Origin of the sequence: Serratia marcescens subsp. marcescens ATCC 13880 (assembly GCF_017299535.1) — a bacterium.
GTDB classification, from domain to species: domain Bacteria; phylum Pseudomonadota; class Gammaproteobacteria; order Enterobacterales; family Enterobacteriaceae; genus Serratia; species Serratia marcescens.
In genome coordinates, this window is record NZ_CP071238.1 from 3463770 (window position 1) to 3577244 (window position 113475).

Below are 113475 nucleotides of genomic sequence, written 5' to 3' on the forward strand. Positions count from 1 at the left end.
ATTGATGAACGGGGGCACTTTCCGCCGCATCGGCCGTCATGCCTTGCAGTTTGAAATATGCCCGCCAGTGATTCAGGATGTGCGCCGGCATCGCGGCGATCTTGCGAGGATCCGACTCACCCCAGCGATCGGCCAGTTGGAACACCAACATCAGCCAGGGCGAGTCAGTCAGTTTTTTTCCGCTTCCTCCAGGCTGCCGACCGCATGCCGCTTGACGGCGCCGATGGCTTCGACCAGCGTCGGGTTGTCGTGCGCCGCCAGCAGATCGTCTACGCTCGGCAAGGCGCCGGCCGGGATGCGTTTGCCGTCCGGCGTCATCAGGCAAGACAGCAGAAGCTGCACGTTGAGCTGCGCGGCTTTGTTCATGTCACCGCTGTCGATGGCGGCCTTCATGCCGTCTTCGTTTTCCTGCAGTTCCGCGGCTTTCAGGCGACGGATAAAGGCTTTGGCGCCAAAGATCTGCGTTTCAATCACGTGATCGTCGGATTTCAGCAGCGCCGCTTTCAGCGCTTTCAGATCGTATTTCTCACTCATCGGTTTTTCCTTGTTCAATTCGGTTTACTCTGTAATAAGCAGGTTGCCGCAGGCCACATGGCCCGCGGCGGAAGCGTTCGCCTTCAGGCGTTAACCCGCGGCGAACCGCCAATGGGTCACACTTTCGGGGTGACCGAGCCCCAGGTGTTACTGTTTTGCTTGCCCTGGACGGTAATCTGAATGACTTCGCTCGCCGGGGCGGTGATCTCATTCATTTTCCAGCCGGACAGCGACAGGATGGAGGTGGAGGTGCGGCCATTTGGCAGCTCGACGTAGAACTGCACCGTTTCGCGCTTGTCCGCCGCATTCAGCAGCGCCGCGAAATCGGCGTTGGACGGATCGTCGATGAAACCGATGGACTTCTCCGCGCCTTCCGGCAGGTCGGAAATAAACTGCTTGGCGGTATCCAGCAGCGTGGTGCAATCGACAAAACCGCCGGTTTGCCCCATTTCACCTACCGCTTTACAGTTGGTCAGCGCCTTCATGGCCGTCGGCGCAGCCCCAACGGTGCCCCATTTGACGATAGTGCCGGCAGGCAGCATGGCGTATTCTGGCGAGGTTTTATCAGCCATAGTTTTTCTCTCTCTTTTTTGATGAAGGATGGTAGCGGTCGCTACCGGTTTTCGATGCCATAGCGGACCTTAGCCGCCAGGATGCGTAACACTTGGTGCTTATGGTGATCCAGCGCAGGGCGAATAAACGGGGCGGCGGCTTGCGTTGCCGTGCCGTACTCCTGCGCCAGAGCTCTGTGGTAATGCTGTTTACTGGGGCCGACACGCAACGTCACCGCGTTCCATCCGGTAACGGCCGGGCGTATCGCGATGCCGGCGCTCAGCGAGGGTTCGCTGTTTGACGCCCCCCGCTCGGCACACTGCCGCATCGTGCTAAGTAGCGGCGCCAGCGCGGCGTGGCCGGCCTCCGGCAGAATGTGACTGGCGACCTCGCGCCGAATCGCTTCCAAGCGGCGAGTCAATTCCGCCATGCCGGAAACGTTTATGGCGATCACGCCGCCACCTCGGAATGGGTAATGAGGTAATCACGCGCCATCCGATACTGAACGCGGTTATCCGCCAAGGGCGTGGCGCTCTGCAAAAGGGTGCTGCGCGTAACCGCCTGTACCGGCCATTCGCCGATATGGCCATGCCGCCCCCCCTCCCAGGCGTTCAAAACCGCCTTATCCAGAGCGATCAGCCGGGAGTAATCGTCGATCACGTACAGCACGATCTGAAAACGGCTCTGCACCAGCGAACTGTCAACCAGACCGGTGTTCACTTTCAGATCGCTGATCTTCTGATAGGTCACGCCTTCTTGCTGAGGATCCGGCAAGATCAGCGGATGAACCGCCAGATGGGTTAGCGCGGCCAGCGAGCGTTGGATTTCATCTTCAATCATTTGGGCAAGGTCTCCGTCGTTTTGAGGGGGAATCGTTTTACAGACGCATTCAGGCATCAGGTAAGGAACAGCGCGCGTTCCGCCGCACGCCGGGCAACCAGCCCATCGAGCCGCACACCGCCCGCATTCACCCATCGGCCGAACTGGTCGGCCGCCCCCTGCCGATCGCCGGCGTTCAGCCGGCGCAGCAGCGTCGAGTTCTCCAGCGCGCGCAGGCCCAGGTTATAGGCGAAGCTCACCAGCGCATCGAACTGCCCCTGCGTGATCGTCACCGCCACCAGCCGTTCGACGCCCCGTTCGAATTGGGCGACACCGCACACCAGCAAACGCTCGGCCGTTGCGACATCGATCGCCATGCCGGCCCCAACTTTTCGTCCCGCTACCGGTTGAGTCCACCCGTAGCCGATGGTCCAAACGCCGACCGAGTCCTGATAAGCCTGCAAACGCAGGCCTTCGAAACGCTTAATCAGCGCCATGCCATCGTCACTTATCTTCATTGGTTTCCTCCTGACGCTTTATTGAGAAATCGGCGTTCCAATGCCTTGATCAGCGATGCTCCCGACCACCCCGCCATGCCGCATACGCCGCCCATCACCTCCGAAGGCCAGTCGTAATGCAGCGCAATCATCACCATGGTCAAGCCGGCGAAAATAGAGACAAACAGCTGCAAAAACAGCGTCCTCCAGCTAAAGGTTTCGCCGTTCAAAACCTTGAAGGAATAGCTGGCGATCGCCCCCAGCAGCGTCATGCCGAAAGCAAGCAGCATTGAAAGGATGTTTGGTTCATTTTTCCAAGGCATAATCATCATCCTCCCCTTACCGGGGCATAGCCCGATCGTCGGGAGTCATGGAAAAGAGCGGCTAAATGCGGCGCCCCTCTCCGTCATTCCTGTTCCATTTAAATAAGCGGCCATTTACACTGTCGAAAATGGCTTATCCGTTCTGCTCAACCTGAGCAGATAAATAAGGATTACGCCGTTTTATAAAGGAGAAGGATTAGCCTCCCGCCGTGATCATTCAACGACAGTCATTATTCAGTGAGTGATTGACCGTTTTGACAAGGAGGCTAAAAATGAAAAAACCCGCCGGAGCGAGGTTTGGCTATCGTGCGGCAGCGCCGGTAACGACTCAGTTTTATCAGATTACGCGTTTATTTGCGTACGCGTGAGTCTTTTATTATAAAAAAACAAAACCCCGCCGGAGCGAGGTTTGGCTATCGTGCGGCAGCGCCGGCAACGACTCAGTTTTATCAGATTACGCGTTTATTTGCGTACGCGTGAGTCTTTTATTATAAAAAAACAAAACCCCGCCGGAGCGAGGTTTGGCTATCGTGCGGCGGCGCCGGCAACGACTCAGTTTTATCAGATTACGCGTTTATTTGCGTACGCGTGAGTCTTTTATTATAAAAAAAACAAAACCCCGCCGGAGCGAGGTTTGGCTATCGTGCGGCGGCGCCGGCAACGACTCAGTTTTATCAGATTACTCGCTTATTTGCGTACGCGTGAGTCTTTTTTTAAATTCTTGCAACGCGCATACGCTATTATTATTCCTGATGTCACAGTGAAACGAGAAATAAACCCTCATCAACTTCAACGGCAGCAGTTTCAGCGATCCATAGTCAACTTTATATCCAACATCGCCAGGCACCCACCGATAAATCCCTCCGCCGTTTGCATCTCTTTACGTATCGTACCGTCTGAACACTTTCTTTTCAGGGCAATCTTGCGCAAGGATATGCCATAAACATGGTGGGCAATAATGAGATCGAACTCTTCGGGTTTGTATTTCTTCAATCTGCCCACACAACCGTCGATCACCAGGCCATCATCATCGCAACAGGAACGCTCGCCTTTCGATTTATAGGACAACAGCCCTCTGAACCCGGCAGCAATGGGGGAATAATCGATGCCGCTATTATCCCTGGCCCATACGCCCCACCGCTCCAACACTTCATTCATATCTCTCATGCTTCCACCTCCTTTGGGCGTTTGCCACATCGCCAAGGCTCCATGTCGTTGACCGGCGTCGGTCGAGCCGCTCTTCTGCTCGGCGTGCGCCAACACGCAACAACCTCTCCGCCCGGCGTGCTCGCCGAGGGTATTACATCAAATACTGTATAAATAACCAGTATCAAGTATACCCAGAGGTATCTTTTTTTCAATAGCGAAAATCCATTTACCTGCAGGTAAATTTAGGTACGATGGCCTTATGAAAAACGAGCAAAAAATGCACCTGCAGGAGATGCGGCGAGAGCGCCTGATCATCCTCATTGACAACCTCGGCGTCGGGGGCCAAAAGCGCCTTGCCGAGGCGCTCGACATTGCCGCAGACTATGTCTCTCGCCTGCTCTACCCGCCGGGCAAGAAAGGAAAAAAGGGCATCAGTGGCGATATGGCGCGAAGGATAGAACAGTATTTCGCCGTGCAAATCGGTTGGCTGGACGGCCTGGAGCAAACCGGGCAACGCCCCGTCAGGCAGAAGACTTCGCAGGCCTTGGGTAAAACGCTGCCGCTGCTGACGTGGACATTGCCGTTGTCTCATGAACAGCTGCGCAAAGGAACGACCGTCCATTACCCGGCGATGGTGCAATGCAGCGCTCATGCCTACTGGTTGCCGGTGCGGGATAACACGATGAACGGCTCTGCCGGCGCCAATTACCCAAAAGGCGCCTTGATACTTGTCGAACCCGTTACTGCCGGCATAACCGAGCTCGCGTCCGGCGATAAGGTGATAGCGAAACGCTGTGACAGCGCGGAGCTCATCTTTAGAAGGTATGTCGAGGAAGCCGGGCATCGATGGCTTAAGGGAAGCATGCCGGGTTGCCCGGCGCAGAATGCTGATGAGTACGCGATTATCGGGGTGGTGCTTGGCGCCTGGCTGCCCTAGTCCCTGCGCGCCGCGTTGAGAACCGCATAAAGCAAAAAACCGCCAACCTTGCGGCTGGCGGTTTTTTGGCACTCATGGTGCCGGCTACCGGAATCGAACTGGTGACCTACTGATTACAAGTCAGTTGCTCTACCTACTGAGCTAAGCCGGCTGAATTTGGCGGAAGGACAGAGATTCGAACTCTGGGAGCTGTTACACTCGACGGTTTTCAAGACCGTTGCCTTAAACCACTCGGCCATCCTTCCAATGGGCGCTGATATTAGCGATACCGTTATGAAATGTCTATCATTTTGATGCAAAAAAATGGCATGGGCGGTGCGGTTGCCTAAACTTCAAGCCTTAAACGCTTAAAAAATGAAAAGCCCCGCGAAAGCGAGGCTTTTATGTTCGGCTGAAATACGTTTACTTCGGCTGCGAATCGTAGTCGGAACAGGTTTGATAGCCCTTGTTCATGACATGGCCCGTGTCGTTGTAGCTGACAAAGTACGTTTGCACTTTGCCATCGCGCGGCGCGACCGCATAAGTATCGCAAGTGCCTTGCGCATGAATCAGCGTGGCGGACGTCGACGGCGGACCGGCAATCGCCCGCACCTGCTGCTTGGTCATCCCTACTTTGACATCGCTGACCACCGGCTCATTGACATAACTGGTTGCACGGTCATAGGCGGTGCAGCCGGCAAGAATGGAAAATACCGCCGCAGTACCGACGGCCAAAACCAACTTCTTCGTCATAGCTTGTCCTCTTGGAGTACGTTTGTTGTCCCCTAAGTCTAGAAGCGGAAAGGCTTTTCTACAAATTCCCGTTTGTCGATCGGTGCGCTTTTTCTCGCGATCGGCCGGCGCGGGCACGACATCGGATTCAAAAGCCGAAATCGCTCAGCGACGGGACATCGTCCGGGCGCCGACCGAGTGGCCAATGAAAACGCCGATCCTGTTCGCGAATCGGCATGTCGTTGATACAGGCATGGCGGTTAATCATCAGCCCCTCCTGATTGAACTCCCAGTTTTCATTGCCGAAGCTGCGATACCAGTTGCCGGAATCGTCGCGCCACTCATAGGCGAAACGCACCGCGATGCGCGCGCCGTCAAACGCCCACAGTTCCTTAATCAGCCGATACTCCAGCTCTTTCGCCCACTTGCGTTGCAAAAATGCGACCACCGCCGCGCGGCCGTCGACAAATTCCGCGCGGTTACGCCAGTGGGTATCGAGGGAATACACCTGCGACACCCGCTCAGGATCGCGGCTGTTCCAGGCATCCTCCGCCAGCCGCACCTTCTCGATAGCGGATTCGCGGGTAAAAGGCGGCAATGGGGGTTTAATGCTCATGCTTATCTCCTGAGTGAAGGTATGTAGACAATTCTGTCTACATCATTACGCTAGCGCATGTAGACAGAGTTGTCTACAATCACTCGAAAATAGCTTGGAGAAAATGATGACCGTCGATCGCAATACCTTACCCGCCCGCCAGCGCATCCTGCTGACGGCTCACGATCTGTTTTATCAGGAAGGGATCCGCGCCACCGGCATCGATCGCATCATCAAAGAATCAGGCGTCACTAAGGTGACGTTTTACCGCCACTTTCCCAGCAAGAACGATTTGATTACGGCGTTTTTGGCCTATCGCCACCAGCAGTGGCTCACCTGGTTCAGCACAGCGCTGGATCGCCATGTGGCACAAACCGGCGGGTTGCTGCCGGCGCTGGCGCCCTGCCTGGCGGAATGGTTCGACGATCCGCGCTTTCGCGGCTGCGCGTTTATCAATACGGCGGTAGAAATCGCCGACCTGCTGCCGGAAAGCCTGCAAATCGCCGGCCGGCATAAGCGGCAAATGGCGGATGAACTGGCGCGTCACCTGCCCGCCGGCCCACAGCGGGAACAGCGGGCGGCAATGCTGGCGATGCTGATCGACGGCGCCATCGTCAGAGTGCAGATAGAGCGGCAACCGCAGGCCGCGCTGCAGGTGCTGAATGCCGCGTTGAACATGTTGGCGCAAGGCGGGTTCGATCAGTAATTGGCCCAAATGCCCGGCGTCACCAGTTCCAACAGGTGGGCGTCGGGATCGCGAAAATAAATGCTCTCCCCGCCGTGTTCCCAGTGCATCCGCCCCTCAATCTCCACGCCGTTGTCCACCAGATGCCGTTCCCAATGCGGCAGTTGCTCTTTCGTCACCGCCAGCCCGATATGCGCCGGCCCCACGCCATCGTGCGCAGGAATAAACCCGGTCGGATAGTGCGCCCCGCGCAGCGAATCACCTTCGAGAAACAGCAACAGTACGCTCCGATCGCCGACGTTGTAGGCGCGAAACCGTTCGTTGGCGGCCATCGTCGGCAGCTTCAGCACCTCCCGGTAAAAAGCGTCCGCGCGTTCAATATCGCTGACGTACAGCACCGTTTCGATCACCTTGTCGATCTTGAGTTCCATATCACCTCCGCTCTGTTTTCCGTTCTGACAGCGTAGGTCGAACAGAGGCTATCCGAAGCGCTTCCCGAGCCGATAACGGATCAATCCGTGCTTTTTACCAGCAAAAAAAAACGCGGCCCAAAGGCCGCGTTGTGTCATTCACACGCTGATGCTTAGAACTGGTAAACCAGGCCCACGGCAACCACGTTGTCGGTGTTGATGCCGGCAGCGTCGGTGAAATCGTTGTTGTCCACCAGGTTGATTTTGTAATCAACATAGGTGGACATGTTTTTGTTGAAGAAGTAGGTCGCACCCAGGTCGACGAATTTGACCAGATCTTGATCGCCGTAGTCCTTGCCGTTGCCGGCGCGGCCCAGGTCTTTACCTTTGGTTTGGTTATAGCCGACGAACGGACGCAGACCGAAGTCGAACTGGTAGTGCGCATAGGCTTCGAAGCTCTGCGCCTTGTTGGCGTAGCCGTAAACGCTGCTGTCGGAGCTACCGAAACGCGCCGCGTTGTAGGACTGGGTGAACATCACCGCCAGGTAGACGTCGTTGGCGTCATATTTCAGACCGCCGGAGTAGCCTTCGGCCTTGTCGCCGCGGCCCATAATATTGCGGTACGCGCCGGCGCCGTTCTGCTCGCTGGTGCGGCGAGAGTTAAAGAAGGCGCCCGCCGCGCTGATGCCGTAGCCCATGTCATAGCTCATGGACATGCCGTAGCCTTCGCCGTTTTGACCCAGAACGTCACGACCGTTGTTGGTCTCTTCGCCGTTGCCGTTTTTACCCTGGTACTGCAGGGCGAAGTTCAGGCCGTCAACCAGACCAAAGAAGTCGTTGTTACGGTAGGTCGCCAGGCCGCTGGAACGCTGGAACATGAACTGGTCGGCGCCGTAGGTCATACCGTCGAACTCAGGCTGCAAGTCGGTATACGCCGCGACGTCGTACAGCACGCCGGTGTTACGGCCGTAGTCGAAGGAGCCGTAGTCGCCGAATTTCAGACCGGCGAAGCCGTAACGGGTGAAGTTCTTGTTGTCCTGGCTTTCAGCGTGGTTCAGGTTCGCCTGATATTCCCACTGGCCGTAACCGGTCAGCTGATCGCTGATTTGCGTTTCGCCGCGCAGGCCAAAACGCATATAAGACTGATCGCCGTCCACGCCGTTGTTGCTGGAGAAATAGTGAAGCCCGTTTACTTTACCGTACAAATCCAGTTTATTACCGTCTTTGTTGTAGATTTCCGCCGCGCCTGCTGTGCCTGCAACCAGCAGTGCGGGTACCATCAGAGAGAGTACTCGAAGTTTCATCGTTATTATCCTCGTTAATTATGTCGAGCTACGGCCACTGCCCTTTTCGAGCATTATTAGCACGACTGTGCATTACCATTCTGGTAACAAGGGTTATATTAATCCAGAAAGAAAATGATACCAAGTATCCGATAGTGTTTCATTGTAATTAATAAAGGTTTCAAAATGTAAATACGCGCGAACTTTCACAAAACATTACAGACAAACAAAATAAAGCACTTAAAGACAAAGAATAGATTAATTGATAAAAAATCATGTAGTTATACATATCTTTAAGAAAAAAAAGCCAACCATACAATTGAGCCAGACAATAAGCACATTGTGCCAAAACGCGAACCACGCGCAGCCGCTATAATCACCTCGCTATCATCATTATTTTCATTATTACCTTCATTATCCGAAGATAATTTCTGCATTCCTTTAACCGGCTTCTGGCCGGTTTTTTATTTTCCTCCATACTCTCCTCACAATTTCAGCCCGTACAAATAGCACGCAAATAAATAACCTAATGATATAGTTTCATTAATTTACTTTCGCACTAATTGCTAATCTTTTCCCTTATTTTAGTCTACAAATTGAACTTGCTTTTCATTTCGTGCTTTATCGCATCAATTATTTCCCGCCGCAGGCACCATTAGCCGCAGAGTTTCAGTTCTGGTAATCTGAAAAAAGCCCACCTTCAGCGAGTAAAATTCATGATGCCCTTTCAACCCGACGTGCTGTGGCGGCGGCTGCAAAGTTCCCCCTTCCGCGCTCGCTTCCGTTTAAATGCCAAAGACCAGACTTATCTCGAGGGCAAGGGACTGCCGCTGATCCTCAGCCATGCCCGCGATTTTATCGACCGCCGCCTGGCCGCCGCCCATCCTAAAAACGACGGCAAGCAAACCCCGATGCGTGGCCACCCGGTGTTCGTCGCCCAGCATGCCACTGCCACCTGCTGCCGCGGCTGTCTGGAAAAGTGGCACGACATAGCGCAGGGCGTCGCGCTGGACGAGCAGCAAAAGGACTATATTGTCCAGGTTATCGCGCTGTGGCTGGTACGCAGAGGCGGTGCCGGGGATGTGTCAGGCACGAATATTTTCGACCCGGATCGCGGATTGTGATAAAAACTGTCAGTAACTTTCACCATTCTTTTGACCCAAGATCCTGACGCTTACATGACAGCCACCTTGTGCAATGAACAGCAAACGCCCGGCGTTCCTCAACAGATCGCCACCCGTCTGGCCTTTTTCGTCGCCGGTCTCGGCATGGCCGCCTGGGCGCCGCTGGTCCCCTTCGCCAAAGCGCGCATCGGTATCGATGACGGCTCGCTCGGCCTGTTGCTGCTCTGTATCGGCGCCGGCTCCATGCTGGCGATGCCGCTGACCGGTTTCCTGACCGGCAAACTGGGTTGCCGTGCGGTGATCCTGATGGCCGGGCTGGGGTTGTGCATCGATCTGCCGCTGTTGGCGCTAATGGATTCCCTCGGCGGCATGGCCGCGGCGCTGCTGCTGTTCGGTGCGGCGATCGGCATGATCGACGTAGCGATGAACGTGCAGGCGGTGATCGTCGAACGCGCCAGCGGCAAGGCGATGATGTCCGGGTTTCACGGTTTCTTCAGCATCGGCGGCATTGCCGGCGCCGGCGGCGTCAGCGCGCTGCTGTGGCTGGGGCTGACGCCGCTGCAATCCACCCTGCTCACCGTGCTGGCGGTAATCGCGCTGCTGACGCTGGCCAGCCGCCATCTGCTGCGTGAGAGCGGCGCCGATGACGGCGGGCCGATGTTCGTCTTGCCGCGCGGCTGGGTGATGTTCATCGGCATTCTGTGCTTTATCATGTTTCTGGCGGAAGGATCGATGCTCGACTGGAGCGCGCTGTTTCTCACCACATTGCGCGGCGTCGAACACAGTCAGGCCGGTCTGGGCTATGCGCTATTTTCCATCACCATGACGCTCGGCCGGCTCAATGGCGATCGGGTGGTGAACTCGCTGGGCCGCTACCGGGTGCTGCTGCTGGGCAGCCTGTGCGCCGCTCTCGGCCTGAGTCTGGCCATCGCCTTCAATCACGCGGCCGTTTCGCTGGTCGGTTTCATGCTGGTCGGGCTGGGCGCCTCGAACGTCGTACCGATCCTGTTCAGCGCCGCAGGCAACCAGCGCGACATGCCGGCCAATTTGGCGATCGCCTCCGTCACTACCGTCGGCTATGCCGGTATTCTGGCCGGCCCGGCGTTGATCGGCTTCATCGCTCAGTTTTCCAGCCTGACGGCGGCCTTCGCTTGCGTAGCCGTTCTGCTGTTGGCGGTGGCCGCCAGCGCCAGGGCCGTCACTCGCTGATTCAGGAATGCGCAGCCACTATGCAAAATAAACAATTGACCATAAGCTCCAGCAACATTACCCGCTGCTTCCTGCTGTTTATCGTGCTGCTGACGATCGGCATCGGCCTGTATGGCTACAACTACACCAACGCCTGGCTGGCGGAAAAGAAGTACACGCTGAACAGCATCGCCGGTTCGCTGCAAAAGCGTATCGATGCCTACCGCTATATGACCTATCAGGTCTATGACAAATTTGGCAATGCGCCGGCGCAGAATGTCGATCCCGGTTTGCAGGAAACCCGCCTGCGGCCCGATGTCTATTATGTCGAGAAACCGCACAAGAAAACCGACGCGGTGATCTTCGGCAGCCATGACGAAAACACGCTGGCGATGATCGCCAATATCTCGGACTACCTGGACACCCGCTGGGGCGCCAAGACCGAGAACTACGCCATGTATTACCTCAATGGTCAGGACAATAGCCTCAGCCTGATCACCACCCAGCCGCTCAAAGAGCTGGCTTCGCGCTTTCGGGAAAGCTACCTGACCACCTCGGCGGACGAACGCCGCGCCGAGATGCTGCAACAGGCCAATATGCTCGACGAACGCGAGAGCTTTTCCGACCTGCGCAAGCAGCGCTTCCAGAACGCCTATTCGTTCTCGATTCGCACCACGTTCAATCAGCCGGGGCATCTGGCGACGGTGATCGCCTTCGATTTGCCAATCAACGACATCATTCCGGCCAATCTGGCCCGCGCTAATTTCCTGCTGCTGCCGGACGATGTCGATCTCGACGATAGCGCCATCCCGGCGGACACCGTCCTCGGTACCCATGCGACGATGAGCGGTGGCTGGGTGGAGTTCAGCGCCGCTCTGCCCAATGCGCCGCTGAAGGTGGTGTATCGCGTTTCGGCCATCAATCTGGCCATCGATCTGCTGCGCAACAACATCTGGCTGATCGCAGTCAACTTGCTGCTGCTGGCGCTGTCGATGCTGAGCATCTACTTTATCCGCCGCCAGTACATTCGCCCGAGCGAAAACATGGCGGTAGAGCTGGAGGCCGAGCGCGCGCTGAATCAGGAGATCATCTCCAGCCTGCCCTCCGGCCTGCTGGTCTACAGCTTCGCCAACAATACGGTGATCGCCAGCAACAAAATCGCCGAGCACCTGCTGCCGCACCTCAGCCTGCAAAAGATCGCCCATATGGCCGAACAGCATCACGGGGTGATCCAGGCGACGGTCAACAACGAGGTGTATGAAATCCGCATTTTCCGCAGCCAGCTGTCGCCGGACACCTACCTGTTCCTGATGCACGATCAGGATAAAGAGGTGATGGTGAACAAGCGGCTGCAGCAGGCGCGGCGCGAATACGACAAAAACGTTCAGGCGCGCAAGCTGATGCTGCACAATCTTGGCATCGAGCTGAATCAGCCGGTACGCAAAATGCACGATCTGGTCGACCGTCTGCACAGCCGGCCGGATGAGGAACAACAGCAAGCTTTGCTGGGCCAGCTGACGGCGGCGTCGGCTTCGGTGCTGGAGTTGATCGATAACATCACCCTGCTGACCCGGCTGGAAACCCAGGACTGGCAACCCACGCGCGAGCCGTTCAACCCGACGGCGATGATCGACGAGTTGCTGCTGGAGGCCCTGCCTGCCCTTAATCAGAAGGGGCTGGCGCTGTTCAAGCATTTCCAGCTGGACGTCGAGCAGAACTATATCGGCGACGCCAACGCGCTGCGCAAGGTGATCTCGCTGCTGGTGCATTACGCCATTATCACCACCGCCTGCGGCAAGGTTTCTCTGGTTATCGACCATGAGCCCGAGCACCCTGACCGCCTGATTTTCCAAATCAACGACACCGGCTCCGGCATCTCCAACGAAGAGATCAGCAACCTTAACTATCCGTTCCTCAGCCAGACGCTGGTGGATCGCTTCAACCACGGTTCCGGCCTCACGTTCTTCCTGTGCAATCAGCTGTGCAAGAAGCTTAACGGCCAGTTGGACATTCGCAGCAAGGTGGATATCGGCACTCGCTACACCATTCGCGTCGCCATGGAGATGGAGAAAAAAGAGCCGCAGGAGCAGGAAAAGCTGCTCGACGGCGTCACCGCCTTGCTGGACGTTACGTCGGATGAAGTGCGCGGCATCGTGACTCGTCTGCTGCAGGCCTACGGCGCCGACTGCCTCGTCGCCGAAGATCGCGCGGTCAACCGCGATTATGACGTGCTGCTGACCGATAACCCGCAGCGCGCCGATGATTACACCCTGTTGCTGGCGACCGATGAACCGGGCTGGCAAGCGCTGGATAAACGCTACATTCGGGTGAACTATAATCTGAACGGCGCTTTAATCGACGCCGTGCTGATGCTGATCGAACAGCAAATGGCCGCGCTGGAACAGGAAGAAAGCCCGCTTTCATTGAGCTCAGAAGATATCCAACTCTATGAAAAACAATTGAAATCAAGTGATTACTATGGGCTGTTTGTCGATACAGTACCCGACGATGTCAAAAAACTGTATACTGAGGCGGGCAGCAGTGATTTCAATGCGCTGTCACAAACCGCACACCGCCTGAAAGGCGTGTTTGCCATGTTAAATCTGCTTCCCGGCAAGCAGCTGTGCGAATCGTTAGAACAGCGCATCGCAGAAGGTGATGCGCCCGAGATCGAGAATAACATCAGTCAGATTGATTTTTTCGTCAGCAGACTGCTGAAGCAAGGTAGCCAACAACATGAATAACCTGAACGTAATTATTGCTGATGACCATCCTATCGTACTGTTTGGCATCCGGAAGTCACTTGAGCAAATTGAATGGGTGAATGTCGTTGGGGAGTTCGAAGACTCAACCGCACTGATCAACAATCTGTCCAAGCTGGACGCCAACGTGCTGATCACCGATCTGTCGATGCCGGGTGACAAGTATGGCGACGGCATCACGCTGATTAAATACATCAAGCGCCACTATCCGCAGTTGTCGATCATCGTGCTGACCATGAACAACAACCCGGCGATCCTGAGCGCGGTATTGGATCTGGATATCGAAGGCATCGTGCTGAAACAAGGCGCGCCTACCGATCTGCCGAAGGCGCTGGCCGCCCTGCAAAAAGGCAAGAAGTTCACGCCGGAAAGCGTCTCCAAACTGCTGGAGAAGATCAGCGCCAGCGGCTATGGCGACAAACGCCTGTCGCCGAAAGAGAGCGAAGTGCTGCGTCTGTTCGCCGAAGGTTTCCTGGTGACCGAAATCGCCAAGAAACTCAACCGCAGCATCAAAACCATCAGCAGCCAGAAGAAATCGGCGATGATGAAGCTGGGCGTCGAAAACGACATCGCCCTGCTCAACTACCTCTCGTCCGTCAGCATGACGCCGTTGGACAAAGACTAAAGCCCGCCTCACGGCAGGTTAACGCCAAACAGGCACGGCATCCGCCGTGCCTGTTTGCTTTTCAGACCTCGCTGCGGTTATAGCGTACCCGTTGGCTGTAATATGCCAGCGTCTGCTCCAGCGTCTCCAGCGTGACCGGCTTCGACAGGCAATTATCCATGCCCGCCTCGAGGCAGCGCTGTTTCTCTTCCGCCAACGCGTTCGCCGTCACGCCAATCACCGGCGCACTGAACTGCATCTGCCGCAGGGTCTGCGTCAGACGATAGCCGTCCATGTTCGGCATATTGACGTCGGTCAGCACAATATCAACATGGTGCTGTTTCAGCACGCCGAGCGCGTCGACGCCATCATTGGCGGTCACCACCTGATACCCCAGCGACCCCAGCTGATCGGAAAGCAGGCGACGGTTGATCGGATGATCGTCAACCACCAGCAGATAAATATCGCCGTTGTCCGCCGCACTGGCCTTGGCGGGCACCGGCAGTTGCACCAGCGCCTCTGTCGCGCCGTGGCCGACGCCGAATAACCGGTTGATTAAGGTCAGCGTTTCACGCGGCGTAGAGGTGCTGTGCATCCAATAACCCGGCCGGGTTTCCTGCGATGGACCGATATGTTCGGTGGAGAATTGGATCTGAGCCAGCAGCGGCGTGTTCATCATCAGCGGGTAATCGCTGAGCATCACCTCGCCGGCGGCGGTATCCTGCCCGTCATAGCGCTGGATATCGGCGCCGTAGCCGCCCAGAATCGCCATCAGGTAACTTTCCAGGCGCTGATTGCGGATATCCAGCCACAGCCGCCGGCCCTGCCAGGTATCGCTGGCCTGCGGGATCGGGAACTGGGCGTTAAACAATGGAATGCGAATGCTGAACAAGCTGCCCAGCCCCGGTTCGGACTCGACGGAGACGTCGCCGTCCATCAGGTTGACCAACTTCTCGCAGATCGCCAGCCCCAAGCCGGTTCCCTGGAAGTGGCGCTGCACGCCGGTCCCCACCTGGAAGAACGGATCGAACAGGCGCGAGATTTCCTTCTCCGGGATGCCGACGCCGGTATCGCGCACGCTGAACTCCAGGTAGCTGCCGCGGGTGCAGACCTGCAGCACGATACAGCCGGTATCGGTGAACTTGATGGCGTTGTTCACCAGGTTGGAAAGCACCTGCTGCAGCCGCACCGGATCGCCGAAAATGCGCTCCGGCACGTTCTGTTCGATAAAGCAGTACAGCCCCAGACGTTTCTTCACCACCAGCGGCAAATAGTTGCCGGCGATATGGGTGATCACCTCCAGGCAGGAGAACTCGCGCGGTTCGATCTTCAGCTGTTCGGACTCGATTTTGGAGAAATCGAGAATATCGCTGATGATTTTCAGCAGCAGGCCGGAAGAGTTGTTCATCGCGTTGACCAGCCGATCGACCCCTTGCGGCAGCGCCTTGGTCTGCAGCAAATCGAGATTGCCGATAATGCCGTACAGCGGCGTGCGCAACTCATGGCTGACGGTGGCCAGGAACATCGATTTGGACTGGCTGGCCTGCTCCGCCGCCGCCGCCATCTCCTGCAGCGACTCTTCCATCTTCACGCGCGCGCTGACGTCCACCAGCACGCAGATCGCCACCTCTTCGTTGCGGTAGCGCGAGTGGACAAAGCTGATCTGCAGGTTGTTGTTGTTGCTGGTCATCACATCGACGAAATTCGCCTGCTGTTCGCAAATGATGCGCGTAATGCGATCGCGATCTTCGTGGGTCAACAGGTTGATGTAGTTATGCGCCAGTTCGTTACTCAGGATATTGGTGCCGTCGCTGATACGCAGGATGCAGATGCCCACCGGCGCCGAGGCGACAATCTTGCGGTTGAACTGCTCGTGTTCTTCCAGACGGAAGGCGTTCTCCTCCGCCGGCAAGAACATCTTGCGCTCAAACAGCCAAGCCAGCGTGAACAGCACGATAGCCGATAACAGGTTCAGCAACAGCGCGTTGAGGATCAGCATCTTGAAGCGTTCCACCACGCTTTTCACCGGCAGCGCATAAACGATGCTCAGCGATGAAGGCGGCAACGCTTTCTTCAGGATCAGGTCGCGGTAATTGTCGACATAACCGAAGTAAGCATGCTCTTCGGGGTAGCTGTTGAGCGCAGCGGCATAGCGATCGCCGTCCGCCAGACGCAGCACCGGCTCGTTGTTCTCATCCAACAGCGTGACGCCGATCGGCAGGCTGCCGGCGGTGACGAAATCTTCCAGCCGGACGGTTTGCTCGATGCCCAGCAGCGCCTCCAGCTTATTACCGATATAGAGAGGGGTCAGCACATACAGATAACCGATGTCGGGCCGCTGCGCGCTGGGGCTGATCCAATACAGGTTGTTGTCTTTGTCCAGATTCTTGGCGTTGCGGTATTTCAGAATGCGCTCATGCAGGGACTTCAGCACGTTTTCCCGATTGGCGCTCGCGTTGCCGCCGCCGAATTCCGCCATACACAGGCTGTCGCCGCCGATGAAGAACACCCGGTTAAGATCGTAGGCCGCCACGAAGTTCTCTTTCCAATACTGGATCAGGCCGCTCAGCGAATCGAGCGAACTGCGGTAGGTGGTGCTCAGCGTGCAGTTGGACTCCGGGTACAGCGGAAAGAATTGCGGCGGGCTGCCTTTGCCGGGAAATACGCAGCTGAACATGTCCAGGCTGCTGACCGAACCGTTGAGGCGATTCTCCGCCATATACTTGATGTCGCGGATGATGTCGGCGGAATGGCGGATGTAGCCCTGCGCCTGATCGAAGTTGAGGTTGTACTCCTGCCGGATGTCAGATTCTTTCTGATGCAGGATATTCAGAATATAAAAGGTGGTGAGCAGCGCCCCCAACGACCACAGCAAAATCGCCAGCACCCGGAACAAATAGCGGGATATTTTCAGCGTAGTTCGAAAAGAGGCTAAGTATTTCAATCGGATACCATACGAAAGTCAGTGACGGCGCGCGTTGTCGCCGGCGCGGCGGCCGGCGGCTCGGTGCGCCAATTAAACCATATAACTGAAAAAGGGCCTAGCATCGCTGCCAGGCCCTTTTGTCTCAGTGCATTACGGTGTCGGCATGCCGACGCCCTCACCTTGCTTAAACGTTGTCGTCGTCCACCGGCTCAGCCGCGTCGTCGCCATCGTCCAGCGGCGTGGTGTCTTCTTCCACCGCTTCCGCGCCCGGTTCCAGGCTGTCCAGCTCTTCGTCTTCCACCGGTTCGGCCACCCGCTGCAGACCGACGACATTTTCGTCTTCCGCCGTGCGGATCAGCGTCACGCCCTGGGTGTTACGACCGACCACGCTGACTTCCGAAACGCGGGTACGCACCAGCGTGCCGGCATCGGTGATCATCATGATCTGGTCGCTGGTTTCCACCTGCACCGCGCCGACCACCTGGCCGTTACGCTCGCTCACCTTGATGGAGATAACCCCCTGGGTGGCGCGTGACTTGGTCGGGTACTCGGTGACTGCAGTACGTTTACCGAAGCCGTTTTGCGTGACGGTCAGGATGTCGCCCTCGCCGCGCGGCACGATCAGTGAGATCACGCTGTCGCCTTCGCCGAGGTTGATGCCGCGCACGCCGGTCGCGGTACGGCCCATCGAACGCACCTGCGTTTCCGGGAAGCGCACGACTTTACCGTTAGCGGAGAACAGCATCACTTCGTTGCTGCCGTCGGTCAGATCGACGCCGATCAGCTCATCGCCCTCGTTGAGGTTGACGGCGATGATGCCGGCGCTGCGTGGGCGGCTGAACTCGGTCAGCGCGGTTTTCTTCACGGTACCGCTGGCGGTGGCCATGAACACGTGGCGCCCTTCTTCATACTCGCGCACCGGCAGAATGGCGGTGATACGCTCGTCGGCTTCCAGCGGCAGCAGGTTGACGATTGGGCGGCCGCGCGCGCCGCGGCTGGCTTCAGGCAGTTGGTACACCTTCATCCAGTACAGGCGGCCACGGCTGGAGAAGCACAGGATCGTATCGTGGGTATTGGCCACCAGCAGGCGATCGATAAAGTCTTCTTCTTTAATACGCGCGGCGGACTTGCCTTTGCCGCCGCGGCGCTGCGCTTCATAGTCGGACAGCGGCTGATACTTCACATAGCCCTGGTGAGACAGGGTCACCACCACGTCTTCCTGGTTGATCAGGTCTTCGATGTTGATGTCGGAAGTATTGGCGGTGATCTCGGTGCGGCGGCCGTCGTTGTACAGCTCTTTGACCGCCACCAGCTCTTCGCGGATCACTTCCATCAGGCGCTCTGGGCTTTCCAGAATAAAGATCAGCTCGGCGATAAAGTTGAGCAGCTCTTTATATTCGTCCAGCAGCTTCTCGTGCTCCAGGCCGGTCAGTTTCTGCAGGCGCAGATCCAGAATCGCCTGAGCCTGCTGCTCGGTCAGGTAGTATTTGCCGTCGCGGATGCCGAACTCCGGCTCCAGCCACTCAGGGCGAGCGGCGTCGTCACCGGCGCGTTCCAGCATGGCGCTGACGTTGCCCAGATCCCACGGCTGCGCCACCAGCGCGACTTTCGCTTCCGCCGGGGTCGGCGCACGGCGAATCAGCTCGATGATCGGGTCGATGTTGGCGAGCGCGATAGCCAGCGCTTCCAGAATATGGGCGCGGTCGCGGGCCTTGCGCAGTTCGAAGATGGTGCGGCGGGTGACCACTTCGCGGCGGTGGCGCACGAAGGCTTCGAGGATGTCTTTCAGGTTCAGCAGTTTAGGCTGCCCCTGATGCAGCGCGACCATGTTGATGCCGAAGGTGACCTGCAGTTGCGTCAGCGCATACAGGTTGTTCAGCACCACTTCGCCGACCGCGTCACGTTTGACTTCGATCACGATGCGCATGCCGTCTTTATCGGACTCGTCGCGCAGTGCGCTGATGCCTTCCACGCGTTTTTCTTTCACCAGCTCGGCGATCTTCTCGATCAGACGCGCCTTGTTCACCTGATACGGGATCTCGTGAACGATGATGGTTTCGCGCCCGGTCTTGGCGTCGGCTTCCACTTCCGCGCGCGCGCGCAGGTAGACTTTGCCGCGCCCGGTGCGGTAGGCCTCTTCAATGCCGCGGCGACCGTTGATGATCGCCGCCGTCGGGAAGTCCGGCCCCGGGATGTGTTCCATCAGCCCTTCGATGCTGATGTTTTCATCGTCGATATAGGCCAGGCAGCCGTTGACGACTTCCGCCAGGTTGTGCGGCGGAATATTGGTAGCCATGCCCACGGCGATGCCCGACGAGCCGTTGACCAGCAGGTTCGGGATCTTGGTCGGCATGACGGCCGGGATCTGCTCGGTGCCATCATAGTTAGGCACGAAGTCGACGGTTTCTTTTTCCAGATCCGCCAACAGTTCGTGAGCAATCTTGGACATGCGCACTTCGGTATAACGCATCGCCGCCGCGGAGTCGCCGTCGACGGAACCGAAGTTACCCTGACCGTCCACCAGCATGTAGCGCAGTGAAAACGGCTGAGCCATACGCACGATAGTGTCGTAAACCGCGCTGTCACCGTGCGGGTGATATTTACCGATCACGTCCCCGACGACACGGGCCGATTTCTTGTATGGTTTATTCCAGTCGTTACCCAATACGCTCATCGCGTACAGAACGCGGCGGTGAACCGGCTTCAGTCCATCACGAACATCTGGCAGGGCACGTCCGACAATAACGGACATCGCATAGTCCAGATACGAGTTTTTCAACTCGTCTTCGATGTTTACCGGTGTGATTTCTCTGGCAAGGTCGCTCATGGAGCTGCTATCCCTCTACTAATGATTCATCTGCCCGCTGCCATAGTGGCAAAGGTGTAAAACTATATCACAAAGCACGCTTTACGGGAAAATAACCGCCGCTGTTTCACGGAAATTGTGCAGATAAGTGCGCTAAAAACGCATCGGCACAGACGATGCCGCGCCGGAACATGTATAATCCGCGCAACGAGAACAAGGAGCCAGACAAGCCCATGAACGCAGAATCATCCAGCCGAGTGCAAAACGTTGACCACCAGGAAATCGCCAAGTTCGAGGCCGTCGCCTCCCGCTGGTGGGATCTGGAAGGCGAGTTCAAACCGCTGCACCGCATCAACCCGCTGCGCCTGAACTACATCATGCAGCGCGCCGGCGGCATTTTTGACAAGCAGGTGCTCGACGTGGGCTGCGGCGGCGGCATTCTGGCGGAGAGCATGGCGCGCGAAGGCGCCAAGGTAACCGGGCTGGACATGGGCGCGGAGCCGCTGCAGGTCGCCCGGCTGCACGCCCTGGAAAGCGGCATGAACGTCACCTATGTGCAGGAGACAGTGGAAAGCCACGCTCAGGCCAACCCGCAGCGCTACGACGTGGTCACCTGCATGGAGATGCTGGAGCACGTGCCGGATCCTGCCTCGGTGGTACGCGCCTGCGCCCAACTGGTGAAACCGGGCGGCCACGTGTTCTTCTCCACCATCAACCGCAACACCAAAGCCTGGCTGATGGCGGTGATCGGCGCGGAGTACGTGCTGAAGATGGTGCCGCAGGGCACCCACGATCATAAGAAGTTCATTCGCCCTTCCGAACTGATCGGCTGGGTCGACGGCACGCCGCTGCGCGAAAAACACATGATCGGCCTGCATTACAACCCGATCACCGATCATTTCAAGCTTGGGCGCAACGTTGACGTGAACTACATGGTGCACACCCAACACGAAGGTTAAACGCGGTAAACCGCGCCGGCCCTGCATTACCGGGGGGCGGCGCCATTGACGTATTCGGAAAAATACCTAATTTTTGCGACTTCGATCAAAATAGCGGTTGTAAACAGTTTTTTAGAATATTAAATCAGATCAATATGCCGTTTTTTTCTAACGTTTAATAAAGCGCCAAACGATCGGTTTTTTCAGTTTTTAAGGAAAATCTGATCTCGCTTATTGACAAGCTTGTCGCGCCAGTCACGGCGCGCACTGCGAAAGGCAAGTGACATTTCACCCCCAAGTTATCCACAAATTAGGCGGGTTTTGTTCACTTGCAAACGCCGTTTTTTCTCACTATCTTGTTACCTCACCGACATACAACCCCTATATATAGTGTTTACATACTGAGCAGAGCGACTACACTTCTGCTTAGGGGCACCATACGGACAGGTAAAACACCACATGAACCAAAGTCTGCTTGTAACTAAACGCGATGGCCGTAAAGAGCGCATCAACCTCGACAAAATCCACCGGGTCATCGATTGGGCCGCAGAAGGATTACACAACGTCTCGGTTTCTCAAGTAGAGTTGCGTTCCCACATTCAGTTTTATGACGGCATCAAAACCGCCGATATTCACGAAACCATCATCAAAGCCGCTGCCGATCTGATCTCCCGCGATGCGCCGGACTATCAGTACCTGGCCGCTCGCCTGGCGATCTTCCACCTGCGCAAAAAGGCTTACGGCCAGTTCGAACCGCCGAAGCTGCACGCTCACGTGACGCGCATGGTCGAGATGGGCAAATACGATAAACATCTGCTGGAAGACTACAGCGCTGAAGAGTTCGAGCAGATGGACTCCTTTATCGATCACTGGCGCGACATGAACTTCTCTTATGCCGCCGTCAAGCAGCTGGAAGGCAAGTATCTGGTGCAGAACCGCGTCAGCGGCGAGATCTACGAAAGCGCCCAGTTCCTGTACATGCTGGTGTCCGCTTGCCTGTTCTCCAACTACCCGCGTGAAACTCGTCTGGACTACGTCAAACGTTTCTACGACGCGATTTCCACCTTCAAGATTTCGCTGCCAACGCCGATCATGTCCGGCGTGCGCACCCCAACCCGTCAGTTCAGCTCCTGCGTGCTGATCGAGTGCGGCGACAGCCTGGACTCCATCAACGCCACCTCCAGCGCCATTGTGAAATACGTTTCGCAACGCGCCGGCATCGGCATCAACGCCGGCCGCATTCGCGCGCTGGGCAGCCCGATCCGTGGCGGGGAAGCCTTCCATACCGGCTGCATTCCGTTCTACAAACACTTCCAGACCGCCGTCAAATCCTGCTCACAGGGCGGCGTGCGCGGTGGCGCGGCAACGCTGTTCTACCCGATGTGGCACCTGGAAGTAGAAAGCCTGCTGGTGTTGAAAAACAACCGTGGCGTTGAAGGCAACCGCGTGCGTCACATGGACTACGGCGTGCAGTTGAACCGCCTGATGTACCAGCGTCTGATCAAGGGCGAAGACATCACCCTGTTCAGCCCGTCCGACGTGCCGGGGCTGTACGACGCGTTCTTCGCCGATCAGGACGAATTCGAGCGCCTGTACACCCAGTACGAGAAAGATGACAGCATTCGCCAGAAACGCGTGAAAGCGGTTGAGCTGTTCTCGCTGATGATGCAAGAACGTGCCTCTACCGGCCGTATCTACATCCAGAACGTCGACCACTGCAACACCCACAGCCCGTTCGATCCGCAGATCGCGCCGGTGCGTCAGTCCAACCTGTGCCTGGAAATCGCCCTGCCGACCAAGCCGCTGGAAGACGTCAACGATGAAAACGGCGAGATCGCGCTGTGCACCCTGTCCGCCTTCAACCTGGGCGCGATCGACAGCCTGGACGACCTGGAAGAGCTGGCGACCCTGGCGGTGCGTTCACTCGACGCTCTGCTGGATTATCAGGATTACCCGATCAAGGCTGCGCACCGTGGCGCGATGGGTCGCCGCACCCTGGGCATCGGCGTCATCAACTTCGCTTATTACCTGGCGAAGAACGGCGTACGCTATTCCGACGGCAGCGCCAACAACCTGACCCACAAAACGTTCGAAGCCATTCAGTACTACCTGCTGAAAGCCTCCAACCGTCTGGCTCAGGAACAAGGCGCTTGCCCGTGGTTCAACGAAACCACCTATTCGCAGGGCATCCTGCCGATCGACACCTACAAGAAAGACCTGGATGCGATCTGCAGCGAGCCGCTGCACTACGACTGGGAAACCCTGCGTAAAGAGATCCAGGAAACCGGCCTGCGCAACTCGACGCTGTCCGCCCTGATGCCGTCGGAAACCTCTTCGCAGATTTCCAACGCCACCAACGGCATCGAGCCGCCGCGCGGCCATATCAGCATCAAGGCGTCGAAAGACGGCATCCTGCGCCAGGTGGTGCCGGAGTATGAGCGTCTGAAAGACAACTACGAGCTGCTGTGGGAAATGCCGAGCAACGACGGCTATCTGCAGCTGGTGGGGCTGATGCAGAAATTCATCGACCAGTCGATTTCGGCCAACACCAACTACGATCCTACCCGCTTCCCGGGCGGCAAGGTGCCGATGAAGCAGTTGCTGAAAGACCTGCTCACCACCTACAAGTTCGGCGTGAAAACGCTGTACTACCAAAACACCCGCGACGGCGCGGAAGACGCCCAGGAAGATTTGCAGCCTGCCAAGGCCGGCGATGACGACTGCGAAAGCGGCGCCTGCAAGATCTAAAGTTTGACCTAGCGGGCCGGAATTTTCCGGCCCCTTCATTTAGCCACGTTACGATGGATTCAGGCTTATGGCTTACACCACTTTTTCTCAGACCAAAAACGACCAGCTGCAAGAGCCGATGTTCTTCGGCCAGTCGGTAAACGTTGCGCGTTTCGACCAGCAAAAGCATGAAATCTTCGAAAAGCTGATCGAAAAACAGCTCTCCTTCTTCTGGCGCCCGGAAGAAGTTGACGTCTCCCGCGATCGCATCGATTATCAGGCGCTGCCGGAGCACGAGAAGCACATCTTCATCAGCAACCTGAAGTATCAGACGCTGCTGGACTCCATCCAGGGCCGCAGCCCGAACGTCGCCCTGCTGCCGCTGATCTCGATCCCTGAGCTGGAAACCTGGGTGGAAACCTGGTCGTTCTCCGAGACCATCCACTCCCGTTCCTACACCCACATCATCCGCAACATCGTCAACGATCCGGCGCTGGTGTTCGACGACATCGTCACCAACGAAGAGATCAAGAAGCGCGCGAAAGACATTTCCGGCTACTACGACGATCTGATCGAGATGACCAGCTACTATCACCTGCTGGGTGAAGGCACCCACCAGGTGAACGGTAAAACCGTCACCGTCAATCTGCGTGCGCTGAAGAAGCAGCTGTACCTGTGCCTGATGAGCGTGAACGCGCTGGAAGCGATCCGTTTCTACGTCAGCTTTGCCTGCTCCTTCGCGTTCGCCGAGCGCGAATTGATGGAAGGCAACGCCAAGATCATCAAGCTGATCGCCCGCGACGAAGCGCTGCACCTGACCGGCACCCAGCACATGCTGAACCTGATGCGTTCAGGCGCCGACGATCCTGAAATGGCGGAGATCGCCGAGGAGTGCCAGCAAGAGTGCTACGATCTGTTCGTGCTGGCCGCCCAGCAGGAGAAAGAGTGGGCGGAATACCTGTTCCGCGACGGCTCGATGATTGGCCTGAACAAAGACATCCTGTGCCAGTATGTGGAATACATCACCAATATCCGCATGCAGGCGGTCGGCCTTGGTCTGCCGTTCGAAACCCGCTCCAACCCGATCCCATGGATCAATGCCTGGCTTGTGTCCGACAACGTGCAGGTAGCGCCGCAGGAAGTGGAAGTGAGCTCCTACCTGGTTGGCCAGATCGACTCGGAGATCAACGCCGACGACCTGAGCGACTTCGAACTGTAAGCGATGGCGACGCCAATCGTAACGCTGCGCGCCGCCGGCACGCAGCTCTCCTGCCCCAACAGTGAAAACTGTCTGCTCGACGTGCTGGAACTGCACGACGTGCAGGTGGAGTATCAGTGCCGATCCGGCTATTGCGGTGCCTGCCGCCTGAAGCTGGTGAAAGGTGAAGTGACCTACCGCCAGCAGCCGCTGGCGTTTATCAACGCCGGCGAGATCCTGCCCTGCTGCTGCATGCCGCTGACGGATATCGAGCTGGAAATGTAAAGTCGGGTGCCGGAAACCGCGCCTGGAGACCAGAAGGCGGGGTTACCCCCGCCCTAGGATTACCGCTTCACCTCACACGCCAACCTGATCAGGATAGTGATATTTTCCTGGTAGATTTTTAGCTCGCACAGCGAGTCTCTTATCATCCAGATAAATAACAAAACCGTAATACATACAACGGTTAGCGAGTGAAACACATGCCTTAAGCGCATGCTTGCCTCCTTGCTGTGAAGGGGCTACCATACCGGTGTCTAGGCGGTATGTGCAGCCCCATTCTGATTGAGAGTCAGTCTGGGGCTTTCATCTATCCGCCTTGTCACACAATGCCCAAGACGAACAGTCTCAAGCACCCGTCAAGAGAGTAACAGCATTCCCTCACCGCGAATATCCCCTATAAAATTATGATTAATCAGGGATATATAACTATCCTCACAGTATTTCGCTTAGCGCCCCTTTCCCGCCGATGTGGAAAAATAACGCGCCGGGGGATCGCCGAAGGCTTTACGAAACATGGCGATAAAATTACTCGGCGAGGCATACCCCAGCGCCTCCGCGATCTGCAGCACCGTCTCGCCTTCGGCCAGCTTCGCTAACGCATACGACAACCGGGCCTGCTGGCGCCACTGGGCAAAACTCAACCCCGTCTCGCCGATCATCAACCGCCGCAGGGTACGCGGCGACATCGCCCCCCATTCAGCCCACGCCTCCAGCGAACGCTCGCTCCCCGGCTGCGCCAGCAAGGCCTGCAGAACGCCGGCCAGGCGCGGATGGGACGACATCGGCAAATACAGCGGCTCCGTCGGCGCCAGCCGTATCTCGTCACGCATCACCTGCGCCATACGCTCCTGCTCCAGGGTAAGCGCGCTGCGTTTTTCCCAGCCTTCCGCACGCTGAGCCAGCGCCTGCAGCACGGCGCTGATGCCGATAACGCAAGGTGTATTCGACAGATCGTGGCAGGCCTCCGGCGCCAGCAGCAAACTCCAGCCGCTCAGTGCGCCGCAGACCTGCACCCGGTGCTCCGTCGCCGGCGGGATCCAACCCGCCCGCTGAGGCGGTAGCACCCAATCGCCCTGCGCCGTGCTTACATGCAGCAAACCGCTTTCGACGCACAGCAACTGCCCGCGCACATGCTGATGCCAGTCGTATTCGCGCGTGCCCAACCGATACTCACGCCCTGCCGCGTCGCGGCCGCCAAGGGCGATCAGCCAGGGGCCCCCCGACCATTCGCTGCAGTCAGCGTCGGGGGCATGAAGGTTCGCATTCATATTGGCCACTAATCACTATTTTTAGTCCAGATACCGTTATACCAACCTTTTCCTGCGCCGACATAATGAAATGCTTCCGGCCGCGACCGTCTGCGGCCACTGACTCACGAGGGAACATGATGACAACACTCAGCATTGGCATTATCGGCGCCGGGCCCGGCGGCCTGTGTCTGGCTCAGGGACTGCGCCGCTTCGGCATCCACGCCACGGTGTTTGAACGCGACACCACGCCGCAAGCGCGCGATCAGGGCTACCGGCTGCGCATCGATCCGTCGGGCCAGCAGGCGCTGGCTGCCTGCCTGCCGCCGGCGCACTACCGCTTGCTCTGCGCCGGCAGCGCGCAAAACAGCGGCGAGAGCAATCTATGGGATCCGCAGCTTGCCCCGCTCACCGGCCGGCGTCCCGAGCACTGGTTGCCCTCCAGCCCGCGCCAAACGCAAGAACCGGGCGGCGATCTCGGCATTCATCGCCAAACGCTGCGCGAGATCCTGCTTGCCGGCCTGCAAGACCGGGTGCGTTTCGGCCATACCTTGCGTGAATTTGCACAAACGCCGCAGGGCGTGGAACTTCAGTTCGCCAACGGCGAACACGTGCGGGTCGATGTGCTGATCGCCGCCGACGGCGTCAACTCGCTGGTGCGGCGCCGCTGCCTGCCCGAGGCGGGGCCAGAAGACAGTGGCGCCGTCACTCTTTACGGCAAAACGCCGCTCGATGCCGCGACCCGGGCCCAATTGGCCCCTGAGCTGCTGAACGGCGTATCGGTGATCTTCGCCGACGGCATGTCGCTGGTGATTGAACCGATGCGCTTTCAGGCTCCCATGGCGCATCTGGCGGCCGACTACGCGCCCGATTGCCGCCTCTCGCCGGTCGACGACTATCTCTATTGGGCCTGCATCGGATCGGCTGAACGGCTCGGCGGGCCGGTACGGGAGGAGGGAAGCACCGCGTTGCGGGCGCGCGTACGGCATATCTCGCAGGGATGGGCGCCCGCCTTGCAAACGGTGTTAGCGTTGGCGGATCCCCTGTCGCTCAGCGTGCGGACGGTGCAGGTTACGGCGGCGATGCCGGAATGGCACAGCGAACGCATCGCCTTTCTCGGCGACGCCGTGCACGCCATGAGCCCGGCGGGTGGGCTCGGCGCCAACACCGCATTGGCGGACGCCGCCAGCCTGGCGGCGCATCTGGCGCACTCAGACAACGCCGCGCAGGCACTCAGGAACTACGGTACAGAACTGCAAACGCGAGGCGCGGCGGCAATACGTCTTTCACGCCTGGCGTCCGAACGGCTGATGCAGCGCGATGAGGCCGACAAGACGGGAGACTCAGCAACGCCGATGCCCGTCACTCGATAATGTCCACCACTTCCAGCCAGGCGTTTTTACCGCACGCCTGGCTCCCATTCAGCCAGCGGCGCAGCATATCCAACGCCAGCATCGCCACCGACTCCTGACGCAACCGCAGACCGTGGCGCGACGCGCGATAACGCACGGTCTGGCCAATGCCGCCGTGCGGCGTGTGCAGCGCAATGCTCACCTGCTCATCGCGCATGGCGCTGACCGCCAACGCCAACGGCGCGCCGGTCAATTCCGCCAGCGAGCGGGCGCGCGCCAGCGTCGTTTCCAGCGTTTCGATGCAGTGTGCCGGCAGCAGCTCGCCACCCGCCAGCGGCGCCCCTTCGCTCTGCAACTGCAGATTGATCAAACCGCCACTGAACTGCTCGCTCAACGCCAGCTTCAGCCCTTGCTGATTCAGGCGCTGCGTCAGCGTCGCCGGCAACCCGTCGGTGCCTTCAAAAATGCAGTTGTCCCCCGCCACTTCGCGCACGCGTCGCCAGGCCAGCTCCATTTCCGCACGCCGGCTTTCCGGCCCGGTCAGCTTCAGTTCGATGATCGGGCTGGAGGAACGGTAACCCAACACCACATCCGGCGGCAGCGGCATGCCGTCCAGCTCGGCGGCCAGATCGCTCTCGGAGGTGCCGAATGTCGTCAGGCGCAGGCACAGCGGCGGCGCCGGCAAGGTGAAGCGCTGGCGCAGACGCGGTACGATCTGCTGTTCGACCATCACTTTGAATTCCGACGGCACGCCGGGGGTGAAGAACATCAGGCATTGGTTCAGCTGCAATGCGAACCCGCAGGCGGTGCCCACCGGGTTATCCAACATTTCCGCGTTGGCCGGGATCTGCGCCTGCTTGCGATTGGAAGGGGCCATCGGCCGCCCGCGCTCGGCGAAATAGGCTTCCATGCGCGCCAACCAGTCAGCCCGTTCGACCAGCTCTACGCCGCTGGCTTTCGCGGCGGCCAGCGCGCTGAGATCGTCGCTGGTCGGCCCCAGGCCGCCGTTGACGATCAGCACATCGGCGATATGGCTGCGTTCCTGCAGGATCTCGATCAACGCAGAGAGGCTGTCCCCGACCGTTTCACGCCCGCTCATCGGCACGCCCTGCTGGAACAGGTAGTCCGCCAGCCAGGCGGCGTTGGTATCAATAATTTGCCCGTGCAGCACCTCATCGCCGGTGCTGAGCATCTCCACCCTTAACATTGATCTCTCCCACATTTTTTGGTCATTCCACTATAGAAGCCCGTAAATAACTTTTCACTAGCCGCCTTCGGATAATTTCAGCCATGGGTCCGTTTCTCATGTGCCATGCCGGCCGCCGCAATGTAAATATTTATTTACATCATGCGTAACGTCGGTTTGACACAAATTAGGGCTTCCACTATCCTGCCATCCTCATAAATCGTTACCTATAATTTTCAAAATCTTTCGGCTGGTAGAGAAAAAACGTGAAGAATCGCACTCTTGGCAGTGTTTTTATCGTGGCGGGCACCACCATTGGCGCCGGGATGCTGGCGATGCCGCTGGCAGCGGCCGGCGTCGGCTTCGGCGTCACGCTGGCCTTACTGGTCGGGCTGTGGCTGTTGATGTGTTACACCGCGCTGCTGCTGGTGGAGGTTTACCAGCATGAGCAGGCGGATACCGGTCTGGGCACGCTCGCCAAACGTTATCTCGGCGGCGGCGGCCAGTGGCTGACCAGCTTTAGCATGATGTTCCTGATGTACGCCCTCACCGCCGCCTATATCAGCGGCGCCGGCGAACTGCTCGCCACCAGCATCAGCCAATGGACATCGCAGGACTTCCCGGTGTCGCTCGGCGTCCTGCTGTTCACCCTGGTGGCCGGCGGCGTGGTGTGCATCGGCACCCACTCGGTCGACTTGTTCAACCGCATCCTGTTCAGCGCCAAAGTGGTATTTCTGGTGGTGATGCTCGGCCTGATGTTGCCGAATATCCACCAAACCAATCTGATGACATTGCCGCTGGAGCAAGGCCTGGCGCTGTCGGCCATTCCGGTGATCTTCACTTCTTTCGGCTTCCACGGCAGCGTGCCGAGCATCGTCAACTACATGGGCGGCAACATTCGCAAACTGCGCTGGGTATTTATCATCGGCAGCGCCATCCCGCTGATGGCCTATATCTTCTGGCAGCTGGCGACGCTGGGCAGCATCAGCTCCGACACCTTCGTCGGCATTCTGGCGCAGCAGGCCGGGCTGAACGGCCTGTTGCAGGCGGTGCGCGACGCGGTGGCTTCGCCGCACGTTGAACTGGCGGTGCACCTGTTCGCCGATCTGGCGCTGGCGACCTCGTTCCTCGGCGTGGCGCTCGGGCTGTTCGATTTCCTGGCCGACCTGTTCAAGCGGCAAGATAACGTGCGCGGCCGCCTGCAAACCGGCGCCATCACCTTCCTGCCGCCGCTGGCCTTCGCGCTGTTCTACCCGCGCGGCTTCGTGCTGGCGCTGGGATTCGCCGCCATCGCTTTGTCGGTGTTGGCGCTGCTGTTGCCTTCACTGCTGGTGTGGAAAACCCGCCAAAAGCATCAGGCGCAGTATCGCGTCTGGGGCGGTACGCCAGCGCTGGCGTTGGTGTTTGTCTGCGGGGTGACGGTGATCGCCATCCAACTGGGCATCGCCAGCGGCATGCTGCCGGCGGTCGGGTAAGCGACGAAAGACAAGAAATGATAAAGAGAAAGGGGCCGCAATGGCCCCTTTTTGCTGATCGTCAGAAGCTCAGGCCCACGCCGACATAAGGGCCATCGGCCAGCGTATTGTCGCGACGCCCGTCTTTGCCTTCCATTTGCATGTAACGGTAGCCCACGTCCACGCTCAGCGGACGGAACTTCCAGCGCAGGCCGCCGCTGGCTTCGTTATAGGCCTTCACGCCGCTGGTGAAAGACTCAGGGGCAAAGTACCCTTCGCCGTGCAGGCTGAAGTAACGGTTAATTTCCCACTCCAGGCCGCCGCCCAGCGCCACCGCCCCGCCGCTCTTCCCGTCTTTCGGGCTGAGGTACAGCGCTTTGGCGCCCACGGTCGCCGTCAACGGCCCCAGCGGCACGCCGAAGTTCAACCCCACGCTGCCGACGTTGCCGTCGTGGTCGCTGCGCGCCCAGTTGCCGGTCAGGCCAAGACCTGAAGAGCCGGTGCTCATGCCGACGCCCAGGTTGGTGTAGTGTTGCCCGGCTTCGCCCGACACGCTGATGGCGTTCGCCGCGCCGGTCACCAACAGCAATCCTGCCGCGCACGCGACCCAAGTCTTTTTCATCATCTTTCCCTCTGGTTTGTCATCCGTACCGAATGATCGAATCAACGCATAATAATAACGTCACGAGTCTATACCAAAGCGCAATGAGTATTTAAGGGATAAAAGCGAAAAAATTCTTCAATAATCAAATAAATGTAAAAATTTGCAAACAAAAATCCATATTCGTCAAGGCGATGCCAACGATAACCGAGACCTATTTGCCGTCGCTCGGCAATAGGGCTACAACTAGTAGTGGCTTTGACCAAGGTCAGGGGAAGAAGCCCCGCCAAAGGACTATGCTGATGAACGCTTAAACCGCCCGAGTCTTTACTTAACTGCACTACGATAAGGAGCAAGTGATGAGCAAGAAAGGACTGACCACCGCAGCCGGCGCCCCGGTTGTCGATAACAATAACGTGATCACCGCGGGCAAACGCGGCCCGATGCTGTTGCAGGACGTGTGGTTCCTGGAAAAACTGGCCCACTTCGACCGTGAAGTCATCCCCGAGCGTCGCATGCACGCCAAGGGATCCGGCGCCTACGGCACCTTTACCGTCACCCACGACATCACCCGCTACACCCGCGCCAAGATCTTCTCCGAAATCGGTAAGCAGACCGACATGTTTATCCGCTTCTCCACCGTCGCCGGTGAACGCGGCGCCGCCGACGCCGAACGCGACATTCGCGGCTTCGCCATGAAGTTCTATACCGAAGAAGGCAACTGGGATCTGGTGGGTAACGATACGCCGGTGTTCTATCTGCGCGATCCGCTGAAATTCCCCGATCTCAACCACGTGGTGAAACGCGATCCGCATACCAACCTGCGCAATCCGGTCTACAAATGGGACTTTTTCTCCCACCTGCCGGAATCACTGCACCAGCTGACCATCGACTTCAGCGATCGCGGCATTCCGAAGTCCTACCGCCACATGCACGGCTTCGGCAGCCACACCTTCAGCTTTATCAATGCCGCCAACGAACGTTTCTGGGTGAAATTCCACTTCCGCTGCGAACAGGGCATTGAAAACCTGATGGATGAAGAGGCGGAAGCGATCATCGCCAAGGATCGCGAAAGCTCACAGCGCGATTTGTTCGAGGCGATCAAACGCGGCGACTTCCCGCGCTGGAAGCTGCAAATTCAGATCATGCCGGAACACGAGGCCTCTCAGACGCCATATAACCCATTCGATCTGACCAAGGTATGGCCGCACGGCGACTACCCGCTGATCGACGTCGGTTATTTCGAGTTGAACCGCAATCCCGACAACTACTTCTCCGAAGTCGAACAGGTGGCGATGAACCCCGCCAATGTGGTGCCGGGCATCAGTTTCTCGCCGGATAAAATGCTGCAGGGCCGTCTGTTCTCCTATGGCGATGCGCACCGCTACCGCTTGGGCGTCAACCATCACCAGATCCCGGTGAACGGCGCCAAATGCCCGTTCCACAACTATCATCGCGACGGTGCGATGCGCGTGGACGGCAACAGCGGCAACGGCGCAACCTACGAACCGAACAGCTTCGGCCTGTTCCAGGAGCAGCCGGACTTCAGCGAGCCGCCGCTGAGCATTGAGGGCGCGGCCGATCACTGGAACCATCGTGAAGACGACGATTACTACAGCCAGCCGCGCGCGCTGTTCAACCTGCTGAGCGCCGAAGAGCACCAGCGCATGTTCACCCGCATCGCCGGCGAACTGTCGCAGGTGCCGGAACAGATCCAGCGCCGTCAGGTCGAGCTGTTCACCAAGGTGCATCCGGACTACGGCGCCGGCGTCGCCAAGGCGTTGGGGCTGAAATAACCCTCTGTTGCCATCCACTCAGCCGCCCTTTCGGGCGGCTTTTTTTATGCCGGACGCAGGCGCTCCGCCACCCACTGCTGCAACTGGCGGCGCGAAATCTTGATGCCGCCGTTTTTCAGCTCGTCAGGCAGCGGAAGTAATGCCGTCGGGCGTTGGAAATTGGCCAGCTGGTCCTGCGACCAGGCGAGCAGCGCACTCAACGACAGCGCCGGATCGCCGTCGATCACCGCCACCGGCCGCTGGCCGAACTCGGCGTCCGCCACCGGCACTACAAACGCCTGCGTGATCTGTGGATGCGCCGCCAGCACGCGTTCGATATCTTCCGGCTGCACCCCTTCGCCGCCGCTGAAAAACAGGTTGTCCAGCCGGCCGAGAATTCGCAGTTCCCCCTCGATCATCGCGCCGCGATCGCGGGTCGGGAACCAGCCCTGCTCATCGGCCAACGGCTGCAGATGGCCATGACGCCAGTAGCCAATCGCCAGGCTGTCGGCGCGGATCCAGACCTCTTCATCCACCAGTTTTACCTCGCGGCCGCCGAGCGGCAGGCCGACGCCCGGCCGCGCATCGGCGCGCTTGGCGCACACCGTGGAGGCCAGTTCGGTCAGCCCGTAGCCGCACCAGCAGCGGATCCCCGCCGCCTCCGCCCGTTCGGTCAGCTCCACCGGTATCATCGCGCCGCCGAGCAGCACCGCCTTCAGCGTCATGCCCGCCAGCGGTTGCGCCAGCAGCCGCCACAGCTGCGTCGGCACCAACGAGGCATGCGTGCATCCCGCCAACGCCTCGTTCAGCGGGTGCATCTCGCGCACCGCCAATCGGGCGCCCGCCGCCAACCAGCGCCAGACGATGCCCTGGCCGGAGACGTGAAACAGCGGCAGTGACAACAGCCAGCAATCCTCGCGTTGAAAATCCATCAACCGCAACACCCCGGCGGCGCTGGCCAGATGATTGGCGTAGCTGTGCGCCGCCGCCTTCGGCATGCCGCTGGAACCCGAGGTCAACGTCAGCGTCGCCAGACGCTGCGCCTCCCACGCAGGCAGGTTCGGCCAACGCGGCTCGGTCGAGGGCGGGGTCAATCGAATCACCTCTTCCGGCAGCGCCGGCAACGAGTCCGGGCCGAAGACAAAGGTCATATCCAATTCCGGCAACAGCTGCGCCAGCAGCGGCGTCGGCAAGGCGGGATTGAGCGGCAACAGGCGTGCGCCGCACTGCAACAGCGCCAGATAGGCCAGCAGCAGTGGATAGCTGTTTTTACCGCACAGCGCCACGCCGCAGCCCGGTTCAACGCCCTGATGCTGGAAATCCGCCGCCAGCTCATCCACCTGGCTCTGCAACGCCAGCCAGCTCAGCGGTTGTTCGCCGAGCATCAGCGCCGTCGCCTGCGGCTGAGTGCGCGCCCAGTGTCGCCACGGCCAATCGTTCAACGGCGCCATAGGCACTCCAGCGCCGAGACATCCAGCAGCGGCAACGCGCTGCCCGGCCACGGGCGCAGCACCTGCGCCTGCATCAACCCCAGCGTGTCCAGGCCCGGCACGGTGTCCGGCGTCAGCCAATGGGCGATGCGCGCCAGTTGGGTCAACCCCAGGCTGGATTCGAGGCTGGAACTGATCACCGCCGTCAGCCCCGCCGCGTGCGCCTGCGCCACCAGCGTCTGGCAACGCGCCAGGCTGCCGACCAGCGTCGGCTTGATCACGATGGCCGCCACGCCCGGCTCGGCCTGCACCACAAAGTCCGCCTCCCGCACGCTCTCATCCCAGGCGATGGCGATGCCGGTCGCCCGGGCGAAGTCGCGCGATTCATCACGGGTCTTGCAGGGCTCTTCCAGGAAGGCTATGCGATCGCGCCACGCCGGGTTGACATATTTGGCGAAGCCGTCGGCTTTGGCGCGGGTCCAACTGCGGTTGGCGTCCAGCCGCAGCCGCAGATCCGGCAGCGCCTCCAGCAGCACGTTGACGATCATGCCGTCGCGCACCGCCTCATACAGCCCTACTTTCACCTTGGCGACTTTCTCGCCCGGCAAAGCGCTCAATGTCTCGAACAGCTCGTCCGGATCGCCGGTGCACAGCGGCGCCTTGCGGAAATCCGCCTGCATCGGCAAGCGCAGCTCCAGCTCGGCCTGCGCACAGCTGAGCCCAAAGGCCACCGAGGGCAGCGCGCTGTCATCCGGTTCGTTGCCCGCCAACCAGGCCTGCAGCCACGCCAGCGCGGCCTGTTCGGCCTGCGCCAACGTTTCCCGGCTGAATTCCGGCAGCGGCGCGATCTCGCCCCAGCCTTCACGCTCGCCCTGACGCAGCTGCACCACCCATCCGTCACGCGTTTTCAACCGTTGATTGCGCAGCACCACGCCCGCCTCCATCGGCAGGCTGTAACGGTATAGCGCCGCGCTGCGGTTTGCTCCGCTCATTACGGGTTACGCTTGAATTTGCTGAAGTCCGGTTGGCGCTTCTCGTTGAACGCGTTGCGCCCTTCCTGCCCTTCGTCGGTCATGTAGAACAGCATGGTGGCGTTGCCCGCCAGCTCCTGCAAACCGGCCTGGCCGTCGCAGTCGGCATTCAGCGCCGCCTTCAGGCAGCGCAGCGCCATCGGGCTGTTCTGCAGCATTTCGCGGCACCAGCGCACCGTCTCTTTTTCCAGATCGGCCAGCGGCACCACGGTATTGACCAGGCCCATGTCCAGCGCGGCGGCGGCGTCGTACTGGCGGCACAGGAACCAGATTTCGCGCGCCTTCTTCTGGCCGACGATGCGCGCCATGTAAGACGCGCCCCAGCCGCCGTCGAACGAGCCCACTTTCGGGCCGGTCTGGCCGAAGATGGCGTTATCCGCCGCGATGGTCAGATCGCACATCATGTGCAGCACGTGGCCGCCGCCGATCGAATAGCCGGCCACCATCGCCACCACCGGTTTCGGGCAGGTGCGGATCTGGCGTTGGAAGTCCAGCACGTTGAGGTGGTGTACGCCGCTGTCGTCGCGATAGCCGCCGTAGTCGCCGCGCACTTTCTGATCGCCGCCGGAGCAGAAGGCCTTATCGCCGGCGCCAGTCAGAATAATGACGCCGATGCCGTCGTCGTAACGGGCGTTGGCCAGCGCGTCGATCATCTCTTTGACCGTTTGCGGACGAAACGCGTTGCGCACCTGCGGCCGGTTGATGGTGATTTTGGCGATGCCGTCAGCGGACTTGTGATACAGAATGTCTTCGAAATCGCCGGTGCAATCCTGCCAGGCGATGGCGGCATACAGGTGTTCTTCATTCGGATAAAGCATGTTCGGTTCCTTTAACCAGGGTTAACGAGAAAGGTCTGCAGCTCGGCGACGAAATCCTGCGGATTGGCCAGATGCGCGTTGTGGCCGGCCTGCGGCACAATGCGCAACGGCAACCCGGCGTCGCGCGCCAGCCGTTGAAATTTGGGGTCGTTCTCACCGCACAGCACCCGCAGCGGCACGGTCAGTTGGCGCAGCTGCGGCGCCAGATAGGGCTGCCGCCCGAGCGACGTGGCTTCGAGCATGTCGGCAATCGCCGGGCCGCTGTTGACCGAACGCGCGGCGATCAACGCCTGACGGTGCACATGGCTAAGCTCTTTGAACACCGGCTGCTGATACCAGTCCGCCAGCACCTCGGCGATCGGCTCACTGCGAAAACGCGCCGCCCACAGTGCATCCTGCTCGCAGCGATGGCGGCGCTGTTGTTCGTCCTCCAGCCCCGGATTGCCGCCCTCGACGATCACGCCTTGCAGGCCGGCATGGCGGCCGTGGCAAGCGTGATACATGGCGATGCGCCCGCCGAGCGAATAGCCCACCAGCCAATAACGTTCAATATTGCGCAGCTGCAGCGTAGCGGCGATTTGCGCGCTGATGTCGTCGAAGCCGCGGCAGGTCACCGCCACGGAATCGCCGTGGCCGGGCAGATCGATGGCCAGCGACGGCCATTCCGGGCAGCGCGCGGCGATCACCCGCCATTCGTTGTTGTTGCCGAGCAGGCCGTGCAGCCACACCAGCCATGGGCGGCCCGCTTCGCCCTGTTGCAAAATTCGCGTCGCCAGCATCATTGCACCGCCATCTGTTGCACCAGGTATTGCAGGCTTTCGGCCCCTGCGCTCGGTGGCACCTGCAGTTCTATCAGCGTGGCGCCGCCGTGCCGCCAGCCTTGCTCAACCGCCTGTTGCAGCTGGCTCCAGTTTTCCGGCCGCGCGTAGTCAAGCTGGAACATCGCCGCCGCGTGGCTGAACTCGACGTTCTGCGGCATGCAGTAAAAGCGTTGGCGCTCCTCGTCCGGCGTCGGCAACAGCGAGAAAATTTGGCCGCCGTTGTTATTGACGACGATCAGCACCGTCGGCGCCGAACCGTGGCGCAACAACGCCAGCGCATTGAGGTCATACAACGCGGAAAGGTCGCCCACCACCGCCAACGTCGGTCTGGCGGTGGCGCGCTGTACGCCGGCGGCGGTGGAAATCAGACCGTCGATGCCGCTGGCGCCGCGGTTGCTGAATACCGGGTAAGCGGCAGGCAGCGTGGTTAACGCGTCGATCAGTCGCACCACCAGGCTGTTGCCGAGAAACAGCTGGCCGTTCTCCGGCAGCAGCTCCGGCAGGCGGTGCGCCAGCTGCGCTTCGCCAAAGTTATCGTGCAGATGCGTGGATGCCGCCGTCAGCGCCTTATCCGCCAAGACCGCCAGCCCGGCGGCCCACGGCGCGCGCGGTTGCGCCGGATGCTGCGCCAACCACTGCGCCACCCCGGCGCGCAAACGCCGCCCCCGGTGCTGGGCCGGATCGAGCCGCCCCGGCAGCTCGTCGATGACCCAATACTCTTCCGGCCGGCACTGCGTCTGCCACTGCAGCAGGCGTTTGCCGGTCAAGCTGCCGCCGAACTGCACCACCAGCTGCGCGTCTTGCAACAGGCGCTGCGCCTGCGGATGCGCGAGCCATAAATCGGCGCAGGGCAGCGGTTGCCCGGTCTGCGACAGCACATCGCCGATCAGCGGCCAGCCCAGCGTCTCGGCCCAGTCGGCCACCTGTGCGCCCTCTTCCGCGCTCATGCGGCCGGCCAGCACCACGCCGCGTTTTTGCCGCCAGAAGAACCAGTCCGGCTGCGGCGACGGCGCCGCACGCGTCTCGCTTTCCTGCAGCCAAGGCCGATCGCTCTGCCACCAGTCGCCCAGCGCGGCGGACCAATCGGCATACTGACGCTCATCGCCGCCATACAGCGGTTCGGCGAACGGGCAGTTGATATGCAAAGCGCCATGCTGCAGGCGCGCCATCGCGCTGTCGACGCTGGAGGCCAGCCACGCGGCCGGAATATCCGGCGTCGGACGCGGCAGATCGATCGCCAACGTCGGGTGGCTGCTGTAGAGACCGTTTTGACGGATCGCCTGATTGGCGCCGCAGTCGATCAGTTCCGGCGGCCGATCGGCGGTGAGAAACACCAGCCGTTCACCGGTCAGGCCGGCTTCGATCAACGCGGGATAAAGGTTCGCCGCCGCGGTGCCGGACGTGACGATCACCGCCACCGGCTCATGCGCCGCCTTCGCCAGACCGAGCGCCAAATGGCCGAGCCCGCGCTCATCAAAATGGGTATGGCAGATAAACGATCGGTTGGCCGCGGCGGCCAGCGTCAGCGGCGTGGAGCGCGATCCCGGAGCGATACAAACATGCCGCACCCCATGGCGGGCCAGCGCCTCGAGCAGCACAGCCGCCCACCGGCGATTAAAAACACTTGTCGACATAGTTCGCTCACAAGTCAGTTAGCAGAGATCGTCTCCGGCGCAGCCGACGGACGCCGCGCCTGTAGTTACGCTCTGTATTATATGAGGTGTTATTTTCACGGCTTTTGCGCCAGCGCAAAAACGCCGTATATCCCTGAGTGTTTACACCAGATAATTATTTGATTTAGAACAAAAAATAAACAATTAAAACACAAATACTTTACACTTGCGGCGATGCCGGCTCAATCCGTCCATACAAAAACAAGGGAAATAGAGGCGCTCCAACGGCGGCTAGCGGGAAGTATAGGCGGGATAAGGGCAAGCGATCGGGGAAACGGCGGGATGAACGACACAGTCTGCAGAAAAGCACGAGGCGGCCTGCGCCGCCCCGATGACATGATTTATTTGCGGGCCAGCAGCAGCCCCAACACCAGCCCGACGGTGGCGCCGATGCCCACGCCGTGCCAGGGTTTGTCCCGCACGTAGTCGTCGGTGCGGTGCACCGCTTCTTTGGCGCGCGCATAGTAGGATTCGCCCGTGTTCGCCCAGCGCGCCTTGACCTCACTCAGCGCCTGCTCGGCGTGCGACTTGATGTCGATATAGGCCTGATCCGCGCGATCGCCGGTGTATTGCAGCACTTCTTCCAGCGTCTCGGTCAGCATTCTCAGATCGTCATCCAGCGTAGTTTGCTCAGCATCCGTATGTCTTGCCATCGTGAGATCTCCGTGGTTGAAAAATTAAGCGTTCCTACACTATAGACAAGGATCACCGCCTGCGGCCATCGGACTTTTACCCTAAAACACCAATTGCACCTTGGCGGCCTGGCGTTTATCGCCGGCAAACGTCAGCGCCTGCGCCAACTGCCCGCTGGCGAATTCCGCCGACAGCAACGGCAGCGGATCGATCACGCCGTCGGCCAGCCAGGCCACCGCCAACGCGAACTCCGCCACGAAGCGGAACGATCCAAGCAGATTCAGTTCCTTGGCAATCAACAACATCAGCGGAAAATCGGGGAAGCTGCCGCCCATGCCCACCTGCACCACAGTGCCTTTGGCGCGGGTGAGCTCCAGGCAGCGCTGCAGCGACAGCGGATGTCCCGCCACTTCGAAGGCGACGTCGAAATAGCCCTTGTCCTGCTGATAGTCGCTAAAATCGTCGTCCGCAGCATGCAGGCACCGATTTGCCCCCATTTGCCTCGCGATCGCCAGGCAGCGCGGACTGAGATCGGCGCAGACAATCTCGGCGGCGCCCAGCGCTTTCAGCGCTGCCACCAGCAGACAGCCGATCGGGCCAACGCCGGACACGAAAATCTTTTTCCCCGTCACATCGCCGGGCTGCTTCGCCGCGTGGACAGCCACCGCCAGCGGTTCGGCGAACACCATCACCCTGTCGTCGCGATCGGCGGCGTAAGGAATGCACTGCGCGCTATCCACCACTTTGTATTGGGTAAAAGCGCCGTCGACGTGCGGAAAATACATCGCGCTGCCGAAAAAGCGCATCTCGACGCATTGATTGCTTTGCTGCGCCAGACAGTATTTACACTGCCCGCAGGGTTTGCTGGGATTGAGCGCCACCTTCTGCCCGACAGGCAGCTGCGGCGAATCGCTGGCGACCACCTCACCGATCACCTCATGGCCCAGCACCATCGGCTGACGCACCTGAAAATTGCCGACCTTGCCTTCCTGGAAGTAATGCAGATCCGAGCCGCAAATGCCGCCGCGGCTGATTTTCACCAGCGTTCCCTGCCCCCGATAATCCACTTCTTGCGCGATCACCGCCACGTCTCGCTTGCCGTTGACCACGCAGGACTGGGTTTGAATTTTCATCTCCAGACTCCACGGAAAAAGGTTACACCGCCGCCGACATGCCGCCATCGACAAACAGCAGTTGCCCGTTGACGAAGGCGGAGGCGTCGGCGGCCAGGAACACCGCCGCGCCGATCAGCTCCTGCGGATCGCCCCAGCGCGCGGCGGGCGTGCGTTGGGTCAGCCAGGCGGTGAAGGCCGGATCGTCGGCCAGCGCCTGCGTCATCTCGGTTTTGAAGTAGCCGGGGGCAATGCCGTTGACCTGAATATTGTAGCGCGCCAGCTCCACGCACATGCCGCGCGTGAGCATTTTCACCGCCCCTTTGGACGCCGCATAAGGGGTGATGGTGTCGCGGCCCAGCTCACTTTGCATCGAGCCGATATTGACTATCTTGCCGCGCCGGCGCGGCACCATGTAACGCGCCACGGTCTGTGACACGATGAAGACCGCCTTCTGGTTGACGGCGATGATGTCGTCCCAGTCTTGCTCCGGAAACTCGGTGAACGGGTGGCGGCGCTGGATGCCGGCGTTGTTGATCAAAACGTCTATCGCGCCGATGTCCGCTTCGATACGGTCGATGGCGGCATGCACCGCCTGAGAGTCGGTGACGTCGAACGCCGCCGCCTCGGCGCGCAGCCCCTCTTCGCGCAAACGATCGGCGGCGTGCCGGGCATGTTCTTCGGTGGTGGCGTTGATCAGAATATGCGCGCCTTGCTGCGCCAGGCCGCGTGCCAGCAGAAAACCGATGCCGCGCGAGGCGCCGGTGATCAAGACGGTCTTGTTATCCAGTGAAAACAGATTGTTCATGGTGATTCCCGGCCATCAGGCCTCCAATCGGACAGGCCTCTATCTCAGCCGATTGTTACCGGTAAAAACGTGATGGAAATCACTGAAAATCATGTTACGAAACCTTGTTACCCTTAACGTGATCTCACGCAGGCAGCAAGAGGGGAAAGATCATCTATCCGATTGAAAAATGGCTATTTCCAATAGAAGTGCATTCATTGTTATCACCAAATCGATGGGTTAACATGCCGCTATCCCCCTTGCCGCGCCGCCCGTGAAGGCCACCGAATGAAACACCTCCGCGTTACGCGACAGGACATCACACAATGGGCCGGCGTAACCCAAACGCCGGGTGACCAAACGCTGGTGGTGAACTGCTGTCTCTCACTCGGCGGCACCGTTTGAGCCGACATTCGGGCCAACCGGCGGCGTAGCGCGGGCTTTTTCGCTGCGCGCCGCCCACCACAGACCGCTGTTTTTCATCGCATAGCCGAATAGCAGCCCCACCAGCAGGGAAAGCGTCACCAGCGGCCAATCGCCGCCGCCGGCGAAGGTCGCACAGGCGCCGATAAAGGTGCCGGGCACGAACCCCAGCCACTGCTGTTTGGCCTGAATGCACATCAGGAACGCCACGACGCCGGTCAGCAGATACCCCAGCAGATTCCACTGCGGGGCCAGTTCGCTGCCGCGGATGATCGCCATTGCCCAAAAGACACCGCTGCAGCAGGTCAACGCGCCAATCAACAGCCCTTTCAGCCCGCCCTGCGGGCAGGCGAAATACGCCGTGCAGCCCAGAAAACCGGCCCAACCGATCAGCCCCAGGCTGACGGCAACCCAGCCCCAAACGCCGGAGAGGATCCCGGTAGTAACGGCAATGGCGAAAAGAACGTTCATAAAGTGACCCGCGGCAAAAATAAAGCGCGCAGTTTACCCGAAGCGAGTTATTTTTTTGTGATTAAAATCACGAAAAAAATGTAAACAAGGAAATGGAAATATCAAAAAAGCAATGATTATCACAAAAAAAAGCCAGCGTGACGGGCACGCTGGAATAACACAACACCAGGGAAATCACGATCTCAAATGAAATGTCTACATGCGACGCCTGTCGCCCCCTCCCGAACGCCGGTTTCAGCGTGGGAAGCCCGCACGCGTTACCATGACGCTCAACGTCAAACAAATCACGGCGCTGCTCAGGAATAACAAGTGGGTCGCCAAATGCAAATCGGCGTGGTCGATCACAACGCCCAACAGGATCGGCACCCAGTTAGCGATATACGCGATCACGTAGAACAGGGAGATCAAACGCGCATGGCTGGCTTTCGGTGAAATCAGATTCACCAGCGTGGCGCTGCCGACGAAGATCGCGCCATAGGCGTAACCGGCGATCACCATGCCTGCGGCGGCCAGCGCCAGCGAATGGATCTGAATCGCCACGGCGAACACCCCGACCGACAAAGCCTGAGCCAGGCAGCCGAACATCAGCGAATGGCGGGCGTTGATGCGACGACTCAAAATCTGGCTGATGCCGGCAATCACCAGATAGACGGCGACCACATAGCCAAAGACGCCACGGCTCTGCATATCCAACAGCTTTTCGGCGACGCTCGGCCCTATCGCCAGAATGCTGGCGGCAACCGCCCAACAAATGAACAACGCCCCGGCGCACAGGAAGAATTTGCCGCCGGTCGCGCGCAGGCCATCCGCCAGAGAGCTCTTCGCCACCGGCGCGTTATCCGCCGCTGCGCTATCGGTCTGCGCCGCCACCGCCTCTCGCGGCCAACGCAGCATCACGCCCAGTGCGGCGACGGCGGCGATGGCCATGATGATGATGAACGGCAATGACGTGGTATGAAAACCGGTTTGCAGGGCGACGCCGCTAAAGATCGGGCCCAGGGCCAATCCGGTGGTAAAGGACAGCGTCGCGATCAACGCCGCATTTTTTCCGCCGTCCTGCGGCCCGAAACGCACCAACGCGATATTCGCCGCACCGGTCAGGGCGCCGGTGCCGACGCCGGCCAGCAGCCGCGCCATAAACATCATGAAGAACGATGACGCCACCGAAAACAGCAGCGCGCCAAGCAACACCACCAACAGCGCCGGCACGATCATGCTGCGCAGGTCTTTTACTTTCCCCGCCATGTTGCCTACGCCGAACAGCGAAATCAGCACGCCGGCGGCATAAGCGCCGTAGATGATCGTCAGGCTGACCGAACTCAACGCCAGCTCATGTTGATAAAGCGGATAAAGCGGCGTCGGCGCGCTGCTGTTCAACAGCGCTGACATCAATGCCAACGCCAGAAACAGCAAGATAGCGAAATGCGATGTACCCGCCTTCGCTTTAGCCGTTTCTTCAACGGCGATACTTTCTGACATGTTCAACTCCCGAATCGATCAGGCATTCGCCCTAAATAAATGCGCCTTCCCGTAGGCCACGCGGCTTCAGGAAGCGCGCTTATCATAGCGTTGGGCTATCACGCCCAAAATAGCCAAGAATGCATCATCGTGATTCATTAATGCAGCATCGCAGCGTCAGGCATGCATTTCTGCAGCATGCGACGCCGCCAGGCGATGGCGCAACCGCCCAATGCCACGCCATACACTGCATGGTTGGCCAGGCTGGCGATCAGCAAAGCCGGATTTTTGCCGGCCATTCCCCAAAGCCCCAACCCCACCGAGGGATAAATGAAGCACAGCGAGATCAGCGAGCAGGCCAGGCCATACGTCAGCGCCCCGACGAACAGGCCACCCCCGGACTTAATGCGCGGGCAGATCAGGCAATAGAACGGGATCGCCAGGCTAATGCCGGCAAAATAGTGCGCGCCGTAGCCCATCATCAGAGCCTCTGGCACATCGGGAATGTCACCAGGCCGCAAAAACCAAAATTGCCCCTGCAGCCATTGATTCATCAGTTTGCCGATGAAGGCCAGGTTGAGCTTGCCGATGAGACCGACGCTGGAGGCGACACTGTTCACCCCATCCATCATCAACGTCGCCACCATGCCAAACAAGACCGCCATCGCCATGCCGCCAACCGGACGCATGTTCATTGTTTCGTTCCTTATCACGTTATGCCACCGCCGCCTGCTCGGACTTGGCCGAAGCACGCTTGCGCACCGCCAACGCGCCGGACAACACGATCAGCGCCATACCGGCGGCGGCGATATAAGACTGCTGTTCGCCAAATATCAGATAGCCAAGCAGCGTAGAGAAAATAATGGTGCTGTAAGAGAGAATGCTGACAATCACCGCATTGCCGCCCCCGTAGGCGCGAGTCATGGCGATCTGCCCCAGGCTGCCGAAGACGCCGATGGCGCAGACGCACAGCAGCATTGCGCCGTCCAGCAAGGAAAAGCCCAGTAACGCAGTCATCAGGCAGCCAACCAGCGTTCCCACCAGCGAGAAATAGAACACCACGCGCAGTTCCGGCTCTCCACGCCGCACCAGCTTGCCGACGTTAAAGTAAGCCAGCGCGGTCAACAGACCGGCCGCCAGCCCGACCAGCGTGGCAACGTACTCCCCGTTGGGGGCGTCGGGGCGCAGCAATACCAAAATGCCGGCAAAGCCCAACAGCACGGAAAACAACAGCCGACCGGTCAGTTGCCCTCGGGTCGTGATGAACGCGATCGCCGACTGAAAGAGGGGATTGGTATAACCCAACGTGGTGGCGGTGGCGATCGGCAGATGTATCAGCGAATAAAAACCGCAGTACATCGCCGCATTGCCTATCGCCGCCCGCTTCATATGCAATCCGAGATGACGGGTGCGAAAACCGAGGCGCTGGATCTTGATCAGCGCCGCGACGATCAGCACATTGATGAGAGAACGATAAAAAATGATGTCGAAAAATCCGACCGTCGTCGACGCCAACTTGATGCAAGCACCCATCAGCGCAAAGAACCCGCTGGCGACGACCATCCACAAAGCTACCATGATCTTCTCTTATTAACGGCCTTTGGTCTGGGCCGTATCAACACTACCCGGCGGCTTTCACCGTCAACGGTTTATCGTCCGCGCAAGCGAAGAACACCAGCATTTCGGCGCCTTGTTCGCCGGAAACGCCCTGGTGCACGATATCCACGGTATCGGTAAACGAATCCCCCTGCCGGAACGTGCGGCGTTCACCGGTTTTCCTGACGGTGAGCGAAACGCTGCCGCCGCTCATGTACACTGCGCTGATGCAAGGATGCGTATGCCAGGCCAGTACCTTGTTCGGCTCTACCGTCACCTTCAGCATGGTGATCTGCGGTGCGCCGGCGGGATACTGACGATATGCCGTGCCCTCCCACGCGCTGTCGGTCTTGAGCAACGTCGTTTTGACGATGCCTTCGCCATGCCCCTCGGCAGCCTGAACCGGCCCCTGAAATACTGCCAACAATGCCAAAATGCTCCACTTAACCATCTGATCGCTCCATGACTGCCGCGAGTAAAAATGCCAGGCGCCGCGCGCGGTGAACCTGGCGAGTTGAAAAAACAGCGTTGTGCTACAGTCCTTTGATGCGCTGCTCGTATTCCGCGATGCTCTCGGCGTAGTAGCGGTTAGGCGCCGCAAAGTTGCCCACCATCACTTCGATGAGGTACGGCCCCGGATGTTTCGCCGCGGCGTCGAGGGCTTCGTCCAGATCCTCCAGCGTCTCCGCCTTCGCGGAGGCGACCCCCAGGCTGTTGGCAAACGCTTTCCAGTCATGGTTGGGCAAGGCGGTATAGTCGGCGGAAATGCCGCGATTTTGCAGCGTGTCGATGTGCATGGCGCCGTGCGCGCTGTTGTTCATCACCACGAACACCACCTTCACACCATAGCGCGCGGCGGTCTGAATTTCGATGCCGTGCATCAGCATGCAACCGTCGCCTGTCACCACGACGCAATCCCGCTGCGGTGCCGCCAGCTTGATGCCGATGCCCGCGCAAATGGCCCACCCCATCGGCGCCAGGGAGCTGGAGGTGTGATAATCCCCCCGCCCGGCCGCCAGCCAGTGATGCGCCATGAAAATGCGGTGTGCGCCCGAATCGACCACGACGTTGGTATCCGGATTCATGCGGCTGCGAATGTGTTTAATCGCATCGCCGGGATACAGCCGGCTTTCGCCCTGGGCGATGCGCGCCTGCAACGTCGGCTGCGGCTGTTCCAGCGGCAGTGCGCGAACCCCTTCCAACCAGGCGTCACGCAAGTGAGCCGCGTCGCCAAGCCGCGCGTCCTCATCGCCAACCGCGGCCAACAAACAGTGCAACGTACCGCTCAGGCTGGAAAATATCTGCAGATCCGGCTGGTAATGCGAGCTCACTTTGTCGAAGTCTTCGTCGATCGCCACCAGCGTTTTATTGCCGTGCAGTCTCGGGTTCCAGTTCAGACTGTCGCGCTGGCTGAGATCGCAGCCCAGCACCAGCAGCACGTCGACGCCTTCACCGTTGAGGGTTTCTACCGCGCGGGCATGCCCGGCAAAACCGTAGACCCCTAATGCCAGGGCGTGCCCTTCGGGAAACGCGCCCTTGCCGGACAACGTCGTGGCGACAGGCAAGCGGTATTTTTCCGCTACCCGCAACAACAGCGCGGCATCCTGCGGATTGTTCATCCGGTTGCCCACCAGGCAGGCGACGTTCAGGCCGCGCAGCAGATAATCATGCAGCAGCTGTTCCACCGCTTGCACATCCACGGCCGCTTCACGGTGCTGCGGCACTCGCTCAGGCTGGTCGCGACGATCGCCGAACGCGGTTTTCTTCTGCATGTCGACCGGCACGCTCAGATAGGCGCGCCCTTTCCGCTGTGGGTTCAGACTGGAGAGGCTGCGGCGCAGCTCATGCTGCAAGGTCAGGTTGTTTTTCGTTTCTATCGCGGCGCAAAGCAACGGTTTGACGATGGTCAGCTCATCGATGCCGCTGTTGCTGCCGTCCTGAAAAGCGCCCTGCGCCTCGTGATAGGTGGCGATGCTGCCGGCCAGGTACAGCACGGGGATCTTATCGGCTTGCGCGGCGGCCATCGCCGGCAGGAAATTCATGGTGCCGGGGCCTGAAATGCCCAAGCAGACGCCAAACTTTCGGCTGGCGCGGGCATAGCCATCGGCCATAAATCCGCATGCGGTTTCATGGGCACCGACGATGCCGACAATCTCGGAACGGTCAATAGAAGTGATTAACGGGTAAACCAGTTTGCCGGGGACCAAAAAGATATGTTGAATGCCGCGCGCTGCAAGGCCTTGAATAATGATATCGGCGTTGTTGCGTTCCATCTTCTCGGCGCCTGGCGCCACGGTAACTCTGACTCCGTCCTCCGTCGCCAGCGCAACGGGGGGGCACAGCATCTCTGCGTGAGACTCCATTTTTTTATATCCAGTCATATCATCGTGAGCTAACTTGATTCAGAGTCGATCCCACTTGGCGGTCGCCCAGAAATAACGGGAACCGGCTCTTATTCGTATTGCTTATGCATTAGGGTAGCCTTGGTGTAAAATATGCGTCGGGTCGCAGCATAAGCGCCGATAAGAATAAGCATTACCAGACAAAAATAAAGGTGCAAAACCGCTTCACGGTGATGCATTTATACATATCCTGAAACATTATAAATAATGATGATACGAAGCATTTTTTTCGGTCCCCACACCAGAATAAACACCGCATCACACCGCTTCCTTCCCCCTCCCGCCAGTCTGTACAGAGGAGGTGCGCAATGAACTGGGACGACGCCCGATTTTTTCTCGCCGTTGCGCGCTGCGGCACGCTACGCAAAGCCGCCAGCCAGCTGCATGTCGATCAGGCGACCGTCGGCCGACGGCTCTCCGCTTTCGAAGATGCGCTCGGCTCCAAGCTGTTTATCCGCACGCCGAAATCCTTCGCCCTCAGCCCGCTGGGGGAAGAAATGCTGGCGGACGTGATGAAGATGGAAAATGCGGTGCAGGCGATCAACCGTAAAGCCGCCAGCGGTGACGAAAGCCTGTGCGGCAACGTGCGCATCGCCACTACCGATACCCTGGCCGAAGCCTTCGTGATGCCGGCGCTGCAAGATCTGCGGGAACGCTATCCGGCCATCACCGTCACGCTGCTGACGGCGGTCAACATCGCCGATATTTCTTACCACGGCGCAGATCTGGCGATCCGCGGCGCCCGTCCCGATGACGATGAGCTGATCATCAAACGGTTAGCCACCATCGAAATGGGCCTGTACGCCACTCAGCACTATTTGGCGCGGCGCGGCATGCCGGTCAAGGGCGAGCAGTTGCGCGGCCACGATCTGCTGATGTTCCCGCGCGAGCTGGTGCCGCGCCACTGGAACAATTTCTGCGGCGAGGCTCTGCACGAGCCCAACGTCGTGCTGCAATGCAATTCGCAGCTGCTGCTGCGTTCCGCCACTCGCAGCGGGCTGGGCATCGGCCTGCTCTCCGCTTTTTTGGCGGACAAAGACCCGGAACTGGTGCGCCTGTTCCCGGAGAACAAGGACTGGGTGGATATCTGGCTGGTGCTGCACCCCGATTTGCAACGCGCCGCCCGCGTGCGCGCGGTGGTGCAGGCGCTGGAAACGTCGTTTAGCGCCCATTACGGCTGAGCGCCGTTTCGCCCATAAAAAAAGGCCGCCGAAGCGACCTTTTTACTGTCTGAAGCGTTATCAGAACGTCGGCTGCGCCATCTGCACCAGCGAAATCAGCGGCTGCGGATAAACACCCAACAGCAGCACCAGCGCGGCGGAGATCAGCACCACGACGCCACCGGCGGTCAACGCCCAGTTGTTCGGGGTGTCGCGCTGCAGCGATTCCGGCGCGCTGAGGAACAGGCTGACGGTCACGCGCAGGTAGTAGTACAGGCCGATGGCGCTGCCTACCACGACTGCGCCGGTCAGCCACCACAGGTGTGCGCTGACGCCCATTGCGATCACGAAGAACTTACCGATAAAGCCCAGCGTCATCGGAATACCGGCCAGCGACAGCATCATCACCGTCATCACCGCGGACAAGATTGGCTTATGCCAGAACAGGCCGCGGTAAGAGAACAGCGAATCCGCATCCGGGCCGCGGTATGGGCTGGACATCAGGCTGACCACGCCGAAGGCGCCCAGGCTGCTGAACAGGTAACCGGCCAGATAAACGCCGGCGGTTTCCAGCGACAGCTGATGGGTTTGCACCGCAATCAGCGCCACCAGCAGGTAGCCCAGGTGAGCGATCGACGAGTAACCCAGCAGACGCTTGATGTTGGTCTGGCTGATGGCCATCAGGTTGCCGAACAAGATAGAACAGAACGCGATGATCGACAGCACCAGGCGCAGCGCTTCGTTGTCGGCGGCCGGGGCATACAGGAACAGACGCATCACGACCGCGAAGATCGCGATCTTGCTGGCGGTCGCCAGGAAGGTCGAAACCGGCGCAGGCGCGCCCTGATACACGTCCGGCGTCCACAGTTGGAACGGCACCAGCGACAGCTTGAAGCCCAGACCGACGATCATCATGCCCATGCCGGCCAGGATCAGCGGCTGGTGCATCATGTTTTCCTGCAGGCTCTTGCCGAGGCCGGCCAGCGACAGATCGCCGGATTCGGCGTACAGCAGCGCCATGCCGAACAGCAAGAACGACGACGCGGCGGCGGACAGCAGCATGTACTTGATGGCGGCTTCCAGCGGGCGCTTCTGGCGATAGGCGTAGCCCACCAGGCCGAACAGCGGCAGCGAGATAAGCTCAATGCCGATGAACAGCGAAGCCAGATGGTTGGCGCTCGCCAGCAGGATGCCGCCCATGGCGGCGATCAGCACCAGCAGGTAGAACTCTTCGCGGTTATCCGGATAGCCGACCAGCCACGGATAGGCGAAGGTGCAGGTCGCCAGACTCGCCAGCAGCACCAGCCCGGTGTAGAACATCGAGTAGCCGTCAACCCGCAGCAGCGGGGTGACGTCCATTGGGCCTGCCTGGCCGACAAAGTACAGCGAAAGCAGCGCCAGGTTGAGACCGATCACGGTCAGGGTGGCGTTGATAAAGTGGTCGCGTCGCCACGCAATGCCTAGCATCACAACCACCACCGTCAATCCGACGATCAACAGCGGCAGCAGTGCGATCAGTTGTTGAGGAGTTATTGTCATGGCGAATTACGGCCTTGTTGTTGAAATTGCTGAAACTGACGAACCAAACCAGTGTTGCACGTTGCTCATCGCCGCGTTGGAAGTATCCAGAATCGGCTGCGGGTAAACCCCCAGCAGAACCAGCAACACCACCAGCAGCAGAATGATGAACAATTCGCGCGCGGTCATGCCCTGCAGCGGCTGGTCTGACTTAGGCGCACCGTAGTAAGCGCGCTGCATCATGATCAGCGAGTAAACCGAAGCGAACACCAGACCGAAGGTGGAGATCACGGTGATCACCGGCACCACCTGGTAGCTGCCGAACAGAATCATGAATTCGCCGACGAAGTTACCGGTACCCGGCATCCCCAGCGTAGCCACGGCGAAGAACAGCGACAGCGCAGGGATGAACTTGATACGCCCCCACAGGCCGCCCATCTGACGCATGTCGCGGGTGTGCAGACGCTCATACAGCTGGCCGCAGATGATAAACATACCGGCGGCGGACAGACCGTGCGCGATCATCTGGATCACGGCGCCCTGGTAAGCCAGCTGGCTGCCGGTGTAGATGGCGATCAGCACGAAGCCCATGTGCGATACCGAGGTGTAGGCGATAAGACGCTTGATATCGGTCTGCGCGAACGCCATCCAGGCGCCGTAGAAGATGCCGACCACGCCCAGCCACATGGCGATTGGCGCAAACTCGTGCGAAGCCTCAGGGAACAGCGGCAGGCTGAAACGCAGCAGGCCGTAGGCCGCGGTTTTCAGCAAGATGCCCGCCAGGTCGACAGAACCTGCGGTCGGCGCCTGGCTGTGCGCGTCCGGCAACCAGCCGTGCAGCGGCACCACCGGCATTTTCACCGCGAAGGCGATGAAGAAGCCCAGCATCAGCAGATATTGCACGTTGTGGGACATCGGCGTTTGCAGCAGGTCTTCGTAATCAAAGGTCCACACGCCGGTGGCGTTGTAGTGCACGAACACCAGGCCCAGGATCGCAATCAGCATCACCAGACCGCTGGCCTGGGTGTAGATAAAGAACTTGGTCGCCGCGGTGATGCGGGTTTTACCGTCCGACGCCTTGTGGCCCCACAGCGCGATCAGGAAGTACATCGGCACCAACATCATTTCCCAGAAGAAGAAGAACAGGAACATGTCGATGGCGAGGAACACGCCGATAACGCCGCCCAGGATCCACAGCAGGTTGAGGTGGAAGAAGCCCTGATATTTCTGGATTTCACGCCAGGAACAGAGGATCGCCAGCACGCCCAGCAGACCGGTCAACACCACCATCAGCAGCGACAGACCGTCCAGCGCCAGGTGGATGGAGATGCCGAAGCGCGGGATCCACGGCAGCAGGAATTCGCTCTGCCACTGCGGAATGCCTTTCGGCGTGGTCAATGTATAGCCGCCCTGCATCCACAGCTGCAGAGAGAGCGCCAACGTCAGCCCCATTGCGATCAGCGCTATCCAGCGCGGCACCTTAGTACCGAAGCGCTCAAGCTGCCAGCACAGCAGACCGCCGATAAAGGGGATAAGAATTAGCCAAGGTAATAGCATGGCGTTTTGTGTCCCTTATACGAATAATTTCAAACTTTGTACGTAGCGCCTGCCCGGCGCTACGCCCGAAAAATGCGTCTGTTTAAATTATTCAATTAAACCAAAATCAACAGAGCCAATACGACCACTGCACCCACACCCATAGACGCTATATACCAACGCACCTGGCCGTTCTCGCTCACCGTCAGACCGCGGTTCCCCCAGCGGGAGAAGACGGCCGGCAGGTTCATCAGCGAGTTCAGCGGATCGCGCTGCAGCAGCTTCGCAATGCCCAGGTACGGCTTGACGAACACTTTGTCATACAGCCAGTCGAAGCCCCAGGCATGGAACCACCAGGTCGAGAAGAAACGACCCGGCGCGCTGTTGGCGATGCTGTTGACCAGGCTGCGTTTGCCCAGCCACAGCGCGGCCGCCAGCAGAATGCCGACGATAGCCACCACGCCGGAGGTGATTTCCAGCGTCAGCACGCTGCCGTGCGCCAGTTCGGTCGTCTCCGGCAGCACGCCCTGCAACGGCGGCACGATCATCGCGCCGACGAAGGTGGACAGCACCAGCAGAACCAGCAGCGGCAGGTGGTGAGTGATGCCTTTACCGGCATGCGCTTTGATTTTCTCTTCGCCATGGAACACGATGAAAATCATACGGAAGGTGTACAGCGAGGTCATGAACGCACCGACCAGGCCGGCAACCATCAGGTTGATGTGGCCGTTAGCCATCGCGCCCGCCAGGATCTCGTCCTTACTGAAGAAGCCGGCCGTGACCAGCGGCAACGCGGACAGCGCCGCGCCACCCACCAGGAAGCAGACGTACACCAGCGGGATGCTCTTGCGCAGACCGCCCATCTTGAAGATGTTTTGCTCGTGGTGGCAAGCCAGGATCACCGAACCGGACGACAGGAACAGCAGCGCCTTGAAGAACGCGTGGGTCATCAGGTGGAAGATCGCCGCGTCCCATGCCTGCACGCCCAGCGCCAGGAACATGTAACCGATCTGGCTCATGGTGGAGTAAGCGAGCACGCGCTTGATGTCGGTCTGCACCAGCGCGGCGAAGCCGGCCAGCATCAGAGTGACCGCACCGACGATGCCCACCAGGTGCAGCACTTCCGGCGCCATCAGGAACAGGCCGTGCGTGCGGGCGATCAGATAGACGCCCGCGGTCACCATGGTCGCCGCGTGGATCAGTGCGGAAACCGGGGTTGGGCCCGCCATCGCGTCCGCCAACCAGGTTTGCAACGGCAGCTGCGCCGATTTACCGACCGCGCCGCCCAGCAGCATCAGGGTCGCCCAGGTGATGGCCGTATCGCCCACCGCCAGTTTCTGCGGCGCCAGGATCATCAGCTCGCGGATGTTCAGCGTGCCCAGCTCGTTGTAGAGGATGAACAGCGCGAACGCCAGGAACACATCGCCCACGCGGGTGACGATAAAGGCTTTCATCGCCGCCGCGCCGTTGGCCGGATCTTTATAGTAGAAACCGATCAACAGGTAGCTGCACAGGCCCACGCCTTCCCAACCCAGATACATCAGCAGCAGGTTGTCCGCCAGCACCAATACCACCATGCTGGCGATAAACAGGTTGGTGTAAGCGAAGAAGCGCGAATAGCCCTCTTCACCGCGCATGTACCAGGAAGCGAACATGTGGATGAAGAAGCCGACGCCGGTGACCACCGACAGCATGGTCAGCGACAGGCCGTCCAGCACCAGGGTCACGCCGATATTGAAGTTGCCGACGGCCATCCAGGTCCACAGGCTTTGCTCGAACAGCTGCACGCCGGCGGCTTTCTGGGCGAAGAAATCCATCGCCACATACACCGTGACCAGCGCAGCCAGGCCGATAGAACCCACGCCGACGGTGGCCGCCGTGTTTTCAGACCAACGACCGCGGGAAAATGCCAACAGCAGGAACCCGATCAGCGGTAGCAGAATTGTTAAATATAATAGGTTCATCCGCGCATCTCACTGACAGTATCAATATTCAGGGTATGACGACGACGGTAGAGCTGCAGCAGCAGCGCCAGGCCGATACTGGCCTCGGCTGCCGCCAGGCTGATCGCCAGGATGTACATCACCTGCCCGTCCGCCTGGCCCCAGTAGCTTCCCGCCACGATAAACGCCAACGCCGCAGCGTTGATCATCACTTCCAGGCTGATCAGCATAAACAGCAGGTTGCGGCGCACCAGCAGCCCGGTCAACCCGAGCACAAACAGGATAGCCGCCAGGATCAGGCCGTGTTGAAGAGGGATCATGCTTGCTCCTCCGATTTTCTTCTCGCCATTTCACCACCCACCGGCGCGTTGCTCAGCACCTCGCCAGGCTTGTGCTCGCGGCCGATATGGAAGGCGACAACCAGACCCGCCAACAGCAGCATTGAAGCCAGCTCAACCGCCAGTACGTAAGGCCCGAACAGGCTGATGCCCACCGCCTTCGCGTCAACCATCTCACCGCTGATGCCCTGATCGGATACGCTGCGGATCGCAACGATCAATACCACCAGCAGCGCCAGCGACAGCAGGCCAGGCCCGATCCACACCGTCGGCTTCATCCAGTCGCGCTCTTGCTGCTGCACGTTGCCGAGGTTAAGCATCATCACCACGAACACGAACAGCACCATGATGGCGCCCGCATAAACGATGATTTCCAACGCGGCGGCAAAGTAGGCGCCGAGAGAGAAGAAGACTGCCGAGATCGCCAATAACGAGACGATCAGATACAGCAGCGCATGCACAGGGTTGGTATGGGTGATCACGCGAATCGTCGCGGCCACCGCAATCAAACCTGCCAGATAAAATGCAATTTCCATGCTTGCTGGCTCCTTAGGGCAACAGACCTTTGACGTCGATCGGTTTGGCTTCGTTTTCGGCTTCGCCTTTGGCTTTGCCGTCAATCGCCATACCGGCCATCCGGTAGAAGTTATATTCCGGATATTTACCCGGCCCCGAGATCAACAGATCCTCTTTTTCGTACACCAGATCCTGACGCTTGTACTCGCCCAGTTCGAAATCCGGCGTCAGCTGGATAGCGGTAGTTGGGCAAGCCTCTTCGCACAGGCCGCAGAAGATGCAGCGCGAGAAGTTGATGCGGAAGAACTCCGGATACCAACGACCGTCTTTCTGTTCTGCCTTTTGCAGCGAGATACAGCCGACCGGGCAGGCAACCGCACACAGGTTACAGGCGACGCAGCGCTCTTCGCCGTCCGGATCGCGCGTCAGCACGATGCGGCCGCGGTAGCGCGGCGGCAGGTAAACCGGTTCTTCCGGATACATCTGGGTTTCGCGCTTGGCGAAGGCATGCATGCCAATCATCCAAATGCTGCGCACCTGGGTGCCGAAACCAACCACTAACTCTTTCAATGTCATGGTTTATTCACCCCTTATTGAGCGTTGTACAAAATGACCGCGGCGGTTGCCAGCAGGTTCAGCAGCGTCAGCGGCAGGCACACTTTCCAGCCGAAGGACATCACCTGGTCATAACGCGGACGCGGCAGCGCGGCGCGGATCAGGATGAACATCATCATGAAGAAGGCCGTTTTCAACGCGAACCAGATGAATGGCGGCAGGAACGGACCCTGCCAGCCGCCGAAGAACAACGTCACAATCAGGGCGGACACGGTGACGATACCGATGTATTCCCCCACGAAGAACAGACCGAACTTCATGCCGGAATATTCGATGTGGTAACCGTCAGCCAGTTCCTGCTCGGCTTCCGGCTGGTCAAACGGGTGACGGTGACACACCGCCACGCCGGCGATCGCGAAGGTCACGAAGCCGAAGAACTGCGGAATGACGTTCCAGACGTGCGCCTGAGATTCAACGATGGCCTGCATATTGAATGAATCCGCCTGCATCACCACGCCCATCAGCGACAGGCCGATGAACACTTCGTAGCTCAGGGTTTGCGCGGAGGCACGCATCGCGCCCAACAGCGAGTATTTGTTGTTGCTCGACCATCCGGCGAACAGCACGGCGTACACCGCCAGGCCGGCCATCATCAGGAAGAACAGAATACCGATGTTGAGATCGGACACCGCCCAGGTCGGGCTGACCGGCACGATGGCAAATGCCAGCAACAGAGAAGTAAAGGCGATCATCGGCGCCAGGGTGAAGATCACCCGGTCGGAGAATCTCGGCACCCAGTCTTCCTTGAAGAACATTTTGATCATGTCGGCGACCAGCTGCAGCGAGCCGCCCCAGCCTACGCGGTTCGGTCCGTAGCGGTTCTGGAACAGGCCGAGCAGACGGCGTTCGCCGAAGCTCATGAACGCCCCGCACGCCACGACCACCAACAGGATCACGACCGCTTTAAGAATGGCGATCAAGATGTCGATCACCTCAGGGGTAAACCAGCTCATCGTGCCGCCTCCCGCAGATTGTCTACCTTAGCACCCACCAAGATCGGCGGGATCCCTGGCAAGCCGAGCGGCAAACCAACCTGGCCCTGGGTCAGGGTTTCACTCAGACGCACCGGCAGACGCAGGGTCTGGCCCGCGCAGTTGAACTCCACCAGGCTGCCCGCGTTGACGCCAAGCGTCGCCGCATCGGCCGGGTTGACCATCACGTAGGCCTCCGGCATGCGCTGCTGGATCACGTGAGAGCGCTGCGACATTTCATCGCTGCCGAACAGGTGGTAGTAAGGCGCGACACGCCAGCCGTCGTTCGGATTGAAGGCGGCAGGCACGCGATCGAAGTAACCGAGGCTGCCCTCCCCCGCTTCGATCAGGCGCACGCCCGGATCGCCGTGACGCAGTTTGCCGCCCACTTCGGCCTGGAACTTGTTCCATGCCTGCGGTGAGTTCCAGCCTGGCGCCCAGGCGAACGGGATCTGCTGACGATCGGCCAGCGGGCTGTTGTTCCCTTCCATCGAGAAGGCGAACATGGTGTCTTTATCCTGCGGCTGACGCGGCTCGTGCACGCTGATGTTGGCGCGCATGGCGGTACGGCCGCTGGAGCGGTGCGGCGAACGCGCCAGCTTCTGACCGCGAATGCGGAACGTCGCGTCCGGCGCGGCGTCGACGATGCCCTGCAGCTGCGGCAACGCGGCGACGCAAGCGGCGATCACGTCATCGAGCTGGGTCCAGTCCACGTGGCGGCTGGTGTAGGTGGAGTGCAGCGAGTGCATCCAGCGCCAGCTTTCCAGCATCACGGTGAACTGATTCTTCTTGGCGTCGTCGTAGTAAGCCGGATCGTACACCTGGAAGAAGCGCTGCGCGCGGCCTTCCTGGTTGATCAGCGTACCGTCGCTCTCGGCGAAGCTGGCCGAGGAGAGGATCAGGTTGGCTTTGTCCATGATCGCGGTGCGCTGGTGGTCGGCGACGATCAGGTTGTTGACCTTGGCCAACGCCGCGTCCACCTGCGCCGCCGGCGCATGACGATAGAGATCGTTTTCCATCACGATGGCGGTGTCGGCTGCGCCGCTCGCCAGCTGTTCCAGCGCCTGATCGAGCGAACCGCCGCCGATCATCGCCAGGCCCATGCTGTTGGCTGCGCCCGCCACGAAGGTGATGCCGACGTCGGCACCGCGGCCCTTCAACGCTTTGGCGATGTTGGCCGCCGCTTCGATGATGGCTTCGCTGCCGGCGTTGCTGCCGGTAATGATCAGCGGTTTGCGTGCGCCGGTCAGCGCCTGCACGATGATATCGACTTTCTTGTTCAGGCCGTCGGCCAGATCGTTCACCGCCGGCGCTGCGCTGTCCAGCGCGTGAGCGATGGCGAAGCCGAAGCGCGCCTGCTCGTCAACCGGCGCGCGGTAGTTCCAGGCGGCGATGTCGTCCAGGCGGGTGTTGTCGACGTTGGTGGTGAACAGCGGGTACTTGGCGTGCTGGCCGATGTTCTGCACCGCCGCGATCTGCCAGTCGGCAACGCGCTGCGCCGCCGCCATCGCGCGGGCTTTCCCCTTGACGGCCTGACGCACGGACAGCGCGATGCGCGCGCCGGTTTGCGTCAAGTCTTCGCCCAGCACCAGCACCGCGTCGTAATCCTCGATCTCGCGCAGCGCCGGCGTATGAACGCCGCCGTTTTTCAGCACGTTCAGCATCAGCGCCAAGCGTGATTGCTCAGCCTGAGCGATACCGGTGTAGTAGTTCTCGGCGCCGACCAGCTCGCGCAGTGCGAAGTTGCTTTCCAGGCTGGCGCGCGGGGAGCCGATGCCGATGGTTTTCTTCGCCTGACGCAGGATGTCCGCCGCGCCCTGCATCGCCTGCTCGGCGTTCAGGGTGATCCAGTCATCGCCGCGCAGCTGCTGCGGTTGACGCGGACGATCTTTCTGGTTGACGTAGCCGTAACCGAAACGGCCGCGGTCGCACAGGAAGTAGTGGTTCACGCTGCCGTTGTAACGGTTTTCGATACGGCGCAGCTCGCCATAGCGCTCGCCCGGGCTGGTATTACAGCCGATGCTGCACTGCTGGCAAATGCTCGGCGCGAACTGCATGTCCCATTTACGGTTGTAGCGTTCGGAGTGCGTTTTGTCGGTGAAGACGCCGGTCGGGCACACTTCCACCAGGTTGCCGGAGAACTCGCTTTCCAGCGTGCCGCTTTCCGGGCGACCAAAGTAGACGTTGTCGTGCGCGCCGTACACGCCGAAGTCGGTGCCATCCGCATAGTCTTTGTAGTAACGCACGCAGCGATAGCAGGCGATGCAGCGGTTCATCTCGTGCGAGATAAACGGCCCCAGCTCCTGGTTGTTGTGGGTGCGCTTGGTGAAGCGGTAGCGACGGAAGCTGTGGCCGGTCATTACCGTCATATCCTGCAGGTGACAGTTACCGCCTTCCTCACAGACCGGGCAATCGTGCGGGTGGTTGGTCATCAACCACTCGACCACGCTTTCACGGAACTGCTTCGCTTCGCCGTCATCGATGGAGATGAAGGTGCCATCGGATGCCGGGGTCATACAGGACATCACCAAACGGCCGCGCGTATCTTCCGCGTTTTGGTATTGCTTTACCGCACATTGGCGGCAAGCGCCGACGCTTCCCAGCGCCGGATGCCAGCAAAAGTAAGGAATATCAAGGCCGAGGGAGAGACAAGCCTGCAGCAGGTTGTCCGCCCCGTCTACCTCATACTCTTTGCCGTCTACATGAATCGTAGCCATAGTCAGCATGCTTCCAAGTGGCCTGCCTTGCGGCAGGCGTTAATCAAAAATTCTGGCCGTGTTCGGGCGAGTCGGCTTACCAGCGTTGCTTCAGCAGATTGTTCGGCTGAATGCCGCCAATCGCATGCGCGTTGCCGAAGTGCTGCACGGCGATACCCGCCTCGAACTCTTCACGGAAATATTTAATCGCGCTTTGCAGTGGCTCTACGGCACCTGGCGCGTGGGCGCAGAAGGTTTTGCCCGGGCCGAGGGAACGGCACAGCTGTTCGAGGGTTTCGATATCCCCCGGCTGCCCTTCGCCGTTTTCCAACGCGCGCAGGATCTTCACGCTCCACGGCAGGCCATCGCGGCAAGGCGTACACCAGCCGCAGGACTCGCGGGCGAAGAACTCTTCCAGGTTGCGCACCAGCGGCACCATGCCGATCTCGTGGTCAACCGCCATCGCCAACGCGGTGCCGAGACGGCTGCCGGCTTTGCCGATCGCGCCGTATTCCATCGGCAGATCGAGGTGATCGGCGGTCAGGAAGTCGGTGCCCGCGCCGCCCGGCTGCCAGGCTTTGAAACGCAGACCGTCGCGCATGCCGCCGGCGTAGTCTTCCAGGATCTCGCGCGCGGTGGTGCCGAACGGCAGTTCCCAGACGCCCGGATTTTTCACCCGGCCGGAGAAGCCCATCAGCTTGGTGCCTTTGTCTTCACTGCCGGAGATGCCGGTGTACCACTCCACGCCGTTCGCCAAAATGGCCGGCACGTTGCACAGCGTTTCGACGTTGTTGACGCAGGTCGGCTTGCCCCAGACGCCGGCGCTGGCCGGGAATGGCGGCTTGGAGCGCGGGTTGGCGCGGCGGCCTTCCAGCGAGTTGATCAGCGCGGTTTCTTCGCCGCAAATGTAACGGCCGGCGCCGGTGTGCACGATCAGCTCGAAATCAAATCCGGTGCCGAGAATGTTCTTGCCCAGATAGCCGGCTTCGGTGGCTTCCGCGATAGCGCGACGCAGGTGCGCCGCCGCTTCGATGTACTCGCCGCGCAGGAAGATGTACCCGCGGTAGGCTTTCAGCGCGAACGCGGAGATCAGCATGCCTTCCACCAGCAGATGCGGCAGCTGCTCCATCAGCAGGCGGTCTTTGTAAGTGCCCGGCTCCATCTCATCGGCGTTACACAGCAGGTAACGGATGTTCATGGATTCGTCCTTCGGCATCAGGCTCCACTTCAAACCGGTGGAGAAGCCCGCGCCGCCGCGGCCCTTCAGCCCGGAATCTTTCACCAGGCCGACGATTTCGTCCGGGGCCAGGCCTTTGAGGGCCTTCTCTGCGCCGGCATAGCCGTTTTTGCTGCGGTATTCGTCCAGCCACAGCGGCTGCTTGTCATCGCGCAGACGCCAGGTCAGCGGATGCGTTTCGGGAGTGCGTACAATGTGCTTGGTCATTGATACTGCTCCAGTAGCGTCTCGATATCTTCAGGCTTCAGCTGACTGTGAGTGTCCTCGTCAATCATCATGGTCGGCCCTTTATCGCAGTTGCCCAGACAGCAGGTCGGCAACAGCGTGAAGCGGCCATCAAAGGTAGTTTGACCCGGCTTGATGTTCAGCTTCTTCTCGATAGCGGCCTGAATGCCCTGGTAACCGGTGATGTGACAAACAACGCTGTCACAATAACGGATCACGTGACGTCCTACTGGCTGACGGAAAATCTGGCTGTAGAACGTGGCCACGCCTTCTACGTCGCTGGCGGGGATGCCCAGCACTTCCGCGATGGCGTAAATCGCACCGTCCGGAACCCAACCGCGCTGCTTCTGCACAATTTTCAGTGCTTCGATGGACGCGGCGCGCGGATCCTCGTAATGGTGCTTTTCGTGCTCGATCGCATCACGTTCTTCCGCGCTCAGTACAAATGCATCAACGCCGCTCTGAGGAGCGGCTGCGTTGATGGGCTCGAGCGCATCGTTGACTGCGTGATTGTCTTTTTGATCATGCATAGTTAGCGGTCCACATCTGACATTACAAAATCGATACTACCCAGATAGACGATCAGGTCGGAAACCAGGCTGCCTCGGATGACCGATGGGATCTGCTGCAGGTGCGCAAAGCTCGGCGTACGTACCCGGGTGCGATAGCTCATGGTGCTGCCGTCGCTGGTCAGGTAGTAGCTGTTGATCCCTTTGGTGGCTTCAATCATCTGGAATGATTCGTTGGCTGGCATCACCGGGCCCCAGGAAACCTGCAGGAAGTGGGTGATCAGCGTTTCAATGTGCTGCAGCGTGCGCTCTTTCGGCGGCGGCGTAGTCAGCGGGTGATCGGCCTTGAACGGGCCTTCCGGCATGTTGTTCAGGCACTGTTCGAGGATGCGCAGGCTCTGGCGCAGCTCTTCCACCTTCAGCATCACGCGGGTGTAGCAGTCGCTGGTGCCGTCGCCGACCGGCACTTCGAAGTCGAAGTTCTCGTAGCCGGAGTACGGACGCCATTTACGCACGTCGAACTCCACGCCGGTCGCGCGCAGGCCGGCGCCGGTCACGCCCCACTCCAGCGCTTCTTTGGCGTTGTAAGACGCGACGCCGATGGAGCGGCCTTTCAGGATGCTGTTCTTCAGCGCCGCTTTCACGTAGGAGTCCAGACGCTTCGGCATCCAGTCGAGGAATTCACGCAGCAGGCGATCCCAGCCGCGCGGCAGATCGTGCGCGACGCCGCCGATGCGGAACCAGGCCGGGTGCATACGGAAACCGGTGATCGCTTCCACCAGATCGTAGATTTTCTGACGATCGGTAAAGGCGAAGAACACCGGGGTCATCGCGCCGACGTCCTGAATGAAGGTGGAGATGTACAGCAGGTGGCTGTTGATGCGGAACAGCTCGGACAGCATCACGCGGATGGTGTCGACGCGCTCGGGCACCTTGATGCCGGCCAGCTTCTCGACCGCCAACACATAAGGCATTTCGTTCACGCAGCCGCCGAGGTACTCGATGCGGTCGGTGTACGGGATGTAGCTGTGCCAGGATTGACGCTCGCCCATCTTCTCGGCGCCGCGGTGGTGATAGCCGATATCCGGCACGCAGTCGACGATCTCTTCGCCGTCCAGCTGCAGAATGATGCGGAACGCACCGTGCGCGGACGGGTGGTTCGGGCCGAGGTTGAGGAACATGAAGTCTTCGTTCTCGGTGCCGCGCTTCATGCCCCAGTCTTCCGGCTTGAAGGTCAGCGCTTCCATTTCCAGATCTTCTTTCTGCTTGGTCAGCACGAAAGGATCGAATTCAGTGGCGCGCGCCGGGTAGTCCTTGCGCAGCGGGTGCCCTTCCCAGGTCTGCGGCATCATGATGCGCGACAGGTGCGGATGGCCGTCGAAGGTGATGCCGAACATTTCCCAGGTTTCGCGCTCGTACCAGTTGGCGTTCGGGAACACCTTGGTCGCCGTCGGCACGTGCAGGTCTTTTTCAGACAGCGCCACCTTCAGCATGATGTCGCGGTTGCGCTCGATGGAGATCAGATGGTAGAAAACGGAGAAATCCGCAGCGGGCAGGCCGTCGCGGTGGGTGCGAAGGCGTTCATCCACGCCATGCAGATCGAACAGCATGACATACGGCTTCGGCTGTTTTCTCAGGAACGTCATTACTTCCAGTAACTGGTCAGGTTTAACCCATACCACGGGCATGCCGGTACGAGTGGCCTGAACAGTAAAGGCTTCCGGCCCAAAACGGTTGCGCAGTTCGCCGATCACCGGGTCGTCAAGGTGATCTCGGGTCTGCCAGGCAGGCAAGGCGTCGTGCGTCGTCAAATCTGTCATAATTTTTTTTCACCACACTAAAGGGTTATTCGCCGCAAGTTTCACTTTTCGCTGTGTTAACCAATAGCGCACTAAGATGGACGTTAAATGAACGTCTTAAATCTCGTCAGGCGTCCGGAGGTTGGTCACCGCGATGCGCTCGCCGTGTTTACGCTCTCTTTCAGACTGCATATTGGCGCGGTAAACGCCCTGATCGCCGACAACCCACGACAGCGGGCGACGTTCTTTGCCGATGGATTCCTGCAGCAGCATCAGCGCTTGCATGTAGGCTTCCGGACGCGGTGGGCAGCCGGGAATGTACACGTCGACCGGCAGGAACTTGTCCACGCCCTGCACCACGGAATAGATGTCGTACATGCCGCCGGAGTTGGCGCAGGCGCCCATCGAGATCACCCACTTAGGCTCCAGCATCTGCTCGTACAGGCGCTGGATGACCGGGGCCATTTTGGTGAAGCAGGTCCCGGCTACCACCATCAGGTCAGCCTGACGCGGGGAGGCGCGCAACACTTCCGCACCGAAACGCGCCACGTCGTGAACGGCGGTAAACGACGTCACCATCTCCACGTAACAGCACGAAAGGCCGAAGTTATACGGCCAAATAGAGTTTTTACGCCCCCAGTTCACCATGTCATGCAGCGCATGTTCGAGTTTACCCATGTAAACCGTGCGGTGAACCTGTTGTTCCAGGGGATCGGCGACGATCTCCTGTTTTTGCAGGGGATAACGGTCGTTCTCACCGTTCGGGTCTATGCGGGTGAGCGTATAGTCCATCTTAATGCCTCGCTGTTACTGCGGATGACTGTTGGTGTTAGTGATCGTGCTCGGTTTGCTGCGGCGTTGGGAACGCGCCGGAGTCCAATCCAACGCGCCGATGCGCACCAGATAAACCAGACCGGCCAATAGCACCAAAATGAAAATGGCGGCTTCGATAAAGCCCACCCAGCCGCTCTCGCGAATCGAGACCGACCAGGCATACAGGTATAAGGCTTCAACGTCGAAAATAACGAAGAACATGGCCACCAGGTAGAACTTGGCGGACAAGCGCATGCGCGCCGTGCCGACCGAGTCGATGCCTGATTCAAACGGGGTGTGTTTGGCGCGCGCCCGGGCTCTCCCGCCCAAGAAGAACGCACCCAGCAGCATTAAGCCGCAAAGCCCGATAGCCACGACGAGAAATACGGCGAGCGCCCAGTGATGAGCGATAACTTCAGTGGTTGTTGACATACTCTATGCTTACTCATCAAAAGTGGCGTCGATCGCACTGCTCTTGTCACCGGCAGTTAGTGCGCCACATCGATTTAAGGGAAGGATAAATAACCACACAAACAAACTGCTTTTACAGCGAGTTAGGCAGCGTTTTTCTGTGGGCTTTTTACTCCTTTCTATAACCTTTTGTCAACTTTGACAAAAGTATCTACACACTAGTTTACATACGTATCATTTGATTAACATTTGATGCGCCAGGGACAGGCTAAATCGTGTCAGTTAATTTTTGTGTAGAAACAGATAGATATAAACCAACATGCACATTTCAGTTTTACTATACCATTGTCTCAGGAATTCCCTGTTCTTCCACTCACTACCTAGGGGTATTTTTTTGATCCAGGACACGTTTTCAGCATAAATCCTCAAAAAAAGTGTGGCCCTTTAACAATTTTCCTCAAATTAAGCCGCAAAAACGACCGCCATAAGCTAACAAAATAACCCTGCTATTACCATGCCTTTAACTCATTCAATCTTATTGTGCAAAAAACAAACCCAGCATCTTAAATCCGGTCAAACTCTCTTTTCAGCAACGCTTAAAAGTTAATAAAACAGACAACTCATAACAAAATCACACTTAAACCTCTATAACAGTAGAAATCATCAAAAAACGGCCAAAAAAAACCTCCGCCGAAGCAGAGGTTTTTCATCAGATATCACGCCGCGGCGTTATTCTTCTTCGTCCACCAGGCTGGCATCATCCTGATCGCCCTGGAGACCGGCTTCCGCGCCGTTGAAGCCATAGCCGTCATCGCCGCCCTGCATCGCGCTGAAGATGGCCATGGCCAGTTCGTTGCTGCACTGCGCGTTTTTGCACAGCGCATACTGGGTATCCGGCAGCGGCGGCAAACCTTCCACCGCGCCCAGCACCCGCAGATCGGGGCTCATCATCTCGATCGGCCGCGCGGTCACGCCCAGGCCGGCCTTACAGGCCGCCCGCACCGCGGACAGCGTGGAGGCGACGTAGGCGATACGCCACGGGATACCGGCTTCGTCCAACTGTTTGATCGCCAGCGCGCGGAACGGGCTTGGTTCATCCATCACCACCAGCGGGATAGGTTCGCCGGCCTGATAGTGATAATCGGCAGCGCAGTACCACAGCGTCGGCGACGTACGCAGCACGATGTGCGGGTGCCCGGCCGGATCGGCCGTGGTCACCGCCAGATCGATCTCCCCCTCTTCCAGCAGATCGACCATCGTCGTGCTGCGCTTTACGCGCACGTCAATGGCCAGCTTCGGATAGATGGCGGTCACGCGGTTCAACAGGAAAGGCAGAATGGTATCGGCGGTGTCGTCGGAAGCGCCGATGGTCAGAACACCTTTAATATTGTTGTACATCAGCGAAGTACAGGCTTCGTCGTTAAAGCGCAGGATCTTCCTGGCATAACCGAGAAGCTGAATACCATGCTCAGTCAGGAGTTTGTTGCGCCCATGGCGGGCAAACAGTTCTTTGCCGACCAGTTGCTCTAATCGCTGCATTTGTTGGCTGACGGCTGATTGCGTACGGCAAACGGCAACAGCCGCCGCCGCGAAGGTATTCAAATCAGCAACCGCAACAAAGGTTCTTAGCAGATCGAGGTCGAGATTAAGTATCGGACGATTTGCAGTTGTCATAGTGTATTCTTCACTTTTTTAAATTCTAATTTACGAACTACTACCCTGGTGTGTTTCTCAGACGCCGTTGAAAAGGACGGAGCCTGTTATGACAGTACCCCACTCATAAGTGGAGGGCAAAAAAATTACTTATGATTCGTTACCTCTATCGCTTTTTAAAATGCGATCTATCGATGGTGCTTATAGAACGCGGGAGACTGAATACCGGTGGAAAGGGAAAACCTCCACCGAACCTGAGATTTTACTCATTGATACTGCCTAATTTCCACTCCATTCGTGCTACTGAGAATCCTTATCAACCGGCGTTCAGGCTGCATTACAGAGTAAGAAAAATAAATAATTAACGGCACCAACGTCGTGTTATCACTCAATGAATTTAATAAATTCAATCAGTAAGATTTTTACTTTAAATAATAATCCTATAACCACATAAACAATGCTTAAGCTGAAATATAAAGTAAAGCTAATGTAAATATGCCATTTTTTTAGTGTGGTGCGCTAACCGGCAACCCGCTATCAGACAACTCCGGTATTATCGTTCCTTTACAGTTTATTGAAGCCTATTCTCACTTTCGGCTTATCAGTTCACTGCTGCCGGCCGCGATCGCCGACACGTCTCGTTTATCGATACGTAATTTTACAGAACAAAACCCTAGTAAAATTATAGTTCATGAAATTATGAACTACAAAATAACTTTACCTTTGCTTATCATAACTAAAATCCCCCGTTACGACATGCATTTGCACCAAAGGCGTGCAAAACCCTTCAAAAGCAACTACGCCAGGAGTACATTGGGCGGGTTGCGGCGTCCCACGGTAGGAGCGCCCCTATCCCAGCAAAAGGCTCAACTTTTTATGTCCCCCATTGAGAAATCCAGCAAACTGGACAACGTCTGCTATGACATTCGCGGCCCGGTGCTTAAAGAAGCTAAACGTCTTGAAGAAGAAGGCAACAAAGTCCTGAAACTGAACATCGGCAACCCTGCCCCGTTCGGTTTCGACGCCCCGGACGAAATCCTGGTCGACGTGATCCGCAATCTGCCCACGGCGCAAGGCTACTCCGACTCCAAGGGCCTCTTCTCGGCGCGTAAAGCGATCATGCAGCACTATCAGGCGCGCAACATGCGTGACGTGACCGTTGAGGATATCTACATTGGCAACGGCGTCTCGGAGCTGATCGTTCAATCCATGCAGGCGCTGCTCAACAGCGGCGACGAAATGCTGGTGCCGGCGCCGGACTACCCGTTGTGGACCGCCGCGGTCTCGCTGTCCGGCGGCAAAGCCGTGCACTACCTGTGCGATGAGCAGGCCGGCTGGTTCCCGGATCTGGACGACATCATCAGCAAGATCACCCCGCGCACCCGCGGCATCGTGATCATCAACCCGAACAACCCAACCGGCGCGGTGTACAGCAAAGCGCTGCTGGAACAGATCGTCGAGATCGCCCGCCAACACAACCTGATCATCTTCGCCGACGAGATCTACGACAAGATCCTGTATGACGAAGCGGAGCATCATTCGATCGCTGCGCTGGCGCCGGATCTGCTGACCGTGACCTTCAACGGCCTGTCGAAAACCTACCGCGTGGCGGGCTTCCGCCAGGGCTGGATGGTGCTCAACGGGCCGAAGAAGCACGCCAAAGGCTATATCGAAGGGCTGGAGATGCTGGCTTCGATGCGCCTGTGCGCCAACGTGCCGATGCAGCACGCCATTCAGACCGCGCTGGGCGGTTATCAAAGCATCAGCGAATTCATTCAGCCCGGCGGCCGTCTGTACGAACAGCGCAACCGCACCTGGGAACTGCTCAATGACATTCCGGGCGTCTCATGCGTGAAGCCGCAGGGCGCGCTGTACATGTTCCCGCGCATCGATGCCAAACGCTTCAATATCCATGACGACCAGAAACTGGTGCTGGATCTGCTGCTGCAGGAAAAAGTGCTGCTGGTGCAGGGGACCGCATTCAACTGGCCCTACCCGGATCATGTGCGCATCGTCACCCTGCCGCGCGTAGACGAGCTGGAAATGGCGGTCGGCAAGCTGGGCCGCTTCCTAGAAGGCTACCATCAGTAATCGCCTGGGGCGCAGCGCCTTGCTGCGCCCTTCTCTCATTGCCCGGTTGCAAAATTCGCCGTCACTGCTTCACAATGGGGGCCTCACTTGCCGTTAAAGAGAGCACCATGAGCCAGAGCCATTTCTTCGCCCATCTGTCCCGCCTGAAACTGATCAACCGCTGGCCACTGATGCGCAACGTGCGCACCGAGAACGTCTCCGAACACAGTCTGCAGGTGGCTTTTGTCGCCCACGCGTTGGCGGTGATCAAGAACCGCAAGTTCAACGGCAATCTCAACGCCGACCGGGTTGCGCTGCTGGCGATGTATCACGACGCCAGCGAAGTGATCACCGGCGACATGCCGACGCCGATCAAGTACTACAATCCGCAGATCGCCCACGAATACAAGAAGATCGAAAAGATCGCCCAGCAAAAGCTGCTGGACATGATCCCCGCGGAACTGCGCAACGATTTCCGCACCATTCTCGATGAGCACTATTACAGCGAAGATGAAAAGCAGGTGGTAAAGCAGGCGGACGCATTATGCGCCTACCTGAAATGCCTGGAGGAGCTGTCTGCCGGCAACAACGAATTTACCCTGGCCAAGGCGCGGCTGGATAAAACCCTGGAACAGCGCCGCAGCCCGGAAATGGACTACTTCATGGAAGTGTTCATTCCCAGTTTCAGTCTGTCATTGGACGAAATCAGCCTCGACAGCTCGCTGTAACCCCGCCGGCGCAGCCTCGTTGCGCCGTTAAAAACCGTAGAGCCACGGCACCACAATCACGCTGACCGCCATCACCAACAGGGTGAACGGCACGCCGAGCCGCACGAAATCGCCGAACTTGTAATTGCCCGGCCCGAGAACCAGCGTATTGACCGGTGAAGAAACCGGCGTCATAAAGGCGGCGGACGCGGCGACGGCGATAATCATCGCGAACGGGTATGGCGATACCCCCATTTCGCGCGCGGCGGCGATGGCGATCGGCGCCATCAGCACCGCCGTCGCGGTATTGGAAATAAACAGGCCGATGGTGGCGCACAAGACGAACAGGCACAACAGCATCACGCGCGGCCCCGCGCCGCCGGCGACGTCCATCAGCCCGCTGACGATCAGATCCACCCCGCCGGTCTTTTGCAGCGCCTGCGCGAACGGCATCATGCCGACGATCAAAATAATGCTCGGCCAATGGATCGATTTATAGGCGCTCTCCATATCGATGCAGCGGAACTTGCCCATCAGCAAACAGGCGATCAGCGCCGCGATCGGGTTGGGGATTTCGTCGGTCAGCATCATCGCCACCATCAGCGCCAGGCAAAACAGCGCATGCGGCGCCTGCGTGATGGCCGGCGCCACTTCGTCCACCTCGGCCGGCAGATTGAGCACGATAAAGTCGTGGGTTTTGGCCTGCAGCTGACGAATCGCCTTCCAATCGCCGATCACCAGCAAGATGTCGCCCAGTTCCAGCGGCTCGTCCACCAACTTGCCGCCCAGCGTCTCGCCGTGGCGGCGGATGCCCACCACGTTCAGATCGTAGCGGCTGCGGAACGCCGCTTCGCGCAGGCTTTTGCCCAGCAGCGCTGAGTCCGGGATCAGCGACACTTCGGCCATGCCGACGTTGCGCGACTGTTCCGAGAAGTAATCGCCGCGCAGCACCATCGGCTCCAGCCGCTGCTCGCCGCAGAATTCGCGCAGATCGACCTGGCTGTCCGACATGTCGATCAAGAGGACGTCGCCCTCGCGCAGCTCGGTGCTGCCGGAGGCGCTGACCATCACCCGCCGGAAGCGTTTCCAGCGCTCGATGCCCACCACGTTGGCGCCATAGCGCGCGCGCAGGTGCAGCTCGTCCAGCGAACGCCCGATCAGCGGCGAAGCGCTGCGGACAGCCAACCGCCGCGCGCGGCCGGTAAGCTTGTAATCGCGAATCAGGTCACGGAAGGTGCGGCGCTGCCAGTCGTCGCCGGCTTTGCCCGTGTCGCCGCTGCCCAGCCAACGCCGGGCGATCAGCATGTAACCGACGCCCAGCGCCAGCACCGCCAGGCCAATGGGTGTCACGCTGAAGAAACCGAAACCATGGATGCCTTCACGCACCAGTTCGCTGTTGACCACCATGTTGGGCGGCGTGGCCACCAGCGTCATCATGCCGCTGATCAGCCCGGCGAAGCTGAGCGGCATCATCAGCCGCCCCGGCGCGATCTTCATTCTCGCCGTCACGCTGAGCACCACCGGGATAAAGATCGCCACCACGCCGGTCGAGCTCATAAATGCCCCCAATCCGGCGACCGTCACCATCAGCAGCATCAACATTTTGGTTTCGCTGCTGCCGGCCACTTTCACCAGCCAGTCGCCCACCTGATAAGCCACGCCGGTGCGCACCAGCCCTTCGCCGATCACGAACAGCGCGGCGATCAAAATCACATTGGGATCGCTGAAACCGACCGTCGCCTCCTGCAAGCTGAGCGTGCCGCTCAGCACGAAAGCGATGATCACCAACAGCGCCACCACGTCCATCCGCAGCTTGTTGGTGGTAAACAGCACGATGGCAATCAGCAGTAAACTCAGCACCCACAGTAATTCGCTGTTCAAAACGGCCTCATCCGGCAAATGTCCAAGGGTCTAAAAAATAGCATAAAAAAACCCCGCCGAAGCGGGGTCTAATCAATTAGGGTGAAGATAATGCCGCTTAAACCCGCCGGCGAACGATCGCGCCCTGCGCCGTTTTATCGACGGCGATCTGCGCCAGCGAATCCAGCCGCAGGTCGACCTGCTCGAGCTTCGGCGCATCGGCCGGGGCGTTGACCGCAATCACCTGGCAACCCGCCGCCAGGCCGGAGAGAATGCCGGCCGGCGCGTCTTCGACCACTACGCACTCGTGCGGCGCCAGCCCCAGGCGCTCGGCGCCCAGCAGATAGGCGTCGGGCTGCGGCTTGCCATGTTTAACCTGCTCGGCGGTGATGAACACCGCCGGCTGCGGCAAACCGCCGGCCTGGCGGCGAGCGCCGGCCACCGGCACCGAACCGGAGGTGACGATCGCCCAAGGGATGCCGAGCGCGTTCAGGCGCTCCAGCAACGCAATCGCGCCCGGCAGCGCGCGAACGCCATCGGTATCCTGCGCTTCCACCTGCTCCAGCAATTGGAATTCGCGCTGAATTTCCGCTTCGCTTTCGCCCGGCATAAAGTGGCGCAGAGAAGTAATGGCCTGTTTACCGTGAATGAAGTCCAGCACCGCTTGCGGGTCGACGCCGCGGCGCTCGGCCCAGTGCGTCCAGGCGCGCTCTACCGCCGGCAGCGAATCCACCAGGGTGCCATCAAGATCGAACAGAAAACCCTTACACTCCACAGAAAACCTCTTCTTAATCAAGCATTGATGATTTGCGCTATCTCAACGGCGCTCAAGTGATACTGGCGCGGACAGGCCAACCAGATCGCCAGCATACGCTGGTATTTTTCCCACATTTTGGTCTGGGCGTTAAAACCGTGGCTGCCGGAATCAAAGTGAGTATAGCGCCCCTCGGTGCTGACCAGAAAACGCACGTAACTCAGGTAGCGCGCCTCGGTCGCGGCGTCGAAGCCGAGGAACGCCAGGCGGCGCTCGTCCAGATCCTGCTTCTCTTTCAGGTTGCCCCAGGAAACCTGCAGCGCATGATGCATTTCCATCACGTTGATGATGGTGCGGCACACCTCTTCGCTCAGTTCGCCGAAGTCGCGATCCAGCTCGCGCATTTGCAAACCGAAGCCGCGTTCGACGATGGTTTGCAACCGGCGATAACGATCGCCGTTGTCCGGATCGAGCAAGGTCATCATCTTGTACTGATTCGACAGGATCAGCCGCTGGGCGTTGGTCATTTCCATCAGGATTTCCTCATTTCTGTGTGATGGCGGGAGCATCGCACAGCGCAAGAACGCAGGAAATCACAACTCGACCGTTCTTTGATTTAAACCGGGGTTATTGGCGCTTAGACGAAAAAGGCCGCACAACGCGGCCTTTTTTCATTTACAGATCGTCGAGGAAGGTTTTGTCCAGCTGCTTGAAGGCGCGCTTGAGCAAATCAGCCAACGTCTGATAGGTCGGCGTGCCTTCGAGCGGCGCCACCGCCTGTCCGGCTTCCGTCAGCTTGTTGCGCACCTCATGGAACCATTGCAGCAGCGTCGGCGGTAGCGGCGTGACCGAACGGCGCCCCAGCCACCACAAGCCCTGCATCGGCAGGCTGCAGGCGAACAGCGCGGTGGCGATCGCCGGGCCCAGTTGGCCGCCGAGCGCGATCTGCCAGGTCAGCGTGAAAATCGCCAACGGCGGCATGAAACGGATAGCGAAACGGGTGGCACGCGCAACGCGGTTCTCCGGAAAGACCGGTGCCAGACGTTTGTCTGACGGCCAGGTTTTCATATAATGCTGCCCGCGCTGGAAGACCTGAAACCAGCTTACGGAACCGGACGGTTTGCTCGTCATTGCGTACCTCAACGTCACGTAAAGAAACTAAAAGCGTGCTGCCAGAGACCATACTAAAAAATTTGAAGCTTTAAATTTATTTTGTGTTTGCACCGGGCTATCGGTATCCTAAGCCGGCCTTGTGGCCGGTAGAAGATGACGTAAATTTTGTCAACTTTTAGCCCTATAAAAATCAAGATTATTTAAACCGCAGAGAAATCATCGGTTTTTCCATCATCCTGTGATTTGTGCACTTCACATGATGTTAATCATAAATGTCATCGGCACTATGCGCTACGCTTGTTGTCTGATTGACGATTAATTCACCACGTGTGTTCGATTTTCTTTTAACAACACGACTATTTAAGTAGGTACTTCCATGTCGAGTAAGCTAGTACTGGTTCTTAACTGCGGCAGTTCTTCTCTGAAATTCGCCATCATCGATGCCGTTAACGGCGACGAATTCCTCTCCGGTTTGGCCGAGTGTTTCCACCTGCCTGAAGCTCGCATCAAGTGGAAAATGGACGGCGCCAAACACGAAGCTGCCCTGGGGGCCGGCGCTGCACACAGCGAAGCGCTGAACTTCATTGTTAATACTATTCTGGCACAAAAACCAGAGCTTTCCGCGCAGCTGACCGCTATCGGCCACCGCATCGTGCACGGCGGCGAGAAGTTCACCGCCTCCGCCGTGATCAACGACGAAGTTCTGCAGGGTATCAAAGATTCCGTGCCGTTTGCACCACTGCACAACCCAGCTCACCTGATCGGCATCGCGGAAGCGCTGAAATCCTTCCCTCACCTGGCTGACAAGAACGTTGCCGTGTTCGACACCGCGTTCCACCAAACCATGCCGGAAGAATCTTACCTGTACGCCCTGCCGTACAGCCTGTACCGCGACCACGGCGTTCGCCGCTACGGCGCACACGGCACCAGCCACTTCTACGTGACTCAGGAAGCCGCGAAGATGCTGAACAAGCCGGTGGAAGAAGTGAACGTGATCACTTGCCACCTGGGCAACGGCGGTTCCGTCACCGCAGTGCGCAACGGCCAGTGCGTTGACACCTCCATGGGTCTGACCCCTCTGGAAGGCCTGGTCATGGGCACCCGCAGCGGTGACATCGATCCGGCTATCATCTTCCACCTGCACGATTCTCTGGGCATGAGCGTTGACCAGATCAACAAGATGCTGACCAAAGAATCCGGCCTGCTGGGCCTGACCGAAGTCACCAGCGACTGCCGTTACGTTGAAGACAACTACGACAGCAAAGCCGACGCCAAACGCGCCATGGACGTGTTCTGCCACCGTCTGGCCAAATACGTCGGCGCCTACAGCGCGCTGATGGAAGGCCGTCTGGACGCGGTGATCTTCACCGGCGGCATCGGCGAGAACGCCGGCATGGTGCGTGAGCTGACCCTGAACAAACTGGGCCTGCTGGGCTTCGAAATCGACCACGACCGCAACATGGCCGCTCGCTTCGGCAAATCCGGCGCCATCACCAAAGACGGCAGCCGCCTGGCGCTGGTGATCCCGACCAACGAAGAGTTGGTCATCGCGCAGGACGCATCCCGCCTGACCGCGTAATGCTCTCAAAACACCGTCAGCCCAGGCTGACGGTGTTGTTTTAGCCTCATGTTAATCGTGAAGAGGACTATTCTGTGTCACGTACTATTATGTTGATCCCCACCGGCACCAGCGTCGGCCTGACCAGCGTCAGCCTGGGTGTCATCCGCTCCATGGAGCAAAAAGGCGTTCGTCTGAGCGTGTTCAAGCCTATCGCTCAACCGCGCACCGGCGACAACGCCCTCGACCAGACCACCACCATCATCCGCAGCAACTCCACTATCCCGGCGGCCGAACCGCTGCGCATGGATTACGTTGAAGGCCTGCTGAGCTCCAACCAGCAAGACGTGCTGATGGAAGAGATCGTGGCGCGCTACCACGAGAACACCAAAGACGCGGAAGTGGTGCTGATCGAAGGCCTGGTGCCGACCCGCAAACACCAGTTCGCCAACGCGCTGAACTACGAGATCGCCAAAACCCTGAACGCCGAGATCGTCTTCGTGCTGGCGCTGGGCAACGACTCCCCGGCGCAGCTGAAAGAGCGCATCGAACTGGCGCGCACCAGCTTCGGCGGCAGCAAGAACAAAAACATCACCGGCGTTATCATCAACAAGCTGAACGCGCCGGTCGACGATCAGGGCCGCACCCGTCCTGACTTGTCCGAAATCTTCGACGATTCCACCAAAGCCAGCATCGCCCACGTCGATCCTGCGCAGCTGTTCGCCAACAGCCCGCTGCCGGTTCTGGGCTGCGTGCCGTGGAGCTTCGATCTGATCGCCACCCGCGCCATCGACATGGCTCGCCACCTGAAGGCCCGCGTGGTCAACGAAGGCGACATCATGACCCGCCGCGTGAAGTCCGTGACCTTCTGTGCGCGCAGCATCCCGCACATGCTGGAACACTTCCGCCCAGGCTCCCTGCTGGTGACCTCCGCAGACCGTCCTGACGTGCTGGTCTCCGCCTGCCTGGCGGCGATGAACGGCGTGGAAATCGGCGCCATCCTGCTGACCGGCGGCTACGCCATCGACGAGCCGATCAAGAAGCTGTGCGAACGCGCCTTCCAGACCGGCCTGCCGGTGTTCATGGTCGACACCAACACCTGGCAGACCTCGCTGAGCCTGCAGAGCTTCAACCTCGAAGTGCCTGCGGACGACCACCAGCGCATCGAGAAAGTGCAGAACTACGTGGCCAGCCACATCAGCACCGAGTGGATCGATTCGCTGACCGCCACCTCCGAGCGTTCACGCCGCCTGTCTCCACCGGCGTTCCGTTACGAGCTGACCGAGCTGGCGCGTAAAGCCGGCAAGCGCATCGTGCTGCCGGAAGGCGACGAGCCGCGCACTGTGAAAGCGGCGGCCATCTGTGCCGAACGCGGCATCGCGGAATGCGTGCTGCTCGGCAACCCGGACGAGATCCAGCGCGTCGCGGCGGCGCAAGGCGTTGAGCTGGGCAAAGGCATCGAAATCGTCGATCCGGTCGCCGTGCGTGAAAACTATGTGCCGCGTCTGGTTGAGCTGCGCAAGAGCAAGGGCATGACCGAAGTGGTCGCGCGCGAGCAGCTGGAAGACAACGTGGTGCTCGGCACCCTGATGCTGGAACAAGGCGAAGTCGACGGTCTGGTCTCCGGCGCGGTTCACACCACCGCCAACACCATCCGTCCGCCGTTGCAGCTGATCAAAACCGCGCCGGGCAGCTCGCTGGTGTCCTCCGTGTTCTTCATGCTGTTGCCTGACCAGGTACTGGTCTACGGCGACTGCGCGATCAACCCGGATCCGACCGCCGAGCAGTTGTCTGAAATCGCCATCCAGTCTGCGGATTCCGCCGCGGCCTTCGGCATCGAGCCGCGCGTGGCGATGATCTCCTACTCCACCGGCAACTCCGGTGCGGGCAGCGACGTCGAGAAAGTGCGCGAAGCGACCCGTCTGGCGCAGGAAAAACGCCCGGACCTGATCATCGACGGCCCTCTGCAGTACGACGCCGCCATCATGGCCGACGTTGCCAAGTCCAAGGCGCCGAACTCACCGGTGGCCGGCCAGGCGACCGTGTTCATCTTCCCGGATCTGAACACCGGCAACACCACCTACAAAGCGGTACAGCGTTCCGCTGACCTGGTCTCCATCGGGCCGATGCTGCAAGGCATGCGCAAGCCGGTGAACGACCTGTCGCGCGGCGCACTGGTTGACGATATCGTCTACACCGTTGCGCTGACGGCGATCCAGTCTTCCCAGGCTGACGCTGCCGCCAAGGCCTGATATTCTTCAGGTTGAGCGATAAAAAAGCGCCGGTCATTGACCGGCGCTTTTCTTTTGCGTTCCCTAACGCGCCAGTAATTGCCCGGCGGCCTCCAGAATATGTTCGGCGGTCAGGCCATACTCCTGCTGTAAAAACGCCTGGGTGCCCACCTGGCCGTAACGCTCCTTCACTCCCACGCGCCGCATCGGCGTCGGGCACTCCTCCGCCAGCACCTCCGCCACCGCCGATCCCAACCCGTTATGAATGCTGTGGTTCTCACAGGTGACGATGCGTCCGGTCTTGGCCGCGTAGGTTTTGATCAGTTCACGGTCGATAGGCTTGAGGGTGAACATATCGATCACCGCCGCGCTGACGCCCTGCCGCGCCAGCATCTCCGCCGCCTTCAGCGCCTCCGCCACCATGATGCCGTTGGCGATCAGCGTGACGTCGTCGCCATCGCGCAGCAGGTTGCCCTTGCCGATGGTAAAGCGCGAGCCTTCCTGGTAGATGCGCGTCGCCTGCTTGCGAATGGTGCGCACCCAGTAGAAGCCGTGCAGATCCATCAGTTGGCGCAGAACGTCGGCGAACATGGTGGCGTCGGTCACTTCCAGCACCACCGAATGCGCCAGCCCGCGCACAATGCCCATGTCCTCGAACGACATGTGGGTGCCGCCGTTGTGGCAGGCGCTTACCCCGGCGTCGGAAGCGATCACCTTGACGTTGTTGCGCTGGTAATCCAGCGACATGAACAGCTGATCGAAACAGCGGCGGCTGGCGAAGGCGGTGAAGGTATGCACGAACGGCACCCGGCCGGTAAGCGACAGCCCGGCGGCGACGCCGATCACGTTGGCCTCCATGATGCCGCAGTTGATCACGTGCTGCGGGTGATCCTTGTGCACGCCGTCCATCGCCATCGAGCTCATCAAATCCGCCTCCAGCGCGATGATCGGCGCGCCCGCCTCAATCTGCCGCCGCACCGCGCCGGCGTAGACTTTGCGCATTTCGACGGCGTCGTTTTCCAACTGCGTCACTACGTTAAACATGGGCGGCCTCCAGTTCGGCGATGGCTTTTTCGATCTCCAGCTGCACGTCCGGCGTCAGGCGCAGGTGGTGTGAGTTCGACAGGTTTTCCAGATAGGTCACGCCCTGTCCCTTGATGCTGTCGAGCACGATCGCCAGCGGCCGCTGTTCGCCGCCGCGCGCCGGCGCTACCGCCGCCAGCAGCGCCGCGATGTCGTCGCCCTTGATGGTTTGCACCTCAAAGCCGAAGGCGCGGAACTTGGCGGCCAGATCGAACGGTTGGATCACCTCGTCCAGCGCGCCGTCCAGCTGTTGCTTGTTGTAATCGATAAACAGCGTCAGGTTGTTCAGGTTGTGGTGGGCGATAAACTGGAACGCCTCCCAGCACTGCCCTTCATTCAGCTCTCCGTCGCCGAGGATGCTGAACACCCGGTTGCGCCGCCCCGCCAGCCGATGGGATAACGCCATGCCGGCGGCGATCGACACGCCCTGCCCCAGTGAGCCGGTGGTGGCGTCCACGCCGCGCGTGCGCAGCCGGTCCGGGTGGCTCGGCAGGCGCGTGCCGTTCTGATTGAGGGTCTTCAGTTCCGCCAGCGGGAAGTAGCCCTTGATCGCCAGCGTGCTGTACAGCGCCGGGCCGGCGTGCCCTTTCGACAGCACGAAGTCATCGCGCTCCGGCCAGTCCGGGTCCGCCGGATCGATGCGCATCACGCCGCCGTACAGCACCGCCAGCGTCTCCACCACCGACATGCAGCCGCCGTAGTGGCCGAAGCCCAGCCCGGTCAGCGCTTTCAGCGTTTCCAGACGGATCGCGCGCGCCAGAGTGCGCAGCTCTTCAATTTCCGTTTCGCTCGTTGTGTCGTTCATCAATCTGCCCTCGTTATTTCTCGACGCGGTCAGCAGCCGGCGCGCCTTTGCGTTTTCTCAAGAAGTTATGCGCCACCAGCAGCGCGAACACGGCGACGATCGCCAGCATGATCATCTCCTTCGACATAAAGCGCGCCATATTGCCCAGCAGGATGCCGATCACGCCGAAGTCAGCGTCAGAGAAGGTGGTGTTGGCAAAACCAAGCGCCCCCAGCACCGGCAACAGCAGCACCGGCAGGAAGGTGATCAGCAGTCCGTTGGCGAAGGCGCCCAGCATCGCGCCGCGCCGCCCGCCGGTCGCGTTGCCGAACACCCCGGCGGTAGCGCCGGTGAAGAAATGCGGCACCACGCCAGGCAGGATCAGCACCATCTTCAGTTGCCCCAGCAGGAACAGCCCGGCCAACCCGCCAAGGAAGCTGAACAGGAAGCCGATCAGCACCGCGTTGGGGGCATAGGGATAAACCACCGGGCAATCCAGCGCCGGCCGCGCGTTAGGCACCAGTTTTTCCGAGAAGCCGGTGAACGCCGGCACGATCTCCGCCAGAATCAAGCGCACGCCCTGCAGAATGATGAACACCCCGGCGGCGAAGGTGATGGCCTGGATAATCGAATACACCAGGTAGTTCTGGCCGCCACTGAGCTCGCTTTCCACATAGGCCCGCCCGGCGCAGATCGCCAGGATCAGGTAGATGACGATCATGGTCATCGAGATCGAAATGGAACTGTCGCGCAGGAAGCTGAGGTTTTTCGGCAGGTTCATCTCCTCTGTCGAGCGCGAGTTCTTACCCACCTTCGAGCCGATCCAGCCGGACAGCACATAGCCCAGGGTGCCGAAGTGGCCGAAAGCGATATCGTCGTTGCCGGTGATGCGGCGCATATAGCGCTGGGCGATCGCCGGGAAGAACGCCATCACCAGCCCCAGGGTCAACGCGCCGGTAAACACCAGTTGCACGCCCTCGAAGCCCGCCACCGTCAGGATGATGCCGATCATGCAGGCCATGTAGAAGGTGTGGTGGCCGGTGAGGAAGATGTATTTCAGCCGGGTGAAGCGCGCCACCACGATGTTCGCCACCATGCCGAACGCCATGATCAAGGCGGTGGAAGCGCCGTATTTCTCCAGCGCGATAGAGACGATCGCTTCGTTGTTCGGAATGATGCCCTGAATATTAAATGCGTGTTCGAACATGCCGCCCAACGGATTGAGCGACCCGACCAATACCGTGGCGCCGCCGCCCAAAACGATAAAGCCGAGAATGGTTTTTACCGTGCCTTTCACCACGTCGGAAAAGGATTTCTTTTGCGCCAGCAAACCGATCAGCGCAATAAGCCCGACCAGCACCGAAGGCACCTTTAATATATCCACCACAAACTTAAGCGTTTCCTGGATAAACATATCCACCTCGCCAATCGTTTTATTCAGAGGATTGAGTGGGCTTCGAAGTAAGCGCGCAGCTTGGCTTCCAGCTCATTGATGTCGATGATGTTGCTGATCACCACCAGCTGCTCGGCCGGCACGCTGGCGCTGTCGGCGATGTCTTTCGCCATCACGAACACGTCGGCTGCGCCGGGGGTGGCCGACGACAGGTCAGAGTGTTCGACCTCGGCCTCCACGCCCATTTTTTTCAGCACCTTTTTAATATTCATTTCCACCATAAAACTGCTGCCGAGACCGGAACCGCAAATCGCCATGATTTTCATGATATCCACCTGTTGAATTTAGCGTGTAGGGTAGCGCCGCCGGTCATATTCCCGGCGTTGTTAGCATTAATCGTGCTCCTGGTGATTAAACGTTAATAGCGGGCGATAATATCCTCGATTTGTCGTTTATCTTTGGCGTGAAATAACGCCTCCATTGCCTGATTGTCTGAAAATAATTCAGCCAGTTGCGAAATCAATTCGATGTGGCTGTTGCCGTCGGGCGCGGAAAGCGTCACCACCACCTGAACCGGATCGTTATCCGCGGAATGAAAGTTCACCCCCTGATGGATCTTCAACAGCGATAACCCCAGCGCGTTGGCGCCCTCCTCGGGCCGGGCGTGTGGCATGGCGATGCCCGGCGCCAGGACGAAGTAAGGGCCGAGCGTCTCCTGCTGATGAAAGATGGCCGTCAGATAATTCGGCGTAATCACGCCGTCTTGCAGCAGCGGCTGCGCGCTCAGCGTTACCGCCTGGCGCCAGTCCTCCACCCGTTCGCACAGCTGTATATGATCGGCGGTCAGCCACTCTTTCAGCACGTTATCCTCCCGAGAATCGATGATTGCGGCCGGTGATTAATTCACCGACGACGGTAAAACTTTAATCAACCCCTCCCGGCCACACAGTGATGGATATCACAAAGATAGCGCTACCAAAGCGCTATCATGCAGATCTGTGATAGCGCTATCAAAACGCCGCGCCGCGGCATGGCGTTAACCACAATTTTTTCTCGCTCTTTCGGGTAACGGGGTAGAATGTGCCACATACGGGGATCGTCGAAGCCGCGCCGTCGGCTTCCCACCCTCACCATTTTTATGCGCCGCGCGCGCATTTCAGTCGGGATTTGGCATGTCGATCGGTAAAAAACGACGCAGCACGGGCAGGGTGACGTTGGCTGACGTAGCGCAGCTGGCGGGCGTCGGCACCATGACGGTGTCGCGCGCGCTGCGCACGCCGGAGCAGGTTTCAGACAAACTGCGCGAGAAGATTGAAGCCGCGGTGAGCGAGTTGGGGTATCTGCCCAACCTGGCCGCCAGTTCGCTGGCGTCGGCCTCCTCCTACACCATCGCCATGGTGGTGCCCAGCCTGTCCGAATCCGGCTGCGCCGAGATGTTCGCCGGTCTGCAGAAAGTGCTGCAGCCCGCCGGCTATCACATCATGCTGGCGGAGTCGCAGCACCACCTGGAACGCGAGGAGAGACTGCTGGAGACCCTGCTCTCTTACAACCTGGCGGCGGCGGTGCTGCTCAGCGTCGAGCATTCGCAAAATGCCCGCAACGCGTTGATCGCCGCCAACATTCCGGTGGTGGAGATCGGCGCCGTGCGCGCCGATCCGATCGACATGAGCATCGGCATCGATTACGTGGCGGCCATGTATCAGCTGACGCAAACGGTGATCGCCGGCGGCTATCAGAATATCGGGCTGCTGTGCGCCAATCAGGAACAGTGGATTTTCCAGCAACACCTGCAGGGTTGGCACAAGGCGCTTCTGCGCAACCATATGTCGCCGCATCGGGTGATCAACGCCGCGCAGCCCGCCAGCTTCAGCACCGGCGCGCAACAGCTGCCGGAATTTTTGCTGGCCTGGCCGGAGCTGGACGCGCTGGTGTGCGCCTCGGACGAACTGGCCTGCGGCGCGCTGTATGAATGCCAGCGGCGGCGCATCAAGGTGCCGGACAATCTGGCGGTGGTGGGGTTCGGCAACAGCGAGTTCAGCCGAGTGTGCCAGCCGCCACTGACCACCATGACCATTCCGCATCGCGACATCGGCATTCAGGCCGGCCAGGCGCTGCTGGCGCGGCTGAACGAGCAACCCTGGCAACCGGCGGGCTCCCTGCCCGCCACGCTGTGCCGCCGCGACAGCTGCTGAATCCACAGCATAAAAAAAGCCGGTCGATGACCGGCTTTCTCACGCGTTGGCGTCTCAGTGGTTGTCGAGCGGCTTACCGTAATCCTGTTCGTTGTTGCGCGTCAGCCACAGCGACAGCGCCTTCAGCGAATCCGGGGTAAACTCGTCGCAGCGCGCGGTGATCTCTTCCGGCGTCAGCCAGCACACTTCAGCCACTTCTTCTTCCTGCAGCGCGAACGGGCCGTGCGATACGCAGCTGAACAGCGCCCCCCACACCCGGCACTGCTCTTCTTCGAAGTAGAACAGACCGTGTTCGGCGAAAGGCACGCCGGCGATGCCCAGCTCTTCTTCCGCCTCGCGGCGCGCCGAATCCAGTACGTTTTCACCGCTTTGCACTACGCCACCCGCCGTCGCGTCCAGCCAGCCCGGGTAGAAGTCCTTGATCTCGGTGCGACGCTGCACCAGAATTTTTCCCATCCCATCATGCACCACAATATAGGTAGCACGATGACGCAGCCGCTCCGCCCGCATCTGTTGACGACTGGATTGCGCAATCACCTCGTTTTGCTCGTCGACGATATCAACCCATTCGGTATCTGCAGCCTGACCCTGTTCCGCCATCCTCTAAAACCTTCTATTTTGGCGCGATGCATCCCGCGCGCTGGTTAATCAATGAGTGTTTTTCAAAGATTTTTATTGTGTGTGTATAAATTAGTGCGTTTAGCGTGTTAACGCCACCTCCGCGACGACCTTGCCGTCGTCGAGCGCCAGCACGCGCAAAGTGCCCCGATCCAACATGCCGTAACTGGCCGGAAAGCCCCCTTTCGGGATGCTGACCGAGCCTGGATTGAAGCAATAGATCTCACCCTGCCGCTCCGCCTGCGGCAGATGCGTATGGCCGTAGGCCAGGACGTCACCGCGGGATAACGGCGGCAGTGCCGAGGGATGATAAAGGTGACCGTGGGTCAAAAACAATCGTCTTTTTTGCAGTAAAACCTGTTGCCAGGGCGCCTCGATGGGAAACGTCAGCAGCATCTGATCGACCTCGCTGTCGCAATTGCCGCGAACGGCGATGATCTTGTCGCTATAGCGATTCAATCGTTCGGCAACCTGAGCGGGCTGATACCCGGCGGGCAGCGCGTTGCGCGGGCCGTGATTCAGCAAATCACCCAGAAGAATCAGCCAGTCGGCGCCGTGTTGTGCGAACAATTCCAGCACGCGTTCGGTAGCCGGCAGCGATCCGTGGATATCCGAGGCGAACATCAGCTTCATAACCTTGTCCTATAGAGGGAAATAAGCGCCATTTTACCGCGCCGGCGCCGTGCGGCAAACCGCCGCCCGCCCCGGTGGAGAATTGTGATCCAACTGCGCAGATAGCATCGGACGAATCCCACATAGCCTGCTATCCTTAGCTGCTATTGTTGGATCTCTGATATACCTTTGTGCGCGGCGAAGACCGCAGCAACGTGTAATGAATTACAGATCACCTTACCGCAGGAGGCAACATGATTGACCTGTATTACGCGCCTACTCCCAATGGTCACAAGATCACCTTGTTTCTGGAAGAGGTCGGCTTGCCCTACCGTATCCATCGCGTAAACATCAGCGCCGGCGAGCAGTTCAAACCGGACTTTCTGAGCATTTCTCCCAACAACAAAATCCCGGCGATCGTCGATCAGCAACCGGTGGACGGCGGCGCGCCAATCAGCCTGTTCGAGTCCGGGGAAATCCTGCTGTATCTGGCGGAGAAGACCGGCAAGCTGCTGAGCAAGGGCCTGCGCGAACGCGCCGCCACCCTGCAGTGGCTGTTCTGGCAGGTGGCCGGGTTCGGGCCGATGCTCGGGCAGAATCATCACTTTAATCACTACGCGCCGCAGCCGGTGCCTTACGCCATCGAGCGTTACCATCTGGAGACCAAGCGGCTGTACGGCGTGCTGGACGCTGAACTGCAAAAACACCCGTACCTGGGCGGCGACAACTACAGCATCGCCGATATCGCCACCTACCCGTGGGTGGTGTCGCATCCGCGCCAGCGCATCGATCTGGCAGATTACCCGGCGGTGCGCAACTGGTTCGAGCGCATCAGCAACCGCCCGGCGACCGAGCGCGCCTACAAACTGGCCGAACAAGCCTAAGCGCCTCCCCCGACTCCCCGTCGACCGGGGAGTCACATCGTCCTCACGTTATCATTTCCTTACTTTCCGTGTATTCTGAACGCTAATAATCAGACCTATGGAGAATCTCTGATGTCTTTCAGTCAACCCGACGCCGTTATTCGCATTAAAAATCTGCGGCTGCGCACGTTCATCGGTATCAAGGAAGAGGAAATCAACAACCGACAGGACGTTCTGATCAACGTGGTGATCCACTACCCGGCGGATAAGGCGCGCAACAGCGAAGACATCGCCGACGCGCTCAACTACCGCACCATCACCAAAGCGATCATCCGCCATGTGGAAGATAACCGTTTCGCGTTGCTGGAAAAATTAACGCAGGATGTGCTCGACATCGTAAAAGAACACGCCTGGGTAACCTATGCTGAAGTGGAGATAGATAAACTTCTGGCTCTGCGCTACGCCGATTCGGTCTCCATGACCATGAGCTACCGCCGGGGCTAACTCAGGGAGGTCGACCATGCGGATCCTGATCACCGGCGCAACGGGATTGATAGGCAGCAGCCTGACGGCAAGACTGCTGGCGCTTTCTCACCACATTACGGTACTGACCCGCGACGAGCGGCGCGCCCGAGCCAGGCTGGGCGATCGGCCGAGCTATTGGCAAACGCTGGACGACCGGCAGTCGCTGGATGACTTCGACGCAGTGATCAACCTCGCCGGCGAACCTATCGCCGTCAAGCGCTGGAGCGCGCAGCAGAAAGAGCGCCTGTGCCGCAGCCGCTGGGATCTGACCGAACGGTTGGCGCAGCTGATCAAGGCCGGCAGCACGCCGCCCGGCGTGCTGATTTCCGGTTCCGCCGTCGGCTACTACGGCGATCAGGGGCAGGCGGTGGTCACCGAAGAGGAGCCGCCGCACGACGAATTCACCCACCAGCTGTGCCAACGCTGGGAAACGCTGGCGCTGCAGGCGCAGAGCGACGCCACCCGCGTCTGCCTGCTGCGCACCGGCGTGGTGCTGGCGCCACAAGGCGGCGCGCTGGCCAAAATGCTGCCGCCGTTCCGCTTCGGGCTGGGCGGCCCGATCGGCGACGGCCGCCAATATCTGCCGTGGATCCATCTCGACGACATGGTCAACGGCATTATTTATCTGCTGGATCACGCCACGCTGACTGGCCCGTTCAACATGGTCGCCCCCTACCCGGTGCATAACGAACAGTTCGCCGCCCAACTGGCCAACGTGCTCGATCGCCCGGCGTTTCTGCGGGTGCCGGCGTTCGTCATGCGCTTGTTGATGGGGGAAGCGGCGGTGCTGGTGCTCGGCGGCCAGCGGGCGGTGCCGAAACGGCTGGAAGAAGCCGGCTTCCACTTCCGCTATCTGGAGTTGGAACAGGCGTTGGATGACGTGATCAATCAGCGGGCCGAAGCCCGCTGATCTGACGTTACTTCAACGCGCCGGACAGGAACTGCTGCAGGCGCGGGCTTTTGGGGTTGCCGAACAACTCGGCCGGCGGCCCCTGTTCTTCAATCAACCCTTTGTGCAGGAAGATCACGTGGTTGGAAACGTGGCGCGCAAACTCCATTTCGTGCGTCACCACCACCATGGTCTTCCCCTCCTCCGCCAGCTTCTGCATGATGCGCAGCACCTCGCCCACCAGTTCGGGATCCAGCGCCGACGTCGGTTCGTCAAACAGCAGCACCTCCGGCTCCATCGCCAATGCGCGGGCGATAGAGACGCGCTGCTGCTGGCCGCCCGACAGGTGCACCGGGTATTTGCCGCGCGCCCGCTCGTCGATGCCCACTTTGTCCAGGTAGCGCACCGCGCGCTCGTGCGCGTCGGCCTTGCTCAGCCCCAGCACCTGCACCGGCGCTTCCATCACGTTCTCCAGCACCGTCATGTGGCTCCACAGGTTAAAGTGCTGAAATACCATGGTCAGGCGGGTGCGCAACAGCTGCAGCTGCTTCTTGTCGAATACCTTCAGTTGGCCGTCCTTGTCGCGCACCATGCGAATATCTTCGTTGTTCAGACTGATCGAACCTTCGCTCGGCTTCTCAAGGAAGTTGATGCAGCGCAGAAAGGTGCTTTTGCCGGAGCCGGAGGATCCGATGATGCTGATCACATCCCCGGCGTTGGCCGCCAGCGAGACGCCCTTCAGCACTTCGTGGTCGCCATAGCGTTTGTGCAGTTCCGTGACGGCTAATTTATTCTCAGACATGGTTTTCTTCCCGTCATTTATCAGTGACTAACGTGTGCCATCCAACGTTTCTCAGCTTTGCGGAACAGGCTGATTAACACGTAGGAGATGATCAGATACAGCACCGCCGCGATGCCGAAGGCGTAAAACGGCTGATAGGTCGCGGCGTTGATGTCGCGCGCGATCTTCAACAGGTCCGGCACGGTGGCGGTAAACGCCAGCGCGGTGGAGTGCAGCATCAGGATCACTTCGTTGCTGTAAGCCGGCAGCGCGGTGCGCAGCGCCGAAGGCAAAATGATGCAGCGATACATCTTGAAACGCGAGAAACCGTAGGCGTTGGCGGCCTCGATTTCACCGTGCGGCACCGAGCGGATCGCCCCGGCGAAGATCTCGGTGGTATAAGCGCAGGTGTTGAGCGTCAGCGCCAGGATGGTGCAGTTGAGCCCGCTGCGGAAAAACGCATTGAGAAACTCACTGCCGCGCACGATCTCGAGGCTATACATGCCGGAGTAGAACACCAGCAGTTGCACGTACAGCGGCGTACCGCGAAACACATAGGTGTAGAGCCACACCGGGAAACGCACCCAGCGAAGGGAAGAAACGCGCGCCACCGCCATCGGGATCGCCAGCAGCCCGCCCATCACCACCGAGGCAATCAGCAGCCACAGCGTGATCGCCACGCCGGTGAAGCGGTAGCCGTCACTCCACAGCAGCGACTGCCAATACTGTTGCAGGATCTCGATCATAGTTCGGCCCTCTTGACGCCCAGTGAGTAACGCCGTTCAAGCCACAGCAGCACGCCGTTGGAAACGGTAGTGAAGATCAGATACACCACGCCGGCCACGATGGCGAAGAAGAACGGCTGATAGGTGCCTTTTCCCGCCAGCTGCGTGGCTTTGACCACATCGTTCAGGCCGAGAATCGACACCAGCGCCGTCGCCTTCAGGATCACCTGCCAGTTGTTGCCGATGCCCGGCAGGGCGAAACGCATCATCGCCGGGAACAGAATGCGCCGGAAGATCTGCGCGCCGCTGAAGCCATAGGCCGTCGCCGCTTCGATCTGCCCTTTCGGCACCGCCAGATAAGCGCCGCGGAAGGTCTCGGTAAAATAAGCGCCGTAGATAAAGCCGAGGGTAATGATGCCGGCGCCGAGCGGATCGATATCGATCTGCGCGAAGCCCAGCAGCGTAGTGATATTGTTCAGCGCGATTTGCAGACCGTAAAAAATCAGCAGCATCAGCACCAGATCGGGCACGCCGCGGATCAGCGTGGTATAGGCGCCGAACAGGCCGGAGATAAAGGGGTTATGAGACAGTTTGCCACCGGCGCCGATCAGGCCGATCACCACCGCCAGCAACACGGAACTGAGGGCCAGCTCCAACGTCACCAGAGCCCCCTCGAAAATCAGTTGGGAATAGCCTTGCAGCATCTACTTCACCCTGTGGTCTAGGATCCGAACCATCGGGGCCGGCACGCCGGCCCCGCAGTCACAGCATGGAACGGTAAGCGGATTACCCGCCGTAGACGTCAAAGTCGAAGTACTTTTTCGCGTATTTGTCGTAGGTGCCGTCTTTGCGCATCTCGGCGAAGGCTTTGTCCAGCGCCGCTTTCAGCTCGGTATCGGTCTTGCGCAGCCCCATGCCGGTGCCGACGCCGAAGAACTTGTCATCCTTCACCGATTCGCCGGCGAACGCATAGTCTTTGCCCGGCGGCTGTTTCAGGAAGCCGTCGCTGCCCGCCACTTCATCCTGGAAGGCGGCGTCGATACGGCCGGAAGCCAAATCGGCGTAAACCAGATCCTGGTTCTGGTAAGGCACGACGGTGATGCCCTTCGGCTGCCACATGGCGTTGGCGTAGGCTTCCTGGGTGGTGCCCTGCAACACGCCCACACTCTTGCCTTTCAGGGCGTCCACGGTAGGCAACAGCTTGGACCCTTTCGGCGCGATCAGACGCGCGTTGGCGGCATACAGCTTGTCGGTAAAGGCGATTTCCTGCTGGCGTTTTTCGGTGATGGACAGCGAAGAGATGATGGCGTCGATTTTCTTCGCCTTGAGGGATGGGATCAGCGCGTCGAAGTCGCTCTCCACGAAGGTGCATTGGGTATTGATGCGTTTGCACAGCTCTTTGGCCAAATCGATGTCAAAGCCAACCAATTCGCCTTTGGCGTTTTTGGATTCAAACGGTGCGTAAGTCGGATCGGTGCCAATCTTCAGCGTGGAAGGAATGGCGGCAAAGGCGCTGCTGGCGGCGCTCAAAGCCAGAACTAACGGCAAAATCAAAACCCGCTTTTTCATAAATTACCCTCAAATTGATTTTTTGATGCCACTACGGGCATTACTTTTCCCCACCAAATCAATTTGCAGTAATCGTGCCACATTAGGTGCTACGGGCGGAGGGAACGGCTCCGGCCTTCACAATACTGTTTCCTGGGACGATAACCGCAAAATTAAATCGGCCGCTCGGGGCCGCGCCACTGGCAGCCGCGATAAGGCGGCGCCATGAAACAGTGAACGTGATGAAGTGGGATCATTATGGTGCATGCGCCGCCCTAATTCAGTGCGGTGTTGCACAAATGTGCCAATTTGGGGATGAAAATGTTAATCAGCACCCTGCCAGCGGGTGAACAGATCGGCCGGCAGTTCGATATCAAACTGATCGATCACCCGATTGACGGTCTGATCGATGATGTCTTCCACGCTTTTCGGCTGGTGGTAAAACGCCGGCACCGGCGGCATGATCGCCGCGCCCATCTCCGCCGCCTGCGTCATCAACCGCAGGTGTCCCAGATGCAGCGGCGTTTCCCGCACGCACAGCACCAAACGGCGGCGCTCTTTGAGCACCACGTCGGCGGCGCGGGTCAGCAGCCCGTCGCTGTAGCTGTTGACGATGCCGGACAGGGTTTTGATCGAGCATGGCAGGATCGCCATGCCCAGGGTTTTGAAGGAGCCGGAAGAGATGGCGGCGGCGATATCGCGCGCATCGTGCACCACGTCGGCCAACGCCTGCACTTCACGCAGGCTGTACGGCGTTTCCAGCGCCAGCGTCTGCCGTGCAGCGTTGCTCATCACCAGATGGGTTTCCACCTCTGCGACGTCGCGCAAAACCTGTAACAGGCGCACGCCGTAGATCGCGCCGCTGGCGCCGGAAATGCCGATGATGAGTCGTTTCATGGAAAATGGCCTCTGCCGTAAAAAGTAAGATCAGGCAGACTTTGCCGCAATGGCGAGGGATAAGCAAGTTCACAGGAGCAAGGCGCACCGCCGCAGACGCGGCGATGCCCCCCGAGTAATCAACGCGGCCGGTTAGCCTTCGTTGTGCAGTTCCAGATTTTCCGCTTCGGTTTGCCCTCGCAGCGCCTTGGCGTCGTCGCTGCGCAGCGACTCCAGATATTCCAGATAGCTTTGATCGACGTCTTTGGTCACGTAGATGCCGTTGAACACCGAGCATTCGAACTGGGTGATGTCCGGGTTCTCTTCGCGCACCGCTTCGATCAGATCGTCCAGGTCCTGGAAGATCAGCCCGTCGGCGCCGATAATCTGGCGGATTTCATCCACTTCACGCCCGTGGGCGATCAGTTCGTTGGCGCTCGGCATGTCGATGCCGTAGACATTCGGGAAACGCACTTCCGGCGCGGCGGAAGCCAGGTACACACGCTTGGCGCCCGCTTCGCGCGCCATCTCGACGATCTGTTCCGACGTGGTGCCGCGCACGATGGAGTCATCCACCAGCAGCACGTTCTTGTCGCGGAACTCGGCGCGGTTGGCGTTCAGCTTGCGGCGCACCGACTGACGACGCGCCTGCTGGCCCGGCATGATAAAGGTGCGGCCGACGTAGCGGTTCTTCACAAAGCCCTGGCGGTAGGGTTTTTCGAGAATGCGCGCGATCTCCAGCGCGATGTCGCAGGAGGTTTCCGGGATCGGGATCACCACGTCGATGTCCAGATCTTCCCATTCGCGGGCAATCTTCTCACCCAGCTTCTGGCCCATGCGCACGCGGGCGCTGTAGACCGAGATCTTGTCCATAAAGGAGTCCGGGCGCGCGAAATAGACGTATTCGAACAGGCACGGGTTGGTTTTTGGGTTCTCTGCGCACTGGCGGGTGAACAGCTGGCCCTTGGTGGTGATGTACACCGCTTCGCCCGGCGCCACGTCGCGCAGGAACTCAAAGCCCAGGGTATCCAGCGCCACGCTCTCGGAAGCCACCATGTACTCGCTGCGGCCATCCTCCAGCGTGCGCTTGCCGATCACCAGCGGACGAATACCGTTCGGATCGCGGAACGCCAGCAGGCCATGGCCGATGATCATCGCCACGCAGGCGTAAGCGCCGCGCAGTTGCTGATGCATGGCGGCGACCGCGGTAAAAATGTTGTCGGCCTCCAGCGGATAATGCGGGAAGCGATCCAGTTCGCTGGCCAGCACGTTCAGCAGGATTTCCGAGTCGGAGGTGGTGTTGACATGGCGGCGGCCGCTTTCGAACAGCTTTTGGCGCAGCTCATGGGCGTTGGTCAGATTGCCGTTGTGGGCCAGCGTAATGCCGAACGGCGAGTTGACGTAGAAAGGCTGGGCCTCAGAGGCGCTCGAGCTGCCGGCCGTCGGGTAACGCACATGGCCAATGCCCATGTTGCCCTGCAAGCGTTGCATATGGCGCGCCTCAAACACATCTTTCACCAGGCCGTTAGCTTTACGCAAACGGAACCCGTTGTGGGCGTCAATGGTGACGATGCCTGCGGCATCCTGGCCACGGTGCTGAAGCACCGTCAGCGCATCATAAATCGACTGGTTTACCGGCATGAAACCGGCGATACCGACAATACCGCACATGTTGTCTTTTCCTCATCAGCGCTACCGCCCCGGCAATTGGGTCGGCAAGAAACTCGACGTGCTCTGCAGGTAGTCAAAGAACCACCTGATGACGTAACTGAACTGGGGAATGAGCTGTGACTGTTTCCAGTCGGCACTCTGTGAAAAGCCGGTAAAGGTATCCAGGAAGAACAGGATCGCCGCGACGATCAATACTCCGCGCAGCGCGCCGAAGCAGATGCCCAACACCCGGTCGGTGCCCGACAACCCGGTTTTCTCTACCAGTGAGCTAATCACATAGTTAACAATAGCCCCTACGATCAAGGTCGCGATGAACAAAATCGCGATCGCGATGCCGTTTCGCACCAGTTCATCTTCAAAACGAGTGAAATAGACCGCAAGGTAAGAGTAGAAATGGCTGGCAACAAAAAACGCACATCCCCATGTCACAAGTGACAATGCTTCGCGAACAAACCCTCGGATCAGGCTCACCAGAGCCGAAAATCCAATCACCGCTATAATGACGTAATCAATCCAGACCATGAACTATTCCAATGATGAATCGCCCCTGCATCCAATTCGCGGCGAATTCTAACAGAAAAAGAAAACGTTTGCGTAGGGGATTTCCTACCACGTTACAAATAAAAAGCGGCGATCAAAAAATTCCCAATCGCCGCGCCTACATAGGTGATTTCGCCTGTAAAAGGCGCGGTTTTTCTCGCTTTATCTCCACCACTCCTTAATTCAGGGGCGCATCGTGCTGCGCCCCTGCGGGGTTTAACGGCCGTACGGCTTCACCTGCCCGCTCAGCCCGCTGATCGAGTTCAGCGACGGCAGCGCCGCCTGCAGCTTCTGCTTGGAAGCGTCCGGGCCGACATAGATGCGGGTGATCTGCCCCTGCACCGGCGTTGACGGCACGGTAAAGGCGCGATAGCCCGAGAGGCGCAGCGAGGCGACAATCTCGTTCGCCTTGGCGGCATTTTTCAACGCCCCGAGCTGCACGACGTAGGCTTGCCCGGCCGGCGCTTTTTCTTCCGCCGGTTTCGGCTGCGGCGTCGGTTCAGGTTTCGGCGTCGGCTCCGGCTTCGGTACCGGCTTCACTTCCACCGGTTTCGGTTGCGGAGCCGGTTTCGGTTTCACTTCCACCGGTTTGGTTTCTACCGGTTTCGGCTTGGGCTGCGGCACCGGCTGAGGACGCGTCTCGACCGGTGGCGGCGCCACCTGCGCTGGCTGCTGAGCACCTTGTCGCACCGCCTGTTGCGCCGCCGCTTCGTTGGCCGCCTGCTGTTCGACCAGCGCGCCCGCCCCTTCCGGCGGCTGCGCCGGCAACGGTTGCGTCACCGGTGGCAGCACGTCGTTCTCTTCGACGTCGCCCGCCTTCGGCACCAACGGAATGGCCGCGAATTCATCCTCGTAATGCTTCTTTTTGCCGTCCAGCAACCCTGGCAGGATGATCACCCCCAGCGCCACCAGAATCACGGTTCCGACCAGTCGGTTCTGAAATTTACTCGCCACTCACACTCCCCGCATCTCGTCTAACGCCGCCATCACCTGCGCCACGGTGTGGAACGATCCACAGACGATCACAATATCCTGTTTATCAGCATCCTGCATAGCCTGCCGCCAGGCAGTTTCGACATCATTAAAGCGGCGCGGTTCCGTCAGATGTTGCGCCAGTTGTTCGACGCTGGCGCCGCGCGGCCCGTCGAGCGGCGCGCAGTACCATTCATCCACCTGCTCGCTGAGGCAGGCCAGCGTGCCGGCGATATCCTTGTCCGACAGCATGCCCACCACCGCGCGCACCTTGCCGCCGTTGCGCGGCAGTTTGGCCAGACGCCCGGCCAGATAGCCGGCGGCGTGCGGGTTGTGCGCCACATCGAGGATCAGCGTCGGCTCCCGCCGCACGATCTGGAAACGCCCCGGCAGTGTCGCCTGCTGCAGCCCGGTGAAAATCGCGCGTTCGTCGATTTCCAGCGGGCTGCAGTTGAGCGCCGCCAGCGCGGTAGCGGCGTTGGCCAGCGGTACGTTCGGCGTCGGCAGATCGGTCAGCAGCGTGTCGCCGCCCTGCCACTGCCAGCGATCGCCCTGCTCGCTGAAGCGCCAGGCTTCACCACGGCGAGACAGCGGCGCGCCCAGCGTTTCGGCAACCTGACGAATGCTGTCCGGCATATCGGGTTCACCGACCACCGCCGGTTTGCCGCTGCGGAAAATGCCGGCCTTTTCACGGCCGATGCTTTCGCGATCGTTGCCCAGCCAGTCGGTGTGATCGAGCGCAATGCTGGTGATCACCGCCACGCTCGGATCGACGATGTTAGTGGCGTCGAGACGCCCGCCCAGCCCCACTTCCAGGATCACCACGTCGAGTCGCGCCTGTTTGAACAGCTGCAGCGCCGACAGGGTGCCGAATTCGAAATAGGTCAGCGACGTTTCGCCGCGGCCGGCTTCAATGGCGGCGAACGAGCGGCTGTGCTCCGCTTCGCTCAGCTCTTCGCCCTGAATGCGCACGCGTTCGGTATAGCGCACCAGATGCGGTGAACTGTAGACGCCGACGCGCAGGCCGGCGGCCAGCAGAATAGCTTCAAGGGTGCGACAGGTGGTGCCTTTGCCGTTGGTGCCGGCAACGGTGAACACCGTGGGTGCGGGGGTCAGTAAATCCAGATGCGCCGCGACGCGCTGTACGCGCTCAAGGCCGAGTTCGATCGCCTGGCTGTGCAGACGTTCCAGATAGTAAAGCCACGAGCTCAATGGCGACGTGGCTTGGGGAATTTGGTGGTTTTGCATGAGTCCCATCACTGAACTTGGGTTCATTAATCCATCAGGGCACCACCCTCACCGCGGTAAAGGCGATGCGCTTCGTGACTGCCGCCAGCCTGCAAACCGCAGCGGAAAGGCTACGGCCGGCAGGGAGCGGGCATCAGCCGTCACTTAGCCACAAAGTGGCGGCTGAACCCGGGCGGGATCTGTCTTTGCCTCAGGCGTCGGCCTGCGGCTCCGGCTCAATGACCGGCGCGGCCTCATCGAAATGCGGCTGCGGCTGGTTGGTCAGCTTGGACAGAATGCTCGCCAACGTTTGGCGCATTTCCGGACGGCGAACGATCATGTCGATCGCGCCTTTTTCGATCAGGAACTCGCTGCGCTGGAAGCCCGGCGGCAGTTTCTCGCGCACGGTTTGCTCGATAACGCGCGGGCCGGCAAAACCGATCAGCGCTTTCGGCTCGGCGATATTGATGTCGCCCAGCATCGCCAGGCTGGCGGAGACACCGCCCATGGTCGGGTCGGTCAGCACGGAGATATACGGCAAGCCGCGCTCCTGCATTTTGGCCAACGCCGCGCTGGTTTTCGCCATCTGCATCAGTGACATCAGCGCTTCCTGCATGCGCGCGCCGCCGCTGGCGGAGAAGCACACCAGCGGACAGTTGTCCTCCAGCGCCTGCTCAACCGCACGCACGAAACGCGCGCCGACCACGGAAGACATCGAGCCGCCGATGAAGGCGAATTCGAAGGACGCGGCGACGATCGGCATGCCGTACAGCGTGCCCTTCATCACCACCAGCGCGTCTTTCTCGCCGGTCGCTTTCTGTGCGGCGACCAGACGATCTTTATAGCGCTTGGAATCCTTGAATTTCAGAACGTCCTTCGGCTCCAGATCGCTGCCCAGCTCCACTTCGCTGCCTTCGTCCAGCAGGGTATGCAGACGCGCGCGCGCGCTCATACGCATGTGGTGGTCGCACTTCGGGCACACTTCCAGATTCCGCTCCAGCTCGGCGCGGTAGAGAACCTGGCCGCAGCTGTCGCATTTAGTCCAGACCCCTTCAGGAATGCTCGCCTTACGGGTTTGTGTGATATTGCTCTTGTTAAGAATTCGTTCAATCCAGCTCATCGATGACCTTTCTGTTTGAACCTGGCACACGCCAGTCCGCTGTTCATGCTTTAACAATCCCCCCGAAAACACCCCAATGAAAAAATGCCCGTTCGCGGCGCGGCAAGCGCGGCGACTGAGGCATCGGCTTCAGGGTTGTTCGCAGGAACAGACCATAATGTCGCTCATTAAACCATATCGGCCCGACGCTGTGGACAAAAAACTGGTCGAACCGACAGGTTAAGCGATGTTTTTACTGTTTTTGCTGGCGGGCGGCCGCGCGCTTGTGGCGCCAAATTTCAATCACGCCCGGCAGAATCGAAACGATGATGATCCCGACGATCAACAGCTTCAAGTTCTCCTGCACCACCGGCAGATCGCCGAACAGATAGCCAGCATAAGTGAAGAGCAGCACCCAAACCAGTGCGCCAATCACGTTGTAGGCGGCGAAGTGGCGATAGGACATATGCCCCATGCCGGCGACGAACGGCGCAAAAGTACGCACGATCGGCACGAATCGCGCCAGAATAATCGTTTTCCCACCGTGCTTCTCATAGAACTGATGCGTCTTGTCCAGGTAGCTGCGGCGGAAGATTTTCGAATTCGGGTTGCTGAACAGCTTCTCGCCGAACAACCGCCCGATAGTGTAGTTCACCGCATCGCCGATGATCGCCGCCACGGCCATCAACGCCACCATGGTGTGCACGTTCAGATCGTTGGTCGGCAACGCCGCCAGCGCGCCGGCGACGAACAGCAAAGAATCCCCCGGCAGGAACGGCGTCACCACCAGACCGGTTTCGCAAAACAGGATCAGGAACAGAATAGCGTAGACCCACATGCCGTATTGTGCGACCAGTTCGGCCAAGTGCACATCAATATGCAGAATAAAATCAATAATAAACTTGATGATGTCCATAAATTCTCTCATTGATGCCGGGCGTTTCAATCACCCGGCAGAAGCACAAGGGAGCGACGCTTTCAGGCGTGCCGGCGTTTAATCGTCGGGCAAAAACAGCGGCCCCATCGGCGGCCGCGGTAGACCAAAGTGGTCAGGGTAATCCACGGCAACCAGATACAGCCCCTCGGCTCGCGCCGTCGCCGCCGCCAGATTGCGATCCTTCAGCGCCAGCAACTCGGCCATCCAGTTCTCACCCTGATTGCCGCAGCCGATCTCCATCAGGCTGCCGACGATGTTGCGAACCATATGATGCACAAAGGCATTCGCCTTGATATCTACCACAATATATTCGCCGTAGCGCGTAACCTTAACGTGTTTTACGCAACGCCACGGGGTGCGCGACTGACATTGCACCGCGCGGAACGACGTGAAGTCGTTCTCGCCCAGCAGCGCCTGCGCCGCCCGGTGCATGCGATCGGCGTCCAGCGGGTGATAAAAATGCGTCACCCCCTGCTGCAGCACCGCCGGCCGGTAGCGATGGTTGAAAATGATATAGCGGTAGCGGCGCGCGGTGGCGCTGAAACGCGCGTGAAAATCGTCGGCGACGGGGCTCACCCAACGCACCGCGATGTCCGGCGGCAAATGGGTATTCACCCCCATCGTCCAGGCGGCGTCCTTGCGGCGCGCAGTGGTTTCGAAATGCACCACCTGCCCGGTGGCGTGCACCCCGGCGTCGGTGCGCCCGGCGCACAGCACGGTAATCGGCGCATCCGCCACCTTGCTCAACGCCTGCTCCAGGCGTTCCTGCACGCTGGCCACTTCTTGCTGCCGCTGCCAGCCGTAGTACCGGCTGCCGTCATATTCGATGCCCAGCGCTACCTTCAGCGTCGGCTGAGCGGGCGAGACCACCTCAGACATCAGTACATCTGCTCCTGCACCAGACGCTCGGCGGTTTCGATAGCCATCAACGCGCCGCCGAAGCGCACATTGTCCGCTACCGTCCAGAACTGCAGCAGCTCGGGGATGCCGTAATCGTTACGCAGGCAACCGATGCTGAGCGCATCGCTGCCGGAAGCGTCGGTGACCTGGGTCGGGTAATCGTCCTCTTCGCTCAGCTGAATGTCTTCGACCTCTTCGAGCTCGCTGCGCGCCTCTTCGGCGGACAGCGGGCGCAGCGCTTCCAGGTGCACCACCTGCGCGTGGCCGTAAAACACCGGCGACTGAACGCAGCTCACCGAAATCGGCAGCCCTTCATCCTGCAGCACCTTGCGCACCTGATCGACGATCAGGCGCTCTTCGCGCACGCTGCCCTGCTCGTCGGCGACAAGCGGCAGCAGGTTGAACGCCAGCTGTTTACCGAAGACGCCTTCCTCGGCCGGAATGCCGTTCAGCAGGCGCGCGCTCTGGCCGGCCAAGTCGTCCACCGCCACCTTGCCGCGCGACGATACCGACATCAGCGTGGTGACGTGCAGACGCGACAGCCCCGCCTGTTCGGTCAGCGGTTTGATCGCCGTCAGCAGTTGGCTGACCATGCTGTCGGCCACCGCCACGATATTGCGGTTACGGTAATCCGCCAGCACCTGCGGGTTCACGCCCGGCACCACCAGCGGCACATCCGGCTCCATGGCGAACAGGCCGCTGGTGTCGATCACCAGGCAGCCCATGTTGCCGGCTTCTTCGGCATAGCGCGCGGAAGCGTCGCTGCCGGCGACGAAGAAGGCCAGCTGCGCCTGCGACCAGTCGAACTCTTCGGCGTTTTGCACCAGAAGAGACTTGCCGTTGAAGCGCACATTGGCGCCCGCGCTGCGTTCGCTTGCCAGAGGATAGAGTTCACCCACCGGGAACTGGCGTTCCTGCAACAATTCCAGCAACGCTTCACCTACCGCGCCAGTGGCGCCGAGCAGCGCGATATTCCAGCCGTCAGACATCGGGTTTTCTCCAGAGTATTTCATTCATAAAAGCACACGGGCAGTGCAATCACCGCCCGATAATCTTTACCGCTCACTGTAGCGGCGTTGGCTTAAGACAACCTTACGCTACGCCACGCTGAAGCCCAGCTTGCCGAGCAGCTCGGCGCTGGCGCTGTCATCGCATTGCACGGCCAGCGAAGACCACTCGCGGCGCTCCTGGTAGTGCTTGCGCAGGCGATCGAATTCGCCCGGTTGCCCGGCGACTTTGCGCAGTGGCGCATCATCGCGGCGCACATCATACACCAAGTGCATCAATCGTTTTAACCGCGCTTCATCCAGCGGCCCGTTGAGGCGGATCAGGCTGAACTCCGGCACCGGCAGCAGCGAGGCCAGCGCCACCTGCTGCGGCTGCCCCAGATGGCGGCTGAACGCTTCGAACACCTGGGTGGTGCCGCGCGCCTTGCCTTCCAGCGTATATCCGGCGATATGCGCGGTGCCGATATCCACCCGCGCCAGCAGCGGCAAGGCGAGATCCGGCTCCGGTTCCCACACGTCCAGCACCGTGCTCAGCTTTTTGCCCTTTTCCAACGCCTGCAGCAGCGCGGCGTTATCCACCACCGGCCCGCGACAGGCGTTGATCAGAATGCGGTTGTCCGGCAGCGCCGCCAACAGCTCGGCGTCCGCCAGATGCAGCGAATGGTATGGGCCGGATTTATTCAGCGGCGTATGGAAGGTCAGCACGTCGGCCTCGGCCACCAGCTTCTCCAACGGCCAAAACTCCCCGGCGTCGCCGCGATCGGCACGCGGCGGATCGCACAGCAGCGTGCGCACGCCCAGCGCTTTGAGGCGCGCGTCCAGGCGGGAACCGACGTTGCCCACGCCGACGATGCCGACGGTTTTATCCCGCAGTTGGAAGCCGTCGCGTTCGGCCAGCAGCATCAAGGCGGAGAACACATACTCGACCACCGCGATGGCGTTGCAGCCCGACGCGGCGGAAAACCCGATGCCCTGCCGTTGCAGCCAGGCGTCATCAACGTGATCGGTGCCGGCGGTGGCGGTGCCGACAAAGCCAATGCGGCTGCCGGCCAACAAGGCCTCATTGACCTTGGTGACCGAACGCACCATCAGCGCATCGGCATCCGCCAGCGCCTCGCGCGGGATCGGACGCCCCGGCACCGCCTGCACGTCGCCCAGGCGGCTGAACAGCTCGGCCGCGTACGGCATATTTTCATCAACCAGAATTTTCACTGCGTTCTCCGACGGTTTACGGCTATTTGTCTGCGAAATAGTGTGCCACTGAATCAGGCACGGCGAAAGCGTTCAGGGGTGGTGCCGGCGATCTGCTGGAACATGACGATAAAGGCCGACGCGGAGCTGTAGCCGACGTCCAACGCCACGTCCTGCACGGTTTTGCCCTGCTCGAGCAACGACACGGCATGCAGAAAACGCAGGCGCTGGCGCCACTCGCTGAACGACATGCCCAGATCCTGCTGGCAGCGGCGCGACAGCGTGCGCTCGGTGGTGTAGACCCGCGCCGCCCACGTCGCCAGCGAGGTGTTGTCCGCCGGACAATGCTCCAGCGCTTCCAGCACCGGCGCCAAAAATTTGTCGTCCGACGACGGCAGATAGGTTTGCTGACGCGGCGACAGGCGCAGCTGATCGATCAGCACCTGGCACAGGCGCAAATCCTCCTCCGCCTGCGGAATGTACTGCTTGCGCGCATAGAAATCCTCGGCGATGGCGCGGAAGATGGGCGTGACGCTCACCAGACAGGGGTCGGCCGGCATACCGGCGCACAGCGCCGGCGTGATGTCCACCATGCGGCACTGCGCCAGTCGCTGGTTGTAGCAGGAGTGTTCGATGCCCGCCGGCGCCCACAACACGAACTCCGGCGGCGCCAGAAAGCGCTGCCCGCCGATGCGCAGCACCATCACCCCGGCCTTGACCCACATCAACTGGCCCCAGGTGTGGCTGTGCGGCTGGAATTCGGTGCGCGCGTTAAACTCTTCGCAGCGGAACTGCACCGGGTTGGGCGCCGGGATCAGCGACTCGGGGAAATGGCGGATTTCTGGCATGGTTTCGTCCCGTGATTTGTCTTGTTTACGCCGATTTTTGTCTGGATATCGCTATATATGATAAACCGGACACGCGTAGACTAGCCAGCATGTTGGACGTTATTGAGAATAATTATCATGAATATGCTCTTCCCGCTGTTGGCCGTGCTGATTTGGTCGATTAACGCCGTCGTCAGCAAACTCTCCGCCACCGCCATCGATCCGGCGGCCATTTCGCTCTACCGCTGGCTGCTGGCGCTGGTTGCCCTGACGCCGTTCGTGCTGCCGGGCGTGCTGCGCAATTGGGCGCAGGTGCGCGCCAACTGGTGGAAGTTGATGATCCTCGGCCTGCTGGGCATGGTGCTGTATCAAAGCCTGGCCTATTACGCGGCGCACAGCGTCAGCGCGCTGTTTATGGGCATCATCGTGTCGCTGATCCCGCTGCTGACCATCCTGATCAGCATCGTCCTGCTGCGCATTGCGCCGACCGTCGGCGTGCTGCTCGGCAGTATTCTCTCCTTCGGCGGTTTGATCTGGCTGGTCAGCGGCGGCCAGCCCGGCGTACTGCTGCAGCACGGTATCGGCAAGGGGGAATTGATGATGCTGCTCGCCACCGCCTCTTACGCGCTGTATGGCGTGTTGACCAAACGCTGGGCCATCGCGCTGCCGAACTGGCAATCGCTGTACGTGCAGATCCTGTTCGGCGTGCTGCTGCTGCTGCCTAATTTCCTGATGGCGCAGAATGTCGGCTTGAACGGCCATAACCTGCCGCTGGTGCTGTTCGCCGGCATTCCGGCTTCGATCATCGCCCCGTTCCTGTGGATCCAGGGCGTGATGCGCCTGGGCGCCAACACCGCCTCGATCTTCATGAACCTGGCGCCGGTGTTTACCGCCGCTATCGCCGTGCTGTTCCTGCATGAGCAGTTGCACGGTTACCACCTGATCGGCGGCGGCATTACCCTGCTGGGCGTTATCCTGTCGCAGCGGCTGCGCACGCCGCTGACGCGTAAAGCCAAAGCCCCGGCGGCTGACGTCGAGTCCTGCAAAGAACAGGCTTAAGGCAGCAACGTGAAACGCACCCGCACCAACAGGCCGCCCAGCGCGGCGGAGCTCAACAGCTCCGGGCGGGTGCCGTGATACGCGGTGATATCCTTCACCAGCGCCAGCCCCAGGCCGGCGCCCGGCTGATCGCCCACGTTGTCCAGCCGGTGAAACGGCTGCAGCGCCAGCGCCTTGTCCTGTAAGGCGATGCCGGGGCCGCTGTCTTCAATCTCCAGCACGCCTTCCCCCGTCTCCTTTTCCTGCGTGAGACGAGCGGTGACCACGCCCTGACGCGGCGTGTATTTCAACGCATTGTCCAACAGGTTGGCGCACAGTTCGGCCAACAGCAGCGGTTCCCCCGCCACTTGACACGCCGCTTCTCCTTCGAAACCGAGATCGATCTGTTTGCTGCGCGCCTGCGGCAAGCGGGAAAAACAGGCGTCGCGCAGCACCTGCGCCAGGTTGACCGGCTGCAGCTTGCGCTCGGCCTGGTGCTCGCTGGCCTTCAGGCGTGAGAGATACAGCAGGCGGTCGGTCAGTGCCACGGTATTGTCCAGCGTCGCGCTCATCGCCTGCAGGCTTTCGCGCCACTGCTGCGGCCGATCGCTGGCCAGCGCCACCCCGACCTGCGTCTTCAACACCGCCAGCGGCGTGCGCAGCTGGTGGGAAGCGTCGGCGCTGAAGCGTTCCTGACGCGCCACCATCAGCCGCAGCCGTTCGATATAGCGATTGAACGCCACCAGCAGCGGCTGCATCTCCGACCACGGCAATACCCGCGGCAAGGGCGTCAGCTCGCCCGGATCGCGCCGCAGCATGATGCCGGAGAGTTTACGCATCGGCTTCAACACCCGCTTGAGCAGCGCGAACGCCAGGATCAGGGTCAACACCACCACCGTGCCCTGGCTCAGCAGCGCCGCGATCATCATCTGCCGCGCCAGGTAACGGCGCGATTCCAGGGTTTCCGCCACCAAAATGGTCGCCATGCCGCTCACCCCCGACTCGTTGACCGGTTGAAACAGCGCCGCCACGCGGATCGGCCGGCCGAGGTATTCCGCATCATAAAAATGCACCAGCGCCGGGTAGAGCGTGGAGCGCGGGATATGGGGCGGCAGCGACGGCAAATCGTCATAGCCCGAGATGCTTTTTCCCTGCGGCGAAATCACCTCGTAATACAGCTGATCGTTCATGTTGCGCTCGAAGCTGTCGAGCACCACATAGGGCACATCGACCGCCAGCTTGCCTTCGCGCACCACCAGTCGCTCCGCCACGGTGCGCGCCGACGCCAGCAGCGTGCGATCGTAAGCCAATGTGGCGGCGCTCATGGCGCTGAAATAGTGGGTGTAGATAGAGATACCGCCCAACGCCAGCAGCGGCAGGCCAAAAAACAGCAGCAGTTGATAGAACAGCGAACGCGGCGCATTAAACCACCGCATTGCAGAGCTCCAGGCTGTAGCCCAGACCGCGCAGCGTGACGATCGCCACGTCGCTGCCCTGCAGCTTTTTCCGCAGGCGGTGTACGTAAAGCTCGATGCTCTCGGGATTGGCCTCGTCGGACAGCGTAAACACCTGCTCGAACAGCTGTTGTTTGGCCACCGGGCGGCCGCGCCGATGCATCAGCGCGGTCAACACCGCCAATTCGCGCGGCGTCAGCGCCAGCGGCTTGCTCTCCAGCAGAAAATAGCCTTCGTCATGGTAGGTCAACGCGCCGTACTGCAACGCCGGCTGCGGGGCGCCGACGCTGCGGCGCAGCAGCGCCCGAATACGCGCTTCCAGCTCGTCCAGTTCGAACGGCTTGGTGAGGTAATCGTCCGCCCCCAGATTCAGGCCCTTTACCCGATCGGCCACGTCGGTGCGCGCCGTCAGCAGCAACACCGGCAGATCCTGCCCGCGCTTGCGCAGGCGCGCCAGCAAATCCAGGCCGTTCAAACGCGGCAGCGCCACATCCAACACCGCCAGCGCATAACGCTCGTTGAGCAACAGATGATCGGCCGCCACGCCGTCCGGGGCGACGTCGACGGCAAACCCGGCGCCGGTCAGCGCCTTTTGCAACCAGTGAGACAGCTCGGGGTGATCTTCAACCAATAACAGTCGCATGTTCCCATTCCATTGATTTATCTGAACAACCTGGCTCCGACACGGCGTCCGTTAACAGGCTGATAACAGAGAATGGCATGGAAAATAAGGGGATAAAAGAGCGCCGCGCCGCCAGTTTTGGGAGCTGGCACACAATTATGCGTATGGAGCGCGATCGCAGGGCGGCGTCAGATCAGCGGAATGGGGCTATCGGCCACGGCAATGTCCAGCACCGAGCGCAGCTTGTCGGCGGTAAACGGTGCAGAAACCAACACGGAGCGATTGTTGACGGCAAATACCAGATCGATGCCGGTCACGCAGGCGGTCATCTGGCAGGCATATCTTTCACCGGCGGCGTTGACGAAATGCAGCTCAAACACGCCAACCTCGGCGCGCAGTCGCTTCAAACGGCACTGCCCGGTTCCACCGACCATCTCCGCGTAGACCTCAGGCAACCGTTTAATCGCGCATACTTTGGCGCTGTCCCTGCCGCTAAACAATTTCCCTAACGAAAACATATCACTGCGTCTCTATTCATTTCACTGATCATGATTTTATCGCGAAAGCAAAACGGCAAACCTGATATTACGCAGGATTTTGGCCGGTTTTGCGCCCTGTTCCTGCCAGCATTTCTATGGTAGCGCACCCGTGATTCGCTAGCGACAAGAGACCCTAATCACAGACTGGAAACTTTTCCGGCCACTGAAAGGTAAATGAAAGGTTGTTGTTTTAACAATCCTGCAACCGCGCTCAGCGGGATTCACAACCAGAACAATACCGAGGGCAAGCCACAATGAAAAAAATAATGACCCGTACCTTGACCGCCGCCGCACTGTTGCTGGCGGCCTCTCAGGCCTTTGCCGTGGAAGCGCCCAAACGCACCGAATGCATTGCGCCGGCCAAGCCCGGCGGCGGCTTCGATTTGACCTGCAAGCTGATTCAGGTGTCGTTGCAGGACACCAAGGCCATCGATAAACCGATGCGCGTCACCTATATGCCCGGCGGCGTCGGCGCGGTGGCCTACAACGCCATCGTCGCACAGCGCCCGGCGGAGTTCGGCACCGTGGTGGCCTTCTCCGGCGGTTCGCTGCTCAATCTGGCTCAGGGCAAGTTCGGCCGCTATAACGTGGACGACGTGAAATGGCTGGCGGCGGTCGGAACCGACTACGGCATGATCGCGGTGCGCGCCGACTCGCCTTACAAAACCCTGAAAGACCTGATGGACGCCTTCCAAAAAGATCCCAACAGCGTGGTGTTCGGCGCCGGCGCCTCCATCGGCAGCCAGGACTGGATGAAAACCGCGCTGCTGGCGCGCGAAGTCGGCGTGGATCCGCGCAAGATGCGCTATGTGGCGTTCGAAGGCGGCGGCGAGCCGGTCACCGCGCTGTTGGGCAACCATATTCAGGCGGTTTCCGGTGACCTGAGCGAGATGGTGCCTTACCTGCAGGGCGACAAAATCCGCGTGCTGGCGGTGTATGCCGAGCAACGTTTGCCGGGCCAGTTGGCCGACATTCCGACCGCCAAAGAACAGGGGTACAGCCTGGTGTGGCCGATCATTCGCGGCTTCTACGTCGGGCCGAAAGTCAGCGATGAAGAGTATCAGTGGTGGATCGACACCTTCCAGAAAATGATGGCAACAGACGAATTCAAGCAGCAGCGCGATCTGCGCGGCCTGTTCGAATTCAATATGACCGGCAAAGAGCTGGACGCCTACGTGAAGAATCAGGTTGCCCAATACCGTGAGCAGGCGAAAGTGTTCGGCCTGGCCAAATAACCGCAGGGGAAAACCATGAGCGATCGTATTTTTGCCGGCTTTTGGCTGCTGCTGTGTATCGGCGGGCTGTTCATCGGCTGGGGCATCCAGAGCGAATACAGCTATGAACCGCTGGGGCCGCGCCCGTTCCCGCTGGCGATCCTCAGCCTGATGGCGCTGTGCGCGGCCCTGTTGCTGCTGCGCCGCCCACAGGCGGTGGAATGGCCGCACCACAAGGTGCTGCAGCGGCTGCTGGTGCTGGTGATCACCCTGGTGCTGTATGCCTGGGGCTTTGAATGGCTGGGCTTTCCGCTGGCGACCGCGCTGCTGACGTTCAGCATCGGCCTGTTGTTTCAGGCCAGCCTGCCGGCGGCGGCCATCTCCGGCGTCGTCATGGGCGCAGCGCTGTACTACGCCTTTGACCAACTTCTCGATGTCACACTGCCGCTCGGCATCTGGCTGAGCTAACGGGAGCGATGATGGATACCTGGATGTATTTGACCCAAGGGTTTGAAGTGGCGCTGGTGCCGCAGAACCTGATTATCGCCCTGATCGGCTGCTTCGTCGGCACCATCGTCGGCCTGTTGCCGGGGCTGGGGCCGATCAACGGCGTGGCGATCCTGCTGCCGCTGGCGTTCGCCCTCAAACTGCCGGCCGAATCGGCGCTGATCCTGCTGGCGACGGTGTATATCGGCTGCGAATACGGCGGGCGCATCTCGTCGATTCTGCTCAACGTGCCGGGCGACGCGGCGGCGATCATGACCGCGCTGGACGGCTACCCGATGGCGCAGCAGGGGCGCGCCGGCGTGGCGCTGTCCATCTCGGCGGTCAGCTCGTTCGTCGGCTCGATGATCGCCATCGGCGGCATCATTCTGTTCGCGCCGCTGCTGGCCCGCTGGTCGCTGGCCTTCGGCCCGGCGGAATATTTCGCCCTGATGGTGTTCGCCATCGCCTGCCTCGGCAGCATGATGAGCCAGAACCCGCTAAAATCGCTGCTGGCGGCGCTGATCGGCCTGGGGCTGGCGACGGTGGGCGTCGACGCCAACACCGGCGTTTACCGCTTTACCTTCGACAGCGTGCATCTCTCCGACGGCGTGCAGTTTATCGTGGTGGTGATCGGCCTGTTCTCGGTCAGCGAAATCCTGCTGATGCTGGAAAGCACCAGCGCCGGGCAAAAACTGGTACGTAAAACCGGCCGGTTGCTGTTCAACCGCAAAGAGGCGGCGCAGTGCGCAGGCCCGACCCTGCGCTCGTCGGTGATCGGTTTCTTCGTCGGCATTCTGCCGGGCGCCGGCGCCACCATCGCCAGCGCGTTGACCTACATGACCGAGAAGAAAATCAGCGGCAACAGCGATACCTTCGGCAAGGGCGACATCCGCGGCGTGGCGGCGCCGGAAGCGGCCAACAACGCCTCGGCCTGCGGTTCGTTCATTCCGATGCTGACGCTGGGGGTGCCGGGTTCCGGCACCACGGCGGTGATGATGGGCGCGCTGACGCTGTACAACATCACCCCCGGCCCGGCGATGTTCACCGAACAGCCGGATATCGTCTGGGGGCTGATCGCCGCGCTGCTGATCGCTAACGTCATCCTGCTGATCATGAACCTGCCGCTGGTCGGCCTGTTCACCCGCATGCTGACCATCCCGCTGTGGTTCCTGGTACCGGCGATCGCCGCGGTGTCGGCGGTGGGGGTTTATGCGGTGCACAGCACCACCTTCGACCTGCTGTTGATGGTCGGGTTGGGCGTGTTCGGCTATATTCTGCGGAAAATGCATTTCCCGATGTCGCCGCTGATTCTGGGCTTTGTGCTGGGTGAGATGCTGGAACAAAACCTGCGCCGCGCGCTGTCGATCAGCAACGGCGAGTTCGGCATTCTGTGGAGCAGCAGCATCGCGCAAACGCTGCTGCTGCTGGCGGTTGCGGTACTGGCGTTGCCGCCGCTGCTGCGCCTGATGCGCAAACGCCGCCAACCGGCGGCCGAGGCCAAGGCCGAATAACGCGAAACGGGCGGGGCTCCCCCGCCCGTGGTGTTTAACGGCGCAAGGCCGCAATTCCCTTTTCCAGCGCCCCGATATCGTCATCGGCAAGCAGAGGCTGGATCACCGCAAAGTCCGCCTCGGACAAGTCATAGAGGCGCAACGCAAGCAACCGCGCGATGATTTCCGGCGTGAATCGCCAACGGATAAACGTCGCCGGGTTACCGCCGACGATGGCATAAGGTTCAACATCGCCGGCCACCACGCTGCCGGCGGCGACGATCGCCCCTTCGCCTATCGATACCCCCGGCATCAACATCGCCCGCATGCCAATCCAGCAACCGTCACCCAGCCGGGTATCGCCTTTGGGGCGGTACGCCTGCTTGATGGTTGCCATAAACGGGTACAGGCTCAGCCAGTCGATGCGATGGGTGTGATTACCGCCCATCAGGATCACCGCTTCGGCCGCGATGCACACGTAATCGCCGATCAGCAAACGGTCTATTTCGCCCAGCGGTTGCCATTGCCGGCTGACCGCGTCGCCGTGCAGATAGCGCACCACCGAGCGTTCGAAGCCGTTGTCCCAGCAGTCGCTGTAGTAGCTGTGGGTGCCTTTGACGATTATATTCGGGTTGGTCACCGTCTGATGCAGCAGCTCGGTTTTGGACCAGTGTTTTTCGGACATGGCGTATTCTCTTGTTACGGGAATAAAAGCCACGGAACGGAGTGTCTGTGGCCGTGTTGTCGTTCACTCAACACGGCCATTCAAGCGATAAGCGCTCGTTTCAATCTCGGGTTATTCATCATTACCGCCTCTCTTGCGACGCGTAATGCTAACCGATCACGCCTCGGCGGTCTTGCTTTTCAACAGCAGCACCCCGCCCATCACCAACGCGCTGCCCAGCAGCTGCAGCTGATTCATGTTCTCCCCCAGCAGGAAATAGGCGATCACCGCGGTAAACACCAGCTCCAGCGACAGGATCAGGTTGGCTACCGCCAGCGGCAGCGTTTTCAGGCTGATGTTATACAACCCGAAACCCAGCAGCGTCGGCCCGGCGGCCAACGCCAGCAGCAACAGCCAGCCGCTCCACTGAATGCCCTGCGCGCTGTGCGACAGGAACCACAGATCGCCGGCCATGCCGTGGAACGCCGCCAACGGGAACGCCGTCAGCGCCGCATTGAACACCAGCTGATACAGCGCCGAAAACCCGAACACGTACAGGATGGTGTTCCACACCGGATAGCCGCGTTCGCTGGCCACCCGCCCGCCGAGGGTATACAGGGTATAACCGATGCCCGACAGCATCCCCACCAGCAGCCCCAGCAGATCGAAGTGGCTGTTCCCCATGCTGTCGCCGTTGCTGACCAGGAAGCAGCCGCCCAGGCTGATGGCGATCACCAGCAATTGGCGCAGCGTCAGGCGTTCGCTGTACATCACCCAGCCGAGGAATACGGTAAAGCCCACCGAACAGTAGGTCAGAATGGTCGCCACCGATGCGCCGTTCAGCGCCACCGACAGCGTCCACAGGCTGTTGAACAGCGCCAGCAGCAGCCCGTAAAGCGCGTAGAACAATACCTGTTCACGGCGCAGGCGCGCCCACTGCGGTTTCACCAGTAACAACAGCGGCAACAGCACCAGCGCCACCAGCGCCGCGCGCCAGAACGCCAGCACGAAGGTCGGCAGGTGGTAATACTCGGTCAGCGCGCGGATGATGATGGCGGTAAAGGCCAGCAGCATGGCGCTGATCATGGCGATGACGTACCCCTGGCTGCTGCCCTGAAAGAGGCGCGCGCCGGGCAGCGCCGGCCGGGCGGAAACGCCTGACGGTAATGACATGAGATCCTCGGAGAAATGGCGACATAAATACTCAGGCACAGAGTGTAACGCGGCCATTTTTTCTCACTATAGCCACTTTGCGGCGTTGTCATGCAGGCCACTTTTCTGCGCTTGAAGCCCTGCTGACATGGGGTATAGTGAAAATATCTCTCCCTAACCGGGCCAATTTCGCATGCACATCCCGTTAGATCGCGAGCAGGACGTTCCGCTCTATTTACAGATCGAAGAAGCGCTGCGGCGCGCCATCCTCACCGGCGTGTTCGTCGATGGCGACAAGCTGCCCTCGACGCGCACGCTGGCGACCGAGCTGGCGGTCAGCCGTTTAACGGTGGATAACGCCTACGCCGAGCTGGCGGCCAAGGGCTTTTTGCATCAGCGGCGCGGCAGCGGCGCCTATGTCGCGCACCCGCAGGCGCAAACGCGCCCGGCCCGCCCGACCAGCGACGCCCCTTTCCCGCTGGAGAGCTTCACCACCCTCACCTCGCGTCTGGACGGCTACGCCGACGCCCCGCTGCCGGAGGGGCTGATCAACTTCGCCGCCGGCGTCGGCAGCCCCAAAATATTTCCGCTGGAGGCGTTTCGCAAAGTGCTGCTGTCAGTGCTCAGCCGCCACGCGGAAGAGGCCTTCAGCTACGGCGAATACTGCGGCTACTATCCGCTGCGCGATACGCTGAGCCGCATCCTCAGCGCCCAGGGCATCCCCACGCAGGCGGAACAGGTGCTGATCACCAACGGTTCGCAGCATGCCATCAGTCTGGTGGTGCAAAGCCTGCTGGCGCCGGGTGATACGGTGATCGTCGAAGAGCCGACCTATGCCGAAGCGCTGGGCCTGCTGCGCCAGCACCGCATCAATATCGTCACCGTGCCCGGCGACCGCCACGGCATGCGGGTGGATTTGCTGCCGGAGTTGTTGGAACGCCACCGCCCCAAACTGATCTACACCATCCCCAACTTCCACAACCCGACCGGCCGTTGCCTGAGCGAGACGCGCCGGCGACGTCTGCTGGCGATCGCCCAACAGGCCGGCGTGGTGATCCTGGAAGACGACTTCGTCGGCGATCTGCGTTATCAAGGCAAACAACTGCCGTCGCTGCGCGCGCTGGCGCAGCCGGGCGCGGTGATCTACGTCAGCACCTTCTCCAAAATGCTGCTGCCCAGCATGCGCATCGGCTATCTGGTGGCGGACAGCGAACACTATCAGCGTTTCGCCAGGCTGAAGCACGTCGACAGCTTCACCAGTTCCAGCCTGATCCAGCGGGCGCTGGACGCGTTCGTCACCGTCGGCCGTTACGACAAGCAGCTGCGGCGCGCCGGGCGCGTCTATCGCCTGCATCTGGAAGTGATGATCTACGCGTTGCAACGGCGGCTGCCGCCGGGGTGCCGTTTCGAAACGCCGCAAGGCGGCTTGTTTATCTGGCTGACGCTGCCCGCGACGGTGACCACCGCCGAACTGATGCCGGCGGCCTGGCGGCACGGCGTCACCTTTGCCCGCGGTGAATGCTTCTATGCGCAGGAACAGCTGGGCGCACACGGCCTGCGGCTAAACTTCGCCGCCAACTCGCCGCCGCAAATTGAAGAAGGTATCGCCCGGCTGTGCCGGGCGATTGAGGAAGTGATAGCGGAGAAAAGCGCCGGTTAGACGGCGGCCCACCACAGCCGCAGCTTCATCCCCCAGTAGCTGGTCCAGCCGGTGGTGCTCTGCACCACCTTGCCCTGCGAGATCACCACGAAGGTCGGCGTCACGCCAATCCGCCAATGCGCCGACAGCGCGCCGGCCGGATCGTTGACCACCGGCAGCGCCAGCCGTTTACGCGCCAGCCACTGTTTCACCTGGGTATCGCCGCCCGAGCGCAGCGCGACGGTCAGCACGTTGCCGCCCTCCGCCTGCAAGCGGGCGACGTCCGGCGTGGTGAAACGGCAAACGCCGCACCAACTGGCCCAAAAGTAAACCAGCAGCGGCCGCTCATGGCTAAGCTGCGCCAACGACACGCGCTCGCCGTCCAGCGAGGTCAGCGTCTGGGCATCGAAGGCCGGCGGCGCCTGCGGCGCGTTCAGCCAATCCATCACCGTGACCACCGCCAATGCGATCAGCGCCAGCAGCAGCAACTCGCGCCCCCAGCGCTTGAGCTTAGCCATTGTTGGCCTTCGCCAGCTGCTGCTTCACCATCGTTTCCAGCTCTTCATACGACACCGCCCCCGGCAGCATCCGATCGCCGATCAGCGTCGCCGGCGTTCCTTGTACGCCCAGTTGCTCCGCCAACGCCATATTGCTGCGCAGCGTGGTCATGCTCTGTTCGCTCGGCGCCACCGCCTTGACGCCGGTTTTCTCCTGCGCGGCGGCGATGCTGGCATTGTCGTGGAAGCCCTTTTTCGCCATCAGCCGCTGATGCAAGGCCCAGAATTGCTCCGGGTGCTGCTGCCAGGCAGTGAGCGCCACGCGCGCCGAGCTGACCGAACTTTCGCCCTTGAACGGCAGCAGCTTCACCACCAGCGCCACGTCCGGGTATTGCTTGACGATCTTCTCCAGCATCGGATCAAAACGCTTGCAGTACGGGCAGTTATAGTCGGTAAAGGTCACCAGCGTCAGTTTGGCGTTGGCGGCGCCCAGCCGCGGGCTGGCCGGATCCTGGTACAGCGTTTTGGCGTTCTGCTTGATAGCCTGGCTGATTTGCTCGCCGGCGGTTTGCTGCTGCCAGGCGTCCACCGCCTGCGCCAGAATGTCCGGGTTGGACACCAGCGTTTCGCGGATCATCTCTTTGATACGCGCCTCTTGTGCCGGGGTGAAAGGCTCGGCGGCCCACGCTGGGGCGGCGATGATCATCAGTAAAATCAGTAGTTTTTTCATTGTTCGGTTCCTTTGGCATGGGAAAGCGTTTGCAGCACGGCGTCACGGGTCAACAGCGGGGATAACACCTCGCCATCCGGGCTACCGGGGCCATAGATTTGGTTGAAAGGCACGGCGACGCTGCCGCGCCTTTGCAGGAAGGCGCTGATGTCGGCCGACGGGCGGCTCCAGTCGCCGCGCAGCGCGACCACATCATCGGCGCTCAATGCCCGCTGTATGTCATCGCGCAGCAGCACATTGAATTTGTTGGCTTTGCAGGTCACGCACCAGTCGGCGGTCACGTCGACGAACACCCGCTTATGCTGCGCCAGCGCCTCGGCGATCGCCTGTTCGCTCAGCGGTTGCCACTGCACCCGATCCTGCAAGGGTTGACGCCACAGACCGGCGGTCAGCGAGCCGGCCAGCAAGGCCGCGCCCGCCAGCACCAACGTGCCCGCCGCCAGCTTGGCCGCCAACCGTGCCCCCTGCTGGCGCCACACCGCCAGCAGTAATGCCAGCAGCGCCAGCGCCCCCAGCCACAGCGTGGCCTGCGCGCCGATATGATTGCTCAGCAGGCTCAGCAACCACAGTGACGACGCCAGCATCAGCAATCCCATCGCCAGCTTGACGGTATTCATCCAGCGGCCGGGGCGCGGCAATCGCAGCGCCAGCGACGGCCAGGCGGCTATCAGCAGCCACGGCAGACTCATGCCGATGCCGAGCGCGATGAACATGCCCCACAGCACCGGCAGCGACGCCGCCAGCGCGAAGGCCACCGCCGTGCCGAGAAACGGCGCCGAGCACGGCGTCGCCAGCAGCGTAGCGAACGCGCCCTGCCAGAAATGGCCGCTCAGACCGCGCCCGTTATGGGTCGCCAGCGAGGTATTCAAATCGGATGAGAGGCGCAGATGGAACAGGCCGAACAGGTTGGCGCTGAACAGCAGCGTCACCAGCACCATAAAGCCGATAAACCACGGATTCTGGAACTGAATGCCCCAGCCGAGCGCGTGGTTGCCGAGCCGCAGCAGCGTCATCAGCAGGGCCAACGCCATAAACGAGGCGACGATGCCCAGCGACGACGCCAGAAACTGCAGACGAACGCTGCGCCGATCGCGCCGCTCCACCTGCAGGATGGAGCCGAGCTTGATGCCCAACACCGGCAGGACGCACGGCATCAGATTGAGGATCAACCCGCCCGCCAGCGCCATCAATACCGCCTGCCATAACGGGAACGCCGCACCGGCGGGCGCGGCCAGCGGCTCGCCAATCGGCAGCGTAATCTGCTGCGCCATGCCGCCGTCGTCGATCACCAACGTCAGCGTTTTGCCGCGCAGATCCGGCGCCGCATCGCCCCAGCCATCGCTGACCGGCACTCGCGCCAACAGCTGAGCGCCGTCGGTCTCGACCTGCGGCTTGCCGAGATCGGCATCCGCCAGGGTATCGAAGAACAGCGCAGGCTGTTGCCAGCCGGCGGCGCGTTCGGCGGAAATCTGCAGCTCGCCGCTGCGATACCCGGCCTTGACGCTTTCCGCCAACCCGGCGGCGATCGGCACCTGCCCCATTGCCTGCGCGAAGTCATGGTTAAACTGCGGATCGTTCGGCGTGGTCAGATCCAGACTGAACGGGTAGTCGGTCAGAATGCAGACGTTGCTGCAGGTGGACAGCGTCAGCGTACCCGCCAGCGGGCCGGATACCTGGCCTGACATCACGATCGGCAGCGTGACCCGATCGTGATAGCCCTGGGTGGAAATGCCGGCCACCTCGAAACGCTGCGGCGTCGGCCAGTGCCAGGTCGCCGGCGGCGGGTTACCCTGCCAGACGATAGCCGGCGCGATGCCGCCTTCGCCTGGAGAGCGCCAGTAGGTTTTCCAGCCTTTTTGCAGCTCGACCGACAGCAGCAGACGGGTCTCTCCCGGCTGTGACGTGTCGGCGCGCAGCCGCACCTTGGCATGATCGTTGGCCGGGTTTTGCAGCCAGCCGCTGTCCGCCGCCTGCAAGGCAGGCAGCCACAGCATAAACAGGCAAGCGCAGGCCAGCCTGATAATTTTCAACATGTTAATTCTCCATAAATGATTAATTCACCGCGAAAAACGGGCGATTAACTCATTCACGGAAGACGCATAATCGAAGGTGCACCCTGAGGGTGGGCGGTGAAATGGCGCGGGGAGGAGGAATGCGCAGACGCGCGGCAATGGTCGGCGCCAACAGCGCCAGCAGCAGACCCAGCCCGAACAGCACGGTTTCGAACATTACCGGCGGCGCGGCCAGCAATGATTTGGCGCTCAGTTCACAAGGCGTCGGCTGCGCTTCGGCGGCGGCGTCGCTGGATTGCACGGCAGTGGCGGCCGGGATCCCCAGCGTTTGCTGCAGCGCATGCAGGCCCGCCATGCGCTGGGTCATGCACGTCAGCACCACCAGGCAAGCCAGGCATAAAAACCATTTTGCAATCCGCTGCCGTTTAACCATGCCATCCTCATGTTCAGATCTGGGGTTATCTTAGCGACGCAGACGCGTTTAGCAACGTTTTGTCGGTAAAGAAATGTCTGAGCGGCGGTATTGATGGCGGCGATTTACAGGTATCATAGACGGTAAGCCTGCGCTTTTCGCCGGGTACGATGACGATTCTCTCCTCCAGGCACACTGCGGGGATACACAGCGAAGGACTGGTGATATGCAACCTTTGAGTGGGCCGGGCACCCCAATCGCCGGCGAACGCCCCCCCTCCCCGGGCAAAACGGCGGCCACTGACGATCAACCCCTCTCTCCGGCGCAGCGCACGACGCTGGAAAAACTGATCGTGAAAATCATGACGCTCAGCCCGGCCAAATCGGCGGAGATCTGGGCGTCTCTGCGTCACGATCTCGGCGCCGACAAAGGCGGCGAACTGCTGGCGCGCCATTTTCAACCGGCGGAACAGCTGCTGCAAACGCGCCTGACGCAGGCGCAACAAAACCATGCCGGGCGCCAACTGCTGCAACAGCTGGCCGAATTGCTGCCGCAGGGCAATAACCGCCAGGCGGTCAGCGACTTTATTCGCCAGCAGTTCGGCCATACGGTGTTGAGCCAGCTGAGCCCACCGCAATTGCAGCAGGTGCTGAATCTGTTGCAGACCGGCGGCCTGACCATTCCCCAGCCGCAGCAAACCGCCACCAGCGATC

The 113475-nt window shown here is 60.0% G+C and carries 109 protein-coding genes and 2 tRNA genes (2 of these 111 running past the window's edge); 28 read left to right on the forward strand and 83 right to left on the reverse strand.

Annotation, left to right across the window (positions count from 1 at the left end):
* The 8 genes from J0F90_RS16530 to J0F90_RS16565 form a co-directional block, all read right to left on the reverse strand.
* Positions 1 to 151, reverse strand: the 5' portion of a protein-coding gene (locus tag J0F90_RS16530) for a hypothetical protein (protein WP_004935830.1). The gene continues 71 nt to the left of window position 1, outside the view; 151 of the gene's 222 nt are visible here — the first part of the coding sequence; the start codon lies at positions 149 to 151; the stop codon falls past the left edge of the window.
* A gap of 17 nt (positions 152 to 168) precedes the next feature.
* A complete protein-coding gene (locus J0F90_RS16535; protein ID WP_016926947.1) occupies positions 169 to 534 on the reverse strand; it encodes a phage tail protein in 366 nt (121 codons plus the stop codon).
* Between the two features lie 116 nt (positions 535 to 650).
* Complete coding sequence (locus tag J0F90_RS16540; protein ID WP_016926946.1) at positions 651 to 1106, reverse strand: major tail shaft subunit; 456 nt, start codon at positions 1104 to 1106, stop codon at positions 651 to 653.
* Between the two features lie 41 nt (positions 1107 to 1147).
* Positions 1148 to 1540 (reverse strand): HK97-gp10 family putative phage morphogenesis protein, encoded by a 393-nt coding sequence (locus tag J0F90_RS16545; RefSeq protein ID WP_033639813.1) that lies wholly within the window; start codon positions 1538 to 1540, stop codon positions 1148 to 1150.
* The gene (locus tag J0F90_RS16550; RefSeq protein WP_033639812.1) at positions 1537 to 1926 is read right to left on the reverse strand and encodes a hypothetical protein; all 390 of its coding nucleotides are present in this window, start codon (positions 1924 to 1926) and stop codon (positions 1537 to 1539) included. The genes J0F90_RS16545 and J0F90_RS16550 overlap by 4 nt, the downstream gene beginning before the upstream one ends.
* Before the next feature lie 56 nt (positions 1927 to 1982).
* Complete coding sequence (locus tag J0F90_RS16555) at positions 1983 to 2423, reverse strand: lysozyme (RefSeq protein WP_016926943.1); 441 nt, start codon at positions 2421 to 2423, stop codon at positions 1983 to 1985.
* Positions 2420 to 2731: a phage holin family protein gene (locus J0F90_RS16560; RefSeq protein ID WP_028127738.1), complete on the reverse strand. Its 312-nt coding sequence runs from the start codon at positions 2729 to 2731 to the stop codon at positions 2420 to 2422. The genes J0F90_RS16555 and J0F90_RS16560 overlap by 4 nt, the downstream gene beginning before the upstream one ends.
* Before the next feature lie 798 nt (positions 2732 to 3529).
* Positions 3530 to 3892: an antiterminator Q family protein gene (locus tag J0F90_RS16565; RefSeq protein WP_016926941.1), complete on the reverse strand. Its 363-nt coding sequence runs from the start codon at positions 3890 to 3892 to the stop codon at positions 3530 to 3532.
* Positions 3893 to 4133: 241 nt separating this feature from the next.
* On the opposite strand from J0F90_RS16565, the gene J0F90_RS16570 reads away from it, so the two are divergent.
* Positions 4134 to 4811, forward strand: a complete 678-nt coding sequence (locus J0F90_RS16570) for a S24 family peptidase (protein WP_033639811.1) — start codon at positions 4134 to 4136, stop codon at positions 4809 to 4811.
* Between the two features lie 75 nt (positions 4812 to 4886).
* On the opposite strand, the gene J0F90_RS16575 is transcribed toward J0F90_RS16570, so the two are convergent.
* From J0F90_RS16575 to J0F90_RS16590, 4 genes are all read right to left on the reverse strand, one after another.
* A tRNA-Thr gene (locus J0F90_RS16575) sits at positions 4887 to 4962 on the reverse strand.
* A 6-nt stretch (positions 4963 to 4968) separates the two neighbouring features.
* A tRNA-Ser gene (locus tag J0F90_RS16580) sits at positions 4969 to 5056 on the reverse strand.
* A gap of 157 nt (positions 5057 to 5213) precedes the next feature.
* Positions 5214 to 5543: an osmotically-inducible lipoprotein OsmE gene (gene osmE, locus J0F90_RS16585; RefSeq protein ID WP_004935874.1), complete on the reverse strand. Its 330-nt coding sequence runs from the start codon at positions 5541 to 5543 to the stop codon at positions 5214 to 5216.
* 127 nt (positions 5544 to 5670) lie between these two features.
* A complete protein-coding gene (locus J0F90_RS16590) occupies positions 5671 to 6138 on the reverse strand; it encodes a nuclear transport factor 2 family protein (protein ID WP_016926939.1) in 468 nt (155 codons plus the stop codon).
* Positions 6139 to 6244: 106 nt separating this feature from the next.
* Between J0F90_RS16590 and J0F90_RS16595 the strand changes: the two genes are divergently transcribed.
* On the forward strand, positions 6245 to 6823 hold the full coding sequence (locus tag J0F90_RS16595) for a TetR/AcrR family transcriptional regulator (RefSeq protein ID WP_033639810.1): 579 nt from the start codon (positions 6245 to 6247) through the stop codon (positions 6821 to 6823).
* Here the strand turns inward: J0F90_RS16595 and J0F90_RS16600 are convergent.
* Positions 6817 to 7233: a VOC family protein gene (locus tag J0F90_RS16600; protein WP_033639809.1), complete on the reverse strand. Its 417-nt coding sequence runs from the start codon at positions 7231 to 7233 to the stop codon at positions 6817 to 6819. The genes J0F90_RS16595 and J0F90_RS16600 overlap by 7 nt on opposite strands.
* Positions 7234 to 7385: 152 nt before the next feature.
* Entirely contained in the window at positions 7386 to 8516 is a 1131-nt protein-coding gene (gene ompC, locus J0F90_RS16605) for a porin OmpC (protein WP_033639808.1), read from the reverse strand.
* Positions 8517 to 9211: 695 nt separating this feature from the next.
* On the opposite strand from ompC, the gene J0F90_RS16610 reads away from it, so the two are divergent.
* Genes J0F90_RS16610 through rcsB form a run of 4 tightly spaced genes read left to right on the forward strand, consistent with a single transcriptional unit; the run spans position 9212 to position 14194 of the window.
* Positions 9212 to 9619, forward strand: a complete 408-nt coding sequence (locus tag J0F90_RS16610) for a DUF4186 domain-containing protein (protein WP_072009656.1) — start codon at positions 9212 to 9214, stop codon at positions 9617 to 9619.
* A 54-nt stretch (positions 9620 to 9673) separates the two neighbouring features.
* A complete protein-coding gene (locus J0F90_RS16615; protein ID WP_033639807.1) occupies positions 9674 to 10828 on the forward strand; it encodes an MFS transporter in 1155 nt (384 codons plus the stop codon).
* Positions 10829 to 10848: 20 nt separating this feature from the next.
* A complete protein-coding gene (rcsD, locus tag J0F90_RS16620; RefSeq protein WP_033639806.1) occupies positions 10849 to 13551 on the forward strand; it encodes a phosphotransferase RcsD in 2703 nt (900 codons plus the stop codon).
* Positions 13544 to 14194 carry a response regulator transcription factor RcsB gene (rcsB, locus tag J0F90_RS16625; RefSeq protein ID WP_004935900.1) on the forward strand — a complete coding sequence of 217 codons (651 nt, stop codon included), beginning with the start codon at positions 13544 to 13546 and terminating at the stop codon, positions 14192 to 14194. Before rcsD ends, rcsB begins: the two co-directional genes overlap by 8 nt.
* 61 nt (positions 14195 to 14255) lie before the next feature.
* On the opposite strand, the gene rcsC is transcribed toward rcsB, so the two are convergent.
* Both rcsC and gyrA read right to left on the reverse strand, forming a co-directional pair.
* Positions 14256 to 17117 carry a two-component system sensor histidine kinase RcsC gene (rcsC, locus tag J0F90_RS16630; protein ID WP_033639804.1) on the reverse strand — a complete coding sequence of 954 codons (2862 nt, stop codon included), beginning with the start codon at positions 17115 to 17117 and terminating at the stop codon, positions 14256 to 14258.
* Positions 17118 to 17283: 166 nt separating this feature from the next.
* Positions 17284 to 19926 (reverse strand): DNA topoisomerase (ATP-hydrolyzing) subunit A, encoded by a 2643-nt coding sequence (gyrA, locus tag J0F90_RS16635; RefSeq protein WP_028127742.1) that lies wholly within the window; start codon positions 19924 to 19926, stop codon positions 17284 to 17286.
* A 212-nt stretch (positions 19927 to 20138) separates the two neighbouring features.
* Between gyrA and ubiG the strand changes: the two genes are divergently transcribed.
* The 4 genes from ubiG (at position 20139) to yfaE (ending at position 25053) form a co-directional block, all read left to right on the forward strand.
* Positions 20139 to 20864, forward strand: a complete 726-nt coding sequence (gene ubiG, locus J0F90_RS16640; RefSeq protein WP_033641383.1) for a bifunctional 2-polyprenyl-6-hydroxyphenol methylase/3-demethylubiquinol 3-O-methyltransferase UbiG — start codon at positions 20139 to 20141, stop codon at positions 20862 to 20864.
* 438 nt (positions 20865 to 21302) lie between these two features.
* Positions 21303 to 23591 carry a class 1a ribonucleoside-diphosphate reductase subunit alpha gene (gene nrdA / locus J0F90_RS16645; protein WP_033632525.1) on the forward strand — a complete coding sequence of 763 codons (2289 nt, stop codon included), beginning with the start codon at positions 21303 to 21305 and terminating at the stop codon, positions 23589 to 23591.
* A gap of 67 nt (positions 23592 to 23658) precedes the next feature.
* Complete coding sequence (nrdB, locus tag J0F90_RS16650; protein WP_004935915.1) at positions 23659 to 24789, forward strand: class Ia ribonucleoside-diphosphate reductase subunit beta; 1131 nt, start codon at positions 23659 to 23661, stop codon at positions 24787 to 24789.
* 3 nt (positions 24790 to 24792) lie between these two features.
* The gene (yfaE, locus tag J0F90_RS16655; RefSeq protein WP_025303642.1) at positions 24793 to 25053 is read left to right on the forward strand and encodes a class I ribonucleotide reductase maintenance protein YfaE; all 261 of its coding nucleotides are present in this window, start codon (positions 24793 to 24795) and stop codon (positions 25051 to 25053) included.
* Between the two features lie 59 nt (positions 25054 to 25112).
* On the opposite strand, the gene J0F90_RS24840 is transcribed toward yfaE, so the two are convergent.
* Both J0F90_RS24840 and J0F90_RS16665 read right to left on the reverse strand, forming a co-directional pair.
* Positions 25113 to 25265, reverse strand: coding sequence for a Hok/Gef family protein (locus J0F90_RS24840; RefSeq protein WP_004935921.1), 153 nt, complete (start codon positions 25263 to 25265; stop codon positions 25113 to 25115).
* 231 nt (positions 25266 to 25496) lie between these two features.
* Positions 25497 to 26318, reverse strand: coding sequence for an AraC family transcriptional regulator (locus J0F90_RS16665; RefSeq protein ID WP_033639802.1), 822 nt, complete (start codon positions 26316 to 26318; stop codon positions 25497 to 25499).
* A gap of 116 nt (positions 26319 to 26434) precedes the next feature.
* Between J0F90_RS16665 and J0F90_RS16670 the strand changes: the two genes are divergently transcribed.
* On the forward strand, positions 26435 to 27670 hold the full coding sequence (locus J0F90_RS16670; RefSeq protein WP_227944592.1) for an FAD-dependent oxidoreductase: 1236 nt from the start codon (positions 26435 to 26437) through the stop codon (positions 27668 to 27670).
* On the opposite strand, the gene J0F90_RS16675 is transcribed toward J0F90_RS16670, so the two are convergent.
* On the reverse strand, positions 27660 to 28856 hold the full coding sequence (locus J0F90_RS16675; RefSeq protein WP_033639800.1) for a nicotinamide mononucleotide deamidase-related protein YfaY: 1197 nt from the start codon (positions 28854 to 28856) through the stop codon (positions 27660 to 27662). The two genes, J0F90_RS16670 and J0F90_RS16675, sit on opposite strands and share 11 nt — an antisense overlap.
* A 245-nt stretch (positions 28857 to 29101) precedes the next feature.
* Here J0F90_RS16675 and tyrP point away from each other — a divergent pair, with 245 nt between their 5' ends.
* Positions 29102 to 30310 carry a tyrosine transporter TyrP gene (tyrP, locus tag J0F90_RS16680; protein WP_015378562.1) on the forward strand — a complete coding sequence of 403 codons (1209 nt, stop codon included), beginning with the start codon at positions 29102 to 29104 and terminating at the stop codon, positions 30308 to 30310.
* 61 nt (positions 30311 to 30371) lie between these two features.
* Here the strand turns inward: tyrP and J0F90_RS16685 are convergent, their stop codons facing one another.
* Positions 30372 to 30911 carry a YfaZ family outer membrane protein gene (locus J0F90_RS16685; RefSeq protein ID WP_004935943.1) on the reverse strand — a complete coding sequence of 180 codons (540 nt, stop codon included), beginning with the start codon at positions 30909 to 30911 and terminating at the stop codon, positions 30372 to 30374.
* A 338-nt stretch (positions 30912 to 31249) separates the two neighbouring features.
* Between J0F90_RS16685 and katA the strand changes: the two genes are divergently transcribed.
* On the forward strand, positions 31250 to 32686 hold the full coding sequence (gene katA / locus J0F90_RS16690) for a catalase KatA (RefSeq protein ID WP_015378563.1): 1437 nt from the start codon (positions 31250 to 31252) through the stop codon (positions 32684 to 32686).
* Positions 32687 to 32730: 44 nt separating this feature from the next.
* Here the strand turns inward: katA and menE are convergent, their stop codons facing one another.
* The 14 genes from menE to J0F90_RS16760 all read right to left on the reverse strand — a co-directional run bounded on the left by menE (position 32731) and on the right by J0F90_RS16760 (position 47281).
* Positions 32731 to 34116, reverse strand: a complete 1386-nt coding sequence (gene menE / locus J0F90_RS16695) for an o-succinylbenzoate--CoA ligase (protein WP_033639799.1) — start codon at positions 34114 to 34116, stop codon at positions 32731 to 32733.
* Entirely contained in the window at positions 34104 to 35087 is a 984-nt protein-coding gene (gene menC / locus J0F90_RS16700; RefSeq protein ID WP_033639798.1) for an o-succinylbenzoate synthase, read from the reverse strand. The genes menE and menC overlap by 13 nt, the downstream gene beginning before the upstream one ends.
* A complete protein-coding gene (gene menB, locus J0F90_RS16705; RefSeq protein WP_033639797.1) occupies positions 35087 to 35944 on the reverse strand; it encodes a 1,4-dihydroxy-2-naphthoyl-CoA synthase in 858 nt (285 codons plus the stop codon). Before menB ends, menC begins: the two co-directional genes overlap by 1 nt.
* Positions 35945 to 35955: 11 nt before the next feature.
* Positions 35956 to 36726: a 2-succinyl-6-hydroxy-2,4-cyclohexadiene-1-carboxylate synthase gene (gene menH, locus J0F90_RS16710; protein ID WP_033639795.1), complete on the reverse strand. Its 771-nt coding sequence runs from the start codon at positions 36724 to 36726 to the stop codon at positions 35956 to 35958.
* Positions 36723 to 38399 carry a 2-succinyl-5-enolpyruvyl-6-hydroxy-3-cyclohexene-1-carboxylic-acid synthase gene (gene menD / locus J0F90_RS16715; RefSeq protein WP_033639793.1) on the reverse strand — a complete coding sequence of 559 codons (1677 nt, stop codon included), beginning with the start codon at positions 38397 to 38399 and terminating at the stop codon, positions 36723 to 36725. The genes menH and menD overlap by 4 nt, the downstream gene beginning before the upstream one ends.
* 380 nt (positions 38400 to 38779) lie before the next feature.
* Complete coding sequence (gene elaB / locus J0F90_RS16720; RefSeq protein WP_028127745.1) at positions 38780 to 39091, reverse strand: stress response protein ElaB; 312 nt, start codon at positions 39089 to 39091, stop codon at positions 38780 to 38782.
* Between the two features lie 81 nt (positions 39092 to 39172).
* A complete protein-coding gene (gene idnD, locus J0F90_RS16725; protein WP_033639792.1) occupies positions 39173 to 40204 on the reverse strand; it encodes an L-idonate 5-dehydrogenase in 1032 nt (343 codons plus the stop codon).
* A gap of 22 nt (positions 40205 to 40226) precedes the next feature.
* Complete coding sequence (gene idnO / locus J0F90_RS16730; RefSeq protein WP_016926915.1) at positions 40227 to 40991, reverse strand: gluconate 5-dehydrogenase; 765 nt, start codon at positions 40989 to 40991, stop codon at positions 40227 to 40229.
* Positions 40992 to 41354: 363 nt separating this feature from the next.
* On the reverse strand, positions 41355 to 41864 hold the full coding sequence (locus J0F90_RS16735) for a DUF1097 domain-containing protein (RefSeq protein ID WP_033639791.1): 510 nt from the start codon (positions 41862 to 41864) through the stop codon (positions 41355 to 41357).
* Positions 41865 to 42098: 234 nt separating this feature from the next.
* The gene (locus tag J0F90_RS16740; protein ID WP_033639789.1) at positions 42099 to 43343 is read right to left on the reverse strand and encodes an MFS transporter; all 1245 of its coding nucleotides are present in this window, start codon (positions 43341 to 43343) and stop codon (positions 42099 to 42101) included.
* A gap of 137 nt (positions 43344 to 43480) precedes the next feature.
* Positions 43481 to 44017, reverse strand: coding sequence for a DUF2938 family protein (locus J0F90_RS16745; protein WP_033639788.1), 537 nt, complete (start codon positions 44015 to 44017; stop codon positions 43481 to 43483).
* A 19-nt stretch (positions 44018 to 44036) separates the two neighbouring features.
* The gene (locus tag J0F90_RS16750) at positions 44037 to 44900 is read right to left on the reverse strand and encodes a DMT family transporter (RefSeq protein ID WP_033639787.1); all 864 of its coding nucleotides are present in this window, start codon (positions 44898 to 44900) and stop codon (positions 44037 to 44039) included.
* 43 nt (positions 44901 to 44943) lie between these two features.
* Positions 44944 to 45369: a cupin domain-containing protein gene (locus tag J0F90_RS16755; RefSeq protein WP_033639786.1), complete on the reverse strand. Its 426-nt coding sequence runs from the start codon at positions 45367 to 45369 to the stop codon at positions 44944 to 44946.
* Positions 45370 to 45451: 82 nt separating this feature from the next.
* Complete coding sequence (locus J0F90_RS16760) at positions 45452 to 47281, reverse strand: thiamine pyrophosphate-binding protein (RefSeq protein WP_033639785.1); 1830 nt, start codon at positions 47279 to 47281, stop codon at positions 45452 to 45454.
* A gap of 347 nt (positions 47282 to 47628) precedes the next feature.
* Here J0F90_RS16760 and J0F90_RS16765 point away from each other — a divergent pair, with 347 nt between their 5' ends.
* The gene (locus tag J0F90_RS16765; RefSeq protein WP_004935995.1) at positions 47629 to 48501 is read left to right on the forward strand and encodes a LysR family transcriptional regulator; all 873 of its coding nucleotides are present in this window, start codon (positions 47629 to 47631) and stop codon (positions 48499 to 48501) included.
* 60 nt (positions 48502 to 48561) lie between these two features.
* On the opposite strand, the gene nuoN is transcribed toward J0F90_RS16765, so the two are convergent.
* The 14 genes from nuoN to lrhA all read right to left on the reverse strand — a co-directional run bounded on the left by nuoN (position 48562) and on the right by lrhA (position 65281).
* A complete protein-coding gene (gene nuoN, locus J0F90_RS16770) occupies positions 48562 to 50019 on the reverse strand; it encodes an NADH-quinone oxidoreductase subunit NuoN (protein ID WP_025303659.1) in 1458 nt (485 codons plus the stop codon).
* Positions 50020 to 50025: 6 nt separating this feature from the next.
* Positions 50026 to 51555, reverse strand: a complete 1530-nt coding sequence (gene nuoM, locus J0F90_RS16775) for an NADH-quinone oxidoreductase subunit M (protein WP_004936002.1) — start codon at positions 51553 to 51555, stop codon at positions 50026 to 50028.
* A 95-nt stretch (positions 51556 to 51650) separates the two neighbouring features.
* A complete protein-coding gene (gene nuoL / locus J0F90_RS16780) occupies positions 51651 to 53498 on the reverse strand; it encodes an NADH-quinone oxidoreductase subunit L (protein ID WP_033639783.1) in 1848 nt (615 codons plus the stop codon).
* Complete coding sequence (gene nuoK, locus J0F90_RS16785; RefSeq protein ID WP_004936014.1) at positions 53495 to 53797, reverse strand: NADH-quinone oxidoreductase subunit NuoK; 303 nt, start codon at positions 53795 to 53797, stop codon at positions 53495 to 53497. The genes nuoL and nuoK overlap by 4 nt, the downstream gene beginning before the upstream one ends.
* Complete coding sequence (gene nuoJ, locus J0F90_RS16790) at positions 53794 to 54351, reverse strand: NADH-quinone oxidoreductase subunit J (protein WP_004936018.1); 558 nt, start codon at positions 54349 to 54351, stop codon at positions 53794 to 53796. The genes nuoK and nuoJ overlap by 4 nt, the downstream gene beginning before the upstream one ends.
* A 13-nt stretch (positions 54352 to 54364) precedes the next feature.
* Positions 54365 to 54907 carry an NADH-quinone oxidoreductase subunit NuoI gene (gene nuoI, locus J0F90_RS16795; protein ID WP_025160170.1) on the reverse strand — a complete coding sequence of 181 codons (543 nt, stop codon included), beginning with the start codon at positions 54905 to 54907 and terminating at the stop codon, positions 54365 to 54367.
* 14 nt (positions 54908 to 54921) lie between these two features.
* On the reverse strand, positions 54922 to 55899 hold the full coding sequence (gene nuoH, locus J0F90_RS16800; protein ID WP_004936022.1) for an NADH-quinone oxidoreductase subunit NuoH: 978 nt from the start codon (positions 55897 to 55899) through the stop codon (positions 54922 to 54924).
* A complete protein-coding gene (gene nuoG, locus J0F90_RS16805) occupies positions 55896 to 58634 on the reverse strand; it encodes an NADH-quinone oxidoreductase subunit NuoG (RefSeq protein ID WP_103086415.1) in 2739 nt (912 codons plus the stop codon). The genes nuoH and nuoG overlap by 4 nt, the downstream gene beginning before the upstream one ends.
* A 76-nt stretch (positions 58635 to 58710) precedes the next feature.
* Positions 58711 to 60057 carry an NADH-quinone oxidoreductase subunit NuoF gene (gene nuoF / locus J0F90_RS16810; RefSeq protein WP_015378579.1) on the reverse strand — a complete coding sequence of 449 codons (1347 nt, stop codon included), beginning with the start codon at positions 60055 to 60057 and terminating at the stop codon, positions 58711 to 58713.
* The gene (nuoE, locus tag J0F90_RS16815) at positions 60054 to 60605 is read right to left on the reverse strand and encodes an NADH-quinone oxidoreductase subunit NuoE (protein WP_004936034.1); all 552 of its coding nucleotides are present in this window, start codon (positions 60603 to 60605) and stop codon (positions 60054 to 60056) included. Before nuoE ends, nuoF begins: the two co-directional genes overlap by 4 nt.
* A gap of 2 nt (positions 60606 to 60607) precedes the next feature.
* Positions 60608 to 62404, reverse strand: coding sequence for an NADH-quinone oxidoreductase subunit C/D (gene nuoC, locus J0F90_RS16820; protein WP_004936036.1), 1797 nt, complete (start codon positions 62402 to 62404; stop codon positions 60608 to 60610).
* Between the two features lie 96 nt (positions 62405 to 62500).
* Positions 62501 to 63175, reverse strand: coding sequence for a NuoB/complex I 20 kDa subunit family protein (locus J0F90_RS16825; RefSeq protein ID WP_004936039.1), 675 nt, complete (start codon positions 63173 to 63175; stop codon positions 62501 to 62503).
* Between the two features lie 15 nt (positions 63176 to 63190).
* On the reverse strand, positions 63191 to 63628 hold the full coding sequence (gene nuoA / locus J0F90_RS16830) for an NADH-quinone oxidoreductase subunit NuoA (protein WP_004936040.1): 438 nt from the start codon (positions 63626 to 63628) through the stop codon (positions 63191 to 63193).
* 708 nt (positions 63629 to 64336) lie between these two features.
* On the reverse strand, positions 64337 to 65281 hold the full coding sequence (lrhA, locus tag J0F90_RS16835; protein WP_028127747.1) for a transcriptional regulator LrhA: 945 nt from the start codon (positions 65279 to 65281) through the stop codon (positions 64337 to 64339).
* 855 nt (positions 65282 to 66136) lie between these two features.
* On the opposite strand from lrhA, the gene J0F90_RS16840 reads away from it, so the two are divergent.
* Complete coding sequence (locus J0F90_RS16840; RefSeq protein WP_004936047.1) at positions 66137 to 67351, forward strand: pyridoxal phosphate-dependent aminotransferase; 1215 nt, start codon at positions 66137 to 66139, stop codon at positions 67349 to 67351.
* A 107-nt stretch (positions 67352 to 67458) separates the two neighbouring features.
* Entirely contained in the window at positions 67459 to 68058 is a 600-nt protein-coding gene (gene yfbR / locus J0F90_RS16845; RefSeq protein WP_015378582.1) for a 5'-deoxynucleotidase, read from the forward strand.
* A 27-nt stretch (positions 68059 to 68085) separates the two neighbouring features.
* Here yfbR and J0F90_RS16850 read toward each other — a convergent pair whose 3' ends face one another.
* The 4 genes from J0F90_RS16850 to yfbV form a co-directional block, all read right to left on the reverse strand.
* Positions 68086 to 69918, reverse strand: a complete 1833-nt coding sequence (locus tag J0F90_RS16850) for an SLC13 family permease (RefSeq protein ID WP_033639781.1) — start codon at positions 69916 to 69918, stop codon at positions 68086 to 68088.
* Positions 69919 to 70015: 97 nt separating this feature from the next.
* Positions 70016 to 70672 carry a sugar phosphatase gene (locus J0F90_RS16855; RefSeq protein ID WP_033639780.1) on the reverse strand — a complete coding sequence of 219 codons (657 nt, stop codon included), beginning with the start codon at positions 70670 to 70672 and terminating at the stop codon, positions 70016 to 70018.
* Positions 70673 to 70689: 17 nt separating this feature from the next.
* On the reverse strand, positions 70690 to 71184 hold the full coding sequence (locus J0F90_RS16860; RefSeq protein WP_016926898.1) for a YfbU family protein: 495 nt from the start codon (positions 71182 to 71184) through the stop codon (positions 70690 to 70692).
* Positions 71185 to 71326: 142 nt separating this feature from the next.
* The gene (gene yfbV, locus J0F90_RS16865) at positions 71327 to 71782 is read right to left on the reverse strand and encodes a terminus macrodomain insulation protein YfbV (protein ID WP_004936061.1); all 456 of its coding nucleotides are present in this window, start codon (positions 71780 to 71782) and stop codon (positions 71327 to 71329) included.
* A 358-nt stretch (positions 71783 to 72140) separates the two neighbouring features.
* Between yfbV and ackA the strand changes: the two genes are divergently transcribed.
* Positions 72141 to 73343, forward strand: a complete 1203-nt coding sequence (gene ackA, locus J0F90_RS16870; RefSeq protein ID WP_004936063.1) for an acetate kinase — start codon at positions 72141 to 72143, stop codon at positions 73341 to 73343.
* A gap of 74 nt (positions 73344 to 73417) precedes the next feature.
* Positions 73418 to 75574: a phosphate acetyltransferase gene (pta, locus tag J0F90_RS16875; RefSeq protein ID WP_028127748.1), complete on the forward strand. Its 2157-nt coding sequence runs from the start codon at positions 73418 to 73420 to the stop codon at positions 75572 to 75574.
* Positions 75575 to 75637: 63 nt separating this feature from the next.
* Here the strand turns inward: pta and J0F90_RS16880 are convergent, their stop codons facing one another.
* From J0F90_RS16880 to J0F90_RS16900, 5 genes are all read right to left on the reverse strand, one after another.
* Positions 75638 to 76597 (reverse strand): transketolase family protein, encoded by a 960-nt coding sequence (locus J0F90_RS16880; RefSeq protein ID WP_033639779.1) that lies wholly within the window; start codon positions 76595 to 76597, stop codon positions 75638 to 75640.
* A complete protein-coding gene (locus J0F90_RS16885; RefSeq protein WP_033639778.1) occupies positions 76590 to 77441 on the reverse strand; it encodes a transketolase in 852 nt (283 codons plus the stop codon). The genes J0F90_RS16880 and J0F90_RS16885 overlap by 8 nt, the downstream gene beginning before the upstream one ends.
* Before the next feature lie 13 nt (positions 77442 to 77454).
* A complete protein-coding gene (locus J0F90_RS16890) occupies positions 77455 to 78834 on the reverse strand; it encodes a PTS ascorbate transporter subunit IIC (protein ID WP_016926891.1) in 1380 nt (459 codons plus the stop codon).
* Between the two features lie 23 nt (positions 78835 to 78857).
* The gene (locus J0F90_RS16895) at positions 78858 to 79139 is read right to left on the reverse strand and encodes a PTS sugar transporter subunit IIB (protein WP_015378585.1); all 282 of its coding nucleotides are present in this window, start codon (positions 79137 to 79139) and stop codon (positions 78858 to 78860) included.
* A gap of 92 nt (positions 79140 to 79231) precedes the next feature.
* Positions 79232 to 79675: a PTS sugar transporter subunit IIA gene (locus tag J0F90_RS16900; protein ID WP_033639775.1), complete on the reverse strand. Its 444-nt coding sequence runs from the start codon at positions 79673 to 79675 to the stop codon at positions 79232 to 79234.
* Between the two features lie 310 nt (positions 79676 to 79985).
* Here J0F90_RS16900 and J0F90_RS16905 point away from each other — a divergent pair, with 310 nt between their 5' ends.
* Positions 79986 to 81005, forward strand: coding sequence for a LacI family DNA-binding transcriptional regulator (locus tag J0F90_RS16905; protein WP_033639773.1), 1020 nt, complete (start codon positions 79986 to 79988; stop codon positions 81003 to 81005).
* Positions 81006 to 81059: 54 nt separating this feature from the next.
* Here the strand turns inward: J0F90_RS16905 and yfcD are convergent, their stop codons facing one another.
* A complete protein-coding gene (gene yfcD / locus J0F90_RS16910; RefSeq protein ID WP_004936086.1) occupies positions 81060 to 81605 on the reverse strand; it encodes an NUDIX hydrolase YfcD in 546 nt (181 codons plus the stop codon).
* 99 nt (positions 81606 to 81704) lie between these two features.
* Positions 81705 to 82256, reverse strand: coding sequence for a phosphodiesterase (gene yfcE, locus J0F90_RS16915; RefSeq protein WP_016926887.1), 552 nt, complete (start codon positions 82254 to 82256; stop codon positions 81705 to 81707).
* 233 nt (positions 82257 to 82489) lie between these two features.
* On the opposite strand from yfcE, the gene yfcG reads away from it, so the two are divergent.
* The 3 genes from yfcG (at position 82490) to J0F90_RS16930 (ending at position 84533) form a co-directional block, all read left to right on the forward strand.
* Entirely contained in the window at positions 82490 to 83119 is a 630-nt protein-coding gene (gene yfcG, locus J0F90_RS16920; RefSeq protein ID WP_004936091.1) for a GSH-dependent disulfide bond oxidoreductase, read from the forward strand.
* Positions 83120 to 83230: 111 nt separating this feature from the next.
* Complete coding sequence (folX, locus tag J0F90_RS16925) at positions 83231 to 83602, forward strand: dihydroneopterin triphosphate 2'-epimerase (RefSeq protein ID WP_004936094.1); 372 nt, start codon at positions 83231 to 83233, stop codon at positions 83600 to 83602.
* A 16-nt stretch (positions 83603 to 83618) separates the two neighbouring features.
* Positions 83619 to 84533: a TIGR01777 family oxidoreductase gene (locus tag J0F90_RS16930; protein ID WP_033639772.1), complete on the forward strand. Its 915-nt coding sequence runs from the start codon at positions 83619 to 83621 to the stop codon at positions 84531 to 84533.
* A 7-nt stretch (positions 84534 to 84540) separates the two neighbouring features.
* On the opposite strand, the gene hisP is transcribed toward J0F90_RS16930, so the two are convergent.
* From hisP to J0F90_RS17005, 15 genes are all read right to left on the reverse strand, one after another.
* Positions 84541 to 85314, reverse strand: a complete 774-nt coding sequence (gene hisP / locus J0F90_RS16935) for a histidine ABC transporter ATP-binding protein HisP (protein ID WP_004936098.1) — start codon at positions 85312 to 85314, stop codon at positions 84541 to 84543.
* Between the two features lie 20 nt (positions 85315 to 85334).
* Positions 85335 to 86039 (reverse strand): ABC transporter permease, encoded by a 705-nt coding sequence (locus J0F90_RS16940; RefSeq protein ID WP_004936100.1) that lies wholly within the window; start codon positions 86037 to 86039, stop codon positions 85335 to 85337.
* The gene (locus J0F90_RS16945; protein WP_016926884.1) at positions 86036 to 86722 is read right to left on the reverse strand and encodes a histidine ABC transporter permease HisQ; all 687 of its coding nucleotides are present in this window, start codon (positions 86720 to 86722) and stop codon (positions 86036 to 86038) included. Before J0F90_RS16945 ends, J0F90_RS16940 begins: the two co-directional genes overlap by 4 nt.
* Before the next feature lie 82 nt (positions 86723 to 86804).
* Positions 86805 to 87587, reverse strand: coding sequence for a histidine ABC transporter substrate-binding protein HisJ (hisJ, locus tag J0F90_RS16950; protein WP_004936109.1), 783 nt, complete (start codon positions 87585 to 87587; stop codon positions 86805 to 86807).
* A gap of 303 nt (positions 87588 to 87890) precedes the next feature.
* Positions 87891 to 88463, reverse strand: coding sequence for a UbiX family flavin prenyltransferase (locus J0F90_RS16955; protein WP_016926883.1), 573 nt, complete (start codon positions 88461 to 88463; stop codon positions 87891 to 87893).
* A 132-nt stretch (positions 88464 to 88595) separates the two neighbouring features.
* The gene (purF, locus tag J0F90_RS16960) at positions 88596 to 90113 is read right to left on the reverse strand and encodes an amidophosphoribosyltransferase (protein WP_004936117.1); all 1518 of its coding nucleotides are present in this window, start codon (positions 90111 to 90113) and stop codon (positions 88596 to 88598) included.
* Positions 90114 to 90134: 21 nt separating this feature from the next.
* Positions 90135 to 90635 (reverse strand): colicin V production protein, encoded by a 501-nt coding sequence (cvpA, locus tag J0F90_RS16965; RefSeq protein ID WP_004936119.1) that lies wholly within the window; start codon positions 90633 to 90635, stop codon positions 90135 to 90137.
* A gap of 234 nt (positions 90636 to 90869) precedes the next feature.
* On the reverse strand, positions 90870 to 91607 hold the full coding sequence (gene dedD / locus J0F90_RS16970; protein WP_015378591.1) for a cell division protein DedD: 738 nt from the start codon (positions 91605 to 91607) through the stop codon (positions 90870 to 90872).
* The gene (gene folC / locus J0F90_RS16975; RefSeq protein WP_033639771.1) at positions 91608 to 92873 is read right to left on the reverse strand and encodes a bifunctional tetrahydrofolate synthase/dihydrofolate synthase; all 1266 of its coding nucleotides are present in this window, start codon (positions 92871 to 92873) and stop codon (positions 91608 to 91610) included.
* 190 nt (positions 92874 to 93063) lie between these two features.
* Positions 93064 to 93972 carry an acetyl-CoA carboxylase, carboxyltransferase subunit beta gene (gene accD, locus J0F90_RS16980; protein ID WP_028127750.1) on the reverse strand — a complete coding sequence of 303 codons (909 nt, stop codon included), beginning with the start codon at positions 93970 to 93972 and terminating at the stop codon, positions 93064 to 93066.
* 232 nt (positions 93973 to 94204) lie between these two features.
* Positions 94205 to 94867 (reverse strand): DedA family protein, encoded by a 663-nt coding sequence (locus J0F90_RS16985; protein WP_004936130.1) that lies wholly within the window; start codon positions 94865 to 94867, stop codon positions 94205 to 94207.
* A 78-nt stretch (positions 94868 to 94945) separates the two neighbouring features.
* Positions 94946 to 95767 (reverse strand): tRNA pseudouridine(38-40) synthase TruA, encoded by an 822-nt coding sequence (truA, locus tag J0F90_RS16990; RefSeq protein ID WP_004936132.1) that lies wholly within the window; start codon positions 95765 to 95767, stop codon positions 94946 to 94948.
* Positions 95767 to 96777 carry an aspartate-semialdehyde dehydrogenase gene (locus tag J0F90_RS16995; RefSeq protein WP_004936134.1) on the reverse strand — a complete coding sequence of 337 codons (1011 nt, stop codon included), beginning with the start codon at positions 96775 to 96777 and terminating at the stop codon, positions 95767 to 95769. Before J0F90_RS16995 ends, truA begins: the two co-directional genes overlap by 1 nt.
* 108 nt (positions 96778 to 96885) lie before the next feature.
* Positions 96886 to 98007 (reverse strand): 4-phosphoerythronate dehydrogenase PdxB, encoded by a 1122-nt coding sequence (gene pdxB / locus J0F90_RS17000; RefSeq protein ID WP_033639770.1) that lies wholly within the window; start codon positions 98005 to 98007, stop codon positions 96886 to 96888.
* A gap of 53 nt (positions 98008 to 98060) precedes the next feature.
* Complete coding sequence (locus tag J0F90_RS17005) at positions 98061 to 98834, reverse strand: AraC family transcriptional regulator (RefSeq protein ID WP_015378596.1); 774 nt, start codon at positions 98832 to 98834, stop codon at positions 98061 to 98063.
* Between the two features lie 117 nt (positions 98835 to 98951).
* On the opposite strand from J0F90_RS17005, the gene J0F90_RS17010 reads away from it, so the two are divergent.
* Positions 98952 to 99872 carry a DMT family transporter gene (locus J0F90_RS17010; protein WP_033639769.1) on the forward strand — a complete coding sequence of 307 codons (921 nt, stop codon included), beginning with the start codon at positions 98952 to 98954 and terminating at the stop codon, positions 99870 to 99872.
* Here J0F90_RS17010 and J0F90_RS17015 read toward each other — a convergent pair.
* The 3 genes from J0F90_RS17015 to J0F90_RS17025 form a co-directional block, all read right to left on the reverse strand.
* Entirely contained in the window at positions 99869 to 101287 is a 1419-nt protein-coding gene (locus J0F90_RS17015) for a sensor histidine kinase (protein WP_033639768.1), read from the reverse strand. The two genes, J0F90_RS17010 and J0F90_RS17015, sit on opposite strands and share 4 nt — an antisense overlap.
* Positions 101274 to 101948, reverse strand: a complete 675-nt coding sequence (gene tctD / locus J0F90_RS17020; protein ID WP_016926876.1) for a transcriptional regulator TctD — start codon at positions 101946 to 101948, stop codon at positions 101274 to 101276. Before tctD ends, J0F90_RS17015 begins: the two co-directional genes overlap by 14 nt.
* A gap of 167 nt (positions 101949 to 102115) precedes the next feature.
* Complete coding sequence (locus tag J0F90_RS17025; protein ID WP_228009735.1) at positions 102116 to 102334, reverse strand: hypothetical protein; 219 nt, start codon at positions 102332 to 102334, stop codon at positions 102116 to 102118.
* Between the two features lie 386 nt (positions 102335 to 102720).
* Between J0F90_RS17025 and J0F90_RS17030 the strand changes: the two genes are divergently transcribed.
* Genes J0F90_RS17030 through J0F90_RS17040 form a run of 3 tightly spaced genes read left to right on the forward strand, consistent with a single transcriptional unit; the run spans position 102721 to position 105677 of the window.
* Positions 102721 to 103701: a Bug family tripartite tricarboxylate transporter substrate binding protein gene (locus tag J0F90_RS17030; protein ID WP_033639767.1), complete on the forward strand. Its 981-nt coding sequence runs from the start codon at positions 102721 to 102723 to the stop codon at positions 103699 to 103701.
* Positions 103702 to 103716: 15 nt separating this feature from the next.
* Positions 103717 to 104148: a tripartite tricarboxylate transporter TctB family protein gene (locus tag J0F90_RS17035; RefSeq protein ID WP_016926873.1), complete on the forward strand. Its 432-nt coding sequence runs from the start codon at positions 103717 to 103719 to the stop codon at positions 104146 to 104148.
* 11 nt (positions 104149 to 104159) lie between these two features.
* Positions 104160 to 105677, forward strand: coding sequence for a tripartite tricarboxylate transporter permease (locus tag J0F90_RS17040; protein WP_033639766.1), 1518 nt, complete (start codon positions 104160 to 104162; stop codon positions 105675 to 105677).
* Positions 105678 to 105711: 34 nt separating this feature from the next.
* Here the strand turns inward: J0F90_RS17040 and J0F90_RS17045 are convergent, their stop codons facing one another.
* Together J0F90_RS17045 and J0F90_RS17050 are read right to left on the reverse strand one after the other, a co-directional pair.
* Positions 105712 to 106341, reverse strand: a complete 630-nt coding sequence (locus J0F90_RS17045; RefSeq protein ID WP_016926871.1) for a CatB-related O-acetyltransferase — start codon at positions 106339 to 106341, stop codon at positions 105712 to 105714.
* Between the two features lie 156 nt (positions 106342 to 106497).
* Positions 106498 to 107493 carry a DMT family transporter gene (locus tag J0F90_RS17050; protein WP_033639765.1) on the reverse strand — a complete coding sequence of 332 codons (996 nt, stop codon included), beginning with the start codon at positions 107491 to 107493 and terminating at the stop codon, positions 106498 to 106500.
* A 172-nt stretch (positions 107494 to 107665) separates the two neighbouring features.
* Between J0F90_RS17050 and pdxR the strand changes: the two genes are divergently transcribed.
* Complete coding sequence (gene pdxR / locus J0F90_RS17055) at positions 107666 to 109132, forward strand: MocR-like pyridoxine biosynthesis transcription factor PdxR (protein WP_033639764.1); 1467 nt, start codon at positions 107666 to 107668, stop codon at positions 109130 to 109132.
* Here the strand turns inward: pdxR and J0F90_RS17060 are convergent.
* Genes J0F90_RS17060 through J0F90_RS17075 form a run of 4 tightly spaced genes read right to left on the reverse strand, consistent with a single transcriptional unit; the run spans position 109129 to position 112783 of the window.
* A complete protein-coding gene (locus tag J0F90_RS17060) occupies positions 109129 to 109629 on the reverse strand; it encodes a protein disulfide oxidoreductase (protein ID WP_033639763.1) in 501 nt (166 codons plus the stop codon). The genes pdxR and J0F90_RS17060 overlap by 4 nt on opposite strands.
* Entirely contained in the window at positions 109622 to 110338 is a 717-nt protein-coding gene (locus J0F90_RS17065; RefSeq protein ID WP_033639762.1) for a DsbA family protein, read from the reverse strand. Before J0F90_RS17065 ends, J0F90_RS17060 begins: the two co-directional genes overlap by 8 nt.
* Complete coding sequence (locus J0F90_RS17070; protein ID WP_033639761.1) at positions 110335 to 112371, reverse strand: protein-disulfide reductase DsbD family protein; 2037 nt, start codon at positions 112369 to 112371, stop codon at positions 110335 to 110337. Before J0F90_RS17070 ends, J0F90_RS17065 begins: the two co-directional genes overlap by 4 nt.
* A 49-nt stretch (positions 112372 to 112420) precedes the next feature.
* The gene (locus J0F90_RS17075; protein ID WP_033639760.1) at positions 112421 to 112783 is read right to left on the reverse strand and encodes a hypothetical protein; all 363 of its coding nucleotides are present in this window, start codon (positions 112781 to 112783) and stop codon (positions 112421 to 112423) included.
* A 205-nt stretch (positions 112784 to 112988) separates the two neighbouring features.
* On the opposite strand from J0F90_RS17075, the gene flk reads away from it, so the two are divergent.
* On the forward strand, positions 112989 to 113475 hold the beginning of the coding sequence (gene flk / locus J0F90_RS17080; RefSeq protein WP_033639759.1) for a flagella biosynthesis regulator Flk. The gene runs 542 nt beyond the window's last position; 487 of the gene's 1029 nt are visible here — the first part of the coding sequence; it begins with the start codon at positions 112989 to 112991; the stop codon falls past the right edge of the window.

What these genes read in the sequence shown, in the direction of transcription:
- J0F90_RS16535 (WP_016926947.1), bottom strand. Translation starts at nt 534, where the DNA reads ATGAGTGAGAAATACGATCTGAAAGCGCTGAAAGCGGCGCTGCTGAAA.
- J0F90_RS16540 (WP_016926946.1), bottom strand. Translation starts at nt 1,106, where the DNA reads ATGGCTGATAAAACCTCGCCAGAATACGCCATGCTGCCTGCCGGCACT.
- J0F90_RS16550 (WP_033639812.1), bottom strand. Translation starts at nt 1,926, where the DNA reads ATGATTGAAGATGAAATCCAACGCTCGCTGGCCGCGCTAACCCATCTG.
- J0F90_RS16555 (WP_016926943.1), bottom strand. Translation starts at nt 2,423, where the DNA reads ATGAAGATAAGTGACGATGGCATGGCGCTGATTAAGCGTTTCGAAGGC.
- J0F90_RS16560 (WP_028127738.1), bottom strand. Translation starts at nt 2,731, where the DNA reads ATGATTATGCCTTGGAAAAATGAACCAAACATCCTTTCAATGCTGCTT.
- J0F90_RS16565 (WP_016926941.1), bottom strand. Translation starts at nt 3,892, where the DNA reads ATGAGAGATATGAATGAAGTGTTGGAGCGGTGGGGCGTATGGGCCAGG.
- J0F90_RS16570 (WP_033639811.1), top strand. Translation starts at nt 4,134, where the DNA reads ATGAAAAACGAGCAAAAAATGCACCTGCAGGAGATGCGGCGAGAGCGC.
- osmE (WP_004935874.1), bottom strand. Translation starts at nt 5,543, where the DNA reads ATGACGAAGAAGTTGGTTTTGGCCGTCGGTACTGCGGCGGTATTTTCC.
- J0F90_RS16590 (WP_016926939.1), bottom strand. Translation starts at nt 6,138, where the DNA reads ATGAGCATTAAACCCCCATTGCCGCCTTTTACCCGCGAATCCGCTATC.
- J0F90_RS16595 (WP_033639810.1), top strand. Translation starts at nt 6,245, where the DNA reads ATGACCGTCGATCGCAATACCTTACCCGCCCGCCAGCGCATCCTGCTG.
- J0F90_RS16600 (WP_033639809.1), bottom strand. Translation starts at nt 7,233, where the DNA reads ATGGAACTCAAGATCGACAAGGTGATCGAAACGGTGCTGTACGTCAGC.
- ompC (WP_033639808.1), bottom strand. Translation starts at nt 8,516, where the DNA reads ATGAAACTTCGAGTACTCTCTCTGATGGTACCCGCACTGCTGGTTGCA.
- J0F90_RS16610 (WP_072009656.1), top strand. Translation starts at nt 9,212, where the DNA reads ATGATGCCCTTTCAACCCGACGTGCTGTGGCGGCGGCTGCAAAGTTCC.
- J0F90_RS16615 (WP_033639807.1), top strand. Translation starts at nt 9,674, where the DNA reads ATGACAGCCACCTTGTGCAATGAACAGCAAACGCCCGGCGTTCCTCAA.
- rcsD (WP_033639806.1), top strand. Translation starts at nt 10,849, where the DNA reads ATGCAAAATAAACAATTGACCATAAGCTCCAGCAACATTACCCGCTGC.
- rcsB (WP_004935900.1), top strand. Translation starts at nt 13,544, where the DNA reads ATGAATAACCTGAACGTAATTATTGCTGATGACCATCCTATCGTACTG.
- gyrA (WP_028127742.1), bottom strand. Translation starts at nt 19,926, where the DNA reads ATGAGCGACCTTGCCAGAGAAATCACACCGGTAAACATCGAAGACGAG.
- ubiG (WP_033641383.1), top strand. Translation starts at nt 20,139, where the DNA reads ATGAACGCAGAATCATCCAGCCGAGTGCAAAACGTTGACCACCAGGAA.
- nrdA (WP_033632525.1), top strand. Translation starts at nt 21,303, where the DNA reads ATGAACCAAAGTCTGCTTGTAACTAAACGCGATGGCCGTAAAGAGCGC.
- nrdB (WP_004935915.1), top strand. Translation starts at nt 23,659, where the DNA reads ATGGCTTACACCACTTTTTCTCAGACCAAAAACGACCAGCTGCAAGAG.
- yfaE (WP_025303642.1), top strand. Translation starts at nt 24,793, where the DNA reads ATGGCGACGCCAATCGTAACGCTGCGCGCCGCCGGCACGCAGCTCTCC.
- J0F90_RS24840 (WP_004935921.1), bottom strand. Translation starts at nt 25,265, where the DNA reads ATGCGCTTAAGGCATGTGTTTCACTCGCTAACCGTTGTATGTATTACG.
- J0F90_RS16665 (WP_033639802.1), bottom strand. Translation starts at nt 26,318, where the DNA reads ATGAATGCGAACCTTCATGCCCCCGACGCTGACTGCAGCGAATGGTCG.
- J0F90_RS16670 (WP_227944592.1), top strand. Translation starts at nt 26,435, where the DNA reads ATGATGACAACACTCAGCATTGGCATTATCGGCGCCGGGCCCGGCGGC.
- J0F90_RS16675 (WP_033639800.1), bottom strand. Translation starts at nt 28,856, where the DNA reads ATGTTAAGGGTGGAGATGCTCAGCACCGGCGATGAGGTGCTGCACGGG.
- J0F90_RS16685 (WP_004935943.1), bottom strand. Translation starts at nt 30,911, where the DNA reads ATGAAAAAGACTTGGGTCGCGTGCGCGGCAGGATTGCTGTTGGTGACC.
- katA (WP_015378563.1), top strand. Translation starts at nt 31,250, where the DNA reads ATGAGCAAGAAAGGACTGACCACCGCAGCCGGCGCCCCGGTTGTCGAT.
- menE (WP_033639799.1), bottom strand. Translation starts at nt 34,116, where the DNA reads ATGGCGCCGTTGAACGATTGGCCGTGGCGACACTGGGCGCGCACTCAG.
- menC (WP_033639798.1), bottom strand. Translation starts at nt 35,087, where the DNA reads ATGAGCGGAGCAAACCGCAGCGCGGCGCTATACCGTTACAGCCTGCCG.
- menB (WP_033639797.1), bottom strand. Translation starts at nt 35,944, where the DNA reads ATGCTTTATCCGAATGAAGAACACCTGTATGCCGCCATCGCCTGGCAG.
- menH (WP_033639795.1), bottom strand. Translation starts at nt 36,726, where the DNA reads ATGATGCTGGCGACGCGAATTTTGCAACAGGGCGAAGCGGGCCGCCCA.
- menD (WP_033639793.1), bottom strand. Translation starts at nt 38,399, where the DNA reads ATGTCGACAAGTGTTTTTAATCGCCGGTGGGCGGCTGTGCTGCTCGAG.
- elaB (WP_028127745.1), bottom strand. Translation starts at nt 39,091, where the DNA reads ATGGCAAGACATACGGATGCTGAGCAAACTACGCTGGATGACGATCTG.
- idnD (WP_033639792.1), bottom strand. Translation starts at nt 40,204, where the DNA reads ATGAAAATTCAAACCCAGTCCTGCGTGGTCAACGGCAAGCGAGACGTG.
- idnO (WP_016926915.1), bottom strand. Translation starts at nt 40,991, where the DNA reads ATGAACAATCTGTTTTCACTGGATAACAAGACCGTCTTGATCACCGGC.
- J0F90_RS16735 (WP_033639791.1), bottom strand. Translation starts at nt 41,864, where the DNA reads ATGAACGTTCTTTTCGCCATTGCCGTTACTACCGGGATCCTCTCCGGC.
- J0F90_RS16740 (WP_033639789.1), bottom strand. Translation starts at nt 43,343, where the DNA reads ATGTCAGAAAGTATCGCCGTTGAAGAAACGGCTAAAGCGAAGGCGGGT.
- J0F90_RS16745 (WP_033639788.1), bottom strand. Translation starts at nt 44,017, where the DNA reads ATGAACATGCGTCCGGTTGGCGGCATGGCGATGGCGGTCTTGTTTGGC.
- J0F90_RS16750 (WP_033639787.1), bottom strand. Translation starts at nt 44,900, where the DNA reads ATGGTAGCTTTGTGGATGGTCGTCGCCAGCGGGTTCTTTGCGCTGATG.
- J0F90_RS16755 (WP_033639786.1), bottom strand. Translation starts at nt 45,369, where the DNA reads ATGGTTAAGTGGAGCATTTTGGCATTGTTGGCAGTATTTCAGGGGCCG.
- J0F90_RS16760 (WP_033639785.1), bottom strand. Translation starts at nt 47,281, where the DNA reads ATGGAGTCTCACGCAGAGATGCTGTGCCCCCCCGTTGCGCTGGCGACG.
- J0F90_RS16765 (WP_004935995.1), top strand. Translation starts at nt 47,629, where the DNA reads ATGAACTGGGACGACGCCCGATTTTTTCTCGCCGTTGCGCGCTGCGGC.
- nuoN (WP_025303659.1), bottom strand. Translation starts at nt 50,019, where the DNA reads ATGACAATAACTCCTCAACAACTGATCGCACTGCTGCCGCTGTTGATC.
- nuoM (WP_004936002.1), bottom strand. Translation starts at nt 51,555, where the DNA reads ATGCTATTACCTTGGCTAATTCTTATCCCCTTTATCGGCGGTCTGCTG.
- nuoL (WP_033639783.1), bottom strand. Translation starts at nt 53,498, where the DNA reads ATGAACCTATTATATTTAACAATTCTGCTACCGCTGATCGGGTTCCTG.
- nuoK (WP_004936014.1), bottom strand. Translation starts at nt 53,797, where the DNA reads ATGATCCCTCTTCAACACGGCCTGATCCTGGCGGCTATCCTGTTTGTG.
- nuoJ (WP_004936018.1), bottom strand. Translation starts at nt 54,351, where the DNA reads ATGGAAATTGCATTTTATCTGGCAGGTTTGATTGCGGTGGCCGCGACG.
- nuoI (WP_025160170.1), bottom strand. Translation starts at nt 54,907, where the DNA reads ATGACATTGAAAGAGTTAGTGGTTGGTTTCGGCACCCAGGTGCGCAGC.
- nuoH (WP_004936022.1), bottom strand. Translation starts at nt 55,899, where the DNA reads ATGAGCTGGTTTACCCCTGAGGTGATCGACATCTTGATCGCCATTCTT.
- nuoG (WP_103086415.1), bottom strand. Translation starts at nt 58,634, where the DNA reads ATGGCTACGATTCATGTAGACGGCAAAGAGTATGAGGTAGACGGGGCG.
- nuoF (WP_015378579.1), bottom strand. Translation starts at nt 60,057, where the DNA reads ATGACCAAGCACATTGTACGCACTCCCGAAACGCATCCGCTGACCTGG.
- nuoE (WP_004936034.1), bottom strand. Translation starts at nt 60,605, where the DNA reads ATGCATGATCAAAAAGACAATCACGCAGTCAACGATGCGCTCGAGCCC.
- nuoC (WP_004936036.1), bottom strand. Translation starts at nt 62,404, where the DNA reads ATGACAGATTTGACGACGCACGACGCCTTGCCTGCCTGGCAGACCCGA.
- J0F90_RS16825 (WP_004936039.1), bottom strand. Translation starts at nt 63,175, where the DNA reads ATGGACTATACGCTCACCCGCATAGACCCGAACGGTGAGAACGACCGT.
- nuoA (WP_004936040.1), bottom strand. Translation starts at nt 63,628, where the DNA reads ATGTCAACAACCACTGAAGTTATCGCTCATCACTGGGCGCTCGCCGTA.
- lrhA (WP_028127747.1), bottom strand. Translation starts at nt 65,281, where the DNA reads ATGACAACTGCAAATCGTCCGATACTTAATCTCGACCTCGATCTGCTA.
- J0F90_RS16840 (WP_004936047.1), top strand. Translation starts at nt 66,137, where the DNA reads ATGTCCCCCATTGAGAAATCCAGCAAACTGGACAACGTCTGCTATGAC.
- yfbR (WP_015378582.1), top strand. Translation starts at nt 67,459, where the DNA reads ATGAGCCAGAGCCATTTCTTCGCCCATCTGTCCCGCCTGAAACTGATC.
- J0F90_RS16860 (WP_016926898.1), bottom strand. Translation starts at nt 71,184, where the DNA reads ATGGAAATGACCAACGCCCAGCGGCTGATCCTGTCGAATCAGTACAAG.
- yfbV (WP_004936061.1), bottom strand. Translation starts at nt 71,782, where the DNA reads ATGACGAGCAAACCGTCCGGTTCCGTAAGCTGGTTTCAGGTCTTCCAG.
- ackA (WP_004936063.1), top strand. Translation starts at nt 72,141, where the DNA reads ATGTCGAGTAAGCTAGTACTGGTTCTTAACTGCGGCAGTTCTTCTCTG.
- J0F90_RS16880 (WP_033639779.1), bottom strand. Translation starts at nt 76,597, where the DNA reads ATGTTTAACGTAGTGACGCAGTTGGAAAACGACGCCGTCGAAATGCGC.
- J0F90_RS16885 (WP_033639778.1), bottom strand. Translation starts at nt 77,441, where the DNA reads ATGAACGACACAACGAGCGAAACGGAAATTGAAGAGCTGCGCACTCTG.
- J0F90_RS16890 (WP_016926891.1), bottom strand. Translation starts at nt 78,834, where the DNA reads ATGTTTATCCAGGAAACGCTTAAGTTTGTGGTGGATATATTAAAGGTG.
- J0F90_RS16895 (WP_015378585.1), bottom strand. Translation starts at nt 79,139, where the DNA reads ATGAAAATCATGGCGATTTGCGGTTCCGGTCTCGGCAGCAGTTTTATG.
- J0F90_RS16905 (WP_033639773.1), top strand. Translation starts at nt 79,986, where the DNA reads ATGTCGATCGGTAAAAAACGACGCAGCACGGGCAGGGTGACGTTGGCT.
- yfcD (WP_004936086.1), bottom strand. Translation starts at nt 81,605, where the DNA reads ATGGCGGAACAGGGTCAGGCTGCAGATACCGAATGGGTTGATATCGTC.
- yfcE (WP_016926887.1), bottom strand. Translation starts at nt 82,256, where the DNA reads ATGAAGCTGATGTTCGCCTCGGATATCCACGGATCGCTGCCGGCTACC.
- yfcG (WP_004936091.1), top strand. Translation starts at nt 82,490, where the DNA reads ATGATTGACCTGTATTACGCGCCTACTCCCAATGGTCACAAGATCACC.
- folX (WP_004936094.1), top strand. Translation starts at nt 83,231, where the DNA reads ATGTCTTTCAGTCAACCCGACGCCGTTATTCGCATTAAAAATCTGCGG.
- J0F90_RS16930 (WP_033639772.1), top strand. Translation starts at nt 83,619, where the DNA reads ATGCGGATCCTGATCACCGGCGCAACGGGATTGATAGGCAGCAGCCTG.
- hisP (WP_004936098.1), bottom strand. Translation starts at nt 85,314, where the DNA reads ATGTCTGAGAATAAATTAGCCGTCACGGAACTGCACAAACGCTATGGC.
- J0F90_RS16940 (WP_004936100.1), bottom strand. Translation starts at nt 86,039, where the DNA reads ATGATCGAGATCCTGCAACAGTATTGGCAGTCGCTGCTGTGGAGTGAC.
- J0F90_RS16945 (WP_016926884.1), bottom strand. Translation starts at nt 86,722, where the DNA reads ATGCTGCAAGGCTATTCCCAACTGATTTTCGAGGGGGCTCTGGTGACG.
- hisJ (WP_004936109.1), bottom strand. Translation starts at nt 87,587, where the DNA reads ATGAAAAAGCGGGTTTTGATTTTGCCGTTAGTTCTGGCTTTGAGCGCC.
- J0F90_RS16955 (WP_016926883.1), bottom strand. Translation starts at nt 88,463, where the DNA reads ATGAAACGACTCATCATCGGCATTTCCGGCGCCAGCGGCGCGATCTAC.
- purF (WP_004936117.1), bottom strand. Translation starts at nt 90,113, where the DNA reads ATGTGCGGTATTGTCGGTATCGCCGGTTTCATGCCGGTAAACCAGTCG.
- cvpA (WP_004936119.1), bottom strand. Translation starts at nt 90,635, where the DNA reads ATGGTCTGGATTGATTACGTCATTATAGCGGTGATTGGATTTTCGGCT.
- folC (WP_033639771.1), bottom strand. Translation starts at nt 92,873, where the DNA reads ATGCAAAACCACCAAATTCCCCAAGCCACGTCGCCATTGAGCTCGTGG.
- accD (WP_028127750.1), bottom strand. Translation starts at nt 93,972, where the DNA reads ATGAGCTGGATTGAACGAATTCTTAACAAGAGCAATATCACACAAACC.
- J0F90_RS16985 (WP_004936130.1), bottom strand. Translation starts at nt 94,867, where the DNA reads ATGGACATCATCAAGTTTATTATTGATTTTATTCTGCATATTGATGTG.
- truA (WP_004936132.1), bottom strand. Translation starts at nt 95,767, where the DNA reads ATGTCTGAGGTGGTCTCGCCCGCTCAGCCGACGCTGAAGGTAGCGCTG.
- J0F90_RS16995 (WP_004936134.1), bottom strand. Translation starts at nt 96,777, where the DNA reads ATGTCTGACGGCTGGAATATCGCGCTGCTCGGCGCCACTGGCGCGGTA.
- J0F90_RS17005 (WP_015378596.1), bottom strand. Translation starts at nt 98,834, where the DNA reads ATGCCAGAAATCCGCCATTTCCCCGAGTCGCTGATCCCGGCGCCCAAC.
- J0F90_RS17010 (WP_033639769.1), top strand. Translation starts at nt 98,952, where the DNA reads ATGAATATGCTCTTCCCGCTGTTGGCCGTGCTGATTTGGTCGATTAAC.
- J0F90_RS17015 (WP_033639768.1), bottom strand. Translation starts at nt 101,287, where the DNA reads ATGCGGTGGTTTAATGCGCCGCGTTCGCTGTTCTATCAACTGCTGCTG.
- tctD (WP_016926876.1), bottom strand. Translation starts at nt 101,948, where the DNA reads ATGCGACTGTTATTGGTTGAAGATCACCCCGAGCTGTCTCACTGGTTG.
- J0F90_RS17030 (WP_033639767.1), top strand. Translation starts at nt 102,721, where the DNA reads ATGAAAAAAATAATGACCCGTACCTTGACCGCCGCCGCACTGTTGCTG.
- J0F90_RS17035 (WP_016926873.1), top strand. Translation starts at nt 103,717, where the DNA reads ATGAGCGATCGTATTTTTGCCGGCTTTTGGCTGCTGCTGTGTATCGGC.
- J0F90_RS17040 (WP_033639766.1), top strand. Translation starts at nt 104,160, where the DNA reads ATGGATACCTGGATGTATTTGACCCAAGGGTTTGAAGTGGCGCTGGTG.
- J0F90_RS17045 (WP_016926871.1), bottom strand. Translation starts at nt 106,341, where the DNA reads ATGTCCGAAAAACACTGGTCCAAAACCGAGCTGCTGCATCAGACGGTG.
- J0F90_RS17050 (WP_033639765.1), bottom strand. Translation starts at nt 107,493, where the DNA reads ATGTCATTACCGTCAGGCGTTTCCGCCCGGCCGGCGCTGCCCGGCGCG.
- pdxR (WP_033639764.1), top strand. Translation starts at nt 107,666, where the DNA reads ATGCACATCCCGTTAGATCGCGAGCAGGACGTTCCGCTCTATTTACAG.
- J0F90_RS17060 (WP_033639763.1), bottom strand. Translation starts at nt 109,629, where the DNA reads ATGGCTAAGCTCAAGCGCTGGGGGCGCGAGTTGCTGCTGCTGGCGCTG.
- J0F90_RS17065 (WP_033639762.1), bottom strand. Translation starts at nt 110,338, where the DNA reads ATGAAAAAACTACTGATTTTACTGATGATCATCGCCGCCCCAGCGTGG.
- J0F90_RS17070 (WP_033639761.1), bottom strand. Translation starts at nt 112,371, where the DNA reads ATGTTGAAAATTATCAGGCTGGCCTGCGCTTGCCTGTTTATGCTGTGG.
- J0F90_RS17075 (WP_033639760.1), bottom strand. Translation starts at nt 112,783, where the DNA reads ATGGTTAAACGGCAGCGGATTGCAAAATGGTTTTTATGCCTGGCTTGC.